This window comes from Halopseudomonas sp., from assembly GCF_047631575.1.
GTDB lineage: Bacteria > Pseudomonadota > Gammaproteobacteria > Pseudomonadales > Pseudomonadaceae > Halopseudomonas.
In genome coordinates, this window is sequence record NZ_JBLIAB010000004.1 from 230,687 (window position 1) to 343,596 (window position 112,910).

General features: G+C 56.7%; 112 protein-coding genes, 1 tRNA gene and 1 riboswitch (2 of these 114 running past the window's edge). Of the genes, 57 read left to right on the plus strand and 56 right to left on the minus strand.

The window, feature by feature from the left end:
- On the minus strand, positions 1-75 hold the start of the coding sequence (locus tag ACJAXR_RS09875; protein WP_415058090.1) for a sigma 54-interacting transcriptional regulator. The gene continues 1,848 nt to the left of window position 1, outside the view; 75 of the gene's 1,923 nt are visible here — the first part of the coding sequence; it begins with the start codon at positions 73-75; the stop codon falls past the left edge of the window.
- A gap of 308 nt (positions 76-383) precedes the next feature.
- Here ACJAXR_RS09875 and ACJAXR_RS09880 point away from each other — a divergent pair, with 308 nt between their 5' ends.
- Genes ACJAXR_RS09880 through ACJAXR_RS09900 form a run of 5 tightly spaced genes read left to right on the plus strand, consistent with a single transcriptional unit; the run spans position 384 to position 4,462 of the window.
- Positions 384-1,808, plus strand: a complete 1,425-nt coding sequence (locus tag ACJAXR_RS09880; protein ID WP_415058091.1) for an ABC transporter substrate-binding protein — start codon at positions 384-386, stop codon at positions 1,806-1,808.
- Positions 1,805-2,638, plus strand: a complete 834-nt coding sequence (gene ntrB, locus ACJAXR_RS09885; protein WP_415058092.1) for a nitrate ABC transporter permease — start codon at positions 1,805-1,807, stop codon at positions 2,636-2,638. The genes ACJAXR_RS09880 and ntrB overlap by 4 nt, the downstream gene beginning before the upstream one ends.
- Before the next feature lie 8 nt (positions 2,639-2,646).
- Positions 2,647-3,534 carry an ABC transporter ATP-binding protein gene (locus tag ACJAXR_RS09890; protein ID WP_415058093.1) on the plus strand — a complete coding sequence of 296 codons (888 nt, stop codon included), beginning with the start codon at positions 2,647-2,649 and terminating at the stop codon, positions 3,532-3,534.
- Positions 3,535-3,546: 12 nt separating this feature from the next.
- Positions 3,547-3,981: a cyanase gene (cynS, locus tag ACJAXR_RS09895; protein ID WP_415058094.1), complete on the plus strand. Its 435-nt coding sequence runs from the start codon at positions 3,547-3,549 to the stop codon at positions 3,979-3,981.
- Between the two features lie 52 nt (positions 3,982-4,033).
- Complete coding sequence (locus ACJAXR_RS09900; protein WP_415058095.1) at positions 4,034-4,462, plus strand: DUF1348 family protein; 429 nt, start codon at positions 4,034-4,036, stop codon at positions 4,460-4,462.
- A gap of 58 nt (positions 4,463-4,520) precedes the next feature.
- Here the strand turns inward: ACJAXR_RS09900 and ACJAXR_RS09905 are convergent, their stop codons facing one another.
- Together ACJAXR_RS09905 and ACJAXR_RS09910 are read right to left on the minus strand one after the other, a co-directional pair.
- Positions 4,521-4,928: a hypothetical protein gene (locus tag ACJAXR_RS09905; RefSeq protein WP_415058096.1), complete on the minus strand. Its 408-nt coding sequence runs from the start codon at positions 4,926-4,928 to the stop codon at positions 4,521-4,523.
- Positions 4,929-5,045: 117 nt separating this feature from the next.
- Entirely contained in the window at positions 5,046-5,366 is a 321-nt protein-coding gene (locus ACJAXR_RS09910; RefSeq protein ID WP_415058097.1) for an NAD(P)-binding domain-containing protein, read from the minus strand.
- 67 nt (positions 5,367-5,433) lie between these two features.
- Between ACJAXR_RS09910 and ACJAXR_RS09915 the strand changes: the two genes are divergently transcribed.
- Together ACJAXR_RS09915 and ACJAXR_RS09920 are read left to right on the plus strand one after the other, a co-directional pair.
- Positions 5,434-5,520: a hypothetical protein gene (locus ACJAXR_RS09915; protein WP_415058218.1), complete on the plus strand. Its 87-nt coding sequence runs from the start codon at positions 5,434-5,436 to the stop codon at positions 5,518-5,520.
- Positions 5,521-5,593: 73 nt separating this feature from the next.
- Positions 5,594-6,139 carry a cysteine hydrolase family protein gene (locus ACJAXR_RS09920; RefSeq protein WP_415058098.1) on the plus strand — a complete coding sequence of 182 codons (546 nt, stop codon included), beginning with the start codon at positions 5,594-5,596 and terminating at the stop codon, positions 6,137-6,139.
- 295 nt (positions 6,140-6,434) lie between these two features.
- Here ACJAXR_RS09920 and ACJAXR_RS09925 read toward each other — a convergent pair whose 3' ends face one another.
- Together ACJAXR_RS09925 and ACJAXR_RS09930 are read right to left on the minus strand one after the other, a co-directional pair.
- The gene (locus ACJAXR_RS09925; RefSeq protein WP_415058099.1) at positions 6,435-7,121 is read right to left on the minus strand and encodes a 3'-5' exonuclease; all 687 of its coding nucleotides are present in this window, start codon (positions 7,119-7,121) and stop codon (positions 6,435-6,437) included.
- A gap of 440 nt (positions 7,122-7,561) precedes the next feature.
- Positions 7,562-7,638 (minus strand) — tRNA-Arg (locus ACJAXR_RS09930).
- Between the two features lie 200 nt (positions 7,639-7,838).
- Between ACJAXR_RS09930 and ACJAXR_RS09935 the strand changes: the two genes are divergently transcribed.
- A complete protein-coding gene (locus tag ACJAXR_RS09935; RefSeq protein ID WP_415058100.1) occupies positions 7,839-8,276 on the plus strand; it encodes a c-type cytochrome in 438 nt (145 codons plus the stop codon).
- A 63-nt stretch (positions 8,277-8,339) separates the two neighbouring features.
- On the opposite strand, the gene rep is transcribed toward ACJAXR_RS09935, so the two are convergent.
- Positions 8,340-10,352: a DNA helicase Rep gene (gene rep, locus ACJAXR_RS09940; RefSeq protein ID WP_415058101.1), complete on the minus strand. Its 2,013-nt coding sequence runs from the start codon at positions 10,350-10,352 to the stop codon at positions 8,340-8,342.
- A gap of 182 nt (positions 10,353-10,534) precedes the next feature.
- Between rep and ACJAXR_RS09945 the strand changes: the two genes are divergently transcribed.
- Positions 10,535-12,223: a putative bifunctional diguanylate cyclase/phosphodiesterase gene (locus tag ACJAXR_RS09945; protein ID WP_415058102.1), complete on the plus strand. Its 1,689-nt coding sequence runs from the start codon at positions 10,535-10,537 to the stop codon at positions 12,221-12,223.
- Here ACJAXR_RS09945 and ACJAXR_RS09950 read toward each other — a convergent pair.
- Both ACJAXR_RS09950 and ACJAXR_RS09955 read right to left on the minus strand, forming a co-directional pair.
- Positions 12,220-13,728 (minus strand): YifB family Mg chelatase-like AAA ATPase, encoded by a 1,509-nt coding sequence (locus ACJAXR_RS09950; protein ID WP_415058103.1) that lies wholly within the window; start codon positions 13,726-13,728, stop codon positions 12,220-12,222. The two genes, ACJAXR_RS09945 and ACJAXR_RS09950, sit on opposite strands and share 4 nt — an antisense overlap.
- A gap of 72 nt (positions 13,729-13,800) precedes the next feature.
- Positions 13,801-14,058, minus strand: a complete 258-nt coding sequence (locus ACJAXR_RS09955) for an accessory factor UbiK family protein (RefSeq protein ID WP_415058104.1) — start codon at positions 14,056-14,058, stop codon at positions 13,801-13,803.
- Positions 14,059-14,571: 513 nt separating this feature from the next.
- Here ACJAXR_RS09955 and glnK point away from each other — a divergent pair.
- From glnK to ACJAXR_RS10030, 15 genes are all read left to right on the plus strand, one after another.
- Complete coding sequence (gene glnK, locus ACJAXR_RS09960; RefSeq protein ID WP_096346362.1) at positions 14,572-14,910, plus strand: P-II family nitrogen regulator; 339 nt, start codon at positions 14,572-14,574, stop codon at positions 14,908-14,910.
- Positions 14,911-14,963: 53 nt separating this feature from the next.
- The gene (locus ACJAXR_RS09965) at positions 14,964-16,214 is read left to right on the plus strand and encodes an ammonium transporter (protein WP_415058105.1); all 1,251 of its coding nucleotides are present in this window, start codon (positions 14,964-14,966) and stop codon (positions 16,212-16,214) included.
- A gap of 165 nt (positions 16,215-16,379) precedes the next feature.
- Positions 16,380-16,835: a hypothetical protein gene (locus ACJAXR_RS09970; protein WP_415058106.1), complete on the plus strand. Its 456-nt coding sequence runs from the start codon at positions 16,380-16,382 to the stop codon at positions 16,833-16,835.
- Between the two features lie 220 nt (positions 16,836-17,055).
- Positions 17,056-17,157: riboswitch (guanidine-I (ykkC/yxkD leader) on the plus strand.
- Positions 17,158-17,207: 50 nt separating this feature from the next.
- The gene (locus ACJAXR_RS09975) at positions 17,208-18,215 is read left to right on the plus strand and encodes an ABC transporter substrate-binding protein (RefSeq protein ID WP_415058107.1); all 1,008 of its coding nucleotides are present in this window, start codon (positions 17,208-17,210) and stop codon (positions 18,213-18,215) included.
- A gap of 72 nt (positions 18,216-18,287) precedes the next feature.
- On the plus strand, positions 18,288-19,310 hold the full coding sequence (locus ACJAXR_RS09980; protein ID WP_415058108.1) for a fatty acid desaturase: 1,023 nt from the start codon (positions 18,288-18,290) through the stop codon (positions 19,308-19,310).
- 3 nt (positions 19,311-19,313) lie between these two features.
- Positions 19,314-20,114, plus strand: a complete 801-nt coding sequence (locus tag ACJAXR_RS09985) for an SDR family NAD(P)-dependent oxidoreductase (RefSeq protein ID WP_415058109.1) — start codon at positions 19,314-19,316, stop codon at positions 20,112-20,114.
- Positions 20,114-20,869, plus strand: a complete 756-nt coding sequence (locus ACJAXR_RS09990; protein ID WP_415058110.1) for an SDR family NAD(P)-dependent oxidoreductase — start codon at positions 20,114-20,116, stop codon at positions 20,867-20,869. Before ACJAXR_RS09985 ends, ACJAXR_RS09990 begins: the two co-directional genes overlap by 1 nt.
- A complete protein-coding gene (locus tag ACJAXR_RS09995; RefSeq protein ID WP_415058111.1) occupies positions 20,869-21,075 on the plus strand; it encodes a hypothetical protein in 207 nt (68 codons plus the stop codon). Before ACJAXR_RS09990 ends, ACJAXR_RS09995 begins: the two co-directional genes overlap by 1 nt.
- A 16-nt stretch (positions 21,076-21,091) precedes the next feature.
- Positions 21,092-21,862 carry a creatininase gene (locus ACJAXR_RS10000; protein WP_415058112.1) on the plus strand — a complete coding sequence of 257 codons (771 nt, stop codon included), beginning with the start codon at positions 21,092-21,094 and terminating at the stop codon, positions 21,860-21,862.
- Positions 21,859-22,518 (plus strand): cysteine hydrolase family protein, encoded by a 660-nt coding sequence (locus ACJAXR_RS10005; RefSeq protein WP_415058113.1) that lies wholly within the window; start codon positions 21,859-21,861, stop codon positions 22,516-22,518. The genes ACJAXR_RS10000 and ACJAXR_RS10005 overlap by 4 nt, the downstream gene beginning before the upstream one ends.
- The gene (locus ACJAXR_RS10010) at positions 22,511-23,293 is read left to right on the plus strand and encodes an N-acyl homoserine lactonase family protein (protein WP_415058114.1); all 783 of its coding nucleotides are present in this window, start codon (positions 22,511-22,513) and stop codon (positions 23,291-23,293) included. Before ACJAXR_RS10005 ends, ACJAXR_RS10010 begins: the two co-directional genes overlap by 8 nt.
- Entirely contained in the window at positions 23,290-24,057 is a 768-nt protein-coding gene (locus ACJAXR_RS10015; RefSeq protein WP_415058115.1) for a hypothetical protein, read from the plus strand. The genes ACJAXR_RS10010 and ACJAXR_RS10015 overlap by 4 nt, the downstream gene beginning before the upstream one ends.
- Positions 24,054-24,896 (plus strand): ABC transporter permease, encoded by an 843-nt coding sequence (locus tag ACJAXR_RS10020; protein WP_415058116.1) that lies wholly within the window; start codon positions 24,054-24,056, stop codon positions 24,894-24,896. Before ACJAXR_RS10015 ends, ACJAXR_RS10020 begins: the two co-directional genes overlap by 4 nt.
- A 5-nt stretch (positions 24,897-24,901) precedes the next feature.
- Entirely contained in the window at positions 24,902-25,747 is an 846-nt protein-coding gene (locus ACJAXR_RS10025; protein WP_415058117.1) for an ABC transporter ATP-binding protein, read from the plus strand.
- Between the two features lie 104 nt (positions 25,748-25,851).
- Positions 25,852-26,202, plus strand: coding sequence for a hypothetical protein (locus tag ACJAXR_RS10030; protein WP_415058118.1), 351 nt, complete (start codon positions 25,852-25,854; stop codon positions 26,200-26,202).
- Positions 26,203-26,220: 18 nt separating this feature from the next.
- On the opposite strand, the gene ACJAXR_RS10035 is transcribed toward ACJAXR_RS10030, so the two are convergent.
- From ACJAXR_RS10035 to lptM, 6 genes are read right to left on the minus strand one after another with little or no spacing between them, the layout of a single operon-like run.
- Positions 26,221-26,919 (minus strand): HAD family hydrolase, encoded by a 699-nt coding sequence (locus tag ACJAXR_RS10035; protein ID WP_415058119.1) that lies wholly within the window; start codon positions 26,917-26,919, stop codon positions 26,221-26,223.
- Positions 26,919-27,812, minus strand: coding sequence for a tyrosine recombinase XerC (gene xerC / locus ACJAXR_RS10040; RefSeq protein WP_415058219.1), 894 nt, complete (start codon positions 27,810-27,812; stop codon positions 26,919-26,921). The genes ACJAXR_RS10035 and xerC overlap by 1 nt, the downstream gene beginning before the upstream one ends.
- Before the next feature lie 18 nt (positions 27,813-27,830).
- Positions 27,831-28,535 carry a DUF484 family protein gene (locus ACJAXR_RS10045; protein WP_415058120.1) on the minus strand — a complete coding sequence of 235 codons (705 nt, stop codon included), beginning with the start codon at positions 28,533-28,535 and terminating at the stop codon, positions 27,831-27,833.
- Complete coding sequence (dapF, locus tag ACJAXR_RS10050) at positions 28,532-29,362, minus strand: diaminopimelate epimerase (protein WP_415058121.1); 831 nt, start codon at positions 29,360-29,362, stop codon at positions 28,532-28,534. The genes ACJAXR_RS10045 and dapF overlap by 4 nt, the downstream gene beginning before the upstream one ends.
- A 1-nt stretch (position 29,363) precedes the next feature.
- Positions 29,364-30,617: a diaminopimelate decarboxylase gene (gene lysA / locus ACJAXR_RS10055; RefSeq protein ID WP_415058122.1), complete on the minus strand. Its 1,254-nt coding sequence runs from the start codon at positions 30,615-30,617 to the stop codon at positions 29,364-29,366.
- Positions 30,618-30,660: 43 nt separating this feature from the next.
- On the minus strand, positions 30,661-30,807 hold the full coding sequence (gene lptM, locus ACJAXR_RS10060) for an LPS translocon maturation chaperone LptM (protein ID WP_415058123.1): 147 nt from the start codon (positions 30,805-30,807) through the stop codon (positions 30,661-30,663).
- A gap of 101 nt (positions 30,808-30,908) precedes the next feature.
- Between lptM and cyaY the strand changes: the two genes are divergently transcribed.
- Positions 30,909-31,247, plus strand: coding sequence for an iron donor protein CyaY (gene cyaY / locus ACJAXR_RS10065; RefSeq protein WP_415058124.1), 339 nt, complete (start codon positions 30,909-30,911; stop codon positions 31,245-31,247).
- An 84-nt stretch (positions 31,248-31,331) separates the two neighbouring features.
- Positions 31,332-31,445 (plus strand): hypothetical protein, encoded by a 114-nt coding sequence (locus ACJAXR_RS10070; protein WP_415058220.1) that lies wholly within the window; start codon positions 31,332-31,334, stop codon positions 31,443-31,445.
- Here the strand turns inward: ACJAXR_RS10070 and ACJAXR_RS10075 are convergent, their stop codons facing one another.
- On the minus strand, positions 31,446-34,289 hold the full coding sequence (locus ACJAXR_RS10075) for a class I adenylate cyclase (protein WP_415058125.1): 2,844 nt from the start codon (positions 34,287-34,289) through the stop codon (positions 31,446-31,448).
- A gap of 16 nt (positions 34,290-34,305) precedes the next feature.
- Positions 34,306-34,542 carry a TIGR02647 family protein gene (locus ACJAXR_RS10080; protein WP_415058126.1) on the minus strand — a complete coding sequence of 79 codons (237 nt, stop codon included), beginning with the start codon at positions 34,540-34,542 and terminating at the stop codon, positions 34,306-34,308.
- Positions 34,543-34,734: 192 nt separating this feature from the next.
- Between ACJAXR_RS10080 and ACJAXR_RS10085 the strand changes: the two genes are divergently transcribed.
- The gene (locus ACJAXR_RS10085) at positions 34,735-35,394 is read left to right on the plus strand and encodes a glutathione S-transferase family protein (protein ID WP_415058127.1); all 660 of its coding nucleotides are present in this window, start codon (positions 34,735-34,737) and stop codon (positions 35,392-35,394) included.
- Positions 35,395-35,447: 53 nt separating this feature from the next.
- Here ACJAXR_RS10085 and ACJAXR_RS10090 read toward each other — a convergent pair whose 3' ends face one another.
- The 5 genes from ACJAXR_RS10090 to ACJAXR_RS10110 form a co-directional block, all read right to left on the minus strand.
- Positions 35,448-37,352 carry a beta-ketoacyl synthase gene (locus tag ACJAXR_RS10090; protein ID WP_415058128.1) on the minus strand — a complete coding sequence of 635 codons (1,905 nt, stop codon included), beginning with the start codon at positions 37,350-37,352 and terminating at the stop codon, positions 35,448-35,450.
- A gap of 192 nt (positions 37,353-37,544) precedes the next feature.
- On the minus strand, positions 37,545-37,910 hold the full coding sequence (locus ACJAXR_RS10095) for a cupin domain-containing protein (protein ID WP_415058129.1): 366 nt from the start codon (positions 37,908-37,910) through the stop codon (positions 37,545-37,547).
- 6 nt (positions 37,911-37,916) lie between these two features.
- Positions 37,917-39,413, minus strand: coding sequence for a CoA-acylating methylmalonate-semialdehyde dehydrogenase (locus tag ACJAXR_RS10100; RefSeq protein ID WP_415058130.1), 1,497 nt, complete (start codon positions 39,411-39,413; stop codon positions 37,917-37,919).
- Between the two features lie 59 nt (positions 39,414-39,472).
- On the minus strand, positions 39,473-40,810 hold the full coding sequence (locus ACJAXR_RS10105; protein WP_415058131.1) for an aspartate aminotransferase family protein: 1,338 nt from the start codon (positions 40,808-40,810) through the stop codon (positions 39,473-39,475).
- 227 nt (positions 40,811-41,037) lie between these two features.
- Positions 41,038-43,125, minus strand: a complete 2,088-nt coding sequence (locus ACJAXR_RS10110) for a TonB-dependent receptor family protein (RefSeq protein WP_415058132.1) — start codon at positions 43,123-43,125, stop codon at positions 41,038-41,040.
- 397 nt (positions 43,126-43,522) lie between these two features.
- Between ACJAXR_RS10110 and ACJAXR_RS10115 the strand changes: the two genes are divergently transcribed.
- The 3 genes from ACJAXR_RS10115 to gabT all read left to right on the plus strand — a co-directional run bounded on the left by ACJAXR_RS10115 (position 43,523) and on the right by gabT (position 47,008).
- Complete coding sequence (locus tag ACJAXR_RS10115) at positions 43,523-43,990, plus strand: MarR family winged helix-turn-helix transcriptional regulator (protein ID WP_415058133.1); 468 nt, start codon at positions 43,523-43,525, stop codon at positions 43,988-43,990.
- Between the two features lie 247 nt (positions 43,991-44,237).
- Positions 44,238-45,698, plus strand: coding sequence for an NADP-dependent succinate-semialdehyde dehydrogenase (gene gabD / locus ACJAXR_RS10120; RefSeq protein WP_415058134.1), 1,461 nt, complete (start codon positions 44,238-44,240; stop codon positions 45,696-45,698).
- A gap of 35 nt (positions 45,699-45,733) precedes the next feature.
- On the plus strand, positions 45,734-47,008 hold the full coding sequence (gene gabT, locus ACJAXR_RS10125) for a 4-aminobutyrate--2-oxoglutarate transaminase (RefSeq protein WP_415058135.1): 1,275 nt from the start codon (positions 45,734-45,736) through the stop codon (positions 47,006-47,008).
- Between the two features lie 2 nt (positions 47,009-47,010).
- Here the strand turns inward: gabT and ACJAXR_RS10130 are convergent, their stop codons facing one another.
- A complete protein-coding gene (locus tag ACJAXR_RS10130; protein ID WP_415058136.1) occupies positions 47,011-48,507 on the minus strand; it encodes a phospholipase D-like domain-containing protein in 1,497 nt (498 codons plus the stop codon).
- A gap of 183 nt (positions 48,508-48,690) precedes the next feature.
- Here ACJAXR_RS10130 and ACJAXR_RS10135 point away from each other — a divergent pair, with 183 nt between their 5' ends.
- The 3 genes from ACJAXR_RS10135 to ACJAXR_RS10145 are packed head-to-tail and all read left to right on the plus strand — an operon-like array spanning position 48,691 to position 51,828.
- Positions 48,691-51,252, plus strand: coding sequence for a YdbH domain-containing protein (locus tag ACJAXR_RS10135; protein WP_415058137.1), 2,562 nt, complete (start codon positions 48,691-48,693; stop codon positions 51,250-51,252).
- Positions 51,253-51,280: 28 nt separating this feature from the next.
- Entirely contained in the window at positions 51,281-51,472 is a 192-nt protein-coding gene (locus ACJAXR_RS10140) for a YnbE family lipoprotein (protein WP_415058138.1), read from the plus strand.
- A gap of 11 nt (positions 51,473-51,483) precedes the next feature.
- Positions 51,484-51,828 (plus strand): YdbL family protein, encoded by a 345-nt coding sequence (locus tag ACJAXR_RS10145; RefSeq protein ID WP_415058139.1) that lies wholly within the window; start codon positions 51,484-51,486, stop codon positions 51,826-51,828.
- Positions 51,829-51,833: 5 nt separating this feature from the next.
- Here ACJAXR_RS10145 and ACJAXR_RS10150 read toward each other — a convergent pair whose 3' ends face one another.
- The 5 genes from ACJAXR_RS10150 to ACJAXR_RS10170 form a co-directional block, all read right to left on the minus strand.
- Positions 51,834-52,490: a DUF3047 domain-containing protein gene (locus tag ACJAXR_RS10150; RefSeq protein ID WP_415058140.1), complete on the minus strand. Its 657-nt coding sequence runs from the start codon at positions 52,488-52,490 to the stop codon at positions 51,834-51,836.
- Positions 52,480-52,707, minus strand: coding sequence for a hypothetical protein (locus ACJAXR_RS10155; protein ID WP_415058141.1), 228 nt, complete (start codon positions 52,705-52,707; stop codon positions 52,480-52,482). The genes ACJAXR_RS10150 and ACJAXR_RS10155 overlap by 11 nt, the downstream gene beginning before the upstream one ends.
- An 81-nt stretch (positions 52,708-52,788) precedes the next feature.
- On the minus strand, positions 52,789-53,793 hold the full coding sequence (locus ACJAXR_RS10160) for a lipase secretion chaperone (protein WP_415058142.1): 1,005 nt from the start codon (positions 53,791-53,793) through the stop codon (positions 52,789-52,791).
- Between the two features lie 71 nt (positions 53,794-53,864).
- Complete coding sequence (locus ACJAXR_RS10165; protein ID WP_415058143.1) at positions 53,865-54,794, minus strand: triacylglycerol lipase; 930 nt, start codon at positions 54,792-54,794, stop codon at positions 53,865-53,867.
- Between the two features lie 232 nt (positions 54,795-55,026).
- The gene (locus ACJAXR_RS10170; protein WP_415058144.1) at positions 55,027-56,100 is read right to left on the minus strand and encodes a transporter substrate-binding domain-containing protein; all 1,074 of its coding nucleotides are present in this window, start codon (positions 56,098-56,100) and stop codon (positions 55,027-55,029) included.
- Positions 56,101-56,260: 160 nt separating this feature from the next.
- Between ACJAXR_RS10170 and ACJAXR_RS10175 the strand changes: the two genes are divergently transcribed.
- Entirely contained in the window at positions 56,261-56,722 is a 462-nt protein-coding gene (locus tag ACJAXR_RS10175) for an NfeD family protein (protein ID WP_415058145.1), read from the plus strand.
- 60 nt (positions 56,723-56,782) lie between these two features.
- A complete protein-coding gene (locus ACJAXR_RS10180) occupies positions 56,783-57,715 on the plus strand; it encodes an SPFH domain-containing protein (protein ID WP_415058146.1) in 933 nt (310 codons plus the stop codon).
- 45 nt (positions 57,716-57,760) lie between these two features.
- On the opposite strand, the gene ACJAXR_RS10185 is transcribed toward ACJAXR_RS10180, so the two are convergent.
- Both ACJAXR_RS10185 and ACJAXR_RS10190 read right to left on the minus strand, forming a co-directional pair.
- A complete protein-coding gene (locus tag ACJAXR_RS10185; RefSeq protein ID WP_415058147.1) occupies positions 57,761-60,895 on the minus strand; it encodes an efflux RND transporter permease subunit in 3,135 nt (1,044 codons plus the stop codon).
- A complete protein-coding gene (locus ACJAXR_RS10190; protein ID WP_415058148.1) occupies positions 60,892-62,154 on the minus strand; it encodes an efflux RND transporter periplasmic adaptor subunit in 1,263 nt (420 codons plus the stop codon). Before ACJAXR_RS10190 ends, ACJAXR_RS10185 begins: the two co-directional genes overlap by 4 nt.
- A 195-nt stretch (positions 62,155-62,349) precedes the next feature.
- Between ACJAXR_RS10190 and ACJAXR_RS10195 the strand changes: the two genes are divergently transcribed.
- The 3 genes from ACJAXR_RS10195 to ACJAXR_RS10205 all read left to right on the plus strand — a co-directional run bounded on the left by ACJAXR_RS10195 (position 62,350) and on the right by ACJAXR_RS10205 (position 65,934).
- Positions 62,350-64,047, plus strand: a complete 1,698-nt coding sequence (locus tag ACJAXR_RS10195; protein WP_415058149.1) for a long-chain-fatty-acid--CoA ligase — start codon at positions 62,350-62,352, stop codon at positions 64,045-64,047.
- 98 nt (positions 64,048-64,145) lie between these two features.
- Positions 64,146-65,123: a calcium/sodium antiporter gene (locus ACJAXR_RS10200; protein WP_415058150.1), complete on the plus strand. Its 978-nt coding sequence runs from the start codon at positions 64,146-64,148 to the stop codon at positions 65,121-65,123.
- A 94-nt stretch (positions 65,124-65,217) separates the two neighbouring features.
- Entirely contained in the window at positions 65,218-65,934 is a 717-nt protein-coding gene (locus ACJAXR_RS10205) for a VC0807 family protein (RefSeq protein ID WP_415058151.1), read from the plus strand.
- A gap of 43 nt (positions 65,935-65,977) precedes the next feature.
- Here ACJAXR_RS10205 and ACJAXR_RS10210 read toward each other — a convergent pair whose 3' ends face one another.
- From ACJAXR_RS10210 to ACJAXR_RS10250, 9 genes are all read right to left on the minus strand, one after another.
- Positions 65,978-67,102: an alanine--glyoxylate aminotransferase family protein gene (locus ACJAXR_RS10210; protein WP_415058152.1), complete on the minus strand. Its 1,125-nt coding sequence runs from the start codon at positions 67,100-67,102 to the stop codon at positions 65,978-65,980.
- Between the two features lie 162 nt (positions 67,103-67,264).
- Positions 67,265-68,134, minus strand: a complete 870-nt coding sequence (locus ACJAXR_RS10215; protein ID WP_415058153.1) for an ABC transporter permease subunit — start codon at positions 68,132-68,134, stop codon at positions 67,265-67,267.
- A complete protein-coding gene (locus ACJAXR_RS10220) occupies positions 68,131-69,036 on the minus strand; it encodes an ABC transporter permease subunit (protein ID WP_415058154.1) in 906 nt (301 codons plus the stop codon). The genes ACJAXR_RS10215 and ACJAXR_RS10220 overlap by 4 nt, the downstream gene beginning before the upstream one ends.
- Complete coding sequence (locus ACJAXR_RS10225) at positions 69,033-70,169, minus strand: ABC transporter ATP-binding protein (RefSeq protein WP_415058155.1); 1,137 nt, start codon at positions 70,167-70,169, stop codon at positions 69,033-69,035. Before ACJAXR_RS10225 ends, ACJAXR_RS10220 begins: the two co-directional genes overlap by 4 nt.
- Before the next feature lie 106 nt (positions 70,170-70,275).
- On the minus strand, positions 70,276-71,391 hold the full coding sequence (locus ACJAXR_RS10230; RefSeq protein ID WP_415058156.1) for a polyamine ABC transporter substrate-binding protein: 1,116 nt from the start codon (positions 71,389-71,391) through the stop codon (positions 70,276-70,278).
- A 104-nt stretch (positions 71,392-71,495) separates the two neighbouring features.
- The gene (locus tag ACJAXR_RS10235) at positions 71,496-72,593 is read right to left on the minus strand and encodes an extracellular solute-binding protein (RefSeq protein ID WP_415058157.1); all 1,098 of its coding nucleotides are present in this window, start codon (positions 72,591-72,593) and stop codon (positions 71,496-71,498) included.
- Positions 72,594-72,640: 47 nt separating this feature from the next.
- A complete protein-coding gene (locus ACJAXR_RS10240; protein ID WP_415058158.1) occupies positions 72,641-74,029 on the minus strand; it encodes an aspartate aminotransferase family protein in 1,389 nt (462 codons plus the stop codon).
- A gap of 56 nt (positions 74,030-74,085) precedes the next feature.
- Positions 74,086-75,432, minus strand: coding sequence for a glutamine synthetase family protein (locus tag ACJAXR_RS10245; RefSeq protein ID WP_415058159.1), 1,347 nt, complete (start codon positions 75,430-75,432; stop codon positions 74,086-74,088).
- Between the two features lie 7 nt (positions 75,433-75,439).
- A complete protein-coding gene (locus ACJAXR_RS10250) occupies positions 75,440-76,201 on the minus strand; it encodes a gamma-glutamyl-gamma-aminobutyrate hydrolase family protein (RefSeq protein ID WP_415058160.1) in 762 nt (253 codons plus the stop codon).
- 272 nt (positions 76,202-76,473) lie between these two features.
- Between ACJAXR_RS10250 and ACJAXR_RS10255 the strand changes: the two genes are divergently transcribed.
- From ACJAXR_RS10255 to ACJAXR_RS10280, 6 genes are all read left to right on the plus strand, one after another.
- Positions 76,474-77,868, plus strand: a complete 1,395-nt coding sequence (locus ACJAXR_RS10255; protein ID WP_415058161.1) for a glutamine synthetase family protein — start codon at positions 76,474-76,476, stop codon at positions 77,866-77,868.
- Between the two features lie 175 nt (positions 77,869-78,043).
- Positions 78,044-78,706, plus strand: a complete 663-nt coding sequence (locus ACJAXR_RS10260) for a TetR/AcrR family transcriptional regulator (RefSeq protein WP_415058162.1) — start codon at positions 78,044-78,046, stop codon at positions 78,704-78,706.
- The gene (locus tag ACJAXR_RS10265) at positions 78,690-79,460 is read left to right on the plus strand and encodes a zinc-dependent peptidase (protein ID WP_415058163.1); all 771 of its coding nucleotides are present in this window, start codon (positions 78,690-78,692) and stop codon (positions 79,458-79,460) included. Before ACJAXR_RS10260 ends, ACJAXR_RS10265 begins: the two co-directional genes overlap by 17 nt.
- Positions 79,461-79,571: 111 nt before the next feature.
- Positions 79,572-80,450, plus strand: a complete 879-nt coding sequence (gene aguB / locus ACJAXR_RS10270) for an N-carbamoylputrescine amidase (protein WP_415058164.1) — start codon at positions 79,572-79,574, stop codon at positions 80,448-80,450.
- The gene (gene aguA, locus ACJAXR_RS10275) at positions 80,450-81,550 is read left to right on the plus strand and encodes an agmatine deiminase (protein ID WP_415058165.1); all 1,101 of its coding nucleotides are present in this window, start codon (positions 80,450-80,452) and stop codon (positions 81,548-81,550) included. Before aguB ends, aguA begins: the two co-directional genes overlap by 1 nt.
- Before the next feature lie 140 nt (positions 81,551-81,690).
- Complete coding sequence (locus ACJAXR_RS10280; RefSeq protein WP_415058166.1) at positions 81,691-82,089, plus strand: hypothetical protein; 399 nt, start codon at positions 81,691-81,693, stop codon at positions 82,087-82,089.
- Between the two features lie 140 nt (positions 82,090-82,229).
- On the opposite strand, the gene ACJAXR_RS10285 is transcribed toward ACJAXR_RS10280, so the two are convergent.
- Positions 82,230-82,427: a hypothetical protein gene (locus ACJAXR_RS10285; protein ID WP_415058167.1), complete on the minus strand. Its 198-nt coding sequence runs from the start codon at positions 82,425-82,427 to the stop codon at positions 82,230-82,232.
- An 84-nt stretch (positions 82,428-82,511) separates the two neighbouring features.
- The gene (gene argH / locus ACJAXR_RS10290; RefSeq protein WP_415058168.1) at positions 82,512-83,906 is read right to left on the minus strand and encodes an argininosuccinate lyase; all 1,395 of its coding nucleotides are present in this window, start codon (positions 83,904-83,906) and stop codon (positions 82,512-82,514) included.
- An 83-nt stretch (positions 83,907-83,989) separates the two neighbouring features.
- Here argH and ACJAXR_RS10295 point away from each other — a divergent pair, with 83 nt between their 5' ends.
- The 6 genes from ACJAXR_RS10295 to ACJAXR_RS10320 all read left to right on the plus strand — a co-directional run bounded on the left by ACJAXR_RS10295 (position 83,990) and on the right by ACJAXR_RS10320 (position 90,108).
- On the plus strand, positions 83,990-85,069 hold the full coding sequence (locus tag ACJAXR_RS10295; protein WP_415058169.1) for a sensor histidine kinase: 1,080 nt from the start codon (positions 83,990-83,992) through the stop codon (positions 85,067-85,069).
- Positions 85,070-85,072: 3 nt separating this feature from the next.
- On the plus strand, positions 85,073-85,822 hold the full coding sequence (locus ACJAXR_RS10300; RefSeq protein WP_415058170.1) for a LytR/AlgR family response regulator transcription factor: 750 nt from the start codon (positions 85,073-85,075) through the stop codon (positions 85,820-85,822).
- Positions 85,823-85,901: 79 nt separating this feature from the next.
- On the plus strand, positions 85,902-86,840 hold the full coding sequence (gene hemC, locus ACJAXR_RS10305; protein ID WP_415058171.1) for a hydroxymethylbilane synthase: 939 nt from the start codon (positions 85,902-85,904) through the stop codon (positions 86,838-86,840).
- Positions 86,837-87,607 carry a uroporphyrinogen-III synthase gene (locus ACJAXR_RS10310; RefSeq protein ID WP_415058172.1) on the plus strand — a complete coding sequence of 257 codons (771 nt, stop codon included), beginning with the start codon at positions 86,837-86,839 and terminating at the stop codon, positions 87,605-87,607. Before hemC ends, ACJAXR_RS10310 begins: the two co-directional genes overlap by 4 nt.
- A gap of 1 nt (position 87,608) precedes the next feature.
- Positions 87,609-88,892 carry a uroporphyrinogen-III C-methyltransferase gene (locus ACJAXR_RS10315; protein ID WP_415058173.1) on the plus strand — a complete coding sequence of 428 codons (1,284 nt, stop codon included), beginning with the start codon at positions 87,609-87,611 and terminating at the stop codon, positions 88,890-88,892.
- The gene (locus ACJAXR_RS10320) at positions 88,885-90,108 is read left to right on the plus strand and encodes a heme biosynthesis HemY N-terminal domain-containing protein (protein WP_415058174.1); all 1,224 of its coding nucleotides are present in this window, start codon (positions 88,885-88,887) and stop codon (positions 90,106-90,108) included. The genes ACJAXR_RS10315 and ACJAXR_RS10320 overlap by 8 nt, the downstream gene beginning before the upstream one ends.
- Positions 90,109-90,158: 50 nt before the next feature.
- Here the strand turns inward: ACJAXR_RS10320 and ACJAXR_RS10325 are convergent, their stop codons facing one another.
- From ACJAXR_RS10325 to trxA, 4 genes are all read right to left on the minus strand, one after another.
- Positions 90,159-91,127: a 2Fe-2S iron-sulfur cluster-binding protein gene (locus tag ACJAXR_RS10325; RefSeq protein ID WP_415058175.1), complete on the minus strand. Its 969-nt coding sequence runs from the start codon at positions 91,125-91,127 to the stop codon at positions 90,159-90,161.
- Between the two features lie 34 nt (positions 91,128-91,161).
- Positions 91,162-92,628, minus strand: coding sequence for a 4-hydroxy-3-polyprenylbenzoate decarboxylase (gene ubiD, locus ACJAXR_RS10330; RefSeq protein WP_415058176.1), 1,467 nt, complete (start codon positions 92,626-92,628; stop codon positions 91,162-91,164).
- A gap of 168 nt (positions 92,629-92,796) precedes the next feature.
- The gene (rho, locus tag ACJAXR_RS10335) at positions 92,797-94,062 is read right to left on the minus strand and encodes a transcription termination factor Rho (RefSeq protein ID WP_415058177.1); all 1,266 of its coding nucleotides are present in this window, start codon (positions 94,060-94,062) and stop codon (positions 92,797-92,799) included.
- Positions 94,063-94,268: 206 nt separating this feature from the next.
- Positions 94,269-94,595 carry a thioredoxin TrxA gene (gene trxA, locus ACJAXR_RS10340; RefSeq protein WP_415058178.1) on the minus strand — a complete coding sequence of 109 codons (327 nt, stop codon included), beginning with the start codon at positions 94,593-94,595 and terminating at the stop codon, positions 94,269-94,271.
- A 158-nt stretch (positions 94,596-94,753) separates the two neighbouring features.
- Between trxA and ppx the strand changes: the two genes are divergently transcribed.
- Entirely contained in the window at positions 94,754-96,259 is a 1,506-nt protein-coding gene (ppx, locus tag ACJAXR_RS10345; protein ID WP_415058179.1) for an exopolyphosphatase, read from the plus strand.
- Here the strand turns inward: ppx and ppk1 are convergent.
- The 3 genes from ppk1 to ACJAXR_RS10360 form a co-directional block, all read right to left on the minus strand.
- Positions 96,238-98,454: a polyphosphate kinase 1 gene (gene ppk1, locus ACJAXR_RS10350; RefSeq protein WP_415058180.1), complete on the minus strand. Its 2,217-nt coding sequence runs from the start codon at positions 98,452-98,454 to the stop codon at positions 96,238-96,240. The two genes, ppx and ppk1, sit on opposite strands and share 22 nt — an antisense overlap.
- 14 nt (positions 98,455-98,468) lie before the next feature.
- Positions 98,469-99,482, minus strand: coding sequence for a porphobilinogen synthase (hemB, locus tag ACJAXR_RS10355; RefSeq protein WP_415058181.1), 1,014 nt, complete (start codon positions 99,480-99,482; stop codon positions 98,469-98,471).
- Between the two features lie 111 nt (positions 99,483-99,593).
- Positions 99,594-100,778, minus strand: coding sequence for a GGDEF domain-containing protein (locus tag ACJAXR_RS10360; RefSeq protein ID WP_415058182.1), 1,185 nt, complete (start codon positions 100,776-100,778; stop codon positions 99,594-99,596).
- Positions 100,779-101,041: 263 nt separating this feature from the next.
- Here ACJAXR_RS10360 and ACJAXR_RS10365 point away from each other — a divergent pair, with 263 nt between their 5' ends.
- Both ACJAXR_RS10365 and ACJAXR_RS10370 read left to right on the plus strand, forming a co-directional pair.
- Positions 101,042-101,578, plus strand: coding sequence for a DUF6436 domain-containing protein (locus ACJAXR_RS10365; RefSeq protein ID WP_415058183.1), 537 nt, complete (start codon positions 101,042-101,044; stop codon positions 101,576-101,578).
- Positions 101,579-101,588: 10 nt separating this feature from the next.
- Entirely contained in the window at positions 101,589-103,115 is a 1,527-nt protein-coding gene (locus ACJAXR_RS10370; protein WP_415058184.1) for a methyl-accepting chemotaxis protein, read from the plus strand.
- Here ACJAXR_RS10370 and ACJAXR_RS10375 read toward each other — a convergent pair.
- On the minus strand, positions 103,112-103,558 hold the full coding sequence (locus tag ACJAXR_RS10375; RefSeq protein WP_415058185.1) for a YaiI/YqxD family protein: 447 nt from the start codon (positions 103,556-103,558) through the stop codon (positions 103,112-103,114). The two genes, ACJAXR_RS10370 and ACJAXR_RS10375, sit on opposite strands and share 4 nt — an antisense overlap.
- A gap of 55 nt (positions 103,559-103,613) precedes the next feature.
- On the opposite strand from ACJAXR_RS10375, the gene ACJAXR_RS10380 reads away from it, so the two are divergent.
- The gene (locus tag ACJAXR_RS10380) at positions 103,614-104,372 is read left to right on the plus strand and encodes an SDR family NAD(P)-dependent oxidoreductase (RefSeq protein ID WP_415058186.1); all 759 of its coding nucleotides are present in this window, start codon (positions 103,614-103,616) and stop codon (positions 104,370-104,372) included.
- A gap of 18 nt (positions 104,373-104,390) precedes the next feature.
- On the opposite strand, the gene ACJAXR_RS10385 is transcribed toward ACJAXR_RS10380, so the two are convergent.
- On the minus strand, positions 104,391-106,313 hold the full coding sequence (locus ACJAXR_RS10385) for an ATP-binding cassette domain-containing protein (RefSeq protein ID WP_415058187.1): 1,923 nt from the start codon (positions 106,311-106,313) through the stop codon (positions 104,391-104,393).
- Positions 106,314-106,377: 64 nt separating this feature from the next.
- Between ACJAXR_RS10385 and ACJAXR_RS10390 the strand changes: the two genes are divergently transcribed.
- Positions 106,378-106,863 carry a DUF2390 domain-containing protein gene (locus ACJAXR_RS10390; protein WP_415058188.1) on the plus strand — a complete coding sequence of 162 codons (486 nt, stop codon included), beginning with the start codon at positions 106,378-106,380 and terminating at the stop codon, positions 106,861-106,863.
- 12 nt (positions 106,864-106,875) lie between these two features.
- Here ACJAXR_RS10390 and ACJAXR_RS10395 read toward each other — a convergent pair whose 3' ends face one another.
- The 7 genes from ACJAXR_RS10395 to ACJAXR_RS10425 form a co-directional block, all read right to left on the minus strand.
- Positions 106,876-107,418 carry a hypothetical protein gene (locus tag ACJAXR_RS10395; RefSeq protein WP_415058189.1) on the minus strand — a complete coding sequence of 181 codons (543 nt, stop codon included), beginning with the start codon at positions 107,416-107,418 and terminating at the stop codon, positions 106,876-106,878.
- A gap of 17 nt (positions 107,419-107,435) precedes the next feature.
- A complete protein-coding gene (gene rsd, locus ACJAXR_RS10400) occupies positions 107,436-107,909 on the minus strand; it encodes a sigma D regulator (RefSeq protein WP_415058190.1) in 474 nt (157 codons plus the stop codon).
- 94 nt (positions 107,910-108,003) lie between these two features.
- Positions 108,004-108,525 carry a DUF3833 domain-containing protein gene (locus tag ACJAXR_RS10405; RefSeq protein WP_415058191.1) on the minus strand — a complete coding sequence of 174 codons (522 nt, stop codon included), beginning with the start codon at positions 108,523-108,525 and terminating at the stop codon, positions 108,004-108,006.
- 11 nt (positions 108,526-108,536) lie between these two features.
- Positions 108,537-109,052 (minus strand): disulfide bond formation protein B, encoded by a 516-nt coding sequence (locus tag ACJAXR_RS10410; RefSeq protein WP_415058192.1) that lies wholly within the window; start codon positions 109,050-109,052, stop codon positions 108,537-108,539.
- An 87-nt stretch (positions 109,053-109,139) separates the two neighbouring features.
- Positions 109,140-109,637, minus strand: a complete 498-nt coding sequence (gene secB, locus ACJAXR_RS10415) for a protein-export chaperone SecB (RefSeq protein ID WP_415058193.1) — start codon at positions 109,635-109,637, stop codon at positions 109,140-109,142.
- A gap of 38 nt (positions 109,638-109,675) precedes the next feature.
- Positions 109,676-109,933, minus strand: a complete 258-nt coding sequence (gene grxC, locus ACJAXR_RS10420; protein ID WP_415058194.1) for a glutaredoxin 3 — start codon at positions 109,931-109,933, stop codon at positions 109,676-109,678.
- A 1-nt stretch (position 109,934) separates the two neighbouring features.
- The gene (locus tag ACJAXR_RS10425; RefSeq protein ID WP_415058195.1) at positions 109,935-110,369 is read right to left on the minus strand and encodes a rhodanese-like domain-containing protein; all 435 of its coding nucleotides are present in this window, start codon (positions 110,367-110,369) and stop codon (positions 109,935-109,937) included.
- Between the two features lie 201 nt (positions 110,370-110,570).
- On the opposite strand from ACJAXR_RS10425, the gene gpmI reads away from it, so the two are divergent.
- The gene (gpmI, locus tag ACJAXR_RS10430) at positions 110,571-112,109 is read left to right on the plus strand and encodes a 2,3-bisphosphoglycerate-independent phosphoglycerate mutase (RefSeq protein ID WP_415058196.1); all 1,539 of its coding nucleotides are present in this window, start codon (positions 110,571-110,573) and stop codon (positions 112,107-112,109) included.
- A gap of 9 nt (positions 112,110-112,118) precedes the next feature.
- Positions 112,119-112,910, plus strand: the 5' portion of a protein-coding gene (locus ACJAXR_RS10435; protein ID WP_415058197.1) for a murein hydrolase activator EnvC family protein. It continues 399 nt past the right edge of the window; 792 of the gene's 1,191 nt are visible here — the first part of the coding sequence; it begins with the start codon at positions 112,119-112,121; its stop codon lies beyond the right edge, outside the window.

The window sequence follows — 112,910 nt, forward strand, 5'->3', positions numbered from 1 at the left end:
CGCTGTGTGTGAAGAGTCGACAGCAGAAGGCCAGGTGGTCTCGGGGCAAAAAGGCATATCAGGGTAGGCAGGCATATCGGGTATCCAGGCAATCGATATGCAATAGCGAAGCAAAGTCTGGGCCTTTTTATGCGTATGCATAGAATTAAAGTGTGCAAACGCATAAAGCATGCATTTGCATAAATCCAGGTGTGTTGAATAAAACCTGTAATCAACTGTTTTAGTTGATGTAATTATTATTTGTTAGTTTGGCACGGAGCTTGATAAGGGGTTATTACCCCTCACTGCATCGCTACAGCGTGCCTGCGGGAAAACGACTGCAAGGCACCAGATCGGCGCAATGGCAAAATCCAGTGCACCGTTCCTCACATCAGGAGCTAGCGATGACACTTAAGAGTCTCGGCAACCCATACGACAGCGCGACAGGCCTCAATCACGAAGCGCAATGTGAATGTGAGCGCTGCAAACAGGTCAAAATACCCGCTGGCCTGAGTGCTCAACGGATAATTCTGGATACTGCTGCACCCGCCATGATCAGCCCGCAAACCTCAGAGCAGATGATGGAGCGCGCGATCGAAAACGCAGTGGTGCGCGCGATGTTTAATCAGAGCGACATGAGCCGACGCCGCTTCATGCAGTTACTGGGTGGCGGCACGGTTGCGGCCGCATTGGCTACAGTCTTTCCCATGGCCGAGGCCAAAGCAGCGCTTATGGGCAGCCTCGGGCCGCTGGAAAAAACCAAACTCAGCGTCGGCTTCGTGCCGATCACCTGTGCCACGCCAATCATCATGGCCCACCCGCTAGGTTTCTATTCCAAATACGGGCTGAACGTCGATGTGATCAAGACTGCTGGCTGGGCCGTGGCTCGCGACAAGTCGCTGGCCGGCGAGTATGACGCTGCACACATGCTTACGCCAATGCCGCTGGCGATGTCCATGGGCGCGGGCTCGATTGCTGAACCATACATCATGCCCGCAGTGGAAAACATCAATGGCCAAGCCATCGTGCTGCACGTCAAACACAAGGACAAGCGCGACCCTAAACAATGGAAAGGTTTCCGCTTCGGCGTGCCCTTTGAATACTCCATGCACAATTTGCTGTTGCGCTACTACGTGGCCGAGCATGGGCTGGATCCGGATAAGGATATTCAGATTCGCGTCGTTCCACCACCGGAGATGGTCGCCAACCTCAGCGCCGGAAACCTGGACGGTTACCTCTCACCTGACCCGTTTAACCAGCGCGCAGTATGGGAAAAGGTCGGCTTTATCCACCTGCTAACCAAAGATATCTGGGAAGGTCATCCTTGCTGCGCATTTGCGTGCAGTCAGCGCTTTGCCACCGAAAACCCAAATACCTACGGCGCCCTGTTCCGCGCCATTGTTGACGCCACTCAATACTCTCACCTAGCTGAAAATCGCAAGGAAATTGCTGCCGCCATTGCCCCTCGCAACTATCTGAATCAACCCGTTGAAGTCATCGAACAGGTGTTGACCGGTCGTTTTGCCGACGGCTTGGGCAACATCATAGATGAACCCAGCCGTATCGATTTCGACCCCTTCCCTTGGCATTCGATGGCTGTATGGATTCTTACTCAACTCAAACGCTGGGGTTATATCGAGGGTAGCGTGAACTACAAGCAGATAGCCGAACAGGTCTATCTGGCCACTGATGCGGGTAATGTGATGAAGGAACTAGGCTACGCCGCGCCGGATATCACCTACAAGAATTACACCATCATGGGTAAGGAGTTCGACTACAACAAACCTGAAGAGTACGTGGACAGCTTTGCGATCAGGAAACGTTCATGAACGGTTATATGACTCATCTGCGACCGGCATTGCTAACCATTATCATCCTGTTGGTGCTTGGCGGTATCTGGGAGGCCGCGATCAATACCACCCAGAGTACCGGTAAGCTGACCGAGTACGAAATCATGATGGGCGGGGGTCAACCCAATGCTGGCGTACCTGCACCATCCGAGGTGCTGGTGCATGCCTGGACTGAGCTGAGCAACCCCTTCTATGACAACGGACCCAATGACAAGGGCATTGGTATTCAGCTGGGTTACTCAATCGGCCGAGTATTACTGGGCTTCTCCTTGGCTGCCGCCATAGCCATCCCGCTGGGATTTGTGATCGGTATGTCGCCGCTGATGTACAAGGCGTTGAATCCGTTTATCCAGGTATTGCGGCCCGTTTCGCCCCTGGCTTGGATGCCATTGGCGTTGTTTATCATCAAGGACTCGGAAGCCTCGGCGATCTTTGTGATCTTCATTTGCTCGATCTGGCCGATGCTGCTCAACACCGCGTTTGGTGTGATGAATGTGCGCCGCGACTGGATCAACGTGGCCCGCACCCATGAGCTTGGTCAATTGCGCACGGCTTTCCAGGTAATCCTTCCCGCTGCCGCGCCGACCATCCTGACCGGCATGCGCATTTCCATCGGCATTGCCTGGCTTGTCATCGTCGCCGCCGAAATGCTCGTCGGTGGGACTGGCATTGGTTATTACATCTGGAATGAATGGAATAACCTGGATCTGACCAGCGTGGTGTTTTCCATTCTGATGATCGGCCTGATCGGTATGCTGCTCGACGCCGTGCTCTCACTCGCCGCGCGCCTTGTCGCCTGGCAGGAATAGGAATGCCCATGACTGACATGACCATCACCACACCCAACCGCAAATTTCTTCAGGTCGATGGTCTGAAGAAGACCTACCCCACACCGGGAGGCGGCGATGTTGACGTTTTTGAAGAGGTCAACTTCAGCCTCGCCAAGGGCGAATTTGTCTGCATCATCGGCCACTCCGGCTGCGGCAAATCGACCATCCTCAATGCACTGGCCGGACTGGATACACCCTCCGGTGGCACTATCATCCTCAACGGCAAGGAAGTCACCGGCCCGAGCCTGGAGAGAGGTGTGGTTTTCCAGAACTACAGCTTGATGCCCTGGCTATCGGCGCTGAAGAACGTGATTTTTGGCGTTCGCGCGCGCTGGCCACAGTGGAGCAAGGCGCAGGTCGAGAAGCACAGTCGCAGTTACCTGTCCCTGGTCGGCCTGGATGAGGCCCTGCACCGCAAGCCGGCGCAGCTATCCGGTGGCATGCGCCAGCGCGTCAGCATCGCCCGCGCCTTTGCCACCCAGCCGTCACTCTTGCTACTGGACGAGCCCTTTGGCGCACTGGACGCGTTGACCCGAGGCGTGATTCAGGATGAACTGGTCAAGGTCTGGAGCGAAACCCGGCAAACCGTATTCATGATCACCCACGACGTGGATGAAGCCATTCTGCTTGCCGATCGCATTTTTCTCATGAGCAATGGCCCCAATGCGCGCATCGCTGAGATGGTTCAGGTGGACATTCCCAGACCGCGCCTGCGCACGACCATTTTTCAGGACGAGAAGTACTATCAGACCCGTAATTACCTGGTGGACTTTCTGATCAACCGATCCGGTGGCGAGCACGCGAGTGCCGACGACAACGTCCCCACCCGTATACGCGACACCCGTACCCCAACCACAAACCCCGAACACGCCTGAAGGAGCACGACCATGAATCCGACTACCGCTACCATCATTACTGCCAAAGAAAACCTGGGGCTGTCCTGGGAAGACATTGGCGCTGCGCTGGAGATGTCTCCAGTGTGGACCACCTCTGCCTGTCTGGGCATGAACAGTATGCCGGCCGAAAAGGCCCAGCGTCTGTGCGAACTACTCAAGCTCGATAACGAGGTAGTGATCGCGCTGCAAAAATGCCCGATGAAAACCTGGGACAAAGCGGTACCCACCGACCCTCTGATCTATCGTTTCTACGAAATGATTGGCGTTTATGGCGAAACGATCAAGAGCCTGATCCACGAGAAGTTCGGCGATGGCATCATGAGCGCCATCGACTTTTCGATGGATATCGACAAGAAAGAAGACCCCAAGGGCGATCGCGTGGTGATCACCTTGAACGGCAAGTTCCTCCCTTATCGTACCTGGTAGCCAGCGCCGGGGCTGCGGTCCCGGCTCAATCACCTTGCAAGAGAAACCATGCATGGAAAGTAAACCACCGCTGCCGCCCTTCGACGAGGTTACTGCACGAATCAAGGTGAAAATGGCTGAGGATGCCTGGAACAGCCGTGATCCGGTACGGGTGGCACTGGCCTACACACCGGATTCGGCATGGCGTAATCGAGCCGATTTTCTCAACGGCCGCGCCGAAATCGAAGCGTTTTTGACACGCAAGTGGCAGAAAGAGCTAGATTACTGCCTTCACAAGGAGCTGTGGGCCTTTACGGTCAACCGGATCTCCGTACGCTTCGAATACGAGTGGCATGATGCCGAGGGTCAGTGGTTTCGCTCGCACGGCAACGAACAATGGGAGTTCGCCGACAACGGTCTGATGCAGCGCCGGGAGGCCAGCATCAATGATTCGCCCATCAGGGAGACTGAGCGGCGCGTATTTCCGCGTCAGCCCGGCTGACTTGACAACCGAGAGCGCCCCCGTACTCAACTGGTGCGCTCAAGATGGGCTGTTCTGACTATCTGCTCTGCCAAGTATTCGGCATCTTGGCCATGCCGCTGAACCGTCCGGACCCCCAGGTGTGCAACCAGGGCAGGCCAAGAAAGTACAGACCGCACTGGGCAGAGACGCCACGTTGGTGCACAGGTTGGCCGTGGCCGTCGAATACGCTGGCCTCTACATAACGAAAATCAGGCGAGAAGCCGATGCACCAGACGATACTGGTTATACCAGTGGCCCTCAGGTCCAGCTGTTCGCGCTCGGCCTCTGGCTGCCATACAGGCTGATAGGGCGTGCCGATGGGTGCATCAATGCCATGCTCCTTAATATGCTTGTCAATGCTGCAATTGATCCGTTCGTACACCGCGTCGGCCGCGAACTGCAGGGTGCTACCCTTCAGCTCAGTGAGCAGACCAAACAGTTCCATGCCCTCGGTAGCGAAACGGCGCAGGTCAATGTCTCGCCCGCCGTCTCGACCAGTCAGGTAATGATTGGTGTTGTCACGTACGCCCTCGCGCAGCGGGTGTTTGTCTAGGCTGATATCTTAGTATTTCATGTCTTGTAGCCAATCGACCACATCCCTGCCCTGGTAGAAACGGGTGCAGCGCGGCGCATCGCCTGCTGCCAGGAACACCTTGCGGCCGGCCAGGTGCAGATCTTCGGCAAGCTGTGCGCCCGACTGCCCCGAGCCCACCACCAGGACATTGCCGGCGGGCAGCAGATCCGCGTTGCGGTACTGTTCGCAATGGATCTGCTCAATTTCGGCTGGGACGCGCTCGGCCAAGCGCGGAATGATCGGTACCTGATAGCCGCCGGAAGCAACAATCACCTGATCGGCCGTGAACTCGCCGCCACTGGTATGCACAAGATAGCCACCCCTGGGCGCGGGGCTTGACCCGCTGCACGGTGAATCGGGTACCGGCAAGGAGCTAATTGCCCGGGCGATCCACCAATCCAGCCGCCGCAGTGAGCTGCACCTCGGAGTCCGTTTGCAGAAGCTGGTCGGCGTTCCGATTTAAATTACACGCTGCGTGAAGGTGCGAGCATCCCAGCCTTCACACATCATTTTGATAAGTTGAATGGAGAGCATTCATGAAACAAGGTCTTGTAGTCGTTGATCTGCAGAACGAATACCTGCCTACGGGCAAGTTGCCTTTGACCGGCATTGAAGCGGCCGTGGCGAAAGCTAGCCGGGTAATTGGCCATGCGCGAAATACTGGCATACCTGTTTTTCACATCCGCCATGAAGCCGACACCGAGGGCGCCCCGATATTTGTTAAGGGCTCCACCGGCGCGCAAATCCAGCCGGACGTAGCCCCAGAGGGCCAGGAACCGGTCATCGTTAAAAAGCACATCAACGCCTTTCGCGAAACTGACCTCAAGGCGCAGTTGGATGCTGTCGGCATTGAAGACATTGTTGTTGTTGGTGCCATGAGCCACATGTGCATCGACGCGGTAGTACGTGCAGCGGTGGACATGGGCTACCCGGTGACTGTGCTGCACGACGCCTGCGCCACCATGGATATTACGTTTGGAGACGTTACAGCGCCTGCCGCTCACGCACATGCGGCGGCGATGGCTTCTTTTGAATTTGGCTACGCGACGGTTAAGTCTGTAGACGACTACCTTTCGGCGTGAACGCGTAATCGTGTGGGTTGGCGTTTACTTACAGGTAGACACGACCCATATCGTCCAACAAAAACGGTCCATTGAGCCGTTTTTGTTGGAGACATTAGCGAACCTGTCGAGCCTCGACGGCCAAATTGGTGCGCTCAGGCATATCTTCCCCCCGGTTCTAAACGTCTGCTCCTGCCCAGAGTGTGAAAAACGCCTCGGTAAACCCTTACTATGATTTCCGAGAGTCTTGAATCGCCCCGAGTTTTCAAGACACTTTTGAGCGTCCGCTTTTGGCGTGAAGCGGCCTATGGGCTTATCACTGCGCACAGGGGTCTTGAATAACCTTGGTTTTGGTGTGAGTCAGTTGAAGTGGTGAGCCAAGTGCCCGGAATATCTTCAGCGCTGAGAAGGCATCATTGGCCGCATACAGCAACTGAGATTTCTGCAGTGGACGCATTGCCCAGTTCGAAGTAGTCACCGATTTAGATTTGTTCAGGTTCTGACCCAGCACCACGGCAACAGCGGCTTTGGCGCCTAGACGTTGTCGATACCCGAGTGCGCGCAGTGGTTGAGTCAGTTCTACGTCACCTTGGAGCAAAACCCCGAACTTCCGCCTCAGGTGAGCGCGATCCGACTTCAAGCCAAATCCGACCTTGATAATATCCTTTGAGCCAAGAACCGCTGTCAGAAATTCAATGGGTGGATTGGTGCCGATAGGGACGATATAAGCCCGGTCATTCAGGGCGATCTGCACAACGTGTGGCCCGTCGCTCTTCTCTTCCTTGGTGAATACCGGTTTCGACTCGGTATCGAAGCCAACTACGCCAGCGGCCTGAATCAATGCCAGGGCATCTTTAAACTGATCAAGTGATTCAAGGATGACGATCTGCCCAAGTTGCAGACCTTCAAAAGCAGGTAGCAGTAAGATCTCATCTTTCGTTGGGTGGGGCTTGAGGGTGCTCTTCTTGGAGGGGCTGGCGCTCACATTGACGTCCTTTTTCATCTTAAACTCTGTTTTCAATAAGTCTGTAATCAGCCCTTGGCCACCTCTCAGGTGATCAAGCGGGGGGTTAGCTTTTCGTCGCGAACGGCTGGAACTGACCGACCCTTTGCTGCCGCTGGTAACCGGCAGAAAGCGGCCAAAAGCAGTTTCTTGATTACCTGTATCAAAAGTGGAGTCAGTCACATGAATTATTGCGTGCAAGATGCCTTTGTGTGCGGTCTGAGGCAGTACTCAAGTAAGCTGCGTACTCACTCATCACTCAAACCAGTCGGGCGCTATTTGGGCACAGAAGATTTGAAGGGTTTGCTCGTGATTTGAGCTGGATGTCATGCATTTCTGTATTCGCGCGGTATGTAATTGAGTCTTGGCTGAGTGTGGCAGGAATCAGCGCTTGGCCTTGTCGATTCCGCGGTCGTGCAAGCTGTTGATTTTAAATAAGTTGGTGCACCCGACTGGATTCGAACCAGTGACCATCGCCTTCGGAGGGCGGTACTCTATCCAGCTGAGCTACGGGTGCATTTGAGGGGCGCAATGATACCCATTGATTGGGTCGGCGTCCATGCCTGCGGCTTTCACCCTGTTTTCGCTGTCCCGTGACCCGTTGTCGCGGGTTACAGTTGCTATTTTGTTGGCTGGAGGTTTGCCGGTATACTCGTTTCATTGTTCGGGCATTGCACCCGGGCTCGAAATAACACGCCATGATGAGGATGTTAGGTGATGACTTTGAAAAAACTTCTGGCCGCCTCGGCGGCTCTGCTGGTTCTGGTCGCGGGTGGGGCTTTTGCCGTTTCAATCAATGACAGCATCGCTGAGCGCATCAAACCCTTTGGTCAGGTGTGTGTTGCCGGGGACCCGTGTGCTGATGTGGGTACTATGCCGACTGCTGTGGCTTCTGCTGCTGCGGGTGGCGGGATGCGTACCGGCGATGCAGTCTATGGTCAGTTTTGCACGGCTTGCCACAGCATAGGCATCCTGGGTTCGCCCAAGACCGGTGATACCGCTGCCTGGGAAGCGCGTCTGGCCGCCGCTGGCAGCCTTGACGATCTGGTGACATCTGCGATTAAAGGTGTGGGTGCTATGCCAGCTAATGGCACTTGTGCGGACTGCTCGCGTGAAGAGATTCAGGCTGCTGTGCAGCATATGTCAGGCCTCTAGAAGGCAACTGACGGTACAAAAAAGCTACCTACGGGTGGCTTTTTTGTGAGCGTAACAGGCTGCTCAGGGTTTCGGTCCAAGCATGCTGCGGATGTCTGACAAGGCTGAGTTGCCCCTGGCCTGTTTCTGTTCGGGCGGGGCGTCGTTGGTACCTTCCCATTCCAGATCTTCGGAAGGTAGCTCGTCGAGAAAGCGGCTGGGAAGACAATCGATGATCTCTCCAAATTGCCGGCGTTTCGCCGCATAGGTGAAGGACAATGTACGTTGCGCGCGGGTGATCCCTACGTAAGCCAGGCGACGCTCTTCTTCGACATTGTCTGCTTCAATGCTGGAACGGTGGGGAAGAATTTCTTCTTCCATACCGATAATGAATACGTACGGATACTCCAAACCTTTGGAAGCATGCAAGGTCATCAGTTGCACGCGGTCGGTATCTTCCTCTTCCTCGTGGCGCTCGAGCATATCGCGCAGCACCAGTTTGGCGATGGCATCTTCTATATCGGTCTTACCGGTTTCATCGCGCTCAATGGTGTTTTTCAGTGCCTCGACGAGAAACCAGACGTTACCCATGCGTTTGGCTGCAACATCGTCGCTGGAGCAGTTCTGGCGTAGCCAGTTCTCATAATCGAGATCATTCACCATGGCACGCAGAGCGTCGATTGGATCCCCTTCGCTGCATTTTGTGCGTACCCCGTCGAGCCATTTGCCGAAACGCTGTAACCGCTCGCAATAGCGGGGCTCCAGGTGTTCGGCCAGGCCCATTTCGCTACAGGCACTAAACAGACTTACGTTTCGCTGCGTTGCATAGGTGCCGAGTTTCTCCAGTGTGGCGGGGCCGATCTCACGGCGCGGTACGTTGATTACCCGCAGCAGTGCGTTATCGTCATCGGGGTTCACCAGTAGACGAAAATAGGCCATCAGATCCTTCACTTCCTGACGACTGAAAAAGCTGGTGCCGCCGGAGAGGTGATAGGGGATCTGGTGGTGTTGCAGCTTGAGCTCAAGTAGGCGCGACTGATAGTTACCACGATAAAGAATAGCGAAATCCTTCCAGGCGCGTTTGTGTTTGAGGTGCTGGGTCTGGATGTCGGTAGCGACACGCTCGCATTCCATTTCCTCATTGCGACAGCGAATCACACGGATTGGATCGCCAAAGCCCAGTTCGCTCCAGAGCTTCTTTTCAAACACATGCGGATTGTTCGCAATCAGGGTGTTAGCGGCTTTGAGGATGCGGCTGGTCGATCGGTAGTTTTGCTCGAGCATGACCACTTTGAGTGCGGGGAAGTCATCCTTGAGCTGCGCCAGATTTTCCGGCCGAGCGCCGCGCCAGGCATAGATAGACTGATCATCGTCGCCAACCACGGTAAAGCGCGCCTGTTGGCCGACCAGCATTTTGACCAGCAGATATTGGCTGGCGTTGGTGTCCTGATATTCATCGACGAGCATATAGCGAATGCGAAACTGCCATTTTTCAAGAACATCGGGGTGTTCTTGAAAGAGCGCCACCGGGACCAGAATCAAGTCGTCGAAGTCGACTGCGTTATACGCTTTCAAGGTGCGGTTGTAATGCATGTAGACGCTGGCTGCTGTCTGCTCCTGTGGCGTCTTGGCCTGCGCCAGCGCTTGATCGGGGCTGATCAGGTCGTTTTTCCAGTTGGAGATCTGTGCCTGAATGCCTTCGGTACCTTCATCTGCGCCATAATCGCGGTGCATCAGGTCAGTAATGAGTGCCTGGGCATCCTGTTGATCAAAGATCGAGAAGCCGGGCTTGTAACCGAGGCGCTTGTGCTCCTTGCGGATAATGTTCAGGCCGAGGTTATGAAAGGTGGAAACAGTCAGCCCTCGCGCTTCGTTACCCTTTATAAGCAGGCTGACGCGCTCCTTCATCTCCCGTGCCGCCTTGTTGGTAAAAGTCAGGGCAACGATGTTCTGAGCCTTGATCCCGCAGTCGCGCACCAGATAGGCGATCTTGCGCGTGATCACACTGGTCTTGCCGCTTCCAGCGCCAGCCAGGACCAACAGAGGACCGCTAATATAGTTAACGGCTTCCAGTTGACGGGGGTTGAGCTTGGCCACCAGCGATGATCTCCTGTATCAAGGGGCGTGAATAGTACGCGAAATACGCCACATAGCAGAGTAACGCGAAAATTTAGCTTTGGTAGTTGATCATTCTTTAGGTATAACTTACTTTAGGTATAACTTACTTTAAGTGTAATGCTCTATATGCTTAATTTATATGAACACTTTAGGGAGAGAAAGTGATTGCCGAGCGCCAAAGGCAGCGGGTGATTCTGCTCGACAGTGATGGGGGTGCCTCGATGCAGCTTTGTCGTCGACTGTTATCCGTGAAAAACTGCCCTTTCGATCTCGTGCCTGTCGAGAGCTGGGCTGCTGCGCAAGCGTTGGTAGACTGTGGCGATATCGAAGCTATTCTGACTCGAACCGACTTCCTGGGTGACGCCCGTAAATTCGGACTTCCGGTTATTCATCTGTCCGTAGAGCCTGAGTTTGATCGATCCCCTGAAGCCCTCTGCGATAGCTTGTGGGATCAGTCCAGTGCGAGCGAGTTTATCCGCTGCTTCCAATACGCCATCGAGCGCCAGGCGCTTAAAACCGCTCTCGATCGGGCCTCCAGTTACGACCCCCTAACCGGTGTATGCAATCGTTTTATGGTGCAGGATCGACTGAAGCAAGGTATGCGACGGGCGCTGCGGACCAATCAACCTTTGGCGTTGATGTTTGTCGATCTGGATAATTTTCGCCATGTCAACGAGACGCTGGGCCACGGCGCGGGTGACAGCATCATTAAAGAAGTAGTGGCGCGTCTGCGAGGTATCCTGCGCAATACAGATACCGTAGGCCGCATGGGCAGTGACGAATTTGCCATTATCATTGAAGATTATTCCCGCGCAAGCAACTTGCTGCAAATTGCCCAGAAGTTGGTCAGCGAGCTAGCTGAGCCTTTTTTGGTCGAGCAAGAGAGTCTTTTGCTTGGCTGCAGTGTCGGTATTGCGACTTACCCTGAAGGCGGGCAGACGGTCGATACTCTGACGTTGCATGCCAATATGGCAATGCTGCAGGCCAAAAGGCAGCGCGGCTGCAATTACCACTTTTATGATGACCGAATCAATTTGCAGGCTAACAGCCTGATCGAATTCGAAACTTCCTTGCGTCAGGCGTTGCGTCGCAACCAGATGGAGCTTCATTACCAGCCACGAGTGAACCTGGCTTCTGGCAGGATTGTGGGCCTGGAGGGACTGATACGCTGGCGCCACCCGGAGCGGGGTCTGCTTGGGCCAAATGAATTCATCCCGCTGGCGGAGGAAACCGGTCTTATTGTGCCTATGGGTTATTGGGTTATAGCCAGGGCCTGTCACGATTTAGCCAGGTTGCACAGCCGTCGCCAGCCGCCGATTCATGTGGCAGTCAATGTGTCCTTTCGCCAGTTCCAGGACAGCCAGCTACTGCCAACCGTAAAGCGGCTGCTGGAGAAGACCAGTATCGACCCACGTTGGTTGGAGTTCGAGCTGACCGAAACTGCGGTGATGCAGAACCCCGATCAGGTGCTGGCGACCATGAAGGGCATGACCGGTCTGGGTGTGCGTTTCTCACTGGACGACTTTGGTACTGGCTTTTCATCTTTTATGCATCTGCAGCGACTGCCGATCGATTTGCTCAAGATCGATCGCAGTTTCGTCAAGGGGATTACCGATACCCCTTCGGATAAGCAACTGGTTGGTGCGATGATCGAGTTGGGTCACAGTCTGGATCTGGAAGTGGTCGCCGAAGGCGTTGAGCACCGGCAACAGTTGGCTCAGTTGCGAGCGCTGGGCTGTGACCAGGTTCAGGGTTTCTTTATCAGTCCGGCTTTGCCGTTCGACGAGCTCTGCTATTTCATGGATGCTTATAATATGGGCCGTGAAGAAACAAAGTTCGGCGCCTCCTAAACGTCGGCACGTCGATCCAGCTGGCGGTATTGTAAAGCTTCGGCCAGGTGTCGCCGCGCAAGCGTAACAGAAGGCTCAAGATCAGCCAGCGTTCGGGCTACCTTTAAGGCTCTGTGGCTGGCGCGGTGAGACAGACCCAGTCGGTCGATCGCTTTTTCCAGCCATTGGGCATCCTCTTCTTCGAGCGCGCAGTGGTCGCGCAGGCCGGCCAGATCGATATGGGCATTGAGACATCCTTGCCGATCTTGCTGAAGGGCTCGGGCCTTTTGCACCTGAATTCTCACGGTCTGACTGTCAGGAACACCTCGATGTTTGCCGGCCATACTGAAAGGCTCGTTATGCATGGCCAGATGCAGGTCGATGCGATCAAGCAGGGGGCCTGACAGTTTACTGCGGTAGCGTTGTATCTGCTCCGGTGTGCAACGGCAGCGTCCGGACGGATCGCCCTGGTAACCGCATGGGCACGGATTCATTGCGGCGATGAGCTGAAAGCGTGCAGGAAAGCTGAGCGTCTCCCTTGCCCGGGCAATGTGGATAACACCAGACTCCATTGGTTCGCGCAACATCTCCAGCACCTTGCGATCAAACTCGGGGAATTCATCCAGAAATAGCACCCCGTTATGCGCCCGGCTGATTTCACCCGGACGCGGCTGGCTACCGCCGCCGACCAGCGCTGCGGCTGATGCACTATGATGGGGCGCTCGAAAGGGGCGCAGCGGCCATCGCTGCAGCGGACCCTGATTACATACCGATTGTACCGCAGCTACTTCCAGCGCTTCGTCTTCGCTGAGAGGCGGGAGAATCCCTGGCAGACGGCTGGCGAGGAGCGTTTTGCCGGTCCCGGGTGGGCCAAAGAGCAGAAGGTTGTGGCCACCACTAGCGGCAACAATCAGCGCCCGCTTGGCTTGAGCCTGGCCTTGCACTTCAGCCAGGTCAGCCAGGCCTTGTTCGGCTTCGGGGATGCTGCCGGACGGTATCGGGACAATTTCCCTTTCACCGCGCAGATGCTCGCAGAGCTCAAGCAGATGATCAGCAGCGATGATATTGACACCCCTGACCAGGGCTGCTTCTGCGGCGTTGGCGCGAGGCAGCACAAGAGTGCGTCCGGCGTCTCGGCACGCCAAGGCTGCGGGGAGCACACCCTGAACTGGCCGCAAGTCTCCTGACAGCGCCAGCTCACCCAGACATTCGCAATGTGCCAGGCAATCGGCGGGTATCTGCCCACTCGCAGCCAGCATGCCCAGCGCGATCGCCAGATCGAAACGTCCGCCTTCCTTGGGCAGATCGGCAGGGGCGAGATTGATGGTGATGCGTTTCAGGCTCGGAAAGTCCAGACGGGCGTTCTGCAGAGCGCTGCGTACCCGGTCCTTGCTTTCGCGTACCGCTGTTTCAGGCAAGCCGACCAGGGTCAGACTGGGCATGCCGTTGGCCAGGTGCACTTCAACCGTGACTGGTGGCGCCGAGATACCCAACTTTGCACGGCTGTGGACGATAGCTAGGGACATGATCACTCCTTGATCGGTCCGCACTGTTGATTAGCCTGCGATTGGCACAGGCGTAATCATGTCTTTCGACGATCAGGCAGACGGTGGTTGCGGGCGCTGCTCCATTTCGGTAACACGCCGTTCCAGGGCCTCCAGACGCTCACGGGTGCGTTGTAATACGACTTGCTGGGTTTCAAATTCATCCCGGCTGACTACGTCCAGTTTTGCCAACGCGCTTTGTAAAAGCGACTTGAGGTGTTTCTCGACGTCCGGAGCAGGCAAGCTTTTTTCGCTCATCAGCAGGCGGGTTGCCTGGCTGCTGACGGCATCGATCAAGACTTTGTGCAACATGGTTTCAATCCTGCCCTGTATCGGTGGAGTTGGCCTACTACGCCCGGCTGGCGACAAAGTACTCAGCTTATCATCCAGACCGACTTTCGTCCTGCGGCGGTTGTGATCAATTCATGCGCGATATAGGTACACCCTTAATAGCATGTGCACCGATATGGTGCGCATGCGGGGGCTGGCCAATTGCCTCGGCACTGTAAAAAATAGCTAAGATAATGATTTTAATAAAAAAAATAAAACTGGCAGGATATCTGCAACGCACCATACAGGTGAAACAGGCGAGATAACCTTAACTGGGCATCACACCTCAAGCCAGCGTGACTCTGTTAAAAGCGGTAAAGGGAGCACTGAAACATGGAGCATTTGACTGTGGCTAAAGTGGCTGTTGTCCAGCACGTTATTGCCGGCATGTCGGGTTGCTGCATTGGATCTGTGCATTGTCCGTTTCTAAAAGCCTCTAACTCGGCATAGACTGGTCCTGTCCCCCAGGGCAGTCCATCAATCGGGAGAATTACAATGAAATTAGTAACGGCTGTTATCAAGCCTTTCAAGCTGGACGATGTGCGCGAAGCGCTATCGGAGATCGGCGTACAGGGCATCACAGTAACTGAGGTCAAGGGTTTTGGCCGGCAGAAAGGTCATACCGAGCTGTATCGCGGCGCTGAATACGTAGTCGATTTTTTGCCCAAGGTGAAAATCGATGTGGCCATTGGTGACGATATGCTCGACCGCGTCATTGAAGCCATTACCAAGGCGGCTAACACCGGCAAGATCGGCGACGGCAAGATTTTCGTAGTCAATCTGGAACAGGCTGTCCGTATCCGTACCGGAGAGACAGGCACAGACGCAGTCTGACGGCTCCGTTCGTCCACTGAATGCAGTAACCAAGCCTATTTGGGGGGCTTATTATGGAAGACATCGTACAAATCAAGTATGCACTTGATACGTTTTATTTTTTGATCTGCGGCGCACTGGTTATGTGGATGGCGGCTGGTTTCGCCATGCTCGAGGCTGGTCTGGTACGTGCAAAGAACACCACCGAGATTCTTACCAAGAACATCACGCTGTATGCGATTGCCAGCGTCATGTATCTGGTGGTGGGCTATTACATTATGTATTCAGGCGACGAGGGCGGCATCATGCCTAACCTGGGCGTGCTGATTGGTGCCGAAAACACCCCTGCCGATGTATTGGCTGGCGGTGATGACGCGCCCTACTACTCCTCACGTGCTGACTTCTTCTTCCAGGTCGTGTTCGTCGCTACCGCGATGTCCATCGTATCGGGTGCTGTTGCCGAGCGTATGAAGCTGTTCGCATTTCTTACCTTCGCGGTGGTCATGACCGGCTTTATCTATCCAATCCAGGGCTACTGGAGCTGGGGTGGTGGTTTCCTCTCCGAAGCAGGCTTCAGCGATTTTGCCGGCTCGGGCATTGTTCACCTTGCAGGCGCCTCTGCAGCGCTGGCTGGCGTACTGGTTCTGGGTCCCCGTAAGGGCAAGTATGGCTCTGCCGGACAGATCAATGCGATCCCCGGTGCCAATCTGCCTCTGGCTACCCTGGGTACCTTCATCCTTTGGTTGGGCTGGTTCGGTTTCAACGGCGGTTCGCAGTTGATCGTATCCAACATTGAAGATGCCAACGCGGTTGCTCAGGTGTTTGTTAACACCAACGCATCCGCTGCCGGTGGTCTGATCGCAGCTCTGATTGTTGCCCGTATCCTGTTCGGCAAAGCCGACCTCACCATGGCGCTTAACGGTGCGCTGGCTGGTCTGGTTGCAATCACGGCTGACCCACTGTCGCCCGGCGGTTTTCAGGCTACTTTGATTGGTGCAGTTGGTGGTGTTCTGGTTGTGTTCTCGATTCTCGCACTGGACAAGATCAAGATTGACGATCCGGTCGGCGCAATTTCGGTCCATGGTGTTGTGGGTATCTGGGGTGTGCTGGCGGTTCTTCTGACCAACGCAGATGCAACGATCGGTGGCCAGTTACTGGGTATCGTCACCATCTTCCTATGGGTCTTCGTCACCAGCCTGATTCTCTGGGCTATCCTCAAGGCGGTCATGGGTATCCGTGTCACCGAAGAGGAAGAGTACGGTGGGGTTGATCTGTCAGAGTGCGGGATGGAAGCGTACCCTGAGTTCACCAGCAGCAAGAATTGAAACTGGTGTAACGTAATAGCGGTAATTAACAGGGCGCCCTCGGGCGCCCTGTTTCGTTTACACATAAGCGTGAAGAGCGGCTGTTGTCTACGCTGGTGGCTAAACTAACTGCTCTGGACGCAGTCACATGCCTACTTGGGATCCTTAACTTGAAGGGAACACTACATGAAGGCAGAGACCTTTGAAGATCTGATTAAATGGAATGCGGGCGTACATGACATGCTGGCTGATCGCATGCACAAAGGTGCCGAGGTCAACGGCGACGAGCGAGCCAAAGGGCTGTTGATCTACCTGGCTGGGCACGAGCAGACACTTGCTAATATTGTACGCAAGGTCGGTGGTCACGCAGATGACAAAGCCTTGAACACTTGGCTTTACGAGCACTTGAGTGAAGAGTTGTTGCCCAAGCATGATCTCAAAGTAGATTTCAACAACTGGGACTATGAACGCATCAGCAAAACAGTATTCGATATTCATAATCAGATTATTGATCTCTACCGTTCCTTGCTCGAACGCGCGCCTATCCCCGAAGCCGGCGAGGTAATGCGGGAACTCTATGACATGCAAAAGCACGAAACCCTCCGTCTGGCCGATCAGGTCAATAACGGACGCTCGCTTTAGGAGCGTCCCGTTTCACGTTGAGCATAATTGCACCCAGACTGGGCATTTTCGATCTCTGGGATTATGTGACATTCCCGGTCTGTATTTCTCAGAAAGCAGTAAGCTACTGAATTAAAAACATATTTACCGTATTTTTAGCAGACTGGCACTAAGCATGCATTGGTTAGTAATGAATCGGGATGAGTCTGAGTACTCATGGCGCGTCACACACAGGAGTAGCACCAAGGCGAACTAGGGTTCCGGTCTGTTTACAGATGTCTGGTCCGAGAGTTTTCCGGCTCTCAGGACGAGAGCTACACGGCGGGATAAAAGCCCGGGAGATCGTCATACCGACGCGCCCCGAACTTTTTCCAACCGTGCAGGAGTCTGACCATGACCACCCCTTTGATCCGTTCTATCCGCAAGTCCGTGGCTGGTGCCAGTCTGGCCGCCGCTGCTCTGATTGCTCCCTTTGCTGCTCAAGCAGATGACACGCTGACTATAGGTACTGTGGTCTGGGCCGGCTATGGGCCGTTCTACGTGGCAGATGAGCTTGATCTGTATGAGCAGTTCGGTCTCGATGTCGAGCTGCAGTTCTTCAATGATCCGGCGCTGATCCCGTCCGCCATGGCCAGTCGCGCCGTGGACGGTGGCATGCTTACCTATGATCAAGTCGTGGGTTCCGTAGCCAAGGGGTTGAACCACAAAGTTGTTATGCCGATCGACTTCTCCGATGGCGGCGATGCGATAGTCGCAGACAAATCGATCACTTCAGTTGCCGACTTCAAGGGTAAGCAGGTGGGCTATAACCCGCTTTCGCCCTCGGATTTCCTCCTCGCTTACGCGCTGCAGGTCAACGGCATGAGTGAGAAGGATATTCGTCCCGTCAACATGACCCCCGAGGCTATTCCCAGCGCCATGGCATCGGGCAATCTGCCGATAGGCGTAACCTACGAGCCCAACGTATCACAGATAGTCGGCATGGGTGACGGCGAGCGCTTCCACGTGGTGTATTCCTCCAAGGAAGCACCCGGTCTGATCACTGATGTGCTGGCGTTTGATGAGAAAGTGATTGCTGATCGAGAGAAAGCCATCACCGCCATGATCAAAGGCTATCAGGCCGGTCTGGACTACATGGAAGCCAATCCTGAGGAGTCCGCCATCATTATCGGCAAAGTGCTGGGTGTGAGTGGCCCCGAGGCAACCGAGCAGATGGATGGCGTGTACAACATCCCTTTGGATGAGATGGCGCAGATATTCGAGCCTTCTGACTCCACCATGTCGTTCTACGGCAGTGGCGCGGTGATCGCCGATATCTTGGTCAAGAATCAACAAATCCCTGCAGCGCCCGACTTTGGTGACACCTTTGACGCCAGCTTTGTTGACGCCCTGAACGAATAACTCTGACCTGAGTACAGCAGATGCTGCCGAGCCTCGGCAGCATCTAAGATGATCTGGTCAATCGGAGAACCCATGTCCAATCCCAAGCCTCTTTTTCGTTATACCGACGGCCCCGTGCCCAACGCGCTGGCCATGACTTACAGTCTGGTGGGTTACGGTCTGGGTATCGGCTTGCTGCTTGCTGATTCCTGGTTGCTCAAAGCCGGCGGCACGCTGCTCGTTGCCCATGCGATGATCATCGGTGCTTATCTGATGCACGAGTTTGCCCACGGCACCATTTTCAGCAAGCCGGTACACAACGCCCGCGCAGGCATGGTGTTCAGCTGGATGACGGGCGGCTGTTATGCCGAGTTTCAGGATCTGCGGCGCAAGCACATGCGCCATCACGTGGACCGTGCCGACGTGCTTACCTTTGACAGCAAGCAGTTTATCAATGGACTGCCGGTCTGGGTCCGCAAGATCATTCTGGTGTTGGAGTGGGCCTACATTCCGGCTGTTGAACTGCTGCTGCACACCTATGTGATTCTGTTGCCCTTTCTCGAAAGCAGCGATAAACAGCGTGCGCGCCGTCCTGCGGTAGCAGTGACGCTGGCGGTTCGCGTGGCGGCTTTTGCGCTGCTTGGCTGGCTCTCTCCGGCCGCACTGGTGCTCTACACGGTAGCCTGGTTGATGATGATCACCGTACTGCGTTTTACCGATGCCTATCAGCACACCTATGACGCCTTCGCGGTACTTGAGGAGGGTGACATCCCCGCTGACAAGTTGCGTGACCGGGCCTACGAACAGCAAAACACCTTCAGCAACCTGGTCTCACTACGCTGGCCTGTGTTGAATTTGCTGGTGCTCAACTTCAGTTATCACAACGCGCATCACGAGAAACCCGTTGCGCCCTGGTACCGCCTTCCTGCGCTGCACGCGCAGCTGTATACCGACGGTTACCGGCAGATTGTGCCGATGAAAGAACTGATCAGTGGCTTCCACCGTCACCGGCTGCGCCGAGTCACCGATGACGACTATGGTCACTTCGGGGAAGGTCCGAAGCGGGCCGAGGGGTTTTATGGCGCCGTGGGCGTATCCTTCCTGACAGCGGTCTGATCCATGCACAATCTTGACTACAACAGCCAGTGCGTGGTGATCAGTGGCGCAGCCAGCGGTATCGGTAAGGGCTTGGCACTGGCCTTTGCCAACCAGGGGGCGCAACTGGTGCTGCTTGATCGTAACGCCGTCGTGTTGGAAGAGACCGTCCGGCAGCTTGTCGCGCACAGCGGCGCAGCAAACAACCGTGTCAGGTCCTTGTGCGTGGATCTTGCAGATGATGCGGAGGTCCTGAGTTGTTCCCAGTGGATGCGCGCAGAAGACCTGTCGATCGACGTACTGATCAATAACGCAGGCATGGAGTTACCCACGCCGCTGATGGATGACGATCCTACGGCCAACCAACGCTGGCAGACTCAGCTCGACAATAACGTTGTTAGCATGGTCCGGCTCACCCGTGCACTGCTGCCGTTGTTGCGTGACGGTGGCAGCATCATCAACCAATCATCCATCTGGGGGCTGAGTGCCGTAGCGGGCTTTTCTGCCTACTGCGCGAGCAAGCACGCGGTCATCGGTTTGACGCGCTCCCTGGCCTGGGAGCTGGGCAGTCGACGCATCCGCGTTAATGCGGTGTGTCCAGGCTGGGTAGGAACGGACGCAGCAATGGCCTCTCTGCAAGCAATGGCTCAGGCTAGCGGTCGCAGCGAGAAGCAGGAGCTGGCACAGATCCTCGCGGGGCAGGTGATTCCTGAACTGCTGACACCGGCGCAACTGGCTGGAACCTTCCTGTTTCTCGGCAGCCCTCTGTCGCAAGCGATCACCGGACAAGCATTGGTGGTCAGTCATGGGGAGGTAATGCACTGATGGCGAACTATGAACTTAATGCTCAGCGCATTTTGATCACCGGCGCTACCACAGGCATCGGCCGTGCCTGTGCGCTGCTGCTCGCAAAACAAGGCGCGCAGGTATGGATCAACCATCACGGACAAGCCGAGCAGGCCGCTGAGCTGGCCGATGGTATCCGAGCTGAAGGTGGTCAGGCATGGCCGGTCGAAGCTGACGTAACCAATCCTGATGCGGTCGCCGCGATGTTCACACGGGTCTGCGCAGAGGGTCCGTTACAGGGTCTTGTAAATAACGCTGGCATCATTCTGGAAAAGCCTTTTCTGCAGACAGATGAGCAGGACTGGCAGCGCATCATGGCGGTTGATCTAGATGGAGTGTATCGCTGTTGCCGGCATGCTCTGGAAGGCATGACGTCGGCCGGTAGCGGCAGCATCGTCAATATCAGTTCCGATCTGGGCTTTCTCGGTCGTGAGCAATACGTTGCCTATTGCACAGCCAAGGCAGGGGTCATCGGTTTGACCCGCGCGCTAGCACGGGAGTTCGCGCCGCATATTCGGGTTAACGGCGTAGCGCCCGGGCCGATTGAAACGTCGATGCTATCAGCGGATAACATGAGCGAGGAGTGGCTGGCCAAGGAGCTGGCAATCCCGGCAGAGCGCTTCGGCAAGCCCGAAGAGGTAGCGGCCGCGGTGGGCTTTCTGTTGTCGTCTTCGGCCAGTTTCTTTACCGGACAGATACTGGGTCCCAATGGTGGCTCCTGGATGGGTGGCTGATGTTGCGCCCTGAATTGATTTTAATTATGGCTACAGTCATGTGGGGAACCAGCTGGGTGCCCCTGCACGCCTTCGCGGATCTGGGCCTGAGCGGTATGCCGATGGTGCTCGCAAGCTATTGCCTGATTGCGGTCGTGGCATTGCCATTGGTGTTCTCCCCGCGCAGGCAATGGCTGCCTGGCTGGATAGTCCCCAACCCACATTGACAAGGAGTATGCCCTGATGAACACGTTGTATATGGATCAGATCAGTTGGGTGGAATACCAGCGGCGCGTCGAGGCCGGTGCTGTGATATTTCTACCCTGTGGAGCGACTGAGCAGCATGGCCCACACCTGCCGCTTGGCACCGATGCACTTCTGTCTACTGCGCTCAGTGCTGATGTGGCCGCTCGCGTCGATGGCATCGTGGCGCCAGCGCTTGCCTATGGCTACAAATCTCAACCCAAGTGCGGAGGTGGTCAGCACTTCTGTGGCACCACTAGCCTCGACGGTGCCACTCTGACCGCGCTGGTGCAGGATGCTGTGCGCGAATTTGCCCGCCATGGGGTCAAGCGCCTGGTATTGGTACTCGGACACTACGAGAATCAGTGGTTCGTTGCAGAAGGTATCCAGCTGGCCCTGCGAGAACTGGGTCGCGACTGTGACATGGAAGTGATGCGCCTGGAGCATTGGGACTTCTGCCGCGAACAGACTCTGGCCGATATCTTCCCGGACGGTTTCCCGGGTTTTGCCCTGGAGCACGCTGCCGTTATCGAAACTTCGCTGATGCTGCATTATCACCCGCAGCTGGTGGCGCTGGATAGCATCCCGGATGATCTGCCGGCGGATTTTCCGCCTTACGACATGTACCCGACTCGCACCGAGTGGGTGCCGCCTTCAGGGGTGCTGTCATCGGCCAAAGGGTCAACGGCGGCAAAGGGCGCGCGCATGGCCGGCGACATTGTGGATGGCATCACCGCCGCAGTGCGCCACGAATTCGCGTTGGCGTTGTGAGTCTGCTCGGCGGATTGCAGCCTGCCCACTGCGCGCTGTTGTTGATCGATATGCAGCGTGACTTTTGTGCACCCGGTGGTTATGCCGACCGCGCTGGACTTGATATTCAGCGTCTGCGCGCTCCTATCCCGGCACAACAGGCGCTGTTGTCGGCGTCACGCCGAGCCGGATTGTTGGTGGTTCACACTCGCGAGGGCCACCGTGCGGATTTGACTGATCTGCCTGAATGGAAACGCGAGCGGGCCGAGCGCAGTGGAGCACCGATCGGCCAAGCAGGCCCGATGGGGAGACTGTTGATCCGCGGCGAGCACGGTCACGGTCTGATCGATGAGCTACAGCCAATGAGTAATGAACCTGTCATCGATAAGCCAGGGTACAGCGCCTTTGCACATACTGACCTCGAATTGCTCCTGCGCAATCGGGGTATCAAATGTCTGTTGATTACCGGGGTGACTACCGAGGTTTGCGTCAGCTCAACACTGCGCGCAGCTATCGATCTTGGCTTCAGCTGCCTCACTGTCCGTGATGCCTGCGGTTCACCTCATTCCCCATTGCACGATGCTGCGCTGCAAATGATTAGCGTCGAGGGTGGCATTTTTGGTGAGTTATGCAGCAGCGCTGAACTGATCAAACGGTTGGAGATGTCCCATGACTGATGTACTGAAGCTTTGGCCCCTGCTCACGGCGACACATCGTTACGACAAATCCTATTCGACACGCGGCCGCGGTATGGGCACCTCGATCGAAGCACCGATTCTCGCCTACCTGATCGAAACCCGGCAGGGCCGCGTACTGTTTGACGTGGGCTGTGATTACCACAAGCTCAAAGACGCGCAGGCACGCCAGCAATGGTACAACCCGCAGGACTTTCCGATGGGCGCGCCGCAGATGGATGAAGAACAGCGTTTGGGAGCACATCTGGCGCGGATGGGGCTGCAAACCCAGGACATCGACTTGGTCTTTCTCAGTCACCTTCACTTCGATCATGCCGGCGGACTCTGTGATGTCTGCGGGGCCGAGGTGCATGTGCATGAAGACGAATTACAGGCAGCGCGCGAGCCGGCAGATGACGCGTACTTTGCTGACGACTTCGCCGGTAATGTGCGCTGGCGTTTGCAACAGGACGAATATGATCTGCTGCCTGGCTTGCGAGCGCTGAATACGCCCGGTCACACCGCAGGGCACATGTCACTGATGATCCAGCTGCCACAGGGCGCGCCGGTTATTCTGGCAGGTGATGCGGCTGACCTGCAGGAAAACATCGATGATGAAATCGCTCCTGGCCTCTGCTGGCGGGATCGTGAGGATATGGCTTGTGACAGCATCCGCAAGCTCAAGGCGCTGGCTGCCGAGACCGGTGCGCAGCTTTGGCCCAATCACGATATGGCCTTCTGGCGAGGCCTCAAACGATTTCCGGAGTACCATTCATGAATAACGTACCTGACGCCTACCTCGGTGTCTGGCAGCGCACGCTGCTGCGCACGGCTGATGGCCAGGAAGATTGCGCAACCCGTGTTTTCTGGCTGCAGACGACATTGCTGCATGCCGACATGCGCATGCCTGATCCGACGCCGAAGACGATTGATCAGCGGATCAGCCAAGGGGGCTTTGCCGGTCTGACCGAAGTCCAGGGCAGTCGCTGCCAGTGGCACCGACTATTGGATTTCCATCCTGATAGTGGTACTGACGTCGGCATTATGGAGTTCGTCGGTCCCGATGAAGTCCATGAAGCAGCGCCGGATGGCAGCTATCTGGAAATCTGGCGGCGCCTGCCGGAGTCAGTTGGCGCTACTCAGGCTGTCTGGTTGGCGGCGACGGACGATGCGCAGCGTCAGGCTTGCCTGTTGCTGGCGGGGGATTTTTTCATGTTCGTCGCCGATCGGCCTGTGGCCACACAAAAAGGCATACCGCTTAGAGCGCAAGTAGCTGGGCTGGACGCCGATCGGGCCGAGATCATGCTGGGCAGTGAGTTTTCGTTCGGCCGAATCGCAGGAGGAGGCTTGCCATGGGAGATCACACTCTCAACCCTGCCGGGGCGAGCCAGACGCTGCCTGCTGCTGGAGTCGCCGGAAGCTGAGATAAAGAACTGGCCTATCAAGAGTCTGGCGACACTGGGTGGTTATCCCCCCTTGAATGGCTGGCAGCGTGCGCCGTTCCCATTATTGAGTCTACCTGCACAGGAGGTCGCGCTATGACTGCACAAGCTCCGATTCCGGAAAAAAAAGGGCTGATCGCTGCCCGCGTCAGCCGACCGCGCTGGTGGGTTATCCGTGGCGAGATGAGTGGACGGACTTCCGCCGTGTTGGCGGCTGTGGGCTTGATTGCCCCCTTTTTGGCTTGGTGGGTGTACACGCTATTGGGTTTTGCTGATCCGCTATTTATGCCAGGGCCCGGAGCAGTAGCCGAGCGATTTGTGCATTGGTGGACCGACGAGGGCCTGCTCAACGATACCGCGATTAGCGTGTATCGGGTGATGGTTGGATTTTTGATCTCGGCATTGATCGCTTTACCTCTGGGCCTGTATCTAGGCACCTATCGCCCGGTGCAGGCGACATTAGAGCCCTTGATCGACTTTATCCGTTACATGCCGGCCGTTGCCTTCATTCCGCTGGTCATGCTTTGGGTGGGTATCGGTGAGAGCTCGAAGATTCTGATCATTTTCATTGGTACATTTTTTCAAATGGCACTCATGGCCGCCGAGGACGTGCGTCGGGTACCTATGGCGCAGATCGAGGCCGCGCAAACAATGGGCGCCAGCCGCAGCGAGATTATTCGGCTGGTAGTACTTCCCTCAGCCCGTCCGGCATTGCTCGATACGCTGCGTATAACCTGTGGCTGGGCCTGGACCTATCTGGTGGTTGCAGAATTGGTGGCCTCCAACTCCGGGCTGGGTTACGCGATATTGCGCGCCCAGCGCTATATGCACACTGATAAGATTTTCGCTGGCATCCTGCTGATCGGCTTGATCGGCTTGCTCACCGACCAGGCATTCCGCTGGATCGGCCGCCGCGCATTCCATTGGCAGAAGAGGTAGTACCCATGGACGAGCCATGCATTCGTATTCGTGACGTAGGCAAGATATTTCAGACACGGGAACAGCAGATTCAGGCGCTGACGGACGTTAATCTGGAAGTGTACCCCAACGAATTTATTACTTTTGTAGGTGCCTCGGGCTGTGGCAAGTCCACGCTGTTGCGTATTCTCGCTGGACTTGAGACCCATAGCAGCGGCGAGATCCTGTTGCATGATCAGCCCATTGATGGTCCCGGAGTGGATCGTGCAATGGTCTTTCAGCATTACAGTTTGTACCCATGGCTGACAGTAATGCAGAACATTCGCTTTTGTCGCCAGCTCAAAGTGATATCCGATACTGTCTATAGCCAGTCGGATGTGGAAACGGCAAGCGGACGGGCCGATGCGTTGCTCAGCTTGATGGGCCTGCGACCCTTTGCTGATGCTTACCCCAGCCAGTTATCAGGTGGCATGCAGCAGCGCGTGGCCATAGCCAGGGCGCTGATGCCCCGGCCCGACATCATGTTGATGGATGAGCCTTTTGGCGCGCTGGACGCACAGACCCGCGAGGTCATGCATGATCTCATTCGCCATGTACATCGACTGGAAAAGAGTACGATTCTGTTTGTCACTCATGATGTGGAAGAAGCAATCTATCTGGGTAGCAAAATTGTACTGATGGCTCCGCGGCCGGGACGCATCGACAGCATCTACGAGGTGCCCCTGCCCACCGAGCGCCATCAGGATATGAAACTCGAGCCCGAGTTTATTCAGCTCAAGCGCGAAATTCTTGGCCGCATTCGTGAGACCTCCGGTGTACAGACCGATCTTGAGCAGTTGCAGCGACTGACTCGGGGAGCGCAGGCCTTGTAGGGCTGATTGAATATGGGTAATAAAACAAAAAACATCGAATTACCCCTAGCCAAATCCTGCCGTTAGGCTATAAATAGCGTGTTTTTTACGGTGGAGTGGCTGGGATGAGTGACGACGATTTAGAGAACGACGATCTGGAACGCGATGAAGACAGTGACGTGGACGACTCGGATGAAGCCGACGATCTTCCTAACTCTGACCATAACCATGATGATGACGGCGATGGTGACGACGACAGCGACACGCCAGTAGTCAAGTCGCGTAAAAAGGCGGCGCCAAAAGCCGATCCGCTCGAGGGGCTGTCGGTCGAAGCCAAGGAGCGCGAGCGTGAGATGCTGGCGCTGCAAATGGAAGAGTTCATGGCTCGCGGTGGCAAGGTTCAGGAAGTGGGTGCCAATGTGGTTGCCGATCCGCCGAAAAAGCCCCAAGGCAAGTACGGTAGCCGGCCCATATAGGCTAAGCCTTCACTGATTTCAAGCCGTGTAGGCGGTCAGCCAGGCAGGTATTTCGCTCAGGCAACTTACCTCGCCGCTGGGTCTGGGCTGGTCAGGCCAGTCCAGTTTCAGCCGGTTGAACCAGAGCGTGTGGAGGCCCACGTCCTGAGCCCCCTGGATATCATCCACCGGGTGATCACCAATATGCAGCGTGTTCGCCGGTTCGACGCCGGCCCGTTCCAGTGCGTGCAGAAAGGGTGCCGGGTCGGGCTTGCTCAGACCGACCTCGTCTGCGGATACGATCACGCTGAAATATTGATCTAGCCCCAGCCTGCGCACATCGGCATTGCCGTTGGAGATGGTAGCCAGCTGATAACGCGTGCTCAGTTCCGCCAGGAGTGCTTCGGCATGGGGAAAAAACGTCAACGCATGGCGTGCGTCTAGAAACACCTCAAAGCCTTGCTGGGTCAACGCTTTCGCCTGCTCTGCGTCATAGCCTGCACGGCGCAGGCCCAGTTCCATGATGGCCAGGCGAAAAGCGGTCACCCGATGACGCAGCTCCGGATTGGCAGCCAGTACGTCATGACGCAGTGCCTTGCGTGCTGCGCTATCGAGTTGCTGGGTAAACCGGGGAGCATGCTTGTCAAACCAACGCAGCAGGGTCTGCTCGGCGGCTATAACCACCGGCTCGGTTTCCCATAGGGTGTTGTCGAGGTCGAACGTCAGCAGTTGGATCATCAGGTACTCGTCTTGCGCTTGGCGCGCGGATGGGCCTTATCATATACCTGGGCCAGGTGTTGGAAATCCAGGTGGGTATATATCTGTGTGGTGCTGATATCGGCATGGCCGAGGAGCTCCTGCACTGCGCGCAGGTCCCCGGAGGACTCCAGCACGTGACTGGCAAAGGAGTGGCGAAGCATGTGCGGATGCAGGTTCTGGCCAATATGCGTTACGCCCCAGCGGCGCACGCGTAATTGAATCGCGCGGGGTGTAAGACGTCGCCCCTGTTTGCCGATGAACAAGGCCTGTTCTGGCGTATTGGTGAGTAAACGTAGCTCGAGCCAGCGCTGCAAGGCTTCACGCGCCATACGACCCACTGGAATCAGTCGTGTCTTGCTGCCTTTACCCAGTACCCGTACTTCACCCTGGGGCAGGTCGAGCTCGCTGATATCCAGGCCGGCCAGCTCCGACAAACGCAAGCCGGACGAATAGAACAGTTCCAGCATCGCGTGATCGCGGACGGCAAGCCAGTCATCGTCGCTGCTGTCGTCGAGAAGCTGTGAAGCCAGATCCGCATCCAATGCGCGGGGCAGTTTGCGCGGTGAGCGCGGTGCGCGCAGGTCTACCGCCGGATTATGCTTGCACAGTTGTTCGCGAATCAGGAACTGGTACAGGCTGCGCACGGCACTCAGCATGCGTTGCAAACTACGGCCGGAAAGGCCCGCCTGATGGCGTTTGGCAACAAACAGACGCAGGTGCGTGGCGTCGACGGCCTGCCAGCGCGGACAGTCTTGCGCGTCGAGGAAGTCGCGTAGGCCTTCCAGGTCATGCCGGTAAGCCTGCAGGGTGCGCGGGGATAGCTGCCGCTCGCGCTGCAGGTGAGCGAGAAAGGCCTCCAGGTCTGATTGCAGTGCACTGACAGGCATTGCTTACACCCTGACGTCGTCAGCGATGGGACGCTGACGCAGCAGCACACGGGCCAGTGCGTCGGCTATATAACCCAGAAACAGAGTGCCGGTAGCATTACGGTAATGGTTGGCATCCCGACTACCCAATGCCAGCACGCCATGCAACCCTTGATGCTGAATAGGCGCAATAGCGGTGGACGCGACCTGGTCGGACTGCTCACCGAACAGGAAAGCAAGTTCGTCTGGGCGCAGCACGCCACTGAGGGTTTTGCCGCTATCGAGCAGATGCCCAATGGATTCGCGCGCCTTGGCATGGCTAACACAGCGGGCATTGGGGAAGCGCTGTGCCTCGCTGAACAGGACTAGGCTGACGAAGGGCACCTGAAAGTCATCGCGCAGGCTATCCTCAATGCTAGCAATAACTTGTTCCAGACTCTGGGCTTCCAGCAGATCGAGTATCAATCGCCGGCTTTTTTCGAACAGACGGTCATTTTCACGCGCTACGTCCATCAGTTGGCCGAGGCGATGACGCACATCGATATTGCGCTCGCGAAGCAGTTTGACCTGACGCTCTACCAGCGATACGGCCTGACCTGATTGGTGGGGAATGATCAGGTCGGGCAAGAGCTCGTCGTATTCGGCGAAGAAGGCCGGATGTAGCCGCAGGTACTCGGCAACAGTATGGGCATCAAGCTGATGCGCAGGATGTAATGGCTTGTCGCTCATAAACGTATCTGTCCTTCGTAAACGCGAGTGGCCGGGCCAGTCATCATCACCGGCTCACCGGGACCAGCCCATTCAATCTGCAGGTTGCCACCGGGCAGCTCGATCTGAACCGGGGAGGCCAGATGCCCCATGCGGATGCCTGCTACCGCTGCGGCGCAGGCGCCGGTGCCGCAAGCGCGGGTTTCGCCGACTCCGCGTTCGAATACGCGCAGGCGGGCATGGTGACGATCGACCAGTTGCATGAAGCCAGCATTGACGCCCTTTGGAAAGCGGATGTGACGCTCGATCAGCGGGCCTAGACGTTCGACGGGGTAGGTATCCACGTCATCTACCAGCGTGATGCAGTGCGGGTTGCCCATTGATAGCGCAGATATCTGCAGTGTTTCGTCCTCGACCTCGAGTTCGCAGAGAATTGATTCAGTTTCGGCTGCGAATGGAATCTGGACGGGCGAGAGCCTGGGTGCGCCCATATTGACCGTTATCTGGCCATCCGTCTGGATGTTCAGGGTAATAGGTCCGCCGGCGGTTTCTACCTGGATATCGGACTTGGCCGTCAGTCGCTTGTCCACCACGAAGCGGGCGAAGCAGCGCGCACCATTGCCACACTGTTCGACTTCGTTACCGTCTGCATTGTAGATCCGGTAACGAAAATCCATCTCTGGATTGCTCGGCGGTTCTACCACTAGCAACTGATCAAACCCTATGCCGGTATGCCGGTCGCTCCACAGCCTAATGAGTCGGGGGGTGAGCTGGGCGTGCTGGGTCACCAGGTCGATGACCATGAAGTCATTGCCCAGCCCGTGCATCTTGGTGAATCGCAGCAGCATGTCAGACCCCAGGTAGCAGCGATTCCCCAGCGAATAGCTCGCTGAGGGCTTCACGACGGCGGATCTGGTGGCACTGGCTACCATCGACCATCACCTCGGCCGCTCGCGGTCGGGTGTTGTAGTTCGAGCTCATGACAAAACCATAGGCGCCTGCCGAACGCACGGCCAGCAGATCGCCTTCGGCAAGCGCAAGGCTGCGATCCTTACCGAGAAAATCGCCGGTCTCGCAGACGGGGCCGACGATGTCCCATTCCAGAGCGGGCACATCATCGCGGGGTCGCACCGCATCAATGCCCATCCAGGCGCTATACAGTGCAGGGCGGATCAGATCATTCATTGCGGCATCGATAATGGCAAAATTCTTGTGTTCGGTTGGCTTGAGCAGATTGACCTGAGTAAGCAGCACGCCGGCGTTAGCGACAATGGAACGGCCGGGCTCGAACAGCAGCGTCAAATCACGTTCGCCGAGATGTGCCTTTACCTTGGCCAGATACGCTGCCGGTGATGGAGGCGTTTCGTCGCGGTAGGTCACGCCCAGCCCGCCGCCCAGGTCCAGGTGATGGATCTTGATGCCCTGCTCGGCCAATTCATCGACCAGTGTCAGCAGGCGGTCGAGAGCGTCAATCAGGGGGGTATCGTCAGTCAGCTGTGAGCCGATATGGCAATCTACACCGCGCACGTCGATGTTCGGTAATTCGGCGGCGCGGCGGTACACTTGCGGCGCGCTGGCAATATCGATACCGAACTTGTTTTCCTTCAAGCCGGTCGAAATGTACGGGTGGGTCATGGCGTCCACATCAGGATTGACCCGAAGTGATACCGGCGCCTTGACGCCCAACTCAGCGGCGACCGTTTGCAGGCGCTCCAGCTCGGCGATGGATTCGACATTGAAGCAAAGAATACCGACTTCAAGCGCCCGACGCATTTCTTCGGCCGTCTTGCCCAGGCCTGAAAAAACAATGCGCGCAGGCTCTCCGCCGGCGGCCAGAACCCTTTCCAGTTCGCCACCGGAGACAATATCGAACCCAGCGCCCAGGCGCGCAAGAATGTTCAGCACAGCCAGATTGGAGTTGGCCTTTATGGCAAAACAGACCAGATGTGGTGTCCCGGCCAGTGCCTGATCCCAGGCTAGCCAGGCTTGCTCTATGGCCTGGCGAGAGTAAACGTAACAGGGAGTGCCGTACTGCTTGGCAATAGCGGACAACGGCAAAGCTTCGGCGTACAGTTCGCCATCGCGGTAATCAAAAGCTGTCATGGTATGGGCTTCATGTTCAGGTATACGGGGGTAAGCAGATCGTTCAGCGCTCGGTGGGCTGCTGAATCATCGCTTCTTCGGCTTGGCTGCGTGGCTCTTCTGACTTCTCAGCCGGCATGTAAAGAGCCCCTTTCTGACCGCAGCCAGCCAGAACGAGTAACGCGAGCAGCACGAGAATTGAATGCTTCATGATTAAATCCTTGTTGAAATACAGGCAATATACGGCAGTATACCCAGCCGCCCGGTCTGACGCATCCGAACCGGCGCTGGAAGCAAAGAGAAGAGAACCGCATGCATGAACTGAACGAAGCTGATTTCAACAGGCAGGTCGATCTGCTGCAGGATCGAATCGAGCACGCGCTGGATGCCAGTGGACTGGATCTAGATATGGAACTGGTAGAAGGGTCGCTGGTATTGATCCTGGCCGAGGGCCCCCGCCTGGTTGTCGGACGGCAGCCAGCGTCGCGGGAAGTCTGGCTGACCGCGCCGGATGCGACGCGCCATTTTGGTTACGTCCCTGATGAAGGCTGGCTTCACGACTGCGACGACGAGCCTCTGGAAAGGGTGTTGAGCCAGATTCTTGCCGAGTTGACCGGTGAAGAGCTGGAACTGGACTTGGAGGAAGAGTAGGTGTCAAACGCCGGACGTCAGCCATCACCCTGTGTGCGCAATTGCTGTCTTGATGGCGATCAGTGCCTAGGTTGCGGACGGCTGATGCCAGAGATCCTTGAGTGGGCCATGGCCAGCGATGAACGCCAACGGCAGATTGCCGCGCTGGCCAAGCAGCGTCATGCAAGTCGAGCTCTAGCGCGGCCAGCGAGCAGATAGTCAGTTGCGCGCAATACCCATCGCTGTATTAAGCGCATCTTCGAGTTGCTGACGGTAACGCAGGTAGTTGACTGTCTGCATGTTACCGGTTGGATCAATAGCGGATAGATCCAGATCCGTTATGTAACAGGGGTATTTTTCCGTTCGGGTGCGCTGCTGCAGGATATGTTCGGCCGCCGCGCCAAACAGGGTTGCCCCATGATCCAGTTCGGAAAACTCCTTTTGACCGCAGAAGATGGTGACCTTCAGGCTCTGATCGTCACCCGGTCCCGCAATCGCCTGTACCGCGTAATAGTCTGTTTCAATGCCGTGGTCCGGTACCCGTTGTGATTCAAGTCGTAACGGTTGGCCGTCTGCAGCAGGGCGAATAGCATAGATCGATAACGGTTCTTGTCGTAGGCTGGCTTCCAGGCTCTGATTGAACTGTCTGCGCAGACCAATACTGTGCAAAAAACGGAGCAAGGGTAGCAGCAGTGTCTGTTCGTTGCTGCAGGGTTGCCGCGTGCGCCACAGTGCGCCGAGTTCGTCCAGCACGCTAATCTCTGCCTGGCGGTTGGGAAGCAGACGGTAGAACACCTTGGTCTCGCCAACGCGCGACTGGCCCAGTATTAACGCCGTATCCTGACCCTGCAAGGCGAACCGGTCCAGCGCCAGAGGACTGTAATTATGACGGCCGGTGCCCAGGTAGCGCATCAGACGGTCCCGGTCAGCCAGCCGGGTAACGGCGATCAGCCCATCCTTGCGCTCGAGAATCTGGAAGCTGTTTTGCACCTGTAGCAAAAAGCGTGACGGCGGCTCGACGAGCAATTGTCGGGTGGCGTCCTTGAACAGTTGCGCGACCCGATCGGCTATGGCGCTGGAGCGATTGCGGCAGAAACAGGCCACTTGCAGGTCCGGATGGTGCCGGTGTTCGTGGGCTTTGTTCAGGTAGTCGCACAGTGCCTGGACGCACGCCTGCTCGCCTTCGAACCGGCTGACCTGAAGCTCGTTCCAACTATTGAGGGTGACCTGATCAATACTCAAAATGAGGTTGTCACGCAGCCCCGAGTAGCCCAAAGCGTCGGTATGGCTGCTAATAAGATGCAGATTCTTCTGGCTGGTCAGCGGTAGAGGGTCCAGGCCCACGTTGATCAATAGCAGTGATTGGCACGGCTGGCTGGGGCGCGACAGTGCGATTTCTGTCAATGCAGGCAGCGGCAGGGGGAAGTGTTGACGCAGAGTAGCCAGCAGGCTATTCAATTCGAATTCGCTCAATGCGCTGTCACCCGGGTGCACGGCTATACGCGTGCTCGCATCGGCCAGACCATTGCGGTGTGCCCAGGCGATCAGCTCGATCAGATGGCGGGTGTACTTGAGTGGTATATGGTCGTTCAGCTCGTTTTGGCCAAGCGTGCCCCGAAAAAGACTCCAGCTGGCCTGCACCTGGTCTTTGCCATGGCGCTGTGCGAGGGTCATCAGCGGCTCACTGAGATCGGGTGCAATGCCCGGATTGATCACTTCGATCTTACCCGCCTTGCGCTCGAAAGCGGCGTACAGGCGGCGGCCAAGCAAGGACAGATCCCGGCTGTTGATCTGGTTGATAACGTCATTGCTACGTCCGAACTGGGCAAGAAAACGATAGCTGTGGGTCAGTTCACTGACCAACTGCTGGCGCTCCCGGGTCACCTCACCGACCCGCCAGAGATGACGGTTATCCATTTGCTGCAGCTGTCGTGTGTCCCAGTGCCATTCACTGACCAGTTTTTCCATCAGGCTGCGTTTCCAGCCCAGACTGCCGATGCGTTTGCTCAGGTGGACATCCGCCTTGATGTACAGGCAGCGACGGACCAGTTCGAGGCGTTCATTCTCCTTGCGGTCGAGCAGGTAGCGTTCTATGCGCCGGTAGAGCATGACATAGGGGTCGAGCTCATCTAGGGCAAGACGGTTAGCGTATACCGCCTGTTTGAAATCCAGACTGAGACAGCTCACCTCGGGGTGCTCTCCAGCATAGACTTCGGTTAGAAGCAGCTTCAACACGGACTTGTAGGGTGACTCAATACCCTTGAACAGCTGCCATAGTCCGGCGCCGACATACTCCCCGGCGGGTATGCGCGCCATGTGTCCGAGATCGAGACTGTTCTGCTCCCGGATAAAACGCTTGTCTATCAGTTGTCGCGTAAAGCTGACGTAATGCTTTTCTTCATAGGCGGGTACTAGCCACCATAGTGGGAAGCGACCGCCCAGTAATATGGCGGTCCGGTAGAACTCGTCCAGCAAAAGATAGTGCTGGGTGCTGCCACAATCTTCGATGCTCAGAGCATTGTCGCGATCACCGAGACTGAACGAGGCAGGATTGACCAGATGGAAGTGCGCTTCGCAGCCCTGAGTAATGGCCCAGTCGCTGATCTGTTGGCACTTGGCAGCCAGCTCCGCGATGGCGCCAGTGGATAACGTAGGTGTATGACACACCCAAATATCCAGGTCACTCTGGTCCGACTGGGCGATGGTGCCGCCGCTCCCCATCAGATACAGCGCTTGGATCTCGGCGGTGAAGCCAGCTGGGTGGCGCCGATAACTGAAGCTTCGGGTCAGGGCCTGTGCGCCGAGCAGGACATTCTGGTCTGGCACGTAGGCAGCAAGCCCGTGGGGCGTGAGACGCGAGATGTAGCCGGGCAGTAACGGATGATTGACATCAAATAGCAGTGGTATCAACTGCAGCACGTTGTACTGACGTGAAGGCAGCGCCTGCAATACCCGCTGCAGGCGACTCCTGTTGATGCCCATAAAGCGATTGCGCAAGGTGGTCAGCGCCTTGCGGTCGATGCCCTCGGCTATCTGTGGTTGGATTTCTCCACTCAGGGCCATGATCGATTCACCGCTCTCAGTCGGCGCGCAGAATCGTCAGCAATGCCTGGCTGTGTTCTGCCGCGTCCAAGCCGAGGCTGGTCAGGTAGCCGCCATCGGGCTGCGTAGTCAACCCTCGCGCGTGCAGGCGCTCTGCCGCCGCAACCACGTCCTGTGCTGCCTCGTGCTGGTGGATCTTCAAGCCCTCCAGGGAGCTGGCCAGATTGAATTTGTTGAGCAGGTTGATTTCGTCGATCTCGGCGGATTTGAGCATGGTCGGCACTACCTTTTATTGGATGTTCAGTTTGTAGTCTAGCCGTAAAAGGCCCCCGACCGCACAGTGAATATTGTCTGTCTGCTATCACTGCATGGGCATTCAGCCAGCTTATGCCGCTGGATTATTTACTGCTACACCGCTACAACGGGTGCACAATAAAATAATACCCACCTTGCAGGAGAGTTTTGCATGCTCAAGCTTCATGGATTTGCCGTCAGTAACTATTTCAACATGGTCAAACTGGCGCTGCTCGAGAAAGGCGTTGATTTCGAAGTGCATGTGGTTCACCCCAGCCAGGAACCGGATTTTTTGGCCATCAGCCCCCGCGGTAAGGTGCCCAGCCTGGAAACCGAGCACGGCTTTGTCAGCGAGACCAACGTAATTCTCGAATATATCGAAGAAACTCAGGGTGGCAAGTCACTGCTGCCCAAGGATGCGTTCGAGCGAGCCACTGTCCGCGCCCTTACCAAGGAAATCGAACTGTACCTGGAATTGCCGGCACGTACCTGCCACGCGGAAGTGTTTTTTGGCGGCAAGGTGGACCAGCAGGTCAAGGACAAGGCCAAAGCCGATCTGCTCGCCGGCATCGCGACACTCAAGCGTCATGGCAAGTTTGCCCCTTACGTAGCGGGGAGTGAGATGACTATTGCCGACCTTATGTTCCTGTACAGTCTAGATTTAGCCTGCGCCGTAGCCAAGAAGCTGTTTGACCTTGACCTGTTGGCTGATCTACCAGAAGCCCGCGTGTTGCAGGCCAAGCTGGCCGAGAACCCGAATGTGCAGAAGGTCGAAGCGGACAGGAATGCAGCGATGGCCGCGTTTATTGCGGCTGCCCGCGCCAAGCGCTGAGAATCAGGGCCATCCCCGGCAGCAATTGCAGGGGATGGCCTGCTTGCACTTGCTCAGAGCATATCCTTGAAACGATCGTCCTTGCGAAACACCAAAGGCCGGTTAAAGCCTGGAATGTGCATTTGCGAGCCGTTGATTTCAATCTGACTGTCGTCGATCATGTTCTGACCAAAATGGTAGATCACATCGAGTTGGCCCTTGAGTGCCTTCTGATCGTACGCATGGGCAGCGGCGCGGGTTGCCTCCCGGCGTGTGCTGTAATCGGCATAGGCAGTATCGCCATAGCGCTTCTTCAGCATACGTTCGACCACGCTGGGGGCGAGCACCACGCAGCTGGCATTGTTGCCGCCAAATCCCTTGGAGTTGATGAAGCAGACCTCCAGTGGCTGGTCGCTGCGGTGCACGTCGCTGATACTGATGCGCAACTGTTCGCGGTGTACGTCATCGGCTACCGCATCAATGGTTTTGATCCCAGGGATGATCTGATATTTGAAGCTGCCCAGTGCAGAGGCCATTTGGTCGGCACTGGCGCTGGCCAGCGAGTGACCAACATAGGCTTTCACTGCCGTGAGTGGCAGATCGCGGATATCAAATGCACCTGCTACACGGTCAAGCAGCTCTGACTCGGTGGTCCGATTCGCGGGCGTGCTTGAGCCATGTGCATGCACAAAGCTGCGCTGGCGCACGGCGTCTTCGCCGACGATCTGCATCGCGCTGAAAATCGACTTGGACATGGTCAGGTAATTTCCCGGCCCCGGTGCGGAGATCGATTTTTTGAACCCGTCGGCGTTGATGAATACGTCTGGAACGGCGCCATGGATATCGGCACCCAGCTGCATGGCCAGCTCGTCGTCCATCAACAGGAAGAACTGGCTTGATTCAGCCAGGGTGAAGCCGCAGTTTTGGCTGAACGGACGACTCGCCCGGCGAAAATCAACGTCTGGCTGACCCTCGATGTTGCGCAACCCCTCTTCGGTAGCCAGCGCCCCCATCGCACCATAGCCCTCGATGCACTCTTGAGTAACCGGCGCTTCTCCGTTGCCTACCAACACCACCCGGGCACGACCGCTGGTGATCATTTCGGTGCCTTTCTGCAGGTTGTACAGAAAGCTCGCGCAGGCGCCGGTGATCGCGCCCGTTGTGCCTACGCTGCCGAGAATGTAGGCATTGATAAAGTCCGCGGGCATGCTGTTGAGGCCCAGAGCTAGCTGCTTGGCACTGACCCGGCCGCCCTTCAGGCGCGACTGCATCAAACCGCCAAAACTGTTTTCGTCCAGCTGGCTCATCGCGCTGCTGGCAAATACCGCAATTTCGTCAGGCTGTACGCTGTCAACAATGGTTTGCCAGGGCAGACCGGTCGAGCGCAGCGCGTCGGTGGCCGCGAGGATCGTCATCTGCAGGCCGCGGGGGTGAAAGCGCGAGGCGTAATGCTCGCTGGGTTCGAAGCCGCTGGGCAGCTGACCCGCGGATTTCACCGGCAATGACCGGTAGCTGTCGACCTTGATGTCGCAACCGTCATAGACCGTCACCATGACTTCGTTATCGTTCAGCGGTTCGATGACCCAGTCGGTAGGTAGCGGTTCGGGTAGCTGCTTTGCCAGAGTAATGAAAGAGAAGGGTTTGCCGGCTTCGCCGGTGATGGTCAGATTTTTTTGCCAGTGGGCTGCATCTACATCCAGATGTCGCTTCTCGATCCGGCGCACCAGGGTACCCTGCAGGATTTGTGGACCAAAGCGGGTCTCGATGACGGCCGGCGTCAGTATTTGATCATCAGCATCCAGATACTGATCATCTTCAACCCTGATCAGTTTCATCAGCACCGCAAGACCGGCCAGAGTTTCCTGACGCTCAGCGGCGGGCAGGGACTCAATCACCATGCGACGGAATCCGTGATGAAAGGAACTACGACCGGCGGCGTTGTAGCCACCAAATCCAACTATGACTGGCAAGCGCGACATCTGGCATGACTCCTGACAGAAATCCGGCGCCCGTGCCAGCCTGAGGCTGGCAATCTCTCGCGACACGTGTGCCGACCAGGGCGCTGAATTGTTCTTCGAATGCATAAGCTGACGAGAACTGTAACCGCTGGGTCACGTTTAGACCATGTCGATTTCGTTTTGTAGCCGTTATGCCGAAGCCTTGACTGTTGCTCAGCGGATCGGTGGCTCGAAAATCACGTAGACCTTGCGGGTGCGCTCGATTACCTCCCAGCTGCCGGTGAAGCCGGCGGGAATAACGAATCGGTCACCACTACCCAGGGGGCGACTGCCGCCCTGATCATCATGCAGTATCGATACGCCCTCGAGTATCTCGCAGTACTCATGTTCACTGTAGCTCACGGTCCAGTGGCCGGGCACGCACTCCCAGGTTCCGCTGGAAAACTGGCCGCAAGGACTGCTGTAATGGTTGCATACTGATTGCGCCGGATCACCGGCGATTACCTTGGCCGGGTCGGGGCGGTAGTGCTCGGCTTCAGTGGGTGCGGTGGTAAAGTCGACGATGTTCTCTATGGACATAGGTGATTACTTCATTGTCGGAATGTTGAACTCGGCGTCGCCCCGGATACCCGTGGGCCAACGTGAGGTGATTGCCTTGCGCTTGGTATAGAAACGCACGCCGTCCGGACCATGCATGTGCAGGGGGCCAAACAGTGAACGCTTCCAGCCACCAAAGCTGTGGAAGGCCATGGGCACGGGGATCGGTACATTGATGCCGACCATACCGACCTGGATTTCATTGCAGAACTGCCTTGCCGCATCGCCGTCGCGGGTAAAAATCGCGGTACCGTTGCCGTACTCGTGGTCATTGATCAGTTTGACGCCGGTCGCGTAATCGGGCACGCGCACAATGCACAGCACAGGACCGAAGATCTCTTCCTGGTAGATGGTCATGCCTGAAGTGACCTTGTCGAACAGACAGCCGCCCATAAAAAAGCCACCTTCCAGTCCTGGTACGGTAATGTCCCGACCATCGACTACCAACTCGGCGCCTTCGGTTACGCCCTGATCGATAAATCCCCTGACCTTAGCCCGGTGCGCAGCGGATATCAGCGGTCCCATTTCCATGCCGGCGCTCAGACCATTGCCGATCTTGAGTGCCTTGACCTTGGGCGATAGCGCCGCGACCAGCTTGTCAGCTACCTCGTCGCCCACTGCGACAGCCACCGAGATCGCCATGCAGCGCTCGCCGGCACTGCCATAAGCCGCCCCCATAAGCGCGTTCACGGTTTGATCCAGATCCGCATCGGGCATGACCAGCATGTGGTTCTTCGCGCCGCCTAGAGCCTGGACTCGCTTGCCGTTGGCACAGCCGGTGGCATAGATATATTCGGCGATGGGCGTCGAGCCAACAAAGCTGACTGCCTGCACGTCGGGATGGCTCAGTAGTACATCAACGGCTTCCTTGTCACCGTTGACGACGTTCATTACCCCATCAGGCAATCCGGCTTCGGTGAGCAGTTCGGCTAGCCGCATTGGTACGCTGGGGTCCTTTTCCGACGGCTTCATGATGAAGGTGTTGCCGCAGGCAATTGCGATCGGGAACATCCACATTGGCACCATTGCCGGGAAGTTGAATGGGGCAATACCGGCGCAGACGCCCAGAGGTTGGTTAACCGTCCAGGCGTCGACACCTCCACCGACCTGTTCGGTATGTTCGCCTTTAAGCAGATGCGGAATACCGCAGGCGAACTCCACCACTTCCAGTCCGCGGGTTAATTCGCCTTTGGCGTCGTCAAATACCTTGCCATGCTCACGGGTAATCAGCTCGGCCAGCTCATCGGCATGGGCTTCAATCAATGCCTTGTACTTGAACAAAATACGCGCACGATTGAGCGGGGTAGTCTTGGCCCACGCTGGCTGCGCAGCCTTGGCAGCGGCTATCGCCTGCTCCACTTCCTGGACATTGGCCAGTGACACCTGGCCGCGCTCTTCGCCAGTGGCGGGCTCGAATAATGGCTGGGTGCGCGCACTAGCTGCCGTGCGCGTGCCGTTGATAAAGTGAGTCAGTTGCAGAGTCATTGGGTCACCAGTTTCAAATAAACGTTGAATGGGTTGTGTGTGTCGCAATGGGAGCTTGTTTATGCGATGCGGCGTATCACGTCGCCCAGGGTATTGATGATCTGGTCGATATGGCTCTTCTCGACAATCAGTGGCGGCGCCATCGCGATAATATCGCCGCTGTTGCGCACCATCAGGCCATCCCAGAAGCAGGCCTCGAATACGTCGTAGCCGCGTTTGCCGGGAGCACCATCGCGGCTCGCCAGATGCACGGCGCCGACCATGCCGGTGTTACGAATATCGATCACATGGGGCAAGCCCTTCAGGCTGTGGAGCCCTTCCTGCCAGTAGATTTCGAGCTCCCTGATGCGGGTCAGCAAGCCATCGCGAGCGTAGATATCCAGCGTTGCCAGGGCAGCCGCCGCGGCGACCGGGTGACCTGAATAGGTATAGCCATGGAACAGCTCAATGATACCGTCTGGACCATGCATGAACGCGTCCTGAATGGTCTCGCTGGCGAACACCGCACCCATTGGAATGACGCCGTTGGTCAGGCCCTTGGCCGTGGTCATGATGTCGGGGATGACTTCCCAGCGCTGCGCGGCGAATGGCGAACCGACCCGGCCAAAGCCGGTGATCACTTCGTCAAAAATCAGCAGAATGCCATGCTTCTCGGTGATCTCTCGCAGGCGCTTGAGATACCCCTGGGGTGGCAAAATGACGCCGGCAGAGCCGGACATGGGCTCAACAATAACGGCAGCGATATTCTCGGCGCCATGCAGATTGACCAGGCGCTCCAGGTGATCGGCGAGTTCGGCACCCTGCTTGGGCAGCCCGCGGGAAAAGGCATTGCGCTCCAGATCCAGCGTATGCGGCAGGTGGTCCACGCCGGGCAGTTGCACGCCAAAGGCCTTGCGGTTGTTGACCATGCCGCCGACTGAAATGCCGCCGAAACCGACGCCGTGATAGCCCAGCTCGCGGCCGATCAGCCGGGTACGAGTGCCTTCGCCTCGGGCTCTATGGAAGGCCAGAGCGATCTTCAGTGCAGTGTCCACCGACTCTGAACCAGAGTTGGTAAAGAACACCCTGTTCAGGCCCTCGGGAGCAATGTCTACCAGACGCTCGGCCAGTTGAAATGGCAGTGGATGGCCCATCTGGAAGGTCGGTGCGAAATCCATCTTGCTGAGTTGACGAGCCACAGCCTCGGTAATCTCCTGACGCCCGTGGCCTGCGTTGCAGCACCAGAGTCCGGAGGTGCCATCAATGATCTGACGGCCCTCGACATCGGTGTAGAACATGCCTTTGGCACTCTCCAGCAAGCGCGGTCGGTCCTTGAACTGGCGGTTGGCGGTGAAGGGCATCCAGAACTCATCGAGACTGAGGTCCTGCTGGTGGGCGGCGGTGTAAAGGCTGTTCATGGGTCGTCCTGGCGTTGCTGGGGCTAAGATGCTGGGTAGCGCGTGGATTGATCTTATGTCAAAAATAACAAACGAAAAACCCTAGAATCAGCAAATTCGGGCAAATAAGTGAAGCTATGTCAAATATACTGGATTTATTTTCAGGCGAGGCGAGCTCCGCCTCAACTAAAGATGTTGTTGGCCCGCAGGGTGGCCGAGGTGAAACTCGGCTCGCCCAGTTAATAGCCTTAGCGCCACTGGTACTCCAATCCGACGCCCACCAGCCACTGACGGTCGGGAGCCGGTTCGTAGAAGCGCCCGCCAGGACCGTTAACAATCAGCGAGCCGATGTACTCTTTGTCGCCGAGGTTGTCGATGCGCACAAAAGGGTCAACCGTCCAGTCACCCACTTGGTGGCTATAGCCGGCGCGCCAGTTGAATACGGCGTAACCTGCTGCGCGTGCATCATTGTCATCAGTGGCGAAGCGCTCGCTTAGTGATTGTGCTTCCAGTGCAGTGATAAAGCCGCTACCCGGTGGCTGCCAGCTCAATTCGGCGAATAGACTGTGGCGTGGGACACCCGGGAGATCTTTGCCAGATAGGTCTGAGCCACTGTTGGTCGTATAACTGTCGAAGCGGGCATCTAGCAAAGTGTAAGCCAGGTAAGCTTCGATGCCATGATCGAAACCCTGTTCGAGCGAGAGCTCAATGCCGCGACGGGTTGACTGGCCGGCATTGACGAAGGTGCTGCGACCAGTCAATGCTTGGTTGGGGCCGGTGACGATTTCGTCCTCAACTCGGCTCTGAAACAGTGCCAGATTGACGCGCGTTTGCTCGTGACGCAGTTTGAGGCCGACCTCGGCATTGCGCGATTCGCTGGGCTGCAGGCCGAAGTTCAGGCCGCTGCCCTGCTCCTGGTAAGCCAATTCCTGAAAGGTTGGTGTTTCAAAGCCCTGCCCCAGCGCGGCATAGACGGTCAGCGAAGGGTTCCACTGGTAACTCAGACCCAATGCTGGGTTGGTTTGTTGATAGTCCACACCGCCGCTGTCGTCCTGACCATCAGTAAAATAATCATCTTCCGACTCGAACTCTACCCGGCTGTGCCGTAGACCAGCGGTCAGCGTCCAGCGTGGATCAAGCTGCCAGGTGCTTATCAGGTAAGCATCCTGACTGTCGACGGTGTTGTATTCGTCCCGTTGTTGCGCTCCTTTGTTGCCTCCATTGTTGATAAAGCCATTGCGTTGCTCGCCTTGATAGTCGTAGGTCAGTCCGGCCGCCAGTTCTACCGGGAGGCCAAGCAGCAAAGTGTTCCGTGCCCAGCCGAGCTCGCCGCCCCCAAATCGACGATCAAGTTCGATTACGCCGCCGCCGGAAAACTGCCCGCCGCCAGGGAATGCCAGATACTGCTCTACATAGCGCTCGCCGCCGTACACCATCAGCGTGAGCTTGTCGTCATTGCCCAGACGCCGCTGGTAATTCAGTCCGGCCTGGTTGTGGCGCGCAGTCTTGCGCGTGTCAAAGGTGTCAGTGCCGCTTACCGCCTGACGCCGATCTTCGCGCACCTGAGCTGCCGTCAAACCCAGCGGGTCCTGAGTCTCGGGCTGATCCAGGCTGTTGATCAACAGTGTCAGACTTGAGGCATCATCGATGTCCCAGCCCAGGCGCAGATTAGCGATGTCTCGACGGGTTTCGCTATGGTCGCGGTAGCCATCGGTCTGCAGTCGGGAGACGTTAGCGCTGACGTTCAGGTCGCCATGTTGGCCGCCATAGCGGAGCCGTGAACGCCACAGGTTATCCGGGCCTATAGCCGTGCGGTTTTCCAGGGTCGGATAAAAAGAGCCTTCATTGGTAAAGCCCTGGATGATGCCGCCGGACGCGTTGCCATACAGCGTGGTAAGGGGCCCACGCAAGACCTCGATGCGCTGCATGCCATCCAGGTCGAATAGCGATGGCTGGCCCTGGCCGTCGGGCATGGTCAAGGGAATACCATCTTGAATCAGGCGCACGCCGCGCACGCCGAATTGTGCACGGGCGCCAAAGCCTCGCGACGAAATCTGCAGGTCCTGGGCGTAGTTCTGCCGATTGACCGCTACCAGTCCGGGCACCCGTTGCAGGGTTTCAGACAGATTGCCACCCAGGCTCTGGGGGCTGATCTGGTCGCCGCTGACGGTATCACGGGCTACGGGTATGCGAATGTCCTGCGCATCAACCTCACTGCCCAGTACGGTCTGTGCCGGCAAGCTGAGTAGGTTGTTCTGTGCCTGACCGACAGACGGCAGGAGGCATGCGAGGACGGTGGCGCAAGCGCCAAAAGTTTTCGAGTTTATTTTTTTCATAGGGCTGCTTGTGTCGTCATTTTTGGGTTGTGGCTATCGAGAGTGCCATTTGCGGCAGTTTCGCCCGTCGTCATGGCCGATTCAGACTTGATCGACATGTTGGTTCCCGCGTGCTGACGCTAGGAGGCGCCTATAAGGCGTCCCCTGTTATAAGGGATTTCGGTCTGTTTGTCGCGTCATGGCAGATGGTAGCAGTCTCGATCACTCAATTGCTTTGATGTAAAAGTATTGTTACGGTACTCTTTGAAAAAAATTATGCGAATCAAGCCCGTTTTTTGGGTTGTACGAGGCTTTTATATTGTGCTTACCTGTATTGAGCTTGCACTAATGGTTACTACTGTAATATTTAGACTTTATGGCAAAATGCACCCCCAACAGGTGCGGCCGGGAGCCGAACATGCATATGATGCACGACTTATATTTATCGCTGCGCCGCTTGCAGCGAGCCAGCGAAATTCATGCCAAGCGCCTTGGGCGTCATAGTGGTCTGACACCCATCCAGCTATTGATCATGCATAGCATCAAGGCAATGGGGGAGGGCACTTTGGGTGATCTGGCGAAGCAGGTCAGCGTCTCCCAAGCGACGCTCAGTACTATTATTGATCGACTTGAGAACCGTGAGTTGCTCCAACGTATCCGCAGCAAGAGCGATAAACGCAAAGTGCACCTGGCGCTGAGTGCGAAGGGCGTCGCTGCAATCCAATCGGAGCCCGCGTTGCTGCCGGCGGAATTCCTTGAGCGGTTTGGTAACCTGGCTGATTGGGAGCAGCTGATGCTGCTTGCCAGCCTGCAGCGCGTTGCTGGATTGCTTGAAGCCGGCCAGCATGGCCCCAGCGGACTGTTTGATAGCGAAACAGCTGCCTGACTCGGTCATAGCATGAGCTCTAGGGCTCTGCAGTACGGCGACCGAATAGTTCGGGCCCGGATTGTAGCTGTCTCGCCCTAGAGCCGTTGTCTCGCGAATAAAACACTGAAAACGAGTCCGCCCGAATTTTTTCTTCGGCCCTCTTGCCTGAACGTCATCCGCACCTTAGCATGTTTGAAATTTCAAACATGTATGTGGTAAATGCGTTACGCCTGGCGTTGCATGTGACCGCACCTGAGGAGCTCCGATGCAGCTGAAATCTCCCGATTTATTTCGCCAGCAAGCCCATATTAACGGTCATTGGTGCGAGGCCGATAACGGCGCACGTACCGAGATTTTCAACCCAGCCAATGCAGAACGACTGGGCAGTGTGCCGAACATGGGCGGTGCAGAAACGCGGCGGGCGATAGAAGCGGCTCAAGCGGCCCAGCCAGCGTGGCGCAAGCGTACAGCGAAAGAGCGCTCGGCAGTATTGCGCAAGTGGTTCGAGCTGATGATGATTCATCAGGAAGATCTGGCCCAGATCATGACTGCCGAGCAGGGTAAACCCTTGGCCGAGGCCCGTGGTGAAGTTGCCTATGCTGCATCTTTTATCGAGTGGTTTGCTGAAGAAGCCAAGCGTATCTATGGCGACACCATCCCAGGCCACCAGGTAGATAAACGCATTATCGTGCAGAAAGAACCGGTTGGTGTGACTGCAGCCATCACGCCGTGGAATTTTCCGGCGGCAATGATTACTCGTAAGGCTGCGCCGGCTCTGGCTGCGGGCTGCGCGATGGTACTCAAGCCCGCACCGCAGACGCCTTTTTCTGCATTGGCACTGGTCGCGCTGGCCGAACAGGCTGGGCTACCGGTCGGTTTGTTGAGTGTGGTGACTGCGGACGCCGAGCAGGCTATCGAGGTCGGCGCTGAGCTCTGCGCCAACCCTATCGTGCGCAAGCTCTCGTTTACCGGCTCTACCGGTGTCGGTATCAAGCTGATGCAGCAATGTGCGCCCACCTTGAAGAAATTGTCGTTGGAGCTGGGCGGTAACGCACCCTTTATTGTCTTTGATGATGCTGATCTGGATGCGGCCGTCGAGGGCGCGATGATCTCCAAGTATCGTAACGCCGGGCAGACCTGTGTGTGTGCCAATCGGATCTACGTGCAGGACGGTGTATACGACGCCTTTGCTGAGAAGCTGGTCGCCGCGGTCAATAAGCTCAAAGTGGGCAACGGCGTTGAGGATGGCGTAACTACTGGCCCGTTGATAAATGCTGCGGCAGTATCCAAAGTACAGCAGCATCTCACTGACGCGACCGACAAGGGTGCTCGGGTACTGGTGGGCGGTAAGCCGCATGCGCTTGGCGGATTTTTCTTTGAGCCGACGGTGCTGGCGGATATCGACAGCAGCATGTTGCTGGCGCGTGAAGAAACCTTTGGGCCGCTAGCACCGCTTTTCCGTTTCAGTGACGAAGATGATGTAGTGCGTCAAGCCAACGATACCGAATTCGGTCTGGCCGCGTATTTCTACGCACGTGATCTGAGTCGGGTGTTCAGAGTGGCGGAAGCGCTGGAGTACGGCATGGTCGGTATCAATACCGGCCTGATCTCTACCGAAGTAGCTCCTTTTGGCGGCATGAAGTCCTCTGGTCTGGGTCGTGAGGGCTCGAAATACGGTATCGAAGAATACGTTGAAATGAAGTACCTGTGCCTGGGCGGCATCTGACCCGGGTCGTCACCTGACTGTCAATGAGGCGAGCCATGAGCAAGAGTAACGAGTCCCTGATGCAGCGTCGCCATGATGCTGTTGCCCGGGGTGTGGGTCAGATTCATCCGGTGTTTGTCGAGCGGGCAGAGAATGCGACTGTCTGGGATGTCGAAGGGCGGCAGTACATCGACTTTGCCGGTGGCATCGCTGTGCTCAATACGGGTCATCGCCACCCCAAAGTGATGGATGCAGTCAGGCGGCAGATGGACCATTTTACCCATACCTGTTTTCAGGTGCTGGCCTATGAGCCCTATGTTGCACTGTGCGAAAAACTCAATGAGCTGGTGCCGGGTGCCTTTGCCAAGAAAACACTGCTGGTCACCACTGGCTCCGAAGCGTTGGAAAATGCGGTCAAGATCGCGCGTGCAGCCACCGGCAGGGCCGGTGTGATCGCCTTCACCGGCGGCTATCACGGCCGCACGATGATGACTTTGTCGATGAATGGCAAGGTGGCCCCCTACTCCGCCGGCATGGGTCTGATGCCGGGTGGCGTATACCGCGCGCAGTTTCCCTGCCCCCTGCACGGGGTGAGTGATGCGGATGCGATAGCGAGTATTGAACGGATTTTCAAGAATGATGCTGAGCCGAGGGACATTGCCGCCATCGTGATCGAGCCGGTTCAGGGTGAGGGCGGGTTTCATGTTGCCAGTCCGGCGTTCATGGGCCAGCTGCGCAAACTGTGCGATGTACACGGCATACTTCTGGTGGCTGATGAGGTGCAGAGTGGTGCGGGGCGCACCGGGACCTTCTTCGCCATGGAGCAAAGTGGTGTCGCGCCGGACCTGACGACCTTCGCCAAATCGATCGCCGGCGGCTTTCCATTGGCCGGCGTATGCGGCAGGGCTGAACTGATGGACGCTATCGCACCCGGCGGGCTGGGCGGCACCTACGCCGGCAGTCCTATTGCTTGCGCGGCTGCACTGGCGGTACTGGAAGTATTTGAGGAGGAAAATCTTCTGGCACGTAGTCGCACCCTGGGCGACATGATCGGCTCTGGCCTGCGCGCGATAGCACAGGTCGACAAGCGAATTGCCGAGGTGCGCGGGTTGGGCGCGATGATGGCCTGCGAGCTGTTTGACAGCGAATGCCGGCCTGACCCAATCCTGGCCGCGCAGCTGGTCACTCTGGCGCGCGAGAAAGGATTGATTCTGCTGTCATGTGGTCAGTACGGGAATGTCATCCGTATCCTCGTGCCGCTCACCGCCAGCGATCCGGAGGTGCAGCAGGGCATGGATATCATTGCCGCCTGTTTTGCCGAGCTGCACTGAGATCAGAAGGTAGATAATCCGCTGAACTCCATGAAACGGTAGATCCCGTAGCGCCAGCGTGAATGGTCTGCGAAATCTTCATAGGGCTGGCTGTACAGGTTACCGCCGGGATTGCTCCAGTTGCGCTCGAACAATGCGCGCGCCTGGCGCATAACCGGCGCGGTGCCTTGGCTCACCAGACGAACACTGGTTTCCAGGTTCAGATTATCCAGATTGCGCCGGGTAAAATTGGCTGAACCGAGAACGAATTCTGCACTGCCATTTGCGCGCTCCAGGCGTATCCATTTGCGATGGCATTGTTCTCCGCTCGTAGCACACCAACGAACGGCGATGCCCGCATCGCGCAGATCCCAGGCGGCCTGACGATTTGGAATACCGTTTTTCTCACGCCCGAATGCATCCCGGTTAGGATCGAGCAGCGCACGGATCGCCACCCCCCGAGCGCTGGCGCGAGCCAATGCCTCGATAGTCGGTCGGTGGGCCAGATAGAACATCTCCATATCCAGTTGGTCCCCTGCGACGCTACTGTCGACCAGTTCCAGGACGGCATCACGGATGCGTCCTTCGGTCAGCACTTGCAACTGTGTTCCTTCGAGGTCCTGAATCGTCAACGGCGGTTGTGGCCAGTCGACGGTGTATAGCGCACCGGAAAAGTCCAATACCGATATTTCGGTCGCGAGTAAATCAAGCGCCGCGGCTCCGCGAAATACCAGTGCATTATTGCTGTGGCGGCTGCTGGCATCGTGAGGGTTGGCCGATGTCACAAGGCCGGCCCAGGTATCCCCTTCGTCAACTATCAGGGTCTTGCGATGGTTTGCCCGAAAGTTGATGAGGGCCAGGTAACTTCTCAATGTAACCTTGCCGTCGCCAACAGGATTGGGTAACCAACCACCATCAGCGTTATTGCCTGCGTGCCGACAGCACAGATGCCACAGTCCCGACCAGAATGGGTTGGAAGCCGGGAGTTCATTCAAATCGGATATCACTACGTGTATGCCAGCGCTTCGCAATTGCTCCAGGTGGGGTGCTTGTAATCCGCCGTAGAGGGTATTGAACGGATCGGTAATCAGCACGATCGACATATCCGCGTGGCGCTCGCGAGCAGCCAGGAGCGCATTGGTCAGATCGTCAGTAAGCGGTCTGTAGCTGTCTTTACCGGCGAATTCGTTATACAGAAACATGTCCACAACGATCAGTTTTCGGGCTTGACCTATCAACCGTCCAATCTCGACGAATATACTTTGATTACTGACCCGTTCGCCTCCATCGGTAACATAGGTGCGGTCATCAAGTAGTTGTACGTTTTCCGCTGCACGCATTGGCATGCTGGCGGATAGTCCCTTTGGCATGGGTTTGTATGCCTGAAACAGAGCCATGAGTAACCAGGCCAGAATCACGGCCAGCAAGACGCCGAGCAGTGGCCGACCGGAAAGCTCTGGCCTGCCTGCAGCTTGAGTTGCGGGAGATTTATGCGGATGCTGTGGTGTGGGAGAAGACATATCAGGCTCGTGTTTGTTTTTTGGGGGGCGGCCTGTAGGGACGGCCCTGCTACCCTGTTTGTTATTCCACAATAGCGTGCGCGTTTTCAGATGGCAGTATAGGGTAGTCGCTCGAAGCCACGCCACCAGGCTGGATTGAGTGGTTGGACTGAGTGATCAGGTTTGATCGTAAGGGGTGCGTTAATGCGCTTGGGTATTCGTCTGTTGCTGGCTGTAGCCACTCTCGTGCTGGTGCTCATGTTGGCCGTGGTGCTAGTGGCACGGCAACAACTCTCCGCTGCCGGTATCGATCAGCTTGCCTGGTCTGGGCCAGGCTGGTCAGCGGGTGCCTTGCGCGTAGAAAGCTTATCTGGCCGTTACATAACCGAGGGCGGTGCACGGCTCAATGTCAGCATTAGTGGGCTGTCAGTCGATCCGGTCTGGTCTGGGAGGCCTCGCCTGGATACAGTGCGTGCGTCACAGGTGCAGCTTGACTGGCAGCCCTCCTTTAAGGCCCAGCAACAGGCGGCTTCAGCGATGCCTGATCTGCGCGCTCTCGCGGACAGCCTGCAGTGGCTTCCTTTTTCGCTGCTGGCATTACCCAACATAGATATCCATTTGCCTTGCAGCACCTCATTCTGCGATCTGTCCACAGGGCTTCAAATCACGCGCCTGGAGGTTGGCATTTTTGCTCTGCAGGCAGAGCTGCTGGCGGCAGAAGGCAGCATCACTCTGGACGGTATTTTAAATACGGATGGGGCCGGACTGGAGGCGGATCTAAATCTGGGTCTGTCAGGCCAGCCAGCCGCGCAATTGCAAACCCGTTGGCTCTATGGAGAGTCCGTTCCGCGCTCATCGGGAGCTCTGACAGTGGCGGACTGGCCACAAGCGGATTGGCTGCTCGCTTATCTGCAGCCCTGGTTCAGTGGTGCGCAACTGCCGGTGGACGCGCTGCCAACCGGGCTCAGCGTCAATCTGAATTGGTTCTTGGAGCCCGTTGAACGTCCTGAAAGCTTCGCCGGCATGCTCGATGGGGCGGTCGAGGTGCGCGCTGAGGTTGCCCTTGCCAGCGCCTGGCGTATTCCCCGGGTGGGTACGGCCGAAGGGGAGATGACGCTCGATTTATTGGGGGATGCAGGTCTGTGGCAACTCAGCGAGGGTCAGCTGCGGTTGCACTTGAGTGAGCCGACGCTGCCGAGTCTGGTTGCGCTGCCGGACCAGACCCGTCCTATTGCGCTCGAGATCGATGTTCGGGCACGGGAGGCCAGTCAACTGGCTTGGTCCAGTAGCCTGCCCCTGCAACTGAATGTGCAGGTCGAGGGACCGGTCATCGGGAGTGTGAGCGGGGCGCTGGTGGTGACGTCAGGTTCAGGTTGGCAGGCCGAGTGGGATGGGATGCGTTTGCGAGCCGAGATTGATCGCTACGCGCTGGGGGCGCTGCAGTTGCGCAAGGTGGAAATCGACTGGCCCTTGGCCGGGCGTGTCGATGGGCAGCAACTGATTCTCGAGTTGGGGTCTGGGGCAGTGATGAGTCTGGGGAGCGTTCAGGCAGAGCCTGATCTCGTGATGAAGAACGTGCGCGCCGACTTGGCCGGGCTGGCGCTCATGCTACCCCTTGGGCAGCCCGCTGGAATAGCAGCATCGGGGCCGCTAACCCTCAGTGCCGCTGAGGTAGAACACCGTCTCTTACACCCGCAAGCCTGGGTATTGCAGGGGCGCTTGGAACGTGATGGTTCAGTGTTGCGTTGGAAAGGGCGCCTGGCATCGGCCAGCGAACTTGCGGTGGGTCTGGTGTTTGCTTGGCCCACAGGTCAATCCTGGCGGGCAGATATGACGCTGGAGCCTACATTTCTGCGCGGAGGAGATCCATTATCAACAATGTTGCGAAGCTGGCCGGAGCTGCTCACGGTGAGCAGCGGGCGGCTGCAGGGTCAAGTCAGCCTGCATGGCACCGGGACGCTAAACAAAGTTGATGGTCGTCTGGAGCTGAGCGGTGCCGCGGGCATTTACGACCGGGCAAGCTTCGAGGGACTCACCGCCGCCGTTGATATTGATCTCGCAGGCGACAGGGTACAGCTGCGAATGCCGGCGTTGACGTTGGACTCACTGAATCCGGGTCTACCCATGGGGCCCCTGAGCGCACAGCTAGGTTACGCCGCATCGATGGCACGCCCGGCAGCGGGTAAACTGACTGTCGATCAGGCGCGTATGGACGTGATGGGTGGGCAGATATCGCTGGATTCAGGTGTGCTGGACCTGGCCGCAGCGCGTCACGAGATGGTGTTAACTATCCGTGGGGTGAGGCTAGACCGTCTTTTCGAGGCGTATCCTGCTGAGGGGCTGCGCGGATTTGGTACTTTGGATGGGCGTTTGCCACTGACTCTCGCCGGTGGTGAGCTGGTGATATCCGAAGGTGAAGTGGATGCGCGAAAGCCTGGCGGATTTCTCCAGTACCGTTCCGGCAAGCTTGAGAGTCTTGCCACAAGTACGCCGGGTATGCGCCAGGTTGCCCAAGCTTTGGATGATTTTCAGTATGACCTGCTCAGCGCGGATGTAACCTACGGCGAAGGAGGTATACTCATATTAGGTCTGGAGTTGCAAGGCCGCAATCCGGCAGTTGAAGAAGGGCGACCAATCCATCTTAATATCCGGCTTGAAGAGGATGTCCCTGCTCTGATGGCCAGTTTGCAGCTGAGTGGACAGGTCAGTGAAGTCATTCAGAAACGGATTCAGCAGCGCCTGCTGCAGCGGCGTATGGAGCCGTGACATCCCATCATTTGAAGGAATCACCAGCATGCGATGGCATCTGTTAGCGGGAATGGCAGTGGCGATATTGCTGTCTGTGGGGTGCACCCCTACGGTTAAGGTTCAGGCGCCCACTGAACCGATCAATATCAACCTGAACGTAAAGATTCAGCACGAAATCTACATCAAGGTAGATCGCGAGCTGGACGACCTGTTCAGTGAATCCAGCGGCTTGTTCTAGAGGATGATGACATGCGCATAAGTATCCGATTTATTTTGCTGATTACAGCATTGATGCTGACCTCGCCGGCCTGGGCGCTGAGTCTCAATCAGGCGATGGGTGCATTAACGGAAGCCAAGGTAGCAGGCGTGCTGGGCGAGCGCCCCGATGGTTATGTGGGCGTGGTTAAGCCTGGCGGAGAAGCCGCGGAAATTGCCAAGCAGATAAACAATGCACGGCGAGACGAGTACCAGCGCTTGGCTACGGAGAATGGAATCAAGGTGCGCGACGTTGAGGCGATTGCCGGCAAAAAAGCGCTGGAGCGCACTCAGCCCGGCCAGTACATTCTGATCAACGGTGTCTGGATGCCTAAGTAACCGGGTTAGTCGGTTGCCGGCAGCCAGCGGATGCTGCCGTACCAGCCGGTGATGGGCTGACCACTGCTATCGCAGTCGGTCATGATCGCCAGCCCGTCGATGCTGTCGAGCTCAATGCCATGCAGCGCCTGAAAGTCCGCGCGCACATTGCGGCTCTCGGTCACGGGCTGATCCTGTTGCGGCGCGCCGCTGCGTAGAGCCAGCATTTGCGCCTGACTGGCGTAGGCATTGGGCCATGCATGACCAACCGGCTGGTTGCTGGACCAAACGTAGTTAACCGCTCTAGTCCGCCAGATCAGCAAGCCACCATCCTTGACCACGTACAAGCGCACAGGATAATCGTCGCCACTTTTCTGCGTCTCATCGATGCCGTTGAATACCCTGTCTATCGCCCAGGACCATTCCAGAATCGGTGTATCGCGCAGATCAATGGTCTGCTCCAGGTACAAAGCTGAGGCTGCATCCGAGCATTGCGCTTGAAGCATCTCCTGGCCGGCGTGTTGAGTCAGCGTGTACCCGGTCTGACCCGTGAAGTCTCGACGTTCCCACTGGAGTATGTCGGATGGTTGCATGAGCGACTCGGCGCTGACGCCGCTAACCCATACACCCGTCGCAAGCAGCAGAGCACATGCCGTCCATGGGCTACTGCGATTATTTATCATCGGCTTTCTCGTTGGCATTCGGGTTGAGCTTTTGCTCAGCAAGCGCTTTTTCCTGCGCCTTGAATTTCTCCCAGTCTTCCCAGTCATGGGGTGTGCCGGCATGGGGGCGGCCGGGATGCATGGCTCGTTCCAGGGACTTGCCGCGCAGGCTGGTATCCTTAAGGTCAGCATCATCGCCGTCCAGGCCATACTTTTTTAGAAATTCATCGGCGCGCATCAGCTTGCTCCATCTATTCGATTAGACGTTCAGTATGGTCCGGCTGTCGGGGTTTGTCGCAGCAAGCTGTTTCAGGGTCTGTCAGGGTCTGTTCAGGGGATCATCAAGCAGGCCGCCAATTCGAAGCTGCTCATTTGACGCGAACCGCTGGGTAACCAGCTCATTGATTGCCTGCTGTTTATCTGCATCGCTTAGCCCGGGATGGTCTGCAATCGCCTGGCGTTCTGCGCTGAACTCATCCAGCCTGCGTTGCCACTGTTGGCGCTGCTGGTCGAGCATTTCGAGTCGCCCGGTGGCCTCGGGGCCCACCAACGACATTCGCAGTGAGCGAATCTCGCTGGCATCTGCGCCGGCGGAATGAAGCGTGTCAGTCTGTTCGGTCAGTACCTGGTGGATCTGGGGTACCAGTAGATCCTGCATGTCCTCCGGTAGGCTCTGACGCAGGTCCTCGATCATCGCGCCCTTGTCCTGGCCGGCGATATTGTCATCATGCATGATGGCTAGGCGTTCCAGAGTGAAGTTGTTGAACACTTCTTCTGCGGCAAAAAAAGCCTGATGGGCCTCGGGACTGAAAATGCGCGCCCGCAGGCGCTGCACCTGATCGGCGCGAGCTCTTAAACTGTGGACGTCGGCGACGACCGGAAATGCCTGCTCTAGCTCGACTAAATCAGTTTTGTATTCGATGTAGTCATCCAGTATTACCAGGGCCTGATCGAGTGCCGGCTGCTGTAACCGAGCGGTCAGATGCTGACGGATATTGTCGCTGGCTTGCTCAAAGCTAACTTCGCCGACGGTGGTATAGAAATAGTCGAACAGGTGACGGATCTGTTCGGTGATCAGCAGATTGCCATTGCGGTCTACTTCCAGCATGCCATCAATCTGGGTGCCAAGTTGCGATTCAATTGTCGCTGGGGTGACGGGGATGTCTGGGCGTGTAACTGTGACGGACGCCGCGGGTTGGCGTGGAGGGGTTATGTCGTCTGTCGACTGGACACTGGTCTCAGTGAGTTGAGAATCAGGCGTCAGATAATGCCAGCCGAGCAATAAGGCGGCGGCCAGGAAAGGTACATAGACAAGGGTTCGCATCGACTCTCCGCTGAGTGCGTTGATCGGGGGGTAACATAATGGGCCGGCTCCACGAGGAGCCGGCCACAGCTTTACAAGCCTGCGTTACGCAGCCGGTTGGCGTGCTGACGGTAGACCGATGTCGGATTGGTTTCGAAAATGCTGGTCAGGCCGAAGACCTGGTTTACTTCGTCCAAATGGTTCATACGGTAATTGTCGCGGATCACCATGCCCAAATGCGAGCTACAGCGGCCAACCAGACCATCATTGGCTTCAAAACCGAAGGTCAGCGAGGTCGCACCAAGCAGGGCATCAGACACGTCGAAGACGTTGGTCAGCGGGCTGGTTCCACCCCAGGAGTAGTAACGTACGCCATTGACCGAGTAAGCGCCCTGACCGCAGGACGATGTGGGCAGCCCTTGCGGGAAACGCGCATTGAACTGCGCAGCGCCTACCGAATTGAGCGATTCGAGGGCGCCCAGGGCATTCTGTGGGCTGGTGGTATTGCTGCCGGAGAGGAAGTTGATCAGTGCGCCAAGACCGTTGACGATGCCGGCTACGGCTGCTTCACCGGCAGAACCCTCGGGAACATTACGGATAAAGTCGGCGGCCTTGGAGCCCTTGTGGGGTGCTCCGACACTGGTGACCGAAGCGACCAGATCCGGCCGCACAGCGGCCACATAACGGATGGTGGGCCCGCCATGGCTGTGACCAATCAGATTGACTTTCTGCTTGCCTGAAATGGCAACGATACTTTCAACCTGGGCGAGAAGCTGTTCGCCGCGCTTTTCTGAGGTATCGAGCTGGCTGACCGACGTGCTGTACACGGTGGCGCCGCCGCTGCGCAGTGCAGAGGGAATACCGTACCAGTAATTGACGCCGAGCAGCTTGTCGAAGCCGAGCATGCCGTGGGCCAGTACGATGGGATATTTGGTCTGGGTATAGTCGGCCTGGGCTGGGACGCATATAGCTACGGTGGCAATGATGCCCAAGGCTAGAGATAGCCGGGTTCTGTTATGCATAGGTGTATGTCCTGTGTCGTGAATCATTGTTTTTCTTATAAGGGCGACAACATCTGATGTATCGCTGAAGCAGCATAGACAGAGGGTTCGGGTAACAGAAGGTTGCCTTAAGGGTAAAATAGAAATGACTATATTGTCAGTTTTGTGACCGGCTGGTCGACTGCTCTGCAGTAACACCATTCATCAAAAAAATCCGATGAACGGTAATTCAGAGTATCAAATCCTTGCTTCCTCAGTGGCCCAGATAGCGCTCGGTCAATGTTTCCCATTCTGGCGATTCGGTTGAACGTAATACCTGCTGTGCGATAGGTGCCCGATAGGGGCTATCGCTGGGTAAGGCAAAAGCATACAACTGCTGTTCGAAAACGGCTGGGAGGATATCCAGGCGCTGGTTGCCGAGTTGCTGGTTGCGGTACTGCATGAGCGCACGGTCATACACCACCGCGTCTGCCTCGCCGCGGTAAACCGCCTGCATCGCGGAAGTTAGATCGGGGTAGGTCTCGCGGTTTATTCGCCCTTCGCGCAGGTATCGAGCGCTGGCGGTATTGGCGATGGTTGCCACCGTATTGCCCGGTAGATCCTGAGGCACTTCGATCTGCCGCTGCAGATTGCTGACGGTCAGGGATGAGGTGATCGCGGCGGTGAAGCTGGCGACCATGATCAGGCCGGCAAACATCCAGACCAGTGCAATCAGCCGGCCCGGTAGCGATGTGGGTGCCTTATCGCCGTAACCTACGGTAGTCATGGTGACAGCAGCCCACCAGAAACTGGCGCCGATACCCTGTATAGGGGTGCCACCAAATTGTTCGGGATTACGCCGACGTTCAACTGCCCACAGCAGCAGGCCAACAAAGAGTAACAGCAAGCCCAGGCTGGCGATGAGGCTGACGAACTGCCAGCTGACCAGTGCGCGCAAACTCTGCCACAAGCCACTCTTGGGGTTATGCGGCACCCCGATCGACAGGCCTGTCTGGTAGAACGGGTGGGCGAAATCGAATCGTGCCTCGCGATCAGCTGTCATTGTCAGCGCGCCGACCGCGACATCCACTGTGCCGGATTCCACACCCTGAAGAAGTTCATCGAAGCTCATCTCGACTAATTCATACTCCAGCTCAAGCTCTTCGGCTATGTTGCGCCAGAGATCGATACTGATGCCCTCCCAGCTGCCATCCTCGCTGGTCATGACAAAAGGTGGTACGGGGGTGATACCCACACGTAGCGGAGTGCCCGTGGATTGAGCATTGGCAGGCAGCACACAGCACATGAATAGTGCGAAAACCATTAGAACAAAACGTCCTTGATGCATGGTCAGAATCCCTGAGATTTTGTTAGAGCATAGCAAATCATATTGCTTTTATTGGGGTTCGACATACGAGGTACTACGATCGGCGATTCCCATCGCGGTTAATCCGCGAGCAATCTGGTAATCTCGCGAGACCGCATAGCAGACGCACAGGAGCGCAATCATGCTGGAGAGCACTTTTATCAACGGATATGCATTCTGGCTGCTGTTCGGCCTTCTTTTGCTGGCTTCCGAGTTCTTCATGCCGGGTCTGATAGCCGCATTTTTTGGCATCGGCGCACTGGCCGTTGGGCTGCTGACTCTGGTTGGTGTGATAGAAACGACCAGCGTTCAACTGACGGTCTTCTCACTCCTCAGTCTGTCGGCTTTGTTCGGACTGCGCAGGCACTTCAAGCGATGGCTGCAAGGCACCGAAGATAACCCGGCTGTGGCGGACCAGGATGACGCTGGATTTATCGGCGCACGGGTCGAGGTACTGAGTGACTTCAATGATGGCTTTGGCGATGTATTGCTAAACGGGGCCAAGTGGGACGCCGAATCGAGCGAACCATTGAGCGCCGGTGAGCATGCCTGGGTGATCGATCATCACGGTATCGTACTCAAGTTGAGTCGACAGCAGCCTTGAAGCGGGGCCGAATACCTATAAATCCTCTAAACCAACATTCCCTTTTACGGAGCATTTGAAATGGATATTGCAACACTGATTTCACTGGCGTTTCTGGCGCTGGTGATCATTGCGCTGGCCAAGACAGCACGTATCGTTCCCCAGCGATCAGCTTTTATTGTCGAGCGTCTGGGCAAATACGCCAAAACACTGGAGGCTGGTTTTCACGTCCTGATACCTTTTGTTGACCGGGTGTCATACAAGCATACCCTGAAGGAAGAGGCGATTGACGTGCCCAGTCAGGCCTGCGTTACCAAGGACAACATTCAGGTAGTGGTCAATGGTGTGCTCTACTTACAGGTGGTGGATGCCAAGCTGGCCAGTTACGGTATTAACGACTATCGCTATGCGGCGATGCAGCTGGCGCAAACCACGCTTCGCTCGGTGGTCGGCAAGATTGAGCTGGACAAGACCTTCGAAGAACGTGAAACCATCAATACCCAGGTGGTGCTGGCGCTCGATGAAGCGGCCAAGCCCTGGGGCGTAAAGGTACTACGTTACGAAATCGCTGACATTGAATTGCCGGCAACCATCCTCGACGCGCTGGAAAAACAGATGCGCGCCGAGCGGGAACGTCGCGCGGTGGTTGCTCAGTCAGAAGGCGAGCGGGAAGCCAAGATCAACATCTCTGAAGGTATGAAGCAGGAAACCATCAACTTGTCGGAAGCAGACAAGCAGCGTCAGATCAACGAGGCCGAGGGTCGTGCCCGCGAGATCCAGCTGATTGCCGAGGCGACAGCCGAAGGTCTGCGCCGCGTAGCAGAAGCGATTAATACCCAGGGCGGCAAGGATGCAGTCGCGCTGCGTGTTGCCGAGCAGTATGTGCGTGAGTTTGGCAAGCTGGCCAAAACCAACAACACCATGATTCTGCCGGCGGAATTGAGCAATATTGGGGCGGCGGTCGCAGCGATTACCAAGACCATGGAAACGGTCAAGGCGCCTCGGCCCGAGTAACATACGTCATACAAGAGGCCCCGCACTGGCGGGGCTTTTTTGTGGCTAGCCGTTTACTGTCTGAGTGTTGCCTCGCTCCTTGAAGCCTTCCAGTACCGACATCAGTGCCGGGATTACCAGCAGCACCAGAACAGTGGAGAAACCCAGACCGAATGCGATAGAGGTTGCCATGGGGATCAGAAACTGGGCCTGCAGGGACGTTTCGAACAACAGCGGCAGCAGGCCGCCAATGGTAGTCAGCGAAGTCAGCAATACGGCGCGCAGGCGCTGTATGACCGCCTCACTCAGGGCTTCGTTGATGCCCAGGCCGGTCTTGCGCTGCTGTTGATAGAAACTGACGAGAATGATCGAATTGTTAACCACGATGCCGGAAAGTCCAAACAGTCCGAACAACGAGAGTATCGTCATGTTCAGGCCCATGACCCAATGGCCCAGCAAAGCGCCAACCAGCGCAAGCGGAATAACCGCCATCACGATCAGTGGCGTACTCCAGGATGAAAAAACCCAGACCAGCACCGCATACATCAGTAGCAGTCCGATGATCAGTCCTGTGCGCATGTCGGCCAGGGTGTCGCGCTGGTCGGCCGAACGGCCTTCGAAGCTGTAGTGCACATTATGTTTGGCGGCGAGTGCCGGCAGGGCCTCCTGAAGGCGGGCAAGCACCTCTCCAGCGGTGGTCTGCGTGGGATCTAGATCGGCTGTTACCTCTACCGCCAGACGTCCTTCTGCATGGCGCAGTGCATTGAAACCCTGTCGGCTGTCGAATTCGGCGACCTGATTCAGTGGTACGAAGCGGCCATCATCGAGCCGGATAGCCAGATCATTGAGACTGGACAAGTGCTCGCGCTCTTCGCGGGGCAATTGCACCCGTACTTCTATTTCATCCGAGCGTTGCTGGTAGATCTGCGCCAGACGTCCGTCATAGGCTGCCCTTAACTGGCGACCCAGACTCTGGGTACTCAGCCCCAGCGACTGACCGTACGGCGTCAGGCCGTACACCAGTTGCTCGCGTCCCCAGGGCATATCGTCCTGAGAGCTGATAACACCCTCTATTGCGCCTAGAATCACGCCCACTGCCTCGGCGGCTTCCTTCAGTTGAGCAGGCCGGTCGCCGGTCAGGCGCACATTCACATCTTTGCCAGGTGGGCCTGACGTGCGCTCGCTGATAACCAGCTGATCGATGCCGGCAGGCATCCGGATACGTTCACGCCAGGCCCGAATGAATTCGCTGTTGCGTACATCGCGATGATCCGGAGAGACCAGCTCGACCAGGATGGAGCCGAGCTGGTCGCCTTGGCGACCCGCGCCGGAGGAGCCAATGGATTCGCCACGGCGCACGATGGCATTTTCGATCATCTGTGTGGCAAAGGCGTCTTCTGTGGCGTTCAAGGTTTCCTGCAAGTGATCAAGGAAAAGATCTACCTCTTGCTTCGGTGTGCCAGCAACGAAATTGGCGTTCGCATAAATGACCTGCGGCTCTGGCGTTGGGAAGAAACTGAAGCCGATACGCCCACCGCTGATTAGACCGATGGTCAGTATAATGCTGACTACTGCGCACGCCAGTGTCGCGCCCCGGTGCCTGAGGGTCAGTTGCGAGAGACGCCGGAAGCGACCCTCGCGGAACTGATTGAAGCGACGATCAAAACCCTGACGCACTGCATCGAGTCGACGGCCACTACGTTGCAGCCAGCCGGTCCCCGTCGTGGCTACGACTGGCTTGAAAGCGGATCGCAGGTGATGGGGCAGGACGACGAAGCATTCCAGTAACGAAGCGATCAATACGCAAATCATCACCACCGGAATATCGCCGAGGATATTGCCAAAAATGCCGCCGACGACCAACAGCGGCATGAAGGCCGCTATGGTGGTCAACGACGAAGCGACCACTGGCCAGAGCATGCGTTTGGCAGCGCCTTCGGAGGCATAGTCGGGATTTTCGCCATTGCGAAAGTGAGCGTCGGCATCTTCGCCCACCACAATCGCATCGTCGACGATCACGCCCAGCGCCATGATCAACGCAAACAGAGAAATCATGTTGATCGAGCCGCCGATCAGCCAGAACACGCCCAGTGCGGCAAGAAACGCAGTGGGGATGCCAACCGCCACCCACAGGGCGACACGACCGGGCAGGAATAGGTATAACAGCAACAGAACCAGTGCCAGGCCACCGATACCGTTGCTGACCAGCAGGCCGATTCGATCATTGATCAGTTGCCAGGCCTGGTCATAGACGTTGATGCTCATTCCCGGCGGCAATGTTGGCTCAATCTCATCGAGCCAGTCGTTGAGGATCTGTGCGGAGGCCAGTGAGTCGCCGTCTTCGGCGCGCTGCAAGACCAGTTCCACCGTTGGGTAGCCTTGATGATTGAGCTGCACCTGATTGCGCATGGATTCCTGCCGTACCTCGGCAATATCGCCGAGGCGGATGTAATTGATCCCGCCACGGGCAATCGGCAGATTGGCGAACCCCTCGGGACTGCGGCGTTGTTCGATGGCGCGTAGCTCCCGCGCGGCATCCTGCTCGCCAGCCAGGCCGGCCGGGAGATCTCGGGACTCTGCGGCAATGCGATCAGCAATCTGGTCCAGCGACATACCCAGTTGTTGCAACTGCTGATTAGGGACCTCAATGCTGATCTGTTGATCGGGAAGACCCAATATCTCTATCCGGTCGATGCCGCGACTGAGCAAGTCGCGCTCATAGCGATAAGCCAAGGCGCGTAGCTCATGGTCGGCGTATGGACCGAATATAAGCAGCGTGGCTATCGGGTCGTAGCGAGCGACTCGTGATACTTTGGGCTCCTCTGCATCGGCGGGCAGATTGCGAAATTCGTCGACCCGTTGCCGGGTGTCGTCTACCGCAACAAGAGCGTTCACTTCTTCATTGAATTCCAGGGTGATGCTGGAAATGCCCTGAGCCGATGTCGAGGTCATCGATTTGAGGTTTTCCAGGCTGCGCAGACGCTGTTCCAATGGCTGGGTAATGGCCTGTTCGACATCCTCTGCAGCGGCACCGCTCCAGACCACCTGCACCGTGACGAAGTCGAGGGCGAAAGTCGGGAAAAACTGGATATTCATACGCAGCAGGCCAAGCACGCCGGCCATTAACATCGCCAGCATGACCAGATTGGCCGCTACCTTGTGGCGTACAAAAAAGCCAATCGGACTGACGCTGCGACTCATTCTGCCGGCTCCGCTGCCAACTTCGCAGACGCGTCGGGGGTGACGGTATCCACTTTTAGCCCCTGCATTGCATTGGGCAGATGAGTGATGATGATCTGCATGCCGGATTTCAACTGCGGCGAGCGCACCAGTAGCCAGCGCTCGCCCTGGTCCATTACCGTCTCGCCGATACGTTCTACTTCAACTCGGCTCATGCGCCCGTCTTCCAATGCGTACACCGTTCGGTTGCCGTATAGAGCGCTGTAGGGCAGTGCGATGCTGTCTGGTGCGGCCGGTTTGGGCACGCTGATCGCCAGCAGGTTGCCCAGCCGCAGACCTGCAGCAGGTTGGTCCAACACAAAAATTGCTTCCACTCCGGTGGTATCGGCCTGGCCAGCAATGCGCTGCAGGGTCATGGTCAGGGACGGGGTGGTCTCCAGAGTGCGAGCGACCAGCGTTTGACCCGAGGCCAGCGCCTGGGTGAAGTCCAGCGCATGAATCTGCGGCAGGGTGGCACGCAACTCAAGACCTTCGACAGGATAGAAATCAAGCAGCGACTGGTTGCTGGTCACCTGGTCGCCCGGTGCGACCTGAACATTGGCTACAACGCCATCGAAGGGTGCTGCGAAGCGGCTGCGGGCAGCGTCCCGCTCTACGGATTCGAGGGTTGACTGGGCACGATCGACTCGCGCCTGTAGCGCAGAGAGACGCGAGTCGTGGCTTTCAATGCTGCGCTGACGAACGGCGACGGTTAATGCGGCACGTTCGAACAGGTCCTGCGTACTTTCCAGTTCGGTCCGCGATACCAATTGACGCTCGACCAGTTGTTCTACCCGGCCACGTCCCTTACGGGCGTTATCAAGAATGCGCTCTTCCAGTATCAGCGCCTTGAGATCGCTGGCATGTTCGACGCTTTCACGCGCCAGTTGGGCACTGGCGTCGGCAAGGTCGGCCTGTGCCCGCGCGACCATCGGCTCGATATCTTTATCATCCAGCGCGACCAGCAACGTCCCTTGCTCGACTGTCTGCCCATCCTGTGCCGGGAGCAGGTTGATGCGCCCGGTCATGGGTGCTACCACGGTGAAAAGACGGGGAGACTCAAGCTGCCCATACAGGGTAAGGCTTGGCTGGCGCGCCTCGGGATCCACCTCCATAACCGTCACCCGCCAGGTGCGTTCTTGTGGCGTGACCGGTTCAGGCACTGATCGGGTGGCCTTGAGTAGAAGGAAACCGATAACGCCGATGACGAGGATCAGAAGGGGAACAAGGCGCTTGCGCATAACAGGTCTCTGCGGAGTATGTAACTCACCTGTATAACCTTTGCCGGCGTGCGGCCGCAAGGTCTGAGATTGCAAAAGAGTGTTGCGCAGTCTACGCAGGGATATGGCGTGATATACGGCGGGTGGATTTGTATTCCCGTCGGGCTAGACAGGGGGTAGCTTTGGCGCATAAAGATAATAGCAAGTGAGGTGACAGTGAATACTGAAATGCGTTGGCTGAAGTCCTACCCGGACACAGTGAAATGGGATGAAAAACGGGTAATGGGGCCTGTTTGGGATTTGTTGGACGCGACAGTACAGGACTACCCGGACAATTCGGCTATCGACTTCCTGGGTCACAAGCTCACCTACCGAGAACTCGGTTCGCTGGTAGCACGCTTCGCCTGCGGCTTACAAAAGCTGGGTGTGCGTCCGGGTGTACACGTGGGTATCTATCTGCCCAACTGCCCGCATTACTTCATTGCGTTCATGGCCGTGCTGCGCGCGGGCGGAACAGTGGTTAACTATTCACCCCTGGACGCAGAGCGCACTCTGGCGCACAAGATCGAGGACAGTGAAACCGATATCATGGTAACGCTCGATCTGGCTGCTTTTTATCCCAAGATGGTAAGCCTGCTGGACGAGACCCGTTTGAACAAGCTGGTGGTCGGTCACTTGACCGAGTTCTGTGGTGAGGTGAGTGAGGCTCAGGCAGGTCAGCTGGGTCCGTCGGTCGAGATTGCTTTGAACGATAGCTGCCACGCGTTCAGCGCGCTGCTTGATAATGCCGGTGATTTCACGGCCTATCTGCTCGATGATCCACGCACTGCTTTGGCCGTGCTGCAATATACCGGTGGCACCACGGGAGCGCCCAAGGGTGCGATGCTCACCCATGCCAACCTCACCGGATCTTGCGCACAACTGGAAGCGGTGCTCGATAGCTCGCTTCAGCCTGGTCAGGAGCGCGTACTGGCCGTTCTGCCGCCGTTTCATATTTATGCCCTGATGATCAACATGATCTTCAGTCTGCGTCTTGCTTCAGAGGTTTACATGCATCCGCGTTTCGACGCGGAAACGGTACTGCGCGAGATAGCTGATAGCCGCATAACCACCTTCCCTGGCGTACCGACGATGTTCATCGGTTTGCTGGGTCACCCGCTGACCAGCCAGCTGGACCTGACCTCGCTGAAAATGTGCAATTCGGGTGGCGCACCCTTGCCAATCGATGTGCAACAGCGCTATCAAGACGTTGCCGGTTGTGCCCTGCGCGAGGGTTGGGGCATGACGGAAACCACCACCAGTGGCACCTTTACACCGAAAGAGGCCGAGCCCCATCCGGGTTCTTGCGGTCTGCCAGTACCTGGCTCGCGAATGCGCGTTATGCCGCTGGATGGCTCTGATCGCGAATTGCCGGCGGGCGAGCGCGGTGAAGTCTGTATTGCCGGACCGAACGTGACTGCCGGCTACTGGAAGCGTCCGGATGCGACGGCCGAGGCGATGACGGCCGATGGCTTCCTGCGCACGGGTGATATTGGCTATATGGATGAGGACGGCTGGGTTTATATCGTTGACCGCACCAAAGACATGATTCTGTGCAGCGGTTATAACGTGTATCCGCGGACCATTGAGGAAGCCATCTACGAACATCCTTCTGTCGAAGAAGTCTCGGTGATCGGGGTGGATGATCCGTATCGGGGGCAGGCGCCCAAGGCTTTCATCAAGCTGAAGACCGGTGCTGAGCCGCTTTATTTTGATGAGTTGCAGACGTTTCTTGCCCCGCGTCTGGGCAAGCACGAGCGTCTGCAGGCTATGGAAATACGCGACGCACTACCCAGAACGCCGGTGGGTAAGCTATCCAAGAAGGAACTGGTTGATGAAGAACGCCAACGCGCGGGCGCGTCCAGCGCAAGCTGAATAACGAACAGCAGGTGGCCCCTTGCGAGCGACCTGTCATCTGGGCCAGCTTTATCGGATAATGCCCGGCATCTTTTTTGTCAGAGGGATATCCGATCATGTTGCTAGCTCTACTTGCCGTTGTCGCCGGTCTGATTCTGCTGGTCTGGAGCGCTGACAAGTTCGTTGATGGTGCCTCTGCCACCGCCACCCATGCGGGGATGCCGCCCCTGTTGATCGGCATGCTGATTATCGGGTTTGGTACCTCGGCCCCTGAAATGGTGGTCTCTGCGTTGGCCGCTTCCCAAGGGAATCCGGGCCTGGCGTTGGGCAATGCCTACGGCTCGAATATCACCAATATTGCGTTGATCATTGGTCTGGTAGCAATTATAAGCCCGATCAATGTGCATTCGCAGGTCGTACGCAAGGAACTGCCGATCCTGCTGACCGTGACGCTGCTGGCCGGTTACCAGCTGATCGACGGGTATCTCAGCCGCAATGACGCCTGGGTGCTGCTGGGCGCGTTCGCCTTATTGATGGGTTGGTCCATCATGGAGGGGATGCGCGGTCGGGCTGATTCCCTTGCTGCTGACTACGATGCCGAGCTCAAGTCCAATGCAATGCCCCTAAGACCGGCGTTGATCTGGCTTGTGATCGGACTGGTGTTGTTGGTCATCAGCTCCCGCATTTTAGTCTGGGGCGCGGTCTATATTGCCCAGAGCCTAGGCGTCAGCGATCTGATTATCGGTCTTACGGTTGTGGCGATTGGCACCTCGCTGCCTGAATTGGCTTCTGCATTGGCAGCGATTCGTAAAAACGAACATGATCTGGCACTGGGTAACGTGATCGGTTCTGGCCTGTTCAATACGCTGGCGGTGGTTGGTATCGCAGCAGGTATCATGCCGATGACGGTCGAGTCGGTGGTGTTATACCGCGACTGGGTAGTGATGTTTGCACTTACCCTGTGTTTGTTGTTGTTGGCGCTGACCACGAAAAAACGCGCCGGGCGGATTAATCGCCTGGAGGGAGCAGGGCTGGTAGCGGCATATCTGGGCTATACCGGCTACCTGGCCTGGACAATTATTTCGGTGGTTTGATTAGGTCATAACGACTGTCGGTCGGATCTCTTGAAATCACTTATGCGTCGCCATGTATCATGGCGCCACATCTAACAGAGCGCAGCCAAGACTTATGACAGAAACAATCCGCGCCAGACCCAAACACAAGCCGCGTCCACTGGTGGACCTGCTGGTCAGTATCGTTATCCCTTCGGTCGTTTTACTCAAGCTCAGTGGTCCAGAGCATCTGGGACCCAATCAGGCGCTGATTCTGGCTCTGGCGTTTCCATTGGGGTGGGGTTTGTTCGAGTTGATCCGCTACCGCAAATTCAATTTCATCGCTTTGCTGGGCATGATCAGTGTGTTCCTGACTGGCGGCATTGGTCTGATGAAACTAGACCCCCAGTGGCTGGCGATCAAGGAAGCAGCTGTTCCGGGTGTCATCGGTCTAGCGGTATTAGTCTCGACGAGAACGCGGTATCCGCTGATTCGCACCATCCTCTATAATCGCAAGGTGCTCAACGTCGACTTGATTCATGATCGGTTGTTACAGCGTGGGCTAGTGGATATTTTCGAGCAGCGCCTGCTCAAGGCAACCTATTTTCTGGCCAGTACTTTTTTCTTTTCATCATGCATGAATTACGGGCTGGCTAAGTGGATTGTGGTCAGTCCATCGGGGACCCAGGCGTTCAACGAAGAGCTGGGTCAAATGACGCTCGTCAGTTATCCCGTGATAGCTATTCCCACCATGATCATGATGATCCTGATCATGGTGTACCTATGGCGCACCATCCACGGGCTGACGGGTCTGAAGATGGAAGAAATCATGGTGCAGCAGAACAAGGGATAAGCCGCGAGGGGCTGCTCGCAGCAGCACCTCGTTTAGCCCTCGGTTACATCGCTTCCAGTGCCTGGCGCAGATTTGCCACGCTGCGCTGTATGTTGTGCAGCTTGTCGAGGCCGAACAGGCCGATGCGGAAGGTTTTGAAGCCCGCGGGCTCGTCACACATCAACGGAACCCCAGCGGCTGTCTGCAAGCCGTGGGCGCCAAACGCCTTGCCATTTTGAATGCTGTCTTCGGTGGTATAGCTGACGACTACGCCAGGCGCCTCAAAGCCTTCGCCGGCAACGCTGGCAAAACCCTTCTCCTTGAGCAGTGCGCGCACCGCTCGGCCCAGTTCCAGCTGTTCCTGCTTGACCTTGTCAAAGCCATAGTCACGGGTTTCCAGCATAGTGTCGCGAAACTGCATGAGTGCGTCAGTTGGCATGGTGGCGTGATAGGCATGGCCGCCGTTTTCATACGTCCGCATGATCTGCAGCCATTTTTTCAAGTCACAGGCAAAGCTGTTGCTGGTAGTACCTTCAATGCGCTCCAGTGCGAGAGGGCTGAGCATGACCAGGGCGCTGCACGGAGAGGCGCTCCAACCCTTTTGCGGGGCGCTGATCAAAACATCCACGCCGCAGTCCTGCATGCCGACCCAGACTGTTCCTGATGCGATGCAGTCAAGGACGAACAAGCCACCGACCTCATGCACCGCATCGGCTACTGCGCGGAGATAGTTATCAGGCAACATGATACCGGCAGAGGTTTCCACGTGGGGTGCAAACACCAGATCAGGTTTGCTCGCTCTAATCTCGGCGACTACGTCTTCAATCGGTGCGGGGATAAACGGGCTCTGGTCGCCGGACTGGACTTGCCGTGCTTTAAGTACCGTTTCTTTGGCGGGTAACCGACCCATTTCAAAAATCTGGGTCCAGCGGTAGCTGAACCAGCCATTACGCAGAACCAGGCAGTGCTTGTCCTGCGCGAACTGCCGGGCTACAGCTTCCATGCCGTAGGTGCCGCCGCCGGGCACGACGACAACTCCAGCGGCCTGGTAAACGTCTTTCAGGTTGGCAGAAATGTCACGCATGACCTGTTGGAAAGCGCCTGACATGTGGTTAAGCGAGCGGTCGGTAAAGACGACGGAGTATTCGAGCAGACCATCGGGATCAATGGCGGGGACCAGACTGGACACGGTATGTTTCTCCTTCGGATGCATCAGGTAACGCCAGCGCCGATGGTCGCCAGCGTGCTCAGGGGTGGTATCGTAACCGGTTTTGCGTCCCAATTGCGCGAGCTTAACCTACGGAGGCAAACCAACAAGCCCCCGACAGGTACCCTGCAGATCCTGTCTGAGCTAGGTTCTGCGGCTGCTGATAACCGATTGCCAGGTGACGGGGCTATCGTCCTCAGGCGGTGGCGCGCGATTACGTTTGTCTGCACTACGCACCAGAAACCAGGCGAGCAGAGTGAAGAGTCCGACCGCCAGGAGGATGACGCTGGCGATGGCATTGATCTCCGGTTTTACGCCCAGGCGTACCGCGGAGAAGACCTCCATAGGTAGCGTGGTCGCACCTGGCCCCGAGACAAAACTGGCGAGTACCAGATCGTCGAGTGACAGGGTGAAAGAGAGTAGCCAGCCAGCGGCAATGGATGGCGCAATCATCGGCACGGTAATTAACAAAAAGGTCTTCCAGGGTGGTGCGCCCAAATCCATTGCGGCCTCTTCGATGGACTGGTCGAGCTCACCTAGCCGACCACTGACGACGATTGCCACGTAGGCAGTACAAAAGGTCGTGTGTGCAATCCAGATGGTCATGATCCCGCGCTCTAACGGCCAGCCTATCAACTGGGCCATGGCTACGAACAACAGCAGCAATGAGAGACCGGTAATCACCTCGGGCATCACCAGGGGGGCCGTCACCAGACCGGAAAACAATGTACGGCCGCGAAAGCGCTTGATGCGGGTCATCACGAACGCGGCCAGCGTACCCAACACCACTGCCGAACAGGCGGTATAGAAAGCAATCTGCAAGCTGCGCTTGACCGCATTCATCAACTGGGTATTGTCCAGCAGGCCGACATACCAATGTACCGACCAGCCGCCCCACACGGTCACAAGTCGCGAGGCGTTGAACGAGTAGATGACCAGAATGACCATGGGTATGTAGATAAAGGCCAAGCCAACCCAGAGAGCGACGGTAGAGAAATTCGGACGCTTGGTCATGCGTTTTTCTCCATGGCTCTTGACTGGTTATAGTGGAAGAAAATGATCGGAATCAGCAGGATCGCCAGCATGATAATCGCCAGTGCCGAGGCAACCGGCCAGTCGCGGTTATTGAAGAATTCCTGCCAGAGGATCTTGCCGATCATCAGCGTTTCCGGGCCGCCCAGCAGTTCTGGAATAACAAACTCCCCAACCACGGGAATGAACACTAGCATCGAGCCGGCAATGATGCCGGTCTTCGACAGCGGCACGGTGATTTTCCAGAACGCCTTGATCTTGCCTGCACCCAGGTCCATGGCGGCCTCGAGCAGACTTTCGTCGTGCTTGACCAGATTGGCGTAGAGCGGCAGCACCATGAACGGCAGGTAAGCATAAACCACGCCGATATACACCGCGGTATTAGTGTTAAGTATCTGCATCGGTGAATCGATTATTCCGATCGACATCAGCAGATTGTTAAGCAGACCGTTGGTACTCAGAATGCCCATCCACGCGTAGACCCGGATCAGGATGGCAGTCCAGGTCGGCATCATGACCAGCAGCAGATAGACCAACTGTTTTTCCCTTGGCGCGCGGGCAATCGCCAGCGCCATCGGATACCCCAGCATCAGACAGATGATGGTAGAGATCAGCGCGACTTTCAGCGACCCCAGATAGGCGGCCAGATATAGCGAGTCCTCGCTGAGGAAAATATAGTTGCCCAGATTGATCATCACCTGAAGCGATTGTTCGGCGTAGTCGAACAGCGGGCTGTAAGGGGGGATCGAGATGGCTGCCTGGGAAAAACTGATTTTCAGCACAATAGCGAAGGGCAGCAAAAAGAACAGGAACAACCACAGGTAAGGGATGCTGATGACCCAGAAGCGTCCGCTGGGCAAGAGGCGCGAGCGCGTGGTTTTCATGAGGATAAAATCACCCCGCTGTCATCGTCCCAGCTGATGTAGACCTGATCTTCCCAGGTCATGCGCGGCAGTCGTCGTTCGGAGTTGGCGAAGAACGTCTGCACGATATGCCCGCTGGCAAGCTTGATATAGAACACCGAGTGGCCGCCCAGGTAGGCAATATCATGAATCTCGCCGTGCGCCCAGTTGTATTCCGACTCGGGTTTTTCCGCGGTCACCCAGACTTTTTCCGGACGCAGGGCGTAGGTGATGTTCTTGTCCTGTACCCGCGTGGAGATGCCATGACCGATATAGATAGGCCGGTCGAGCTCAGGGCATTCAATAATCGCGTGGTTCTCCATGTCTGCGACCAGTTGGCCCTCGAAAATGTTCACGCTGCCAATAAACTCGGCCACGTGCCGGCTGGCCGGACTCTCGTAAATATCCATGGGTGATCCGACCTGGGCGATCCAGCCCTGGTGCATGATGGCAATGCGCTGGGCCATCGTCATGGCCTCTTCCTGGTCGTGGGTCACCATAATGCAGGTCACTCCGACGCGCTCTATGATTTCCACGAGTTCGAGCTGCATCTGCGAGCGTAACTTCTTATCCAGCGCGCCCATGGGTTCGTCGAGTAACAGAACCTTGGGGCTTTTCGCCAATGACCGCGCGAGCGCGACGCGCTGACGCTGGCCACCTGACAGCTGGTTGGGTTTGCGACGGGCATACTCGGTCATGTGCACGAGCTTGAGCATCTCGGCCACTCGCGCGTTGACTTCTGCGCGGCTGAGCTTGTCCTGTTTAAGGCCGAAGGCGATATTCTGCTCGACCGTCATGTGCGGGAAAAGGGCGTAGGACTGGAACATCATGTTGATGGGCCGTTCGTACGGCGGCAGGTCGGTAATATCCTGGCCGTCGAGAAATACTCGACCTTCGCTGGGACGCTCGAACCCGGCGAGAATACGCAGCAGTGTCGATTTGCCTGATCCCGAGCCGCCAAGCAATGCGAAGATCTCGCCGCGGTTGATGGTCAGACTCACATCGTCGACCGCCAACGCGTCATCAAAGCGCTTGCTCACCCGGTCGATACGCACAAACTCGTCTGGCTCGGCCTTGGCCATGGCCTGTTTCATGGCTCCTGCTGCACCAACCATAATATTCTCCGCAAATACGAGTTATAGACCCACGCGATTCTGTGCGCATGGGCCAGTCAATTCTGGGTATGGCTGAAACAGGGCTGCCAGGGGCAGCCCGTGTCGCTTACTGCCCGGATTTAATCCGGTTCCAGGAACGGGTAACAATGCGTTGCGCCGCCAACGGACGGGGCTCGGCGATAAACAGTTTGTCCATCACTTCTGCGGTCGGGTAAATGGCTGGATCACTAAGGATCTCTGGATCGATCAGGTCGTTCGCTGCCGTGTTGGGGTTGGCATAAGCGACATAGTCAGTGATCGGTGCAACAACGTCCGGGCGCAGTATGTAGTTGATAAAGGCGTGTGCGTTGTCAGGATTGGGCGCATCTTTAGGGATCGCCATCATGTCAAACCAGAGCTGGGTACCTTCTTTTGGAATGGTATAGGCGATGTTGACGCCATTTTCAGCTTCGCTGGCCCGATCTGCGGCCTGGAATACATCGCCGGAGAAGCCAACAGCTACGCAGATGTCGCCATTAGCCAGATCACTGATATATCGTGAGGAATGGAAATAGCGCACTGAATCGCGCACGCTCAACAACAACGCTTCGGCCTTTTCGAGATCGTCCTTGCTGGTGCTGTTCGGGTTCAGTCCCAGGTAGCCCAAAGCCGATGTCATCATATCGTCACCCGAATCCAGCATGGAGATACCGCAGCTGGCCAGCTTGCTGGCGACTTCCGGATCGAAAACGAGATCCCAAGAATTCAGGGGTGCGTCGTCACCGAGAATGGCTTTGACCTTGTCGACGTTATAACCGATGCCGTTGGTACCCCACATGTAGGGGATTGCATACTTGGTTCCCAGGCCCACTGAATCGAGCTGGGTGAGCAACTTTGGATCCAGGTTCTTCATGTTCGGTAGTTTGCTGTGGTCAAGTTCCTGATAAACCCCGGCTTGGATTTGCTTGGCCAAAAAATGGTTGGAGGGCACCACCACGTCGAAGCCTGAGCGGCCTGTCAGTAGACGCGCATCGAGTATCTCGTTGGAGTCGTAGACGTCGTAGGTGACGTCGATACCGGTTTCCTGCTTGAAGTTATCAATGGTGTCTTCGGCGATATAGTCCGACCAGTTGAAGATTTTCAGCTCACCTGCGTCTTGCGCGCTGACGGCTGTACTGAGCAGGCCACTAGTGGCTAGGGCCAGCAGGGTCATTCTTATTGGCATTTTCACTGGAACTTTCATGACTTCTCCTCTTGCAGACTGTGGCCGAAGAAGGGCCAGATCTGTTTTCTTTTTTGGAGGCCGGCGCCGTGTGGCGTCGGCCGGTAGTGAATTCATTGCCTGCTTCAGCGTCCGGACTTGATGCGCGTCCAGGCGCGGGTACGAACCCGTTCGATATTCGCTGGCAACTCTGCCAACGTAAATAGTTTATTCAAGGTTTCGTCATTCGGATAGACACCTGGGTCGTTCAATACGCCTGCATCTACCAGGGGCAGGGAAGCTTTGTTGCCGTTGGCATACGCGACATAGTTACTGACATCGGCGATCACCTCAGGACGAAGGATGTAATCGAGAAATACATAGGCATTATCGACGTTTCTGGCATCCATGGGCATGACCATCATGTCAAACCACATGGCCGCGCCTTCTTTGGGAATCGCGTATTTGACAACCTCACCATTCCCGGCCTCCTCAGCCCGTGCGGCAGCCTGAAGGATGTCGCCAGACCAGCCGACCGCTACGCAGATATCACCATTGGCCAGGTCGGTAATGAACTTGGACGAATGGAAATAGCGGATGTGCGGGCGAATGCTCTGCATCAACTGCTCGGCTTGCACGTAATCCTCGGGATCTTTGCTGTTGGGGTTGAGTCCCTGATAAAAGAGCGCGGAGGGAATGATTTCCGCCGGTGCATCCAGGAAAGCCACGCCACACTGAGCTAGCTTTTCCATGTTCTCGGGCTTGAACACCAGGTCCCATGAGCCGACTGGCGCATCGTCGCCCAGTATTGCTTTCACTTTGGCTTCGTTGTAACCGATACCGGTGGTGCCCCACAGATAGGGAAATGCGTACTGATTACCCGGGTCATTGTTTTCGAGTGCCTTGAGCAGAACCGGATCAAGATTCTTCCAGTTTGTTAGACGACTACGATCCAGGGGCATGAAGGCGCCGGCCTTGATCTGTTTGCCGAGAAACTGATTGGAGGGGACGACTATATCGAACCCGGAACTGCCTGACAGCAGCTTGGCCTCAAGTACCTCATTGCTGTCAAATACGTCATATACCACCCGGATGCCGGTGTCTTTCTGGAAGTTTTCCAGGGTATCTTCGGCTACGTAGTCCGACCAGTTATAGACGTTGACCACGCCCTCGGCCAAAGCGGTGCTGCTGAAGGCCATGACGCAGGCCGCGGCGAACATTGTTTTGCTGTTGGATTTGCTCATTGCAGTCAGTTCTCCATTGCATTGGTGTTCACGCGGCCCGGGTCGCGCTATTGCGCGAAAGTCGTTACGCCCAGCTGCTCGGCTGTCATGTCCAGCGCCAACCAGATCTTGGCGACCAGTTCATCGATCTCCGCCAGCGTGATGATCAGCGGTGGCGACATGATCATCGTGTCGCCTACCGCGCGCATCACCAGGCCGTTGCGTACGCACATGTCGCGGCAGATCGTGCCGGCCATGCCGTTCTCCGCAAAGCGCTCACGGGTGATTTTGTTACTCACCAACTCGATTGCGCCGAGCAATCCTACACCGCGTACTTCGCCTACCAGTGGATGTTCCGCCAGTCGGGCAATTTTACTCTGCAAGTACGGTGCCGCTTCCTGCTTCACATAATCGACTATTTTTTCGTCGCGCAGGATCTCCAGGTTTTTCAGGCCGACAGCCGCCGCTACCGGATGCCCTGAATAAGTGTAGCCATGGAAGAATTCGCCGCCGTGCTCGATCAGCGTCTCGGCTACGCGCTCGCCAACGATGACGCCACCCATCGGCAAATAGCCCGAGGTCATGCCCTTGGCGATCGACATCAGATCCGGTTTCAGGTCGTAGTATTGGCTGCCGAACCATTCGCCGGTGCGGCCAAAGCCACAGATTACTTCGTCGATAACCAGCAGGATGTCGTAGCGAGCCAGGATGCGTTTAATTTCAGGCCAGTAGGTGTCAGGCGGGATGACCACTCCGCCGGCGCCCTGTATTGGCTCGGCAATGAAGGCGGCTATCTTATCTTCGCCTACTTCCTGAATCTTGGCCTCGAGCTCGCGAGCGGCCCAGAGCCCGAACGCGTCGGGACTCATGTCGCCACCTTCACCGTACCAGTATGGCTGTGCAATATGCACAATGCCGGGAATCGGTAGATCGCCTTGGTCATGCATCGCTGACATGCCACCCAGACTTGCCCCGGCGACTGTCGATCCGTGGTAACCGTTGATCCGGCCAATGATGGTTTTCTTGTCGGGCTTGCCTTTGAGGTCCCAGTAGCGTCGGACCATGCGTAACACGGTATCGTTGGCCTCAGACCCCGAGCCGGTAAAGAACACATGGTTCATGTGCTCAGGAGCGATCGCGGCTATGGCGCTGGCCAGCTTGATGGCAGGTGGGTTGGCGCACTGAAAGAAGCTGTTGTAATAGGGCAGTTCAAGCATTTGCTTGTAAGCGGCATCGGCCAGCTCGGTGCGACCGTAGCCGATACTCACGCACCACAGACCAGCCATACCGTCCAGAACCTTGTTGCCTTCACTGTCCCAGAGATACACCCCTTCGGCGCGTTCGATGATCCGCGTACCCCGCGTGCCTAACTCCTTGTGATCGGTGAAGGGGTGCAGGTAATGGGCGTGATCCATGGCCTGCAATTGTGCGGTGCTGTAAGGCGCTTGTGAGCTCATTTTCTATCCTCTAACGTCGACGCGCCTGAACAGCGCGCGTCAAAGCGTGTTCATTTTTATACACTCAGCAGCAGAAATTCGCGCTCCCAGCTGCTGATTACCCGCTTATAGTTTTCATGCTCGACGCGCTTTACGGCGACATAGCCGCGGCAGAATTTGCTACCGAGTATCGCTTCGACGTCGCTGCACTGTTCCATGCGTTCCAGGGCTGACTCCAGGGTCAACGGGAGACGCAAGTTACGTCGTTCGTAAGCGCGACCCTTGACCGGTGCCGACGGGTCCATCTTGCCGACCATGCCAAGATAGCCGCATAGCAAGCTGGCAGCGATTGCGATGTAGGGATTGGCATCGGCTCCTGGCAAGCGGTTCTCTACCCGACGGTTTTGCGGTGTAGAGTCCGGCACACGCAGGCCCGCGGTGCGATTTTCTTCACCCCATTCCACGTTTACTGGAGCGGATGTGTCTGGCAGAAAGCGGCGGAATGAGTTCACGTTCGGTGCGAAAAGCGGAAGTACTTCCGGTATGTAACGTTGCAGGCCACCGATGTGATGGAGGAACAGCTCGCTCATGCTGCCGTCTTCATTGGAAAAGATGTTCTTGCCCGTTTTGCGATCGATGATGCTCTGGTGCAAATGCATGGCGCTGCCGGGTTCGTTAGTGATTGGCTTGGCCATAAAGGTAGCGGTCATGTCATGCTTGAGCGCAGCTTCACGCATGGTGCGCTTGAACACCAGAATCTGGTCGGCCAGGTGCAGGGGGTCGCCATGACGGAAATTGATTTCCATCTGCGCGGTACCTTCCTCGTGGATCAATGTGTCCAGATCCAGGCCCTGGATCTCGCACCAGTCGTACATGTCTTCGAACAACGGATCGAACTCGTTAGCGGCATCGATCGAGAACGATTGGCGACCGGTTTCCTGTCGGCCCGAGCGACCAACCGGCGGTTGCAGTGGCAGGTCGGGGTCCTCGTTGCGTTTGGTCAGATAAAACTCCATCTCGGGTGCGACCAACGGTTGCCAACCCTTATCGGCATAGAGTTTGAGCACTTTCTTAAGAATATTGCGTGGCGACATCTCGATCGGCTCGCCGGTTTTGTCGTAGCAGTCGTGGATGATCTGCGCGGTGGGTTCGATTGCCCAGGGTACTAGATAGATCCCGGTAAAATCGGGTTTGCAGATCATGTCGATATCGGCCGGGTCGAGCAGGTCGTAATAGATGTCATCTTCCACGTAGTCGCCGGTCACGGACTGCAACAGGATGCTTTCGGGCAGCCGCATGCCCTTTTCCGAAATAAACTTCATGGTGGGGGCAATCTTGCCCCGGGCGATGCCAGTGAGATCGCTGACCATGCACTCGACTTCGGTAATCTTGTGTTCTTTCAGCCATGCTTCGATGTTATTCATAAAGCCCTCAGGATTGCCGCGCCACACGGGCCCGGCAGGCGTCTCCAAACGCCTGGAATATGGAAAGATAGAATGGATTGTCGCGAACCTGCCATTCGGGGTGCCACTGCACACCCAGCGCAAATGCGGGTGAGCCAGCGACCGAGAAGGCCTCGATCAACCCATCTGCAGCGGTGGCTTCAGACCGCAATCCGGCACCCAGCCGGTTCACACCCTGCGTATGCAAGGAGTTTACCTGTGCCGAATTGCGGCCGGCAATTCGCTGCAGCAATCCTCCTGGCTCCAGCTGAACCTCATGGGCTGCCCCATACTGGAGCTCTACCGGTTGCTCCTTGTCTTCGCGGTGTTCGATATAACCGTCGACCTCATGCACGCGCTGATACAGACTGCCGCCAAAGGCCACATTCATTTCCTGAAAGCCACGGCAAATACACAGCACAGGAATACCGCGGTCGATTGCTGACCTTATAAGCGGTAACGTGGTGGCGTCACGCTTGGCATCATGCCGCGTGCCTTCGGCGCTGGCCTCGCCTTGATAGTGGTGGGGTTCTACATTGGAAGGTGAGCCGGTGAACATCAGACCGTCGACGGTATCCAGTAGCTGGTCGCTAGCCAGGCGTTCGCCCAGCGCGGGGACAAGTAGTGGCATTCCCTCGGCACCGTCAACGACGGCCAGAATGTATTTTTCACCTACTATATGGAAAGGATGCAGCCCCAGCTGATCGGTGCAGCAGGTGATCCCGATCAGTGGCTTTCGAGCGCTTGACATGGTTTACAGCCTGTAGTGAATAACGTACATGAAGCCATTGTTGTTCGATTTTTCAGACAATAGCAACAAAAAATAATTAACAAGAAACCGGCTTCGGCGGCACTGGGGCAGGCTTTGGAAATGCCTCGCAGTCTTGTTTACGGCCTTATTTGGTGCGGCATGCACTGTCATCGTGCATAGGTGATTCTATTGACTCGCCATAGGCTTTCGGATTTACTCTCCTCCTGTAGTCAACGTGATTGATATATTTTACAAACAACAGGTGATATCCCATGCAATCCCAACCCGGAGCGGACGCTGCGCCAGTCAGCGTCCAGGAAGCTGAAGCCTTTTTGGCCGAGCATCCGGAAATCCATTTTATCGACCTTCTGATTGCCGACATGAACGGTATCGTTCGCGGTAAACGGATTGATCGCTCAGCACTTATCAAGGCCTATGAAAGAGGTATTGCCCTGCCTGCCTCTATTTTTGCGCTCAATATTCAGGGCACCACTGTCGAAGAAACTGGACTTGGTCTGGAAATAGGTGATGCGGATCGGATCTGCTTGCCAATTCCCGGTACGTTAAATGTCGAGCCCTGGCAGAAGCGGCCCACCGGTCAGTTGTTGATGACCATGTACGAGCTCGACCGCAAAACCCCTTTCTTTGCCGATCCTCGCTATGTGCTGCAGCGGATCGTCAAGCGCTTCAGCGAGCTGGGTCTCAAGCCGGTGTCTGCCTTTGAGCTCGAGTTCTACCTTATAGATCAAGAGAACATTACTGGCCGTCCGCAGCCGCCACGCTCGCCCATGTCCGGTAAGCGACCCAATTCGGTTCAAGTCTACTCGATGGATGATCTTGACGAGTACGCCGAGTTTCTCCAGGACGTCATCGAAGCTGCCCACGAACAGGGCATCCCCGCTGACGCTATTGTTGCGGAATCGGCACCTGGACAGTTTGAGGTCAACCTGCATCACGTGGATGATCCTGTGGTTGCCTGCGACTACAATGTGCTGCTCAAGCGTGTGATCAAGAGTGTTGCCTATGACCATGAAATGGATACCACCTTCATGGCCAAGCCTTACTATGATCAGGCCGGTAATGGCATGCACGTACACATCAGCCTGGAAGACGAGCAGGGCAAGAATATTTTTGCGCCCAATGCCGATGGCAGTCTAAGCGAGACTTTACGCTGGGCGGTAGGTGGATTGCTGCAGACATTGCCGGAATATATGGCGTTTCTGTGCCCTAACGTGAACTCCTACCGACGCTTCAGTCCGAGCTTCTTTGTACCCTGCGCTGCTACCTGGGGGATCGATAACCGTACCGTTGCTGTCCGCGTGCCGGGTGGTGAACCCGAAGCAATGCGCATCGAACATCGACTGGCGGGCGCTGATGCCAACCCTTATCTGCTCATGGCTGCGCTGCTGTCGGCCATTCATTACGGCATCAGTAACAAGATTGAGCCGCCGGAAATGACCGAAGGTAATGCCTATGATCAGCACGAGGCCTCTTTGCCCACCAACCTGCGCGATGCGCTGCGGTTGCTGGAAACATCCGAGGTCATGAAGGAGTACATCGGCGAGGAATATCTCGACGTCTTTGTCCTGTGTAAAGAAAGCGAGCAAGAGGAGTTCGAGAGAACCATCTCTGATCTCGAATATATGTGGTATCTGCACACGGTGTAGTGCGCCTTCAGGTTGCACACTAATCCCGCCCTCGAGGCGGGATTGGTTTTTCTGGCCTACGCTTGAGCGTCGCTGTACTTTCTTCCTAGGGGGCTGATTCAGCCACGGGCGAGGAGCGCTCTGTGCTATCGTCTAGAGCTCCAATATCCAAACGCACGCATCCAGGCAAGATACCATGACCCCGGGTAAGCCCCAGCCCAAACGCCGAGCCAGCAGTCAGGAGCGGATCGATCGTATCCTCGATGCCACGGTGACGCTGCTTGATCAGCGTACGCTGGGCGATATGTCCATCTATGCGATCGCCGCGCAGGCCGACATCCCGCCCTCTTCTGTTTATCATTTCTTTCCTCAGTTGGCGGACGTGCTCGCCGCCCTGGCGCAGCGGGTTTTCACCGAGCTTGACGCTGTCCTCGGTGAAGCTCCGATGCTGGGCACTGATTGTCTGAGCTGGACTGTTCTGGTCGAGCAGGTGGAAGAACGCTTTCAGCAGTACTATCAATCCCATCCGGCTGCGCGCGAACTCCTACTGGGCGCCCACGAGCTAGTCGGTATCCGGCAGGCAGATCGACAGCATGACAGCCTGCTCGGGTACAGCCTGCGTGCCTATCTCGAACGGTATTATCAATTGCCGGCATTACCACAGGACGTGGATATTTTCACATTGGCGATGCAGGCAGCAGACAAGTTACTGGCGATTGATCATCAGCAACATGGGCAATTGACCGCCCCCATGCGCCGCGAAGCAAAACGCATGATGGTGGCTTACCTGGGTCTGTATTTGCCGCCGGTGTTGCCACGTATTGCTGAGTCGGAGGGTATCGATGGGGCTGATTGCTAATCTGTCTGAATGGCGAGAGGAGCGTAAGCTAGAAAGTCTTGGTGTGACGGCGCAAGACTGGCAGCGAGCTCTGGGTGATTGGTCGGTTTATCTTCGATACCAACCGTCCACCCGGATTCGGGTGCAGAAGATGGCGCTGCGACTGCTGTTGCGCAAGGCGTTGATTGGTGCCAAGGGGCTCGAACTGAGCGATCAAATGCGCTTGCGTATCGCTGGTATGGCGGTGGTTCCGGTACTGGAGCTGGGTCTTGATTGGTACAGGGGTTGGGAAACACTGGTGATCTACGAAGGCCCCTTCGTGACAGAGCATGAGTGGGTCGACGAATATGGCGTTGCTCACTTAGAGCGTAGCGCCCTGTGTGGTGAGGCGTCATCTCGTGGTCCAGTGGTGCTGTCATTTGAGGATGTCAGATCGGCAGGCGGCGGAAAAGGCCATAATGTTGTGCTGCATGAGCTAGCGCATACACTCGATATGCGCCACGAGGGGGCAAACGGTGCGCCACCGCTGCATCCGGGCATGGATGCAGCGGCCTGGAAAAGGGATTTTTCTTCGGCCTGGGATGATCTTGAAAGGCGCATTCGGCTGGGTGAATCAAGCCCGGTAGATGAGTACGCACTGGAGGCTCCGGCCGAATTCTTTGCCGTGCTGACCGAAGCTTTTTTTGAGAAGCCGGCCCCGCTGGCGCGGACGTGGCCCTCTGTATACCAGCATTTGTGCGACTTCTATCGGCAGGATCCGGGCGTTGATAAATAGTCGATTTATATCGGCTTTAATATAAAAAATAAGCAATTCAGGTCAATAAATTATTTGTTTAGCCGATAAGTATCCGGTATAAAGCCTCGTCAAACCTATCAGGAGATCGCTATGTCACGCCTTGTCAGTGTTGCCGCTACTCAGATGAGCTGTTCCTGGGACCGTCAGGACAATATCGCCAAAGCCGACAGGCTGGTGCGCGAAGCAGCCGCCAGCGGCGCTCAGATCATCCTGATTCAGGAGTTATTCGAAACCCCGTACTTTTGCCAGAAGCCTAACGCTGAATATTTGCAGTTGGCCACCGAGATCGATAAGAATCCGGCCATTGCTCACTTCAAGGCGCTTGCTGCTGAGCTCGCGGTCGTTTTGCCAATCAGCTTTTTCGAGCTAGCGGGGCGGGCACGTTTCAACAGCGTCGTTATCATCGATGCTGACGGCCGCAATTTGGGTTTGTATCGCAAAAGTCATATTCCCGACGGCCCCGGCTACCATGAGAAGTACTATTTCAATCCTGGCGATACGGGCTTCAAGGTCTGGCAAACCCGTTATGCAAAGATTGGCGTGGGTATTTGCTGGGATCAGTGGTTCCCCGAGTGCGCCCGCAGCATGGCGCTGATGGGCGCAGAAATTCTGTTCTATCCCACTGCGATCGGTAGTGAACCGCATGACCCGGGTATTACCTCGCGTGATCATTGGCAGCGGGTGCAGCAGGGTCATGCTGGCGCCAACCTGATGCCCCTGGTGGCAAGTAATCGTATTGGTCGCGAGGATCAGGGCGATTACCACATCACGTTTTATGGCTCTTCGTTCATTGCCGACCAGTTCGGTGAAAAAGTGCAGGAGTTGGATGAAAGCGAAGAAGGCGTGCTGGTTCAGCAGTTTGATCTGGATCAGCTTGAGCATATTCGCAGCGCCTGGGGCAGCTTTCGCGATCGCCGACCTAACTTGTATGGCCCGATCAAAACCCTGGATGGTTCACTGGAGTCCTGATGTATACATTGCATAGCACGCCCCGCGCCGATGGTTACAGTATGCCTGCGGAATGGACCCCGCATAGCCAGACCTGGATGGTCTGGCCTGAACGTTCAGACAACTGGCGTCTGGGCGCCAAACCAGCACAGGCCGCATTCGCTGAGGTGGCCAGGACCATCGCAGGATTCGAGCCGGTGACTGTTTGCGTCTCGGCAGCGCAATACGAGAATGCCAATCTACAGCTAAGTCATCCGGGCATTCGCGTGCTGGAGATGAGTTCTGACGATGCCTGGGTACGCGATACCGGCCCCACTTTCGTTACCAATGGACAGGGTGCACTGCGTGGCGTGGATTGGACCTTTAATGCCTGGGGCGGCTTCAGCGGTGGATTGTACTGGCCCTGGCAGCGTGACGATCAGGTGGCGGACAAGATTCTGGGTATTGAACGCTGCCCGCGTTATCGCACAGAGGGGTTCGTGTTGGAGGGCGGCGCGATTCATGTGGACGGTGAGGGTACGCTACTCACCACTGAGGAGTGTCTGCTCAACAGCAACCGAAATCCGCATTTGCTACGTGAGGAAATCGAAGTAGTACTGGCTGATCATCTGGGTATCAGCAAGGTGATCTGGCTACCCGAAGGCCTTTATAACGATGAGACAGATGGTCACGTTGATAACTTGTGCTGCTTCGTGCGCCCCGGTGAGGTTCTGCTCGCGTGGACCGACGACGAGACAGATGCTAACTATCCGCGCTGTCAGGCGGCGCTGCGCGTGCTAGAGGCGAGCCGAGATGCCCAGGGGCGCGAGCTAGTGGTGCACAAGATGCCGCTTCCTGGACCCCTTCACGCCACCGTTGAGGAGTGCGCAGGTGTTGATCGCGTGGCAGGATCTCAGCCACGCGATCCTGCAATCCGCCTGGCCGGCTCCTACGTTAACTTTTTGATCGTCAATGATGGCATTGTTGCACCGAGTTTTAATGATCCTCAGGACGAGCCGGCTCGGGAACTGCTCCAGCAGCTGTTTCCTGATCGCCGTGTGGTGATGGTGCCCGGTAGGGAGATCCTGCTTGGGGGTGGCAATATCCACTGTATCACCCAGCAACAGCCATTGGCTGGCTGAAAACTCTGCATTGGGCCACATACCCTGAATTGGAGCTGGAGCTGCTGTCGACTGCTGGGGCATAAGCATTAGCCGGTACACGCAGTATGGATGCCCGCGGGTTTCTGTGCGGGATGTTTCACCCGCCAGAAGGATTTTGCATGCGGTCGTATTCCAGTTCTGTCATTTCTTTTTCGGGCTCAGCCCTCGATCTTGGTCTGGTTATTGCTCTGTCAGGCTGCGCGGGAGTCAAAATCACCACTGATCTAGTCGACGCTCAAGCGGCTAGTCTGCAGTGCGAAATAACCAGCTCGAGCCGCGTCAATATTAATAACGGTTCATATTATCAAGTGTTTGAGCTGAATCTGCAGCAGGGCGATCTGATTCGAATTCGTCAAAGCGGTGCACTGCAGGACGCAACGCTGACCCTGCTGGATGAACGAGGTCAGTTGATAAATGGCCCACGACAGGGAGCTTGCACCTTGCACCCGACGCCAGCGGTCGACATCGATTGGGTGTCAGTGGCGGCGCCGAAAATGGTTACGGCCCCTTTACCTTGAGTCTGAAAAAATAACCACTGTAGAACAGTGGGCTGCTGTTGTTGGATGAGATGGATACCCTGCTGATGCTCGGCGGTGGCGGCTTGAATCTGGATAATAATGATGCTTCCGACAGTACTAACTCACTACTGGTTTCGCATCTATAGCCCGGCGAATATCAGGTAACGGCCACCGCTTATGACCAGTCCGTCGAAGGCACCTATGATCTGCAAATGAGTCGGCGTGCCATACCCGAGGGCGTTGAGCTGACCAGCAAGGATTAAGGTAATAGCAATAGCAGCACGGGTAACTATGTGCTCTTGGTCGAGCTGGCAGAGCAGGACTAACCGGCTTGGCATGATTAAAAAACCCGCTGGACAGATTCTGTCCGGCGGGTTTTTTATGCCTGCGGTGTTATCGACCGCTTTCTCGCGGTACGCGGGCTAAGCGTTAAGTAGCTCGCGGCCGCGTTGCACGGCGACCAACACCTGGGCAGGCGCAGTGCCGCCGATATGGTCGCGGGCATTGACCGAGCCCTCCAGCGTCAGCACTTCGAACACATCCTGCTCGATCTGGTCGCTGAACTGGCGCAGCTCCTCCAGGCTCATTTCAGCCAGATCCTTGCCGCTTTCCAGGCCGTACTTGACCGCATGGCCGACGATTTCGTGGCAATCACGAAACGGCAGGCCACGGCGTACCAGATAATCGGCCAGGTCAGTTGCAGTGGAAAAACCACGTAATGCTGCTTCACGCATGACCGCGACTTTTGGCTGAATCGCGGGGATCATATCGGCAAAGGCGCGCAGACAATCGCGCAGAGTATCGACTGCGTCAAACAGCGGCTCCTTGTCTTCCTGATTATCCTTGTTATAGGCCAGCGGTTGGCTTTTCATCAGAGTCAGCAAGCTCATCAGCTGGCCATATACTCGGCCGGTCTTGCCGCGCACCAGTTCGGGTACGTCAGGATTCTTCTTTTGCGGCATGATCGAGGAGCCGGTACAGAAGCGATCGGGCAGCTCGATGAAATTGAATTGGGCGCTCGTCCAGAGCACCAGCTCCTCGGAAAAGCGTGACATGTGCATCATGGCCAAGGAGGCTGCAGCGCAGAACTCAATGGCAAAGTCCCGATCCGAGACGCCGTCCAGGGAGTTACCGGATACGGCGTCAAATCCGAGCAGCTTGCAGGTGACGCTGCGATCGATAGGGTATGTGGTGCCGGCTAACGCAGCGCTGCCCAACGGCATACGATTGACCCGCTTGCGACAATCCAGCAAACGTTCCCGGTCGCGGCTGAGCATCTCGAACCAGGCCATTAGGTGATGGCCGAAGGTGACTGGCTGAGCCGTCTGCAGATGGGTAAAACCAGGCATGATTACGTGCGCATGACGCTCTGCCTGGTCCAGTAGCCCGGCTTGCAGACGTTGGAGTTCGACCAGAATCACGTCGATTTCTTCGCGCAGCCACAGGCGTATATCGGTAGCCACCTGATCGTTCCTTGAGCGTCCGGTGTGCAGCTTCTTACCGGTGATGCCGATCTGGGCAGTCAGGCGTGCTTCGATATTCATATGGACATCTTCAAGGTCGACGCGCCAGTCGAACTGGCCAGCTTCGATCTCGGTCTGGATACTGCGCAAGCCGGCAATAATGGTGTCGCGTTCCTTGTCGCTTAGAACACCCACCCCGGCAAGCATCGTCGCGTGGGCGATAGAGCCCTGAATGTCTTGTTTGTACAGGCGCTTGTCGAAATTGACCGAGGCGGTGAAGCGAGCCACGAAGGCATCAACAGGCTCGCTGAAGCGCCCGCCCCAGGATTGATTGGTTGTCTGATCTTGGCTCATAGTTCGGATCGTTCCGCTGGCAAAAGTCGTAGCATAACACTTCAGGCTTGCGCGATGGCGGCATGCTGGCGGACACTTGAAGGATGAAGAACGGACTCTGGTCATTACTTGCGCAACCTTACGTGGGGGAAGATTTCTTCCTCCCCAATCTCTGTTCGTCTGTTGCGGTGTTTACCCTTGTGGTGTTGGCCGAGTTATTGGTGCTGACCTGGGTGCTGGCGGTGCCCTCTGCCGCTGGCTTCGACTGGCTCAGCCTGGCCATGGCGTCACTTTTTGTGCAGTGGATTGTCCTGCTCTCTGCCGCTCTGCTGTGCAGGCTGCGCAGCTGGATGCAGCGGCGCGCCCTGTGGCTGGCCATTGCGGTGTGCTTTGCAGTTGTTGTCGGGTTGACGCTGACGTTCACTGTGCTGGCTGACTGGGTTCTTTATCAGGGCATGCTTGGCCAGCCGGATCTGCGTTTCGAATTGATGCTGCGTCATGGCCTGATCGCCCTGATAATGACTGGCTTGTTGTTACGTTATTTCTACTTGCAGCAGCAGTGGCAGCGCCAGCACGACGCGGAGCTCAAAGCGCGATTGCAGGCTTTGCAGTCACGCATACAGCCGCACTTTCTCTTCAACAGCCTTAACAGTATCGTCAGCCTGATTGTCAGTGCCCCGGCCAAAGCGGAGTTGGCGGTGCTTGACCTGGCTGATCTGTTTCGCGCCAATCTGTCCGAAGCTGGCGGGATGGCCACTTGGGAGGAGGAGCGACATCTGTGCGAAGGCTATTTGCGCATTGAGCACTATCGCCTCGGCGACCGTCTGCGCGTGAAATGGCACGGCGATCTGCCTGCAGCCACACCCATGCCGCTGCTGACCCTGCAGCCGCTTTTGGAGAATGCGATTCTTCATGGACTGCAACCTAGTCTGGAGGGGGGTGATATAAGCATTGCCGTGGGATTGAACGCTGGTGTGGTCGAACTCCTGGTGTCCAATAGCTGTCCAAGGGGGACAACGAGTCATCAGGGTAGCCGCATGGCCCTCGAGAACATCCGCGCACGCGTAACTGGGCTCTTCGGTCCGCAGGCACAATTGGAATCATGGCGTGATGGAGAGCGCTTCTTCAGCAGGCTGGTCTATCCTGTTAGACAAACATCCTCAATCTTGCAGAGAAGTCATTAAGGCATGAAAGTACTTATCGCCGACGATGAACCACTGGCCCGCGAACGCTTGATGCGGTTGCTCGAAACGCTGCCCGGTTACGAGCCCCTCCCCGATACGGCCGCCAATGGCCATGAAGTGCTCATGCTGGTTGAGCGGGAACACCCGGATATTGTTCTTCTCGACATTCGTATGCCGGGTCTGGACGGGTTGCAGACCGCAGCGAAGTTGTGCGAGATGGCTGACGCCCCGGCAGTCATTTTCTGTACCGCCCATGGCGAATATGCACTGGAAGCCTTTGCCGTCAGTGCTGTTGGCTACCTGCTCAAACCGGTCCGTAGCGAGTCTCTGGCTGGGGCCCTAGCCAAGGCGCAAAAGCTTAATAGAGTGCAGCTGTGCAGCCTGGGTCGGGCCGGGCCGCAGGATGAGAGCATGCCAGCTCGAAGTCACATCAGTGCGCGGACTCGCAAAGGGGTCGAATTGATACCCATCGATGAGGTGTTGTATTTCATCGCGGACCACAAGTACGTCACCCTGCGTCACACCGAGGGTGAAGTGCTGCTGGACGAGCCACTCAAATCTCTGGAGGATGAGTTTGGGGATTATTTTGTCCGTATTCATCGTAACGCGTTGGTCGCTCGTCATCGTATAGAGCGCTTGCAGCGCAGTTCGGCCGGGCATTTTCATTTGCATCTCAAGGGGTTGCCTGATGAAAATCTGACCGTCAGTCGACGCCATGTGCCGGGACTGCGCAAGCTGATGGATCACCTGTGATCTGCCAACCTGGGGACGCGCGCGTGGATGCGGGCCGGAGCATGACGTATCATGCAGGCTGTTTTTAAGCGAGAATCCCATGAGTCGACATCTGCGTATTGCCACTCGCAAGAGCGCCCTGGCCCTGTGGCAGGCCGAGTACGTCAAGGCGCGCCTGGAACAGCTCCACGCCAATCTGACCGTCACACTGGTGCCCATGGTCAGTCGTGGCGACCAATTACTGGACTCCCCGCTGGCGAAGATCGGCGGCAAAGGTCTGTTCGTCAAGGAGCTGGAAGCGGCGATCCTCAGTGATCAGGCCGACCTCGCGGTGCATTCAATGAAAGATGTCCCCATGGCCTTTCCAGAGGGACTGGGGTTGTACGTAATCTGTGAGCGAGAAGACCCCCGTGATGCCTTTGTGTCCAATCATCATGAGCGCGTCGACAGCCTGCCTCTGGGCAGCGTTGTCGGCACATCCAGCCTGCGTCGCCAAGCTCAGATCATGGCCCGCCGCCCGGATCTGCACGTTAGGTTTCTGCGCGGCAACGTGAATACACGCTTAGCCAAACTCGACGCCGGAGACTATGACGCGATTATCCTCGCGGCGGCGGGTCTTATGCGGCTGGGATTTCATGACCGCATCCGTTATGCGATGCCCCCGGAGGAAAGTTTGCCGGCGGGTGGCCAGGGCGCAGTTGGGATCGAATGTCGCAGTGATGATCTTGAATTGCATGCGCTGCTGGCGCCGCTTAATGATGAGGACAGTGCCTTGCGCGTTCGCGCGGAACGGGCGCTCAATACGCATCTCAATGGCGGCTGTCAGGTGCCGATTGCCTGTTATGCCGAACGCACAAACGGTCAGATCTGGTTGCGCGGAATGGTCGGTGATCCCGATGGCAGTCTTTTGCTAACGGCGGAGGCGCGCGGTCCGGAAGCAAACCCGGAAGAGCTTGGCATACGAGTAGCGAAAGATTTGCTAAGTCAGGGGGCACAAAAGATTCTCGATGCGGTGTATCTGGGAGCCGAGTCTCGGTGAGACCTGCGCTCCTGTTGACCCGGATGGCATCGGATAATCAGCGGCTGGTCGCAAAACTGCAGGCGCGCGGCGTCAGTACGTGTTGTTTGCCTCTGTTGCGTATTGAACCGGAGACCGAGAGTGCTTATCAACGTGGATTGATGCTGGATCTGGACCGCTATCAGGCGGTGGTCAGTGTCAGCCCGGTGGCTGCCCGGCTCGGTTTGGAGCGTCTCGATCGCTACTGGCCGCAGGTGCCGGTCGGCATTGATTGGTTTGCGGTAGGCGAGTCGACAGCTGGCGTGTTGCGTGAGTTTGGCTTGCTGGCGCAGGCGCCGGAGTGCGGGCAGGATAGTGAAGCGTTGTTGCAGCTGCCACGCTGGCAGTTATTGTTGGCCAAGCCGCAGCTCAAGGTCTTGATCTGGCGCGGAGCGGGTGGTCGTGAACATCTGGCGTCCCGAATCCGCGCTGCAGGTGGCCAGGTGGACTATCTTGAATTGTACCAGCGGTTGCCTGCGGACAATCTGCCGCAATCGATCAATGCTGCCCGTGAAGCGGGTGTCCGTGGCATAGTGGTTCTCAGCATACAGGCACTTGAATACTGGCAGCAGGCGGCAACAGAGGATTGGTCGTGGCAGCGCACTTGGCGTTGCTGGGTACCCAGTGAACGAGTAGCCACGCGGGCTGCCGAGCTGGGTTGCGAGGATATAATAGTCTGCAATGGGGCGGATGATGAGGCGGTAATTGCCGCAATTATGGCGCATCCGCTGACAGCACAAGGGGAATAGCGTGGAACCGATCGACCCGAACAAAAATAGTGACACAAAATCATCTGTCGATAAGGACGTGAGCGTTGAGGCTATTGCGGCGAAAGCTAAAGGGGCTGAAGCGCCAAACGCCGGACCCTCTGCCGGCGGTCCGGCCCCCAAACCGACGCCTGGCTCTGAATCGCAGACCGCCAAGGCCCCTGCGGGGGCTTCGGCAAATGATACAGCCAGCGGAAAAGACAAGTCTGTGCCGCCTGGCACTAAGCCCTCGCGCAGCGCCGGCCGGCCTGGCCGTGGGCTGGCTGTTCTGGCATTGGCCGTCGGGCTGGTAGCGCTCGGGCTGCATGCATGGCAATGGCAGCAGGATCGCCAGCAGTCTGTCGCGCGCGCCAGCGATTTTAATCAGCAGATGGGACAATTGGCCGATAGCCAGAGGCGCAATCAGCAATCAGTACAAGGCCGGCTGGAGGGATTGCCTGATGCAAACGAATGGCAGCAGATAGAAGGCCTGACCGCTGATCTGCAACGCAGTCAGCGTGCCTTGAGCCAAGAGCTGGATGTGCTGCGAGGTGATGCGCGTGCTGATTGGAAGCTGGCTGAAGCGGAGTACCTTCTGCGTCTGGCGAGCTTGCGTCTGCTGGCGGCTCAGGATGTGAAGTCTGCCCGAGAGCTTCTCAATGCCGTTGATAATATTCTTCGCGACCAGCCCGACAGCGGCGTTTTTTCGGTACGCGAAGAGCTGGCGCGGGTTCAGGCGGAGCTTGAAGCGCTGCCCGAGATTGATCGCTCGGGAGTGTATCTTCGGCTTGCTGCTCTCCACGAGCAGGTTAATCGTCTGGTACTGCTGCCAGTACCCGAATTTGATCCGGACGAAGTCAGCGTCGAGGAAGAATATGAAGATCGTCTTGCTCGTCGTACCCGGGCTGAGCGAGTTCTGATGCGGCTCGAGCGCTATGTGCGTGTGGATTTCCAGCGAGGCAAGGTGATAACGCCCCTGCTTGATGAAGCTGAAATGCAGCGAGTGCGCCGGACTCTTCAGCTGACCATGGAACAGGCGCAGTGGGCCGCGCTGCGGGGCGAAAGCGATATCTATTTGGCTAGCCTGAGCCAGGCGGACGGTATTTTACGGCAGTTCTTCGAGTTGGAGAATCCACAGGTCAAGGCAATGCAGGCCCAGCTTTCCTCTCTCGCCGAACGTCAGGTTGACCTGGAACCGCCCGCCCTGGCGGCGCTGCAGCAGGACCTTGCGGCGTATATTCAGAGTCGCCGCAACCCTGCGGACAACGGGGGGGCTGGCAATGAGTAAAAGCTACCTTGCCGTTCTCGCGGTACTGCTGGTTGCGGCGTTGCTTGGCATGGCTGTGGCTGAGGATCCGGGCTACCTGTTGATCGCCTGGCGCAACATGTCGATCGAGACGAGTATCTGGGTGGGTATTGCCTTCCTGCTGGGGCTATGGCTCCTCCTTTCACTGCTGCGTGCGGTGATTCGCTTGCTGAACGTGTCAGGCCGCAGGATCAATCCCTGGTCCCGACATAATCTTCAGCGCCGCGCCAATCAGATGACCACCCGAGGACTGCTCGAGTTCGCTGAGGGTCATTGGGCCGAGTCCATACGCTTGCTCAAGCGTTCGGCACCCCATGCAGAGCAACCTCTGATCAATTATCTGGCTGCGGCTCGTGCGGCCCATGAGCTGGAAGATTACGCCCAGTGCGATGGTCTGCTGCGTGAAGCTTACGAAACCACGCCTCAGGCTGATGTGGCGATAGCCGTCACTCAGGCTCAGTTGCAGATTGCCCGCGGCCAGCTGGAGCAGGCGCTGGCCACGCTGACCCGATTGCGCAAGGATCACCCTAAGCACCTGTATGCCTTAAAGCTGATGAGTCAGCTGTATGCGAAGCTGGAGGATTGGCTCCGACTTGAGCAGCTTCTACCCGAATTGCGTCGGCATAAGTTGCTCCGGCCCAGCGATCAGGAAAGCCTGGAACATCAGGTATATATTGCTTTGCTGGGCGAAGCGGGGCAGCGCAGGCATCTGGAGCCAGGGCAGAGTGACTTTTTGACTGCGGTCTGGGAACGTATACCCAAGCATCTCAAGCATGACCCCGCTCTGGTTGAAGCCTATTGTATTCAATTGCGTATTCAGAGCCGGGATACAGAAGCCGAAGAAGCGCTTCGTGCGACCCTGCGCCAGGGTTTCAACGAGCGTTTGATCCATTTATACGGACTGGTTCAGGGTAAGGACCCTGCACGGCAGTTGACGACTGCAGAGCATTGGCTGGCCGAACATCCGCACAACGCTACTTTGCTGCTGTCACTAGGGCGCCTTTCTTTGCGCAACAGTCTATGGGGTAAGGCCAGGGAGTACCTCGAGGCCAGTTTTGCCAGTAAACGTGACGTGCAGACTTGCGCTGAGCTGGTTAGATTGCTGGCCCATCTAGGGGACCAGCAAGGCAGTCAGCAGATGCTGCGTCAGGGATTTGGTCTGATGGTGCACGACCTGCCTGAACTGCCCATGCCTTAGCCACGCTGACTACTAGTCAGCCTGATCGATCACTCGCTGAGCCTTCGTGCTCAGTCGCGTGGGGCGTAGGCGAAGACGTCGGCGTGCATTTGTGCAGCCGGCATGCCCGACTCCACTAATGCGTCCAGCGTGCCGTACACCATGGGTGGGGAACCGCTGACGTAAAACTCGTATTCACTCAGATCGCCCAAATCATCCTTGATCGCCTGATGCAGCATGCCCTTACGTCCCGGCCAGTCGGGATGATCACTGACGATTCTGTGTAGAATCAGATTTTTCTGCTCTTCCCACCGTTTCCAGTGCACCGCTGCGTACAGATCGTCGCCGTGACGCACGCCCCAGTACAGATGAATTGGGTAGGCGAAACGCTGTTCCAGACAATGTTCAATGATGCTTTGCATTTGCGACAGTCCTGTCCCTGCCGCAATCAGTACCAGCGGTCTGTCCGGCAACGTAGCCAGATGGCAGTCACCGAAAGGCACCTGGACATGGGCAATGCCCTCGCGTCGCATTTGATCGATCAGTGCTTCGGTGACCGGGTCCCGAGCGAGTATGTGTAGTTCAAGGGTGCGTTCCTGATGGGGAGCGGAGGCGATTGAAAAAGGGGTAGCTTCCCCATCAGGGCGGTTGAGTAAAAGATACTGACCCGCGTGATAGCGCAAGGGTTTGCCCGCCGGTGGACGTAGATTTACCTGCCAGACGTCGGCGCCAATGGGTTCGCAGGCGGCAACCTGGCAGGCCACACTGTGTTGGCGTAACTGATTGGGTGCCAGGACATGTTCCCAGAAGACCTCGCAGTCCGCCTGGGGAATGGCCATGCAGGTCAGTATTTCGCCGCTGGTAAGTGGCTCATCGTTTTGCAGTACCAGGCCGTGCAGCAATTGCGCGTTGCAGACATAGCAATTACCGTTGCGGCAGCTCTGCGGCGCGTCGAATCCAAGTCGACGTGCCGCATCAAGAATGCGTTCGCCGGGTAGTAGATCGAGTACGTGACCGGCTGGTTGCAGCGTTACCTTCATATTCTGTTCTCTAGCCAGGTTATATTTTGCGCCATCAATCGATACCCAGCTCTGCCCACATCTGATCAATGCGCTGTGTTATGGCCGGGTCCTGGGCGATGGCGACGCCCCATTCACGAGTGGTTTCGCCGGGCCACTTGTTGGTAGCATCGAGTCCCATTTTGCTGCCGAGTCCCGAAACCGGAGAAGCAAAGTCGAGATAGTCGATAGGTGTATTGTCGATCATCACGGTGTCACGCTTGGGATCCATGCGTGTAGTGATGGCCCAGATGACATCGTTCCAGTCGCGGATATCGATATCGTCATCCGTCACAATGACAAACTTGGTATACATGAACTGGCGCAGGAAACTCCATACGCCGAGCATGACCCGTTTGGCATGGCCAGGGTACTGCTTCTTTATGGATACCACGGCCATACGGTAAGAACAGCCTTCCGGAGGCAGATAAAAATCGGTTATTTCCGGGAACTGTTTCTGCAATATAGGCACGAAGACTTCGTTCAGGGCGACGCCCAGAATGGCGGGCTCATCCGGTGGCCGGCCGGTATAGGTGCTGTGATAAATTGGTTTTTCTCGCTGGGTAATACGCTCGACAGTGAATACCGGAAAGCGATCCACCTCGTTGTAATAGCCAGTGTGGTCGCCGAAGGGTCCTTCGTTAGCCATTTCGCCTGGGTGGATAACACCTTCCAGCACGATCTCTGCACTCGCCGGGACCTGCAGGTTGGAGCCTCGACACTTGACCAGCTCGGTGCGCTGGCCTCGCAGCAGGCCCGCGAACGCGTACTCAGAGAGACTGTCGGGTACGGGCGTCACGGCGCCGAGGATGGTCGCAGGGTCGGCGCCCAGCGCCACTGCGATCGGAAACGGTTCGCCGGGATGCTTGTCGCACCAGTCCTTGAAATCCAGCGCACCACCGCGGTGGCTCAGCCAGCGCATGATCAACTTGTTGCGGCCGATGACCTGCTGACGATAAATTCCCAGGTTCTGCCGCTCTTTATTTGGTCCGCGGGTGACTACCAGGCCCCAGGTTATAAGGGGTCCGGCGTCGCCAGGCCAGCAGGTCTGGACGGGTATAGACGAGAGATCGACATCCTCGCCTTGCATGATCACAGCCTGACAGGGTGCATCACGCACGACCTTGGGTGCCATGGATATGACTTTTCTGAAGATAGGCAGTTTCGACCAGGCATCCTTCAGCCCTTTCGGCGGATCGGGCTCCTTCAGGAACGCAAGTAGCTTGCCTATCTCGCGGAGCTCGCTGACTTCGGTTGCGCCCATTCCCATGGCAACACGCTTGGGGGTTCCGAAGAGGTTGCCGAGCACAGGCATGTTATAACCGGTTGGGTTCTCGAACAACAGGGCAGGTCCGCCCTTGCGCAGAGTGCGGTCACAGATTTCGGTCATTTCCAGTATCGGCGACACTGGAGTCTGGATGCGTTTTAACTCGCCCCGTTGTTCCAGGCCTTTAATAAAATCGCGTAGATCGGAATATTGCATTCGAGCCTCAATCCTCAAGCTGCGGGTGGGCTATCGAATGGATAGCTGCTGCCCGGGGTACCTGGATGTGAAGCGCATTATGCCGCCAAACAGGCCGCCAATGGGGGGTAAAATGCAACAAGCTGCAAGCGGCTTGGAGCCGCTTGCAGCTTGGGGCTTGCCGCGGGGTCAGTTCTTGCTGCGTTTCATCGACTGGAAGAATTCGTTATTGGTCTTCGTGTCTTTCAAACGGTCCAGCAGGAACTCGACTGCGGCGATCTCGTCCATCGAGTGCAGAATCTTGCGCAGAATCCACATGCGTTGTAATTCATCCTCGCTGGTCAGCAACTCCTCGCGGCGGGTACCGGAACGGTTGATGTTGATCGCAGGGAACACACGGCGTTCGGCAATCTTTCGATCCAGGTGGATCTCCATGTTGCCGGTACCTTTGAATTCCTCGTAGATCACCTCGTCCATTTTCGAGCCGGTATCTACCAGCGCGGTGGCAATAATAGTCAGACTGCCACCTTCTTCGATGTTTCGTGCTGCGCCAAAGAAACGCTTGGGTTTTTCCAGCGCATGGGCATCAACACCACCGGTCAATACCTTGCCAGAGCTCGGGATAACCGTGTTGTAGGCGCGGGCCAGACGGGTAATGGAGTCAAGCAGGATGATCACGTCCTTCTTGTGCTCGACTAGGCGCTTAGCTTTTTCGATGACCATTTCAGCGACCTGAACGTGGCGGCTCGGCGGCTCATCGAAGGTCGATGCCACTACTTCACCGCGAACAGTACGCTGCATCTCGGTGACTTCTTCAGGGCGCTCGTCGATCAGCAAAACGATCAAATGGCACTCGGGGTTGTTACGCGCGATATTCGCTGCAATATTCTGCAGCATCAGCGTCTTACCTGCTTTCGGCGGTGCCACCAGCAAGCCACGTTGGCCTTTGCCGATTGGTGCGCACAGATCAATGATCCGCGCCATTAGATCCTCGGTCGAGCCGTTACCCGCTTCCATCGCCAGACGCTGGGTCGGGAACAGAGGGGTCAGGTTTTCGAACAGAATCTTGTTTTTGGTATTTTCCGGCCTGTCGAAGTTGATTGAATCAACTTTCAGTAGCGCAAAATAACGCTCGCCATCCTTGGGGGGGCGAATCTTGCCAGCGATGGTGTCGCCGGTGCGCAGATTGAAACGACGGATCTGGCTGGGAGACACATAAATGTCATCGGGACCAGCTAGATAAGAAGAGTCCGCTGAGCGGAGAAACCCAAAGCCGTCCTGAAGGATTTCCAGCACGCCATCGCCGTGAATGTCTTCACCGCCTTTGGCATGTTTTTTCAGGGTTGCGAAAATCACATCTTGCTTGCGCGATCGGCCCATGTTTTCGAGGCCCATCTGTTCGGCGATTTCCAGCAGTTCGGTAATAGGTTTTTGTTTGAGTTCGGTCAGGTTCATAGGGTCGGGGGATATAGTCTTTCGGCAGGACGGGTTATAAGAGGCCGCCATGAAAGCATGGGGCGATGGGTTTGGCTGATATTGGAAGCCACAATCGCAGGGTGCGACAAGGAATTGAGAAATGAATCTAGCACTGCTGGCGAGTGACGTCCATAGGCTGAGCGTAGAAAACGTCCCCGGCAGCAAAACAGCCGGGGACCGGCTTCTCAGATATTGCTATCAAGGAATGCCGCTAGCTGGGACTTTGAAAGTGCGCCCACCTTGGTAGCCTCGATATTGCCATCCTTGAACAACATCAAAGTCGGAATGCCGCGTACGCCGTATTTAGGCGGGGTATCGGCATTCTCATCGATATTCAGTTTGGCAATTTTCAGCTTGCCCTGGTATTCCTTGGCAATTTCGTCCAGGACCGGGGCAATCATTTTGCAAGGACCACACCATTCTGCCCAGTAGTCGACCAGCACGGGGCCGTCAGCCTTCAGCACTTCACTTTCGAAGCTGCTGTCTGTGACATGCACGATCAAATCGCTCATTCTTTTCTCCAGGGTTCAAAGACATCTTGGGATCCACTATAGCACCACCTCGGCAAACAGCGGAAGGTGAGCCGTTAGCAGGTGTGAGCGGCGCGGGGCAGGCATAACCTGTTAAGGCAGTGTTAGACTCCTGCGTATATTATTTCGGAGGCAAAGGCATGGTGCAAAGAGAGTGGCCCGATTTTCCGATGGTTGCCGCCATAGATTTAGGCTCCAACAGCTTCCACATGGTTCTTGCCAAAGTTGACCATGGCGAAATTCGTATTCTGGAGCGCCTTGGTGAAAAGGTTCAACTGGCCGCTGGTCTTAACGAGCAGGGAGAGCTCAGCGAAGAGTCGATGCAACGAGGCCTCGATTGTCTGCGTCGCTTCGCCCAGTTGACCAATGGCTTGCCCGATGGCGCGGTGCGCATAGTAGGTACCAATGCCCTGCGTGAGGCACGCAATCGTAGTCAGTTCATGCGACAGGTCAGGCAGATTATTGGCCACAAAGTGGATGTGATATCGGGTCGCGAAGAGGCTCGGCTGATTTATCTGGGGGTTGCTCACACTCAGGCAGACGATGCTGGAAAGCGCTTGGTAGTCGATATTGGCGGCGGCAGTACCGAGTTCATTGTCGGAGAACGTTTCGAGTCAATTTTGCGCGAAAGTCTGCAGATGGGTTGCGTTTCTTTTACGCGAAACTACTTTGCCGATGGCAAGATCAGCGCTAGTCGCTACGCCCAGGCTTATACCACCGCCAGGCTGGAATTGATGAATATTGAGCAGGCGATTCACCGTATCGGCTGGCAGGAGGCTGTGGGTGCATCTGGAACCATCCGCACGATTAGCCAATGCATGCAGGTTGCGGGAAGAAGCGAAAGCAATATCACGCTGGAAGGCTTGCAATGGGTCAAGCGCAAGATGATCAAGGCTGGCCATGTCGACAAAATAGACATTCCCGGCTTGAAGACCGATCGCCGACCGATTTTGCCAGCAGGTCTGGCCATTCTCGAGGCTGTCTTCGATGCGCTGGGAGTGCAGTCCATGGGCCATTCAGATGGCGCGTTGCGTGAGGGCGTGCTCTACGATCTACTTGGGCGGCACCAGCACGAAGATGTGCGCGAGCGCACCCTGAGTGCATTGATGGAGCGCTGTCATGTGGATGTTGAGCAGGCGACTCGGGTCGAGCGTAAGGCGCTTAGCCTGCTCGGCAAGGTGGCCGACGCCTGGGACCTGAGTGATGCCAGACATGCCGATATGCTTTGCCGAGCGGCTCGAGTGCATGAGGTCGGGCTGGATATCGCGCACAATCAGTATCACAAGCACGGGGCCTATCTGATCGAGCACGCTGACCTGGCAGGATTCTCCCGGCAGGAGCAGCAAGCGCTGGCGCAGCTGGTGCGGGGACATCGACGCAACTTGCCGAGCATAGAGCGCCTGGCCGAGTTTGGTGAAGATGCGACGCCGCTGCTCAGACTATGCATGCTGCTGCGGCTGGCAATCCTTTATCACCATATTCGCGGCAATCAGGCTATGCCGGAATTAAGAGTGGAGGCGGGTCACATCCACCTGCAGGTGCAGTTTCCCGAGGGCTGGCTCGTCGCCAACCCGCTTACCCAGGCCGACTTTGCTCTGGAAGCCCAGTTCTGGCTCAAGGCCGGTTATACGTTGACCGCGCGCTGAGGAGAGCTGGCTAGCTTTTCCAGGAGACCGCTCTGGGCGCTACGTGCCAGCTGATTGCCGGTGGGTGAGCTGCGCAGATAGGTGCCGTCGGTCTGCAGTATCCAGCTCTGGGTATTGTCTGTCATGAATACCTGCAGCTCCTGCTTGACTCGGGTGATCAGCTTTTTGCCTTCCAGCGGGAAGCAGGTCTCAACCCGCTTATCCAGGTTGCGTTCCATCATGTCGGCGCTGGACATCCATACCTGCTCTTGGCCGTCATTAAGAAAGTAATAAACTCGGCTGTGCTCGAGAAAGCGGCCGATGATCGAGCGCACGGTGATGTTGTGCGAAACGCCGGGTACGCCTGGGCGCAAACAACACATGCCACGAATGATCAGATCAACCTTCACACCACACTGGGAAGCCTTGTACAGCGCCTTGATGATCTTTGCATCGGTCAGTGCGTTGGCTTTGGCGATGATGTGCGCAGGTTTGCCAGCCTGGGCGTTCATGGTCTCTCGATTAATCAGTTCGAGCAGTCGCTTCTTCAGAGTGAAAGGCGCCTGCAGTAACTTCTTCATGCGCAGGGTCTTGCCCATGCCGATCAACTGATTGAACAGCTTGTGTACATCCTCGGTCAGCGCCAGATCGGAAGTGAGAATGCTGTAATCCGTGTACAGCCGAGCATTGCCGGCATGGTAGTTGCCAGTGCCCATATGTACATAGCGTCTGAGGACCTTGTCCTCACGGCGCAGTATCAGCATCATCTTAGCGTGGGTCTTGAACCCGACCACTCCGTAGATGACTACGGCGCCGGCCTGCTGCAGCCGGCTGGCGAACTGGAGGTTGGATTCCTCATCGAAGCGGGCGCGCAGTTCGATCACGACAGTGACTTCCTTGCCGTTACGGGCAGCGTCGACCAGGGCGTTGACGATCTCGGAGTTGGCTCCCGAGCGATACAGTGTCTGTTTGATTGCCAGCACGTTGGGGTCCTGGGCTGCCTGGCGCAGCAGATCGACCACCGGACTGAACGATTCGTAGGGGTGCTGGAGGAGAATGTCCTGTTTGCCGATTGCCTGGAACAGAGTGTCGTTGTCAGACAGCAGCTTCGGAATGCCGGGACTGAAGGGCGGAAACTGCAAATTTGGATGATTATCCAGACTGGTAATCGAGAACAGGCGAGTCAGATTAACCGGGCCATTGACCTCGTAGAGTTCGGACTCGTTCAACCCGAATTGCTTGAGTAGAAAGTCGGTCAGTGGTTTCGGACAATTGTCCGCCACTTCCAAGCGTACCGCATCGCCATAGCGCCGCGACAACAATTCACCACGTAGCGCCCGTGCCAAATCGTCTACTTCGTCTGTATCAACAATCAGGTCGGCGTTGCGTGTCAGACGAAACTGGTAGCAGCCCATTACCTTCATGCCCGGAAACAAGTCGTCTGCGTGGGCGTGGATCATCGACGAGAGAAAGATGAAATTATCGCCACCGGCGCAGAGTTCGTCGGGCATGCGTATCAGTCGCGGCAACGAGCGCGGCGCAGGGATGATTGCCAGGCCCGAATCGCGTCCGAAGGCATCGATACCTTCTAGCTGGACGATGAAATTCAGGCTCTTGTTCACCAGTAATGGAAAGGGGTGTGTCGGGTCCAGGCCGATCGGGCTGATAATCGGCGCTACCTCTTGACGAAAAAATCGGCGGATCCACAGTGTCTGTTTGTGGGTCCACTGATGACGCCGGACGAAACGGATACCTTTTTCCGCCAGTTGCGGCAGCAACATATCGTTTAGCAGAGCATATTGGCGGCTGATCTGCTGATGGGCGATTTCGCTGATCTTGGCCAGTACCTGTTGTGGCTGCAGTCCGTCTGGCCCTGTCTGCTCACGGGCGAAGGTGATCTGCTTTTTTAATCCGGCGACGCGAATTTCGAAAAACTCGTCGATGTTACCGGAAAAAATCAGCAGAAATTTCAGACGCTCGAGCAGCGGATAGGATTCGTCGAGCACCTGCTCCAAAACACGTATATTGAATTGCAGTTGCGAGAGCTCGCGATGGATGTAGAGTTCCGGGGCATTGATGTCGGCCAGCGGCATTGACGGCTCCGAGGGTGCCGGAGCGGGTGCAGGCAATGTCGAAGCATTGCTCTGGCTTGTCGCTTCAGCGGTGTCTTCCGCTATCTCGGTTGTCTCGTCGCGCACGCTCTTCAACTCCTGCATGGGTACCTCGGTAATCAGTTCTTTGTCTGCAGTTGTCTGGCTGCAGTCTTGGCAAAATAGGTCAGAATGCCATCAGCGCCTGCGCGCTTGATGGCCGTCAATGATTCGAGAATAACCGCTTCGCTGAGCCAACCATTCTGGATTGCGGCGCAGTGCATCGCGTATTCACCGCTTACCTGATAGACAAAGGTCGGTACGCGAAAAGTGCTTTTCACCCTATGTACAATATCCAGATAGGGCATTCCGGGCTTGACCATGATCATATCGGCCCCTTCGGACAGGTCCTGCGCGACCTCGTGCAGTGCCTCGTCGGTATTGCCCGGGTCCATCTGATACGTGGACTTGTTTCCCTTGCCAAGATTGCCGGCGGACCCTACTGCATCGCGGAAGGGTCCGTAGTAGGCGCTGGCATATTTGGCTGAGTAGGCAAGAATGCGGGTATTTACATGCCCTGCAGCTTCCAGGGCTCGGCGCATTGCGCCGACGCGGCCATCCATCATGTCCGAAGGTGCAACGATATCGGCCCCCGCCTCGGCGTGGGAGAGTGTTTGCTTGACTAGAGCTTCGACGCTCAGGTCATTTAGCACATAGCCCTGATCGTCGATAATGCCGTCCTGACCATGTGTGGTGAAGGGGTCAAGGGCCACGTCGGTAATCACGCCCAGTTCGGGAAAGCGGGCTTTAAGCGCTCGGGTGGCCTGTTGCGCGAGACCCTCTCGATTGTAAGCCTCGGCAGCGTCCAGCGACTTGCGCTCCACCGGCGTGACCGGGAACAGCGCAACGGCGGGTATGCCAAGGGCAACAATTTCGGCTACTTCTTCCAGCAAAAGATCAATGGATAATCGTTCTATGCCTGGCATTGAGGCGACTGCCTCGCGTTTGCCTGTACCTTCGAGCACGAATAGAGGGTAAATGAGATCGTTGACGCTAAGCTGTGTTTCGCGCACCAGCCGGCGAGAGAAATCATCGCGGCGGTTACGACGAAGGCGGGTATGGGGAAACTGGCGGTTAGCAGGGTCAAAAGTCACGGGAACTCCTCAGGCGAAATGCAGGCAGCGAGTGGCTGCACGATAACCTGTCTATGATGGACGTTATACCTACAGATTATGACGGAATTGCGACAATAAGCGTAATGCCCATTAGTCTTTACGATCGTTCTCCGGGGCGCCGGCGAGTTCGACACGGTTGCGTCCCAGCGCTTTTGCCTGATACAACGCGCGGTCCGCGGCCCCAAGCAACAGATCAAAGTTGTAGCCTTGCTGGTCTGAACAAGCCACGCCCAGGCTGATACTCAGATTGACTGGGTAGCCCCCTGTCTGCCATGGCTGGCTGCACAGACCCAGGCGGATGCGCTCGGCTACCTGTGCTGCGCTATCGGTATCGAGCCCCGGCAGGACGAGAATAAACTCCTCTCCGCCAAAGCGTCCAAGCAGATCATCGGTACGCAGGTGTTGACGAATACGACTGACCATGTGGCATAGCACCGCATCGCCGGTTTGATGGCCAAAGTTATCGTTTATTCGTTTGAAATGATCAGCATCCATCATGATCAGCGTGACGGGTATGTCGAACTCGCTTGCCTTGGTCAGGACGCCTGTCGCTTGCCTCAAGAGGCTACGACGATTCAATGTGTCAGTCAGGGCGTCGCGCTCTGATAATCGGTGCAGCGCCATTGTGGCGCGGTAGTGGGTCATCAGAATAAAGCCGCTGGCCAGCCCGATCTGAGCCACCATGGCACCCAGGAGAGTAGCGCTCTGCAGTGGGCTATCGCTGAGTGCGGTGATGGGGGCGAGCGGACTTAGACTGAAAGCAGCGCGTACCGACAGGCCAGCGGCGCACAGCAAAGCAATACCGCCCGTCAGCCAGTAGGCGGTGCGCAGCGGTTGCTCTGCGGGTATCAACAGCTCCCGCGCGCAGAGCAAGCTCATGCTGGCGAGTACGATCGAGGCGACCCCAAGACGCGCCGGAAAGCTGTCCATCTGGAAACGTAGCAGCCACAATGATGTCATCATCAGTAGCGCTGCGGCGATAGGCCAGGCCTGCGGCTGGCTTGTGCCTTTGAATGCGCGAATGCCCAGCCAAGTGACACCCAGACCCAGGGTCATTAATCCGTTGGCTAACACGATGGAGATACTGTGATGAATGAGGTCCTGATTGACGTTGAGTAGCAAGCCAATCATCAGCGCGAAGTTGCCTACTGCCCAATGACGAAGTCCCTTGTCGCTGCCGGCATGCCAGGCGGCGATAGACAGCAGCAGCGTCATGCTCAGCGTAACCAATGACAGGGCTACGCCTAGAGAAGCGAGGTCGAGTTGGCCGAGCATATGTGGGTTACGTCCTTGTGCGGGTAGGCATCGCCGGATCTTTTGCGTGCGTTGACATCAGGGAAAATCATACTCCTGCCAGTGAAGGCATAATAGTGGCGCCGTCAGCAGAAGCTCTAAGTTGTGGAAGAATGTGCATTATGAGTCAGGGATAAATACCAATATTGTACATAGCTAAATAACAGCAGAAAGTTTTCGAACTGCGAGCAGGTCTTAACGTGAAAAGTTGATATGAGTAAAGCTAAGAGGAATCGAAAAAGCTAATGCGCAGGATTCTTGTTGGCCTGCTTCTCATAAGTTGGCTGGGTTGCCTGGTGTGGTCGTTCTGGTGGTTCGAGGGCCAGTATGTCAAAGCCTTTGAGCGCCCTGCGTATTTCAGCGCAGAAAACGTCGCACCACCGTTTCCCTCCGGCGAAGTGCAGGTCTTGCACGTTTGGCAGGCGGGCTGCGCGTGTAACGGCGGTCACGAGGCCTATCTGGTCAATATGACTGAGCGCTTTGCACAGCAGGGAGTGAAATTTGCCCGTGCAGGGTCAGCGAGCTCTGATGGTCTGCCTGAGGCGCTCAAGAAACTGGATTACTGGTCGATACCAGCTCAATGGGTTAATTGGCCAGGTGCGCCTGCAGTGGCTATCTGGGATGCGAGTGGGAAGCTCGCCTATGTTGGTCCTTATAGCGATGGTGCGCATTGCAGCAGAGACAGCAGTTTGATCGAGCCGGTAATTAAAACCTTGTTGGCCGGGCGGCCAGTCAATATCGTCACCCAGGACACTGTTGCGTGCCTGTGTGATCTGGAGTGAGGCGACACCTATGACTACATTGCAATCCAGTTCGCTTGCTGCTCATTATCACAAGGCCGATAAGGTCATGCTCGTAGTACTTTGGGTATGTCAGCTTTTCGCCTTGGGGCTTGCGCCTTGGTACGGCACCTGGTTGCAGGCCCTGCTTGTCGGTGGCGGTACGCTGGCGGTTATGCATGGTCTTCATGCTTTGAGCGGTGGCAGCCGTCTCTTTCGCTGTGCGGTAGGCATTGCGTTGATGGTGATGGCCAGCCTGCATATCAATCAGAGCCATGGCACCGTCGAGATGCATTTCTCGATCTTTGTGTTGCTGGCCTTCCTGATTTACTACAGGGACTGGTTGCCAATTGTTGTGGCCGCCGCCTTTATTGCGATTCATCACCTGTCTTTTTTCTACCTACAGTCCCGCGCCATGGGCGTTTGGCTCGCGGCTGACGCAACTTGGGGGCTTGTGGTGGTGCATGCAGGGTACGTCGTAGCCGAAGCGGCAGTGCTGGTCTACCTGGCACGCGAGAGCTACCGGGATGCCCGTGATGGTGAAAGTCTCGCGTCGATTACCACCGCGATGTTGAGCAATCCGCAGGCGCTGGATCTGACGCGTCGGGCTGAAGCCGATACGCCTGTTTTGCGCGGGTTCAATACGATGCTGGCGCAGATAGATGATTTGATATCAGGCGTTCAGAGCACGCTGAAACAGCTGGCCAGTGTGAGCGGATCGGTATCAGAGAAGTCGGGCCAGGTCCGCGAAGGCGCAGATCGTCAGGCCGGCGAAGCTCAATATATGAGTCAGGCCATGCAGGAATTGTCTTCGGCAACCATAGGGGTTGCGCGTAGCGCCGAGGAAGCCGCAGGTGCGGCACGCAACGTCAACGATCATGCTCGGCAGGGTAACCAGGCGATGCAACAGATTCGCATGGAGATTGAGTCGCTCAATGGCGATCTGGGTGTCACGGGTGACGCTGTCAATGGCACCGCCAGCCTGGCAAATGAAATTAATCAGGTGGTTGATATGATCCGCGGTGTCGCAGACCAGACCAATTTGTTGGCATTGAATGCGGCGATCGAGGCTGCGCGAGCAGGGGAGCAGGGTCGTGGGTTCGCTGTGGTGGCAGATGAAGTGCGTAACCTGTCGCAGCGCACGGCAAAATCAACCGCTGAGATTCAGGATCTTATTACACGTTTGCAGCATGCTTCCGAAGCCGCACGATCGGCCATGGAGCGGAGTCAGGAGTCAGTGAAGCGTTGTCTCGGCTCGGCTGATGCAAGCGCAGCCACATTGGCAGGTATGGTTGAAGAGGTCTGTCACATATCCCGCTTGAACGATATGATCGCCACCGCGACAATGGAGCAGTCAACAGTGGGTGATGACGTTTCCCAGCATTTGCTCGGAGTGAACGAGGTCGCCCAGAACAACGCGGTTCAAGCGGTTGCTCTGGATGGCCTGGCACATGAAGTGGATCGCCTGCGTGGGGAGCTTGAGGCCAGTGCGCTGCGTTTTGTCACCAGCGCTAGCGCAGCTGACGGACGGCGACGTTAAAGATTGGCCAACAATCGATCCAGTGAATTGGCAAAGGCCTGTTTATCGCGGTCGCTGTAAGGGGCGGGGCCACTGCGTCCGGCCAGACCTGCTCCGCGCAGTTCGTCCATCAGATTGCGGGTAGCCAGACGTTCACCGACATTGGATTTGTTATACACCTCGCCCCGGGGGTTAATTGCAGTCACCTTGCGCTCTACTAGGCCAGCCGCCAGGGGAATGTCTGCAGTGATGACTAGATCGCCCGGTATGGCATGGTCAATGATGTATTGATCAGCCACATCGGCCCCGCTGGCAACGGTCACCTGACGAATACCCGGCCCTGGGGGAAGTGTTTGCGCGCTGTTGGCTACCAGTATCAGCTCGATTTTTCTGCGGCGAGCGGCGCGCACCACAATGTCGCGCACGGGTCTGGGGCAGGCATCCGCATCAATCCACAGGGTCATATCAGGCTCCATTAGTAATCAATATAGTGTGACGTAAACGCGCGAGGTATGCAGTATGGATTCTAGTCGGCCGCAATCGGTAGCTAAGGGTGTGCTAGTCGCTGGCGCCAGCAGGGGTATTGGTCGTGCGTTGGTCGAAGAGCTGTTGCAGCGGACAGACTTTGACCGTTTGTTTGCGGTGGCTCGTGACTGGGATGACCATACCTTGCCGGTAGATCCGCGCCTGCAGCTGATTTCAGCCGATCTTAGCGATGATGCGTCCCGCGGACGCTTGGCTGAAACCTTGGCGCAAAATTGTGAGCAGCTTGATCTGGTGATCAATACGGTTGGATTTCTGCATGAGCCGGGCGGACAGCAACCGGAAAAAAATCTGCGGCAAGTGAGTATGGAGGCTTTGCAGCGCAGTTTTGCGATCAACGCAGGAGTACCCATTTTGCTGGCCCAGGCTGTGATGCCATTGCTGCGGGGTAATCGGCACTGTGTATTCGCGTCTCTTTCAGCGCGCGTTGGATCGATCGGAGACAATCGGCTTGGTGGCTGGTACGCCTACCGGGCAAGCAAGGCGGCACAGAACATGTTGATGCGCACCTTTGCTATCGAATGGCAGCGCCTGAACCGGCAAAGCATTTGTGTGTTGCTGCATCCAGGCACGACCGATACTGATCTGTCCGCACCTTTTCAGACCAATGTGCCCGAGGGTAAGTTATTTGATGCGCAGTTCGTTGCTGAGCGCCTGCTTGAGGTAATCGACGCACGGACGCCCGCAGACAGCGGCAATTTTTACGCATGGGATGGTCAATTGGTACCTTGGTAACCGCCCCGCCGGAGCTGTTCAGCCTGCCTCGGCTTGCTCCATGGCTTCGAGCTCCTCATGACCTTCCAGCCATCGTTCCTCAAGCGCCTCGACCTTTTGCGTGCTCGTGGCCTGCCGGGCCAGAACCTGCTTCAACTGGTCCTTTCTGTCGGCGCCGTAGAGTTCGGTGTCCGACAGTTCCTCCTCGATCGCAACCAGCTCGGCCTGCGCGCTGGCTAGCTCTTTTTCCAGTTTTTCGATCGCTTTTTTCATTGGCGCCAGGCGCTGACGGCGTTCTGCTGCATCGCGGCGCTGGGTTTTTGCGTCCGGACGGTCCTCTGCAGCATCACTACCGCCATTGTTAGCTGTTTTGTACTCATCATGTTGCTGTTGGCGAAACTGCGCCAGCCAGCGAGTATAGGTATCGAGGTCGTCGTTATAGGTTTTCAGCCGACCGTCAGCGACCAGCCAGAGCTCGTCGGTGGTATCGCGAATCAGGGCGCGGTCGTGAGAGACCAGTAACATAGCACCCTCGAAACGCTGTAATGCCAGAGTCAGCGCGTGGCGCATTTCCATGTCGAGGTGGTTGGTCGGTTCGTCCAGCAGCAGCAGATTGGGTTTTTGCCAAGCGATAAGGGCCAGCGCCAGCCGGGCTTTTTCGCCACCGGAGAAATTCAGTACCGGTTCTTCTGCTCTGGCTCCGTGAAAGTCGAAACCACCGAGGAAATTACGCAGGCTCTGTTCACGCTCCTGGGGTGCGATGCGTGCCAGATGGAGCATAGGGCTGGCGGTTGCATCGAGACTGTCGAGTTGATGCTGGGCAAAGTAACCGATTGCCAGATGCTCGCCGGTTTTCAATTCACCGCCCAGCAATGGCAAGGTGTTGGCAATCGTCTTGATCAAGGTCGACTTGCCGGCACCATTAGGGCCCAACACACCGATCCGTGCACCCGGTACGAGTTGCAGCTTGACCTGTTCGAGGATCTGTTTGTCACCATAGCCAAGCACACCCTTGTGCAGGTCGATCAGTGGGCTGGACTGGTGATCGGCTTCGCGGAAACTGAAAGAAAAAGGTGAGTCGATATGCGCGGCGCTGAGGGTTTCCATGCGCTCGAGTGCCTTGATCCTGCTTTGAGCTTGTTTGGCCTTGGTCGCCTGGGCACGAAAGCGGGTGATATAGCGCTGCATGTGTTCGCGCTCTGCTTGCTGCTTTTCAAACGCAGCCTGCTGCTGGATAAGACGCTCGGCGCGGGTACGTTCAAATTGCGTATAGCCGCCGCGGTAAAGCGTCAATTGGCGCGCCTCGACATGCACGATGTGGCCCACCACAGCATCGAGAAAATCCCGGTCATGGGAGATCAATATCAAGGTGCCCTGATAGGCCCGCAGCCAGTCTTCCAGCCAGAGAATGGCATCCAGATCCAGGTGGTTGGTTGGTTCATCGAGGAGTAGCAGATCTGAAGGGCACATCAGCGCCTGTGCCAGGTTCAGTCGCATCCGCCAACCACCGGAGAAGTCTCCAACCAGCGCGTTGCATTGCTCGGAGGAAAACCCCAGCCCTGAAAGGAGTGTGCGGGCGCGGCTGTCGGCACTGAATCCGTCATGCGCTTCCAGCTCTGCGAAGAGGGTGCCCAGAGCGAGAGCATCCTCACGTTCCTGCGCGGCTGCCAGACGAGTTTCTATATCGCGAAGCCGAATATCACCGTCGAGGACATAGTCCACCGCGCGGCGTTCCAAGTTCTCGATTTCCTGCTGCATGTGTGCAATCCGCCAGTCGGCTGGCACCGAGCAGCTACCGGCGTCTGTGGTCAGCTCACCGCGCATAAGCGCGAACAAGCTGGATTTACCTGCTCCGTTGGTACCCAGCAGGCCAACTTTCTGCCCAGGGTGCAGCGTGAGATTAGCGTTTTCCAGCAAGCGCAATGGACCGCGCTGTAGTGTCAGGGATTCGATCTTGATCATGGCGCGAGTATATCAGTGCACTGACCTGCTGTGATCATCGATTGGGACAAGGTAAGGTGAAGACATGCTAAGCAAAGACACTAGACTCGCCGATTACGTTTCTTGCCTCTACCCTCGTCCTGGAGTGGAGTCATTGTTATTGCGTTTGCAGAATGAACGCGATCTGGACGTGCTGCTGTTGCTGGCGGCCTGTTGGCTGGGATGCGGTGGCCGTCCAGCGACAGTCGCAGATTGGCGCGCAATCTGTGCCTGGCAGTCACCCTGGCACCAACAGATTATCGGGCCTTTGCGGGCTGCGCGTATCGCAGTACGTGGGCTGGGGGGTGATGGCGAGCTGTACGTCCTCCTCAAGGAATCCGAGCAAGGCGCCGAATGGTTTCAGCTGGCTCGACTGGAGGCCGAGTGCTTGCGGTTGATCCCTGCGGACGATGCAGAGCCTGACTGCTTGCAGCACCTTGTCAGCTGCTGCGTGGGGCAGGGTGTGGCAGTCAGCGAGGCGTTGCGGGCTCAGCTGCAAGAGCTGGCAGAGCGCGCCACGGATAATAACTGAGGCAGGGTACGCTCAGACGTTGCCGTCGGCCTCCGCGCGGGGCTTTTCGTTCTCGCCTGTGGGCTTGCTGGCAGCGGGTTTGCGGTTGCGCGGTTTGCGTGGACGGCTGGCCGGCTTGTCCTGAGGCTTGGGGTTGTTGCGTTTTTCTATCGCCAGATCTGACTGACTCTCGATGCGCTCCAGACCCTTGGCGATACGCAGTGTCTGTCGAACATCACTCTGGAGTTGGCGGGTGTACGTATCTGCAGCATTGCGCGCTTCTTGCAGCTCATTCAGGCCCTGCTTGAGTGAGGCGATTTTCTGCTCACTTTTTTCGATCGCTTTGCGATCTGCCCCGGTGTGTTGTTTCTCTACCAGTTTGTCTTCTGCCTCGGCGAGCTTTTCCTGCAGCTTGGTATGCTGACGAGTCAGTTTCTCCATAGCCTTGCGCGCGTCTTTTTCCGCTTCGCGACAGGCTTCGGCGAGATGCTCGTTCAGCGTGCGGGTCAACGTCTGCAATAAGTGCAGGGGGGTAATGACGGGGGCTGTTTGCTTGCTATTGTCTTTGCTTGTCACATCAAGCTCCATTGGGCTCAGTGAGTGCTGAGCATATCCTGGTGGGCGGTATGCAGTACTTCGATAAGGCAGTCTTCGAGTTCGAAACGTTCATGCAGCAGTCCGCCTAGCTGGAGCAAACGTCCGTGCATCAGTTCGCGGTCCCCGTCTGGGCCTGCTCTACCGTACTGATCGTTGAACTGCACGGCACTCTGGGTAATCGTTTCGATCCGCGGGTACAGCTGGCGAGCCAGATCCAGACCGCCTTGATCCTGAAACTCTTCAGCTTCGCGAATGAGTTGTTCGTACACTTCAAAATGCCCAGCGGAAACGTAATCAACGAGAATATCGCAGAAGGACTCGAGCAATGTCGCCGTTGTTTTATTCGCTTCAGCCGCTTCGCAGAGTGCGGTGTACCGTTGAACCAGTTGCTTGCGTTCTGCCAGCCAGCGGTCAATCAACTTGTGTACACCGCCCCAGCGTTCTTGAGCTGTTGTGCAACTATCCAACATGATCCACCTCTGCTTGCTATTGGCTGGTTGGGCCAGGATCAGAGCGCCTTCTGTCCCAGTAGTTGAACAGCATAGGTCAGCGGAGGTGCCGGCATCAAGGCTTGATGAAGCTGAGTGTCACCTGGCCGAGCTCGACGCCCCATTTTGACATGGCAGCACGGTTTAGCATGACCTTGTCATCTATCAGGTACATCCAGTCATCAAAGTCCACCAGCCAGGTGCTGTCATCGACTTTTAGCTTGAGCGTATAGCGCCAGTGAAAGGCGTTACCTGCTACCTCGCCTATGGCTTCGCCCTCGACGTCATCAGCGGTACCGCGCCAGCTGCCATCGGGTTGTTTGACCAGTGTCCAGACGCGCCGCTCATTGGTGCCATCGGCGTAGGTGAAGTATTCGTCCAGCACGCCGGTGTCACCTTCCCAAGTGCCGATCATGCGCACATGGAAGCGTCGGGCTACCTCGCCATTGCGTTTCTGGAACATGCCCCAGGCTTGTAGCTCGCCATTGAAATAATCCTGTAGGCGCAGCTCGGGGGTGGCGCTGGCGTAATCATCAACATCGGGGCTGGCGCAGCCAGCGAGTGACAGTACGCACAATAAAGCGATGATCAGGCGCATTGAATCTCCGGTCAGTCAGAAGTGCGAAAGAGTTGCGTCAGGCCGAACAGGCCGAATGCGATGAAAGCCAGCAGCGTACCTTCGGCGATGCTCAGACCGAGAAATGTCCAGTCCACCTTGGCGCAATCAGCGGTGCCGCTGAACAGCATTCGCATGATGTCCTGGAGTGGCAGTACGTCTATCATGTAGTCGAGGCTGGGCAGACAGGAGGGTAGTTGATCGGATGGCTGGTGTTGTAACCATACCTGACGACCCGCGACTGCAGCGCCAAGCAGCGCAAAAAAAGCCACTCCGGCGCCATATAGCCTAGCGGCGACAGCGCGTTCAGCTGACGGTCTTGCACGAGGATGATGTATCAGCGCAACAAGGCAGACCAGACCGACCAGGATCAACAGGACGCGTTGAATGATACACAGTGGGCACGGTTCCAGTCCGACGACATGTTCAAGGTAAAGGGCAGCACCCATCAATGCTACGCAGACGAACAAGGCGAGTAGAAAGAGAGGGCGAGAGGCAGGTAGGGCCATGGGTTTTCCGTCTGTTGGTAATGGCAGGCGAATAACAGTAGAACAAGGCGCGCGGCCTGACAAGCAGGCCGCGGCTCAAGAAACACTTCAAGCGTTGCTTTTTGCTTCGTCCATGCGGCGCTGCTCGGCTTGGGCGTACAAAGCGTCGAAGTTTACGGGGGACAGCATTAGCGGAGGGAAGCTGCCACGCAGTACCAGATTGTCGACTGCTTCGCGGGCATAGGGGAAAAGGATGTTCGGGCAGAATGCACCCAAAGTATGGCGCATCCCAGCCTCATCCAGACCGCTGATGGCGAAAATACCGGCCTGCTGGACTTCGGCGATAAACGTTACATCATCTTCACCGTTGGTGACGGTAGCGGACAGACTCAGAACCACTTCGTGGACGCCTTCCTGTAGCTCGCTGTGGCGCGTATTGAGGTCCAGATTGACGTGGGGATTCCACTGCGATTGGAATACCGCAGGTGCTTTCGGTGATTCGAAGGACAGATCCTTCACGTAGATGCGCTGCAGAGTGAACTGTACCTGGGGCTGCTGGTCTGCAGCGCCATTGGCGCCTTGGCTGTTCTGGTTTTCGTCGGCCATATTTAGGTCCTTTAAGGGTGGTCTTGTTGTGAGGGTAATCAGGCTGCGAGCATGCCATCAAGCTTGCCGGAGCGCTCGAGCGTCTGCAGCTGATCGCAGCCGCCGACGTGGGTATCGCCGATCCAGATCTGTGGTACCGAGGTCGCGCCGCCCGCCAGACGGCTCATCTGCGCGCGTACCTTTGGCTGGCCGTCGACACTGATCTCGTTGTATTTCACACCTTTGATATCCAGCATTTGTTTGGCGCGGATGCAGAAAGGGCAATAGTTGCTGCTGTAAATCGTTACTTTGGCCATATTATTTCACCAGTGGGAGGCTGTCGGCGCGCCAGCTGCTCATGCCACCGCTGAGGCGGCTTACGTTGTCGTGCCCGGCGGCCTTGAGTTGTTTGGCGCATGAGCCAGCGTGCTGTCCACTTGCGCAGACAAGAATGACCGGCCGGCCCTTGTGTTTTTCCAGATCGCTCAGGCGATTACTTAGGGCGTCGAACGGGACGTTTATCGAATCGACGATGTGGCCGGCTGCGTAGTCCTTTTTCGGCCGCAGGTCGACAACCAATGCATTTTCTCGGTTGATCATCGTGGTTGTCTGCTGCGTCGACACGGTTTTGCCCGCCTTGCGGCCCTCGGTTACGACCAGCAGGGTCATCACCACCAGGAAAGCGACGGCAAGGAATGGATGGTTGCCGAGGAACTCGGCGAACTGGGTAAAGAAATCAATAACGCGTTGCATACGAGCACTTCCGGATGAATAAAGTTCGCCAGTATACACAGCAGTGGGCGGTGGCAGAACCATCCCCGCCTAATGGCTGCGCAGGGTCTTGCAGCATGACATGCCGATGCCGGCGAAGTAGACTGTCTATACTGCGTTTGCCCGCTCTTTGCGCGGTCCAGCCCTTTATCCAGTCATTCAAAAATGGTGTGAGTCAATTCCATGACAGCTGCTCCCAAACCTCTCGTTCTGATGATTCTCGATGGCTTTGGTCATAGCGAATCAGCCGATTCCAACGCCATCATGGCGGCAAATACCCCAGTATGGGACAGTCTCTGGGCCCGGTCGCCGCATGCGCTGGTGTCCGGTTCGGGCATGGATGTTGGTCTGCCGGATGGTCAAATGGGTAACTCGGAAGTCGGGCACATGAATCTGGGTGCCGGTCGTATCGTTTATCAGGACTTTACCCGGGTGACCAAGGCGATCGCCGATGGTGAATTCTTCAATAATCCGCAGATTTGCCAGGCGGTTGACCAAGCTGTAGCGAGCAAGGGCGCGGTGCATATTATGGGCCTGCTTTCGCCCGGCGGCGTGCACAGCCATGAAGATCATCTGGTAGCGATGGTTGATCTGGCAGTGCGTCGCGGCGCCGAGGACATTTATGTCCATGCTTTTCTCGACGGCCGAGATACCCCGCCTAAGAGTGCCGAACCATCGCTGGCAGTGCTCGAGCAGGCCTATCAGCGGCTGGGCAAGGGGCGCACTGCAACGCTGGTGGGTCGCTATTTTGCAATGGATCGCGACAATCGCTGGGATCGCGTCGAGTCAGCTTACAACCTGATAGTTGATGGTGACGCGCAGTTCACCTCTGCAACTGCCCGAGATGGCCTTCTTGCAGCCTATGAGCGTGGAGAAAATGATGAATTTGTCAAAGCCACGCGTATTGGTGAAGCGGTACCCGTTGCAGACGGGGACGCGGTTATATACATGAACTTTCGGTCGGACCGTGCCCGCGAGTTGAGTCGGGCCTTTGTGGAGCCGGACTTCACTGGCTTTGCTCGCCATCGCCAGCCGCAGTCGATTGGTTTCGTTATGCTTACCCGTTATGCCGCGGACATTCCTGCGCCGTGCGCCTATCCGCCCGCGTCTCTGGACAACGTGCTGGGTGAATACCTGGCCAAACAAGGCAAAACTCAGCTACGCATAGCTGAGACCGAAAAGTATGCCCATGTAACCTTCTTTTTTTCCGGCGGACGTGAAGACCCTTTTACTGGGGAGGAGCGCATCCTTATTCCATCCCCTCAGGTCGCAACTTACGATCTGCAGCCGGAGATGAGTGCGCCGGAGGTCACCGATCGGATTGTCGAGGTTATTGACCAGCAACGCTTCGATGTGATTATCGTCAATTATGCCAACGGCGATATGGTTGGCCATACAGGTGATTTTGACGCCGCCGTCAAGGCAGTTGAATGCCTGGATGTATGCATTGGCCGCATCCGTGACGCGTTGGCCCGGGTCGGCGGTGAGGCGCTGATCACCGCGGATCACGGCAACGTCGAGAAGATGTCGGACAACAGCACGGGTCAGGCGCACACCGCGCATACCTGCGAGCCGGTGCCTTTTGTCTATCTTGGGCCGCGTCAGGTGAGCATGAGGGAGGGAGGGATCCTGTCCGATGTGGCGCCAACGATGTTGATGTTGCTGGGATTGCCCCAGCCGGCCGAGATGACGGGCCGCTCGATTGCAACCCTGCAGCCTTGAGGCGACGCCATGCCCATATTCCGAATCTTTCGCACAGCACCGCTGCATCTGTGTGCAACTGCATTACTGGCAGGTCTACTGTGGGCTCCTTCTTTGGTGGCCCAGGAAACGCCGACTGATTCGCGCGAAGCTCGATCGGAGTTGAAACAAACCGAAGCAGAAATTGCCCGATTGAGAAATATGCTCAAGGGCTTCGAACAGGAAATGTCCGGTCTGGAGTCCGAGCTCAAGCGAAGCGAGAGCGAGATCGGCCGGCTCAAGCGTGAAAGCGATGAGCTCGAAAGAAAAATTCTTGATGGCGAGACGCGAGTACGTGATCTGCGTGGGCAGGCAGCTCAGCTGCAGATTGCGCTCACTGCACAGCAGAATCAGATCGCCCGTCAGGCGAAGGCCGCTTATATGGCTGGAGAGCAAGACTACCTCAAGCTGATACTTAACCAGGATGACCCCGCGCGCATGGCGCGCTTGATGCGCTACTACCAGTACCTCGCCCGTGCGCGTATGGGTGAAGTAAACCGCTACAACGAGACCCTTGAGCAGATTCGTCAGGCGAGTACGCAGATCGTCGAGCAGCAGGTGCGCCTAGAGCACAGTAGAGAGGATTTGGCAGCGAACGGCAGCAGACTGCAGACGCAGCAGTCAGCTCGAACGGGTTTGCTCGCTAGTCTGCAGGGTAAATCTCGCACTCAGAGTGAGAAGCTGGCTAGCGCTCAGGCTGAGCGCGCCGGTCTGGAGAAGCTGATAAAGTCGATTGATGAAGCCATCACCAGTATCCCTACCCCGGCTGGCAGCCTGGCTTTT

Coding starts and splice junctions, on each gene's coding strand:
- ACJAXR_RS09880 (WP_415058091.1), top strand. CDS start 384: ATGACACTTAAGAGTCTCGGCAACCCATACGACAGCGCGACAGGCCTC.
- ntrB (WP_415058092.1), top strand. CDS start 1,805: ATGAACGGTTATATGACTCATCTGCGACCGGCATTGCTAACCATTATC.
- ACJAXR_RS09890 (WP_415058093.1), top strand. CDS start 2,647: ATGACTGACATGACCATCACCACACCCAACCGCAAATTTCTTCAGGTC.
- cynS (WP_415058094.1), top strand. CDS start 3,547: ATGAATCCGACTACCGCTACCATCATTACTGCCAAAGAAAACCTGGGG.
- ACJAXR_RS09900 (WP_415058095.1), top strand. CDS start 4,034: ATGGAAAGTAAACCACCGCTGCCGCCCTTCGACGAGGTTACTGCACGA.
- ACJAXR_RS09905 (WP_415058096.1), bottom strand. CDS start 4,928: ATGGAACTGTTTGGTCTGCTCACTGAGCTGAAGGGTAGCACCCTGCAG.
- ACJAXR_RS09920 (WP_415058098.1), top strand. CDS start 5,594: ATGAAACAAGGTCTTGTAGTCGTTGATCTGCAGAACGAATACCTGCCT.
- ACJAXR_RS09925 (WP_415058099.1), bottom strand. CDS start 7,121: ATGAAAAAGGACGTCAATGTGAGCGCCAGCCCCTCCAAGAAGAGCACC.
- ACJAXR_RS09935 (WP_415058100.1), top strand. CDS start 7,839: ATGACTTTGAAAAAACTTCTGGCCGCCTCGGCGGCTCTGCTGGTTCTG.
- ACJAXR_RS09950 (WP_415058103.1), bottom strand. CDS start 13,728: ATGTCCCTAGCTATCGTCCACAGCCGTGCAAAGTTGGGTATCTCGGCG.
- ACJAXR_RS09955 (WP_415058104.1), bottom strand. CDS start 14,058: ATGTTGCACAAAGTCTTGATCGATGCCGTCAGCAGCCAGGCAACCCGC.
- glnK (WP_096346362.1), top strand. CDS start 14,572: ATGAAATTAGTAACGGCTGTTATCAAGCCTTTCAAGCTGGACGATGTG.
- ACJAXR_RS09965 (WP_415058105.1), top strand. CDS start 14,964: ATGGAAGACATCGTACAAATCAAGTATGCACTTGATACGTTTTATTTT.
- ACJAXR_RS09970 (WP_415058106.1), top strand. CDS start 16,380: ATGAAGGCAGAGACCTTTGAAGATCTGATTAAATGGAATGCGGGCGTA.
- ACJAXR_RS09975 (WP_415058107.1), top strand. CDS start 17,208: ATGACCACCCCTTTGATCCGTTCTATCCGCAAGTCCGTGGCTGGTGCC.
- ACJAXR_RS09980 (WP_415058108.1), top strand. CDS start 18,288: ATGTCCAATCCCAAGCCTCTTTTTCGTTATACCGACGGCCCCGTGCCC.
- ACJAXR_RS09985 (WP_415058109.1), top strand. CDS start 19,314: ATGCACAATCTTGACTACAACAGCCAGTGCGTGGTGATCAGTGGCGCA.
- ACJAXR_RS09990 (WP_415058110.1), top strand. CDS start 20,114: ATGGCGAACTATGAACTTAATGCTCAGCGCATTTTGATCACCGGCGCT.
- ACJAXR_RS09995 (WP_415058111.1), top strand. CDS start 20,869: ATGTTGCGCCCTGAATTGATTTTAATTATGGCTACAGTCATGTGGGGA.
- ACJAXR_RS10000 (WP_415058112.1), top strand. CDS start 21,092: ATGAACACGTTGTATATGGATCAGATCAGTTGGGTGGAATACCAGCGG.
- ACJAXR_RS10010 (WP_415058114.1), top strand. CDS start 22,511: ATGACTGATGTACTGAAGCTTTGGCCCCTGCTCACGGCGACACATCGT.
- ACJAXR_RS10015 (WP_415058115.1), top strand. CDS start 23,290: ATGAATAACGTACCTGACGCCTACCTCGGTGTCTGGCAGCGCACGCTG.
- ACJAXR_RS10020 (WP_415058116.1), top strand. CDS start 24,054: ATGACTGCACAAGCTCCGATTCCGGAAAAAAAAGGGCTGATCGCTGCC.
- ACJAXR_RS10025 (WP_415058117.1), top strand. CDS start 24,902: ATGGACGAGCCATGCATTCGTATTCGTGACGTAGGCAAGATATTTCAG.
- ACJAXR_RS10030 (WP_415058118.1), top strand. CDS start 25,852: ATGAGTGACGACGATTTAGAGAACGACGATCTGGAACGCGATGAAGAC.
- ACJAXR_RS10035 (WP_415058119.1), bottom strand. CDS start 26,919: ATGATCCAACTGCTGACGTTCGACCTCGACAACACCCTATGGGAAACC.
- ACJAXR_RS10045 (WP_415058120.1), bottom strand. CDS start 28,535: ATGAGCGACAAGCCATTACATCCTGCGCATCAGCTTGATGCCCATACT.
- dapF (WP_415058121.1), bottom strand. CDS start 29,362: ATGCTGCTGCGATTCACCAAGATGCACGGGCTGGGCAATGACTTCATG.
- lysA (WP_415058122.1), bottom strand. CDS start 30,617: ATGACAGCTTTTGATTACCGCGATGGCGAACTGTACGCCGAAGCTTTG.
- lptM (WP_415058123.1), bottom strand. CDS start 30,807: ATGAAGCATTCAATTCTCGTGCTGCTCGCGTTACTCGTTCTGGCTGGC.
- cyaY (WP_415058124.1), top strand. CDS start 30,909: ATGCATGAACTGAACGAAGCTGATTTCAACAGGCAGGTCGATCTGCTG.
- ACJAXR_RS10070 (WP_415058220.1), top strand. CDS start 31,332: ATGCCAGAGATCCTTGAGTGGGCCATGGCCAGCGATGAACGCCAACGG.
- ACJAXR_RS10075 (WP_415058125.1), bottom strand. CDS start 34,289: ATGGCCCTGAGTGGAGAAATCCAACCACAGATAGCCGAGGGCATCGAC.
- ACJAXR_RS10080 (WP_415058126.1), bottom strand. CDS start 34,542: ATGCTCAAATCCGCCGAGATCGACGAAATCAACCTGCTCAACAAATTC.
- ACJAXR_RS10085 (WP_415058127.1), top strand. CDS start 34,735: ATGCTCAAGCTTCATGGATTTGCCGTCAGTAACTATTTCAACATGGTC.
- ACJAXR_RS10090 (WP_415058128.1), bottom strand. CDS start 37,352: ATGTCGCGCTTGCCAGTCATAGTTGGATTTGGTGGCTACAACGCCGCC.
- ACJAXR_RS10095 (WP_415058129.1), bottom strand. CDS start 37,910: ATGTCCATAGAGAACATCGTCGACTTTACCACCGCACCCACTGAAGCC.
- ACJAXR_RS10100 (WP_415058130.1), bottom strand. CDS start 39,413: ATGACTCTGCAACTGACTCACTTTATCAACGGCACGCGCACGGCAGCT.
- ACJAXR_RS10105 (WP_415058131.1), bottom strand. CDS start 40,810: ATGAACAGCCTTTACACCGCCGCCCACCAGCAGGACCTCAGTCTCGAT.
- ACJAXR_RS10110 (WP_415058132.1), bottom strand. CDS start 43,125: ATGAAAAAAATAAACTCGAAAACTTTTGGCGCTTGCGCCACCGTCCTC.
- ACJAXR_RS10115 (WP_415058133.1), top strand. CDS start 43,523: ATGCATATGATGCACGACTTATATTTATCGCTGCGCCGCTTGCAGCGA.
- gabD (WP_415058134.1), top strand. CDS start 44,238: ATGCAGCTGAAATCTCCCGATTTATTTCGCCAGCAAGCCCATATTAAC.
- gabT (WP_415058135.1), top strand. CDS start 45,734: ATGAGCAAGAGTAACGAGTCCCTGATGCAGCGTCGCCATGATGCTGTT.
- ACJAXR_RS10130 (WP_415058136.1), bottom strand. CDS start 48,507: ATGTCTTCTCCCACACCACAGCATCCGCATAAATCTCCCGCAACTCAA.
- ACJAXR_RS10135 (WP_415058137.1), top strand. CDS start 48,691: ATGCGCTTGGGTATTCGTCTGTTGCTGGCTGTAGCCACTCTCGTGCTG.
- ACJAXR_RS10140 (WP_415058138.1), top strand. CDS start 51,281: ATGCGATGGCATCTGTTAGCGGGAATGGCAGTGGCGATATTGCTGTCT.
- ACJAXR_RS10145 (WP_415058139.1), top strand. CDS start 51,484: ATGCGCATAAGTATCCGATTTATTTTGCTGATTACAGCATTGATGCTG.
- ACJAXR_RS10150 (WP_415058140.1), bottom strand. CDS start 52,490: ATGATAAATAATCGCAGTAGCCCATGGACGGCATGTGCTCTGCTGCTT.
- ACJAXR_RS10155 (WP_415058141.1), bottom strand. CDS start 52,707: ATGCGCGCCGATGAATTTCTAAAAAAGTATGGCCTGGACGGCGATGAT.
- ACJAXR_RS10160 (WP_415058142.1), bottom strand. CDS start 53,793: ATGCGAACCCTTGTCTATGTACCTTTCCTGGCCGCCGCCTTATTGCTC.
- ACJAXR_RS10165 (WP_415058143.1), bottom strand. CDS start 54,794: ATGCATAACAGAACCCGGCTATCTCTAGCCTTGGGCATCATTGCCACC.
- ACJAXR_RS10170 (WP_415058144.1), bottom strand. CDS start 56,100: ATGCATCAAGGACGTTTTGTTCTAATGGTTTTCGCACTATTCATGTGC.
- ACJAXR_RS10175 (WP_415058145.1), top strand. CDS start 56,261: ATGCTGGAGAGCACTTTTATCAACGGATATGCATTCTGGCTGCTGTTC.
- ACJAXR_RS10180 (WP_415058146.1), top strand. CDS start 56,783: ATGGATATTGCAACACTGATTTCACTGGCGTTTCTGGCGCTGGTGATC.
- ACJAXR_RS10185 (WP_415058147.1), bottom strand. CDS start 60,895: ATGAGTCGCAGCGTCAGTCCGATTGGCTTTTTTGTACGCCACAAGGTA.
- ACJAXR_RS10190 (WP_415058148.1), bottom strand. CDS start 62,154: ATGCGCAAGCGCCTTGTTCCCCTTCTGATCCTCGTCATCGGCGTTATC.
- ACJAXR_RS10200 (WP_415058150.1), top strand. CDS start 64,146: ATGTTGCTAGCTCTACTTGCCGTTGTCGCCGGTCTGATTCTGCTGGTC.
- ACJAXR_RS10205 (WP_415058151.1), top strand. CDS start 65,218: ATGACAGAAACAATCCGCGCCAGACCCAAACACAAGCCGCGTCCACTG.
- ACJAXR_RS10215 (WP_415058153.1), bottom strand. CDS start 68,134: ATGACCAAGCGTCCGAATTTCTCTACCGTCGCTCTCTGGGTTGGCTTG.
- ACJAXR_RS10220 (WP_415058154.1), bottom strand. CDS start 69,036: ATGAAAACCACGCGCTCGCGCCTCTTGCCCAGCGGACGCTTCTGGGTC.
- ACJAXR_RS10225 (WP_415058155.1), bottom strand. CDS start 70,169: ATGGTTGGTGCAGCAGGAGCCATGAAACAGGCCATGGCCAAGGCCGAG.
- ACJAXR_RS10230 (WP_415058156.1), bottom strand. CDS start 71,391: ATGAAAGTTCCAGTGAAAATGCCAATAAGAATGACCCTGCTGGCCCTA.
- ACJAXR_RS10235 (WP_415058157.1), bottom strand. CDS start 72,593: ATGAGCAAATCCAACAGCAAAACAATGTTCGCCGCGGCCTGCGTCATG.
- ACJAXR_RS10240 (WP_415058158.1), bottom strand. CDS start 74,029: ATGAGCTCACAAGCGCCTTACAGCACCGCACAATTGCAGGCCATGGAT.
- ACJAXR_RS10245 (WP_415058159.1), bottom strand. CDS start 75,432: ATGAATAACATCGAAGCATGGCTGAAAGAACACAAGATTACCGAAGTC.
- ACJAXR_RS10250 (WP_415058160.1), bottom strand. CDS start 76,201: ATGTCAAGCGCTCGAAAGCCACTGATCGGGATCACCTGCTGCACCGAT.
- ACJAXR_RS10255 (WP_415058161.1), top strand. CDS start 76,474: ATGCAATCCCAACCCGGAGCGGACGCTGCGCCAGTCAGCGTCCAGGAA.
- ACJAXR_RS10260 (WP_415058162.1), top strand. CDS start 78,044: ATGACCCCGGGTAAGCCCCAGCCCAAACGCCGAGCCAGCAGTCAGGAG.
- ACJAXR_RS10265 (WP_415058163.1), top strand. CDS start 78,690: ATGGGGCTGATTGCTAATCTGTCTGAATGGCGAGAGGAGCGTAAGCTA.
- aguB (WP_415058164.1), top strand. CDS start 79,572: ATGTCACGCCTTGTCAGTGTTGCCGCTACTCAGATGAGCTGTTCCTGG.
- aguA (WP_415058165.1), top strand. CDS start 80,450: ATGTATACATTGCATAGCACGCCCCGCGCCGATGGTTACAGTATGCCT.
- ACJAXR_RS10280 (WP_415058166.1), top strand. CDS start 81,691: ATGCGGTCGTATTCCAGTTCTGTCATTTCTTTTTCGGGCTCAGCCCTC.
- ACJAXR_RS10285 (WP_415058167.1), bottom strand. CDS start 82,427: ATGCCAAGCCGGTTAGTCCTGCTCTGCCAGCTCGACCAAGAGCACATA.
- argH (WP_415058168.1), bottom strand. CDS start 83,906: ATGAGCCAAGATCAGACAACCAATCAATCCTGGGGCGGGCGCTTCAGC.
- ACJAXR_RS10295 (WP_415058169.1), top strand. CDS start 83,990: ATGAAGAACGGACTCTGGTCATTACTTGCGCAACCTTACGTGGGGGAA.
- ACJAXR_RS10300 (WP_415058170.1), top strand. CDS start 85,073: ATGAAAGTACTTATCGCCGACGATGAACCACTGGCCCGCGAACGCTTG.
- hemC (WP_415058171.1), top strand. CDS start 85,902: ATGAGTCGACATCTGCGTATTGCCACTCGCAAGAGCGCCCTGGCCCTG.
- ACJAXR_RS10320 (WP_415058174.1), top strand. CDS start 88,885: ATGAGTAAAAGCTACCTTGCCGTTCTCGCGGTACTGCTGGTTGCGGCG.
- ACJAXR_RS10325 (WP_415058175.1), bottom strand. CDS start 91,127: ATGAAGGTAACGCTGCAACCAGCCGGTCACGTACTCGATCTACTACCC.
- ubiD (WP_415058176.1), bottom strand. CDS start 92,628: ATGCAATATTCCGATCTACGCGATTTTATTAAAGGCCTGGAACAACGG.
- rho (WP_415058177.1), bottom strand. CDS start 94,062: ATGAACCTGACCGAACTCAAACAAAAACCTATTACCGAACTGCTGGAA.
- trxA (WP_415058178.1), bottom strand. CDS start 94,595: ATGAGCGATTTGATCGTGCATGTCACAGACAGCAGCTTCGAAAGTGAA.
- ppx (WP_415058179.1), top strand. CDS start 94,754: ATGGTGCAAAGAGAGTGGCCCGATTTTCCGATGGTTGCCGCCATAGAT.
- ppk1 (WP_415058180.1), bottom strand. CDS start 98,454: ATGCAGGAGTTGAAGAGCGTGCGCGACGAGACAACCGAGATAGCGGAA.
- ACJAXR_RS10360 (WP_415058182.1), bottom strand. CDS start 100,778: ATGCTCGGCCAACTCGACCTCGCTTCTCTAGGCGTAGCCCTGTCATTG.
- ACJAXR_RS10365 (WP_415058183.1), top strand. CDS start 101,042: ATGCGCAGGATTCTTGTTGGCCTGCTTCTCATAAGTTGGCTGGGTTGC.
- ACJAXR_RS10370 (WP_415058184.1), top strand. CDS start 101,589: ATGACTACATTGCAATCCAGTTCGCTTGCTGCTCATTATCACAAGGCC.
- ACJAXR_RS10375 (WP_415058185.1), bottom strand. CDS start 103,558: ATGACCCTGTGGATTGATGCGGATGCCTGCCCCAGACCCGTGCGCGAC.
- ACJAXR_RS10380 (WP_415058186.1), top strand. CDS start 103,614: ATGGATTCTAGTCGGCCGCAATCGGTAGCTAAGGGTGTGCTAGTCGCT.
- ACJAXR_RS10385 (WP_415058187.1), bottom strand. CDS start 106,313: ATGATCAAGATCGAATCCCTGACACTACAGCGCGGTCCATTGCGCTTG.
- ACJAXR_RS10390 (WP_415058188.1), top strand. CDS start 106,378: ATGCTAAGCAAAGACACTAGACTCGCCGATTACGTTTCTTGCCTCTAC.
- rsd (WP_415058190.1), bottom strand. CDS start 107,909: ATGTTGGATAGTTGCACAACAGCTCAAGAACGCTGGGGCGGTGTACAC.
- ACJAXR_RS10405 (WP_415058191.1), bottom strand. CDS start 108,525: ATGCGCCTGATCATCGCTTTATTGTGCGTACTGTCACTCGCTGGCTGC.
- ACJAXR_RS10410 (WP_415058192.1), bottom strand. CDS start 109,052: ATGGCCCTACCTGCCTCTCGCCCTCTCTTTCTACTCGCCTTGTTCGTC.
- secB (WP_415058193.1), bottom strand. CDS start 109,637: ATGGCCGACGAAAACCAGAACAGCCAAGGCGCCAATGGCGCTGCAGAC.
- grxC (WP_415058194.1), bottom strand. CDS start 109,933: ATGGCCAAAGTAACGATTTACAGCAGCAACTATTGCCCTTTCTGCATC.
- ACJAXR_RS10425 (WP_415058195.1), bottom strand. CDS start 110,369: ATGCAACGCGTTATTGATTTCTTTACCCAGTTCGCCGAGTTCCTCGGC.
- gpmI (WP_415058196.1), top strand. CDS start 110,571: ATGACAGCTGCTCCCAAACCTCTCGTTCTGATGATTCTCGATGGCTTT.